We start from the raw sequence: 115,343 nt of genomic DNA, 5'->3' as shown, positions 1-115,343 counted from the left end.
TCCGCACGTCAAGAGGCTGACACGACACGAATCGGACCTACCGGCCGAAAGGGGGAGGGAGCGGCCCACCGGATCGTGTTACGGTCGCTGAGGCGCCGGTCCTCTGCGGCCCTTCCGGCCGGACCGGGCGCCTGCCATGACAGCGCGACGCGAGGAGGTGTTCGGGATGAGTCCCGATCGAAGTCCTCGTGGCGCCCTCTCCGGCTGACCCGCCGAACGGCTGATCGGCCGGCCTCTCCATGAGTGCGCACGGCAGCGGTGCACCGCTGTTCCCGTGCGCCGCCGCGTTCATCTCGCGCTCCTCCCCATCCGCGTGACCGGACGGCTGTGTCCGGCGTGCGTCATCCATGTCCGTCGGCATCGGCGACGGCCCCCGCGGCCGCCGCACGCCGACTCCTGATCACTCCACGTGACCGCTCGGCTCCGCGCTGCCCGGACACCGTGGAGGGAGGTATTTGCCATGACCATGCTCACCCCTCGTACCCCGGCCAAGCTCGCGCCGCCGGGCCGTTCCCGCCGCGAGCGCAAGGCCGCCGAGCTGGAGTCCCGCACCCGGCTCGCCGGCGAGCGCCTCGCCGGGATCAGCGCCGGCCCGGGCGTACGGGCCCTGCAGTCCGTGGACGCGTCCCTGGGCGGCCTCACCCGCGCCGAGGCGGCGCTGCGCCTGGAGCGCCACGGCGCCAACGTCGTCGCCCGGGAGCGCGCCCCGCGCTGGTACGTCCAGCTGGCGAAGGCCTTCCGGAACCCCTTCATCGCCGTCCTGGTCCTCCTGGCCGCCGTCATGTACTGGCAGGACCCCGCGGACCCGGGCGTGGTCATCCTCTCCGTGATGGTGGGGATCAGCGGGCTGCTGCGCTTCTGGCAGGAGTTCCGCTCGGGCCGCGCCGCCGACGCGCTCAAGCGGCTCGTCACCACCACCTGCGCGGTGCAGCGCCGGGCCGGCAGCGGCTCCGTCCCCACCACCGTCGAGGTGCCGATGGACCAGGTGGTCCCGGGCGACGTGGTCAAGCTGGCCGCCGGCGACCTGATCCCGGCCGATCTGCGGCTCCTCACCGCCAAGGACCTGATGATCAGCCAGGCCGCGCTCTCCGGCGAGTCCCTGCCGGTCGCCAAGGCCGACACCCGCGCGCAGGACCTCGGCCAGCAGGCCACCACCGACCCGGTCGAGGCCGACAACCTGGCCCTGATGGGGACCTCCGTCACCTCCGGCACCGCCACCGGGGTCGTCGTCGCCACCGGCGCCGACACCTGGTTCGGCTCGATGGCCGGCTCCCTGGTCGGCGAGCGCCCGCAGACCAACTTCGACACCGGTGTGCGCAGGGTCAGCTTCCTGCTGATCCGCTTCATGCTGGTCATGGTCCCGGTCGTCTTCATGATCAACGGCCTGACGAAGGGCGACTGGGACGAGGCCTTCCTCTTCGGCATCGCCGTCGCCGTCGGCCTGACCCCCGAGATGCTGCCCATGGTGGTCTCGGCCAACCTGGCGCGCGGCGCGGTCGCCATGTCCCGGCGCAAGGTGGTCGTCAAGCGGCTCAACGCGATCCAGAACCTGGGCGCGATGGACGTGCTCTGCACGGACAAGACGGGCACCCTCACCGAGGACCGGATCGTCCTGGACCGCTACCTGGACGTCCACGGCGAAGAGGACGGCGAGGTCCTGGAGTACGGCTACCTCAACGCGCACTTCCAGACGGGCTTGCGCAACCTGATGGACCAGGCGGTCATCGACCGCGTGGGCGAGGCCGAGGAGGTTGTCGTCGACACACGGTTCTCGATGGTCGACGAGATCCCCTTCGACTTCGCCCGGCGCCGGATGTCCGTGGTCCTGGCCCGCAACCCGGTCGTGGTCGGCTCCGGCTCCGGCTCCGGCTCCGGCTCCGGCTCCGGCTCCGGCTCCGGAGAACACGTCATGATCACCAAGGGTGCGGTCGAAGGGGTCCTGGACCTCTGCACGCACGTGACCGACCGCGGCGAGACCGTGGAGCTGACCGAGCGGCTGCGGCGGCACGTCACCCGCATCGCCGAGGACGACAACCGGCGGGGCCTGCGCGTCCTCGCCGTCGCCACCCGCACCGTCGACACCCCGCGCGACACCTACTCCGTCGCCGACGAGGACGGACTGACCCTGGTCGGCTTCCTGGCCTTCCTCGACCCCCCGAAGGCCGACGCCGCCCGGGCCCTGGAGGGGCTCGCCGGCAAGGGCATCGCGGTGAAGGTCGTCACCGGCGACAACGACCTCGTCGCCGCCCGGGTCTGCGCGGACGTCGGCCTCGACGTGGGCACCGTGGTCCTCGGCCCCGAGACCGACGCCCTCGACGACGCCGAGCTGCGCGCGCTGGCCGCCCGTACGACGGTCTTCGCCAAGGTCAATCCGGTGCAGAAGGCCAGGATCGTGCGGGCCCTCCAGGCCGGCGGACACACCGTCGGGTTCCTGGGCGACGGCATCAACGACGCCGCCGCGCTGCGCGACGCCGACGTCGGCATCTCGGTGGACACCGCCGTGGACATCGCCAAGGAGTCCGCGGACATCATCCTGCTGGAGAAGGACCTCACCGTCCTGGAGCAGGGCGTCCTGCAGGGCCGGACCACCTTCGGCAACACGATCAAGTACATCAAGATGACGGCGTCGTCGAACTTCGGCAACGTCTTCTCGGTCCTGGTCGCGAGCGCCTTCATCCCCTTCCAGCCGATGCTCGCGATCATGCTGCTGGTGCAGAACCTGGTCTACGACATCGCCCAGCTGGCGACCCCGTGGGACCGGATGGACGAGGAGTACCTGCGCAAGCCCCGCAACTGGGACGCCAAGGGCATCGGCCGCTTCATGGTCACCATCGGCCCGATCAGCTCGGTCTTCGACATCGCCATGTTCCTGATCATGTGGCACGTCTTCGCCGCGAACAGCGAGGCGAGCCAGTCCCTCTTCCAGTCCGGCTGGTTCGTCGAGGGCCTGCTCTCGCAGACCCTGATCGTCCACATGATCCGCACCAGGAAGATCCCCTTCGTCCAGTCCCGCGCCTCCTGGCCGGTGATGGTGACGACCGTCCTCGCGGTGCTGACCGGACTCTGGCTGCCGTTCTCCCCGCTGGCCTCCTCGCTGGGCTTCACGGCCCTGCCGGCGGGCTACTTCCCGTGGCTGATCGGCGTACTGCTCGCGTACTGCACGCTCACCCAGTTCGTGAAGACCTGGTACGTCCGCCGCTTCGGCACGTGGCTGTAGGAGAAGGGAGAATGAATTGAACACGTTCAGCCCGGCTGGCACTATGGATCCGTTACATCGGCGGCCGGGCGGACGTGCCGGTTCGCCCCGCCACGAGGGGGGGGGTTGAACATGCGTCAGAAACGGTCGTACGGCCGCGTCCTGGTGGTCTCGACGCTGGTGGGATGCCTGGAGGTCGCACTGACGGTGGTGGTGGCCCTGGTGTACGTGCGGACGCAGCCGCCGCCGGACACGCCCCCCGACTGGGCCGCCATCGGGGGGAGCCTGGTCGCCCTCACGCCGCTCGTCGGCTTCGTCTCGTTCCTGCTGTCGCTGGTCTTCGTCCTGCCGGCCGTCGCGCTGGCCGATCTGACCACCCGGGGGCCGGGCGGGCGCGCGGCGTGGTGGGCGGCGGTGGCGGCCCCGCCGGCGGTGGCGGCCCTGCTGGCGGCGCCCGTGCTGATCGTCGCGACGTACAACGACGCGCCGACGGGGTCCACGCTGGTCTTCTGGGCCTCGGCCACGGCCTCGCTCTCCCTGGGGGCGGTGATCGCGCTGCCCCGGGGCGAGGGTCTCCTGCGGCGGGTGGCGGTGTGGGGCGCGGCGGCGGTGGCGGGCGCGGGCGTGTTCGGCGCGCTCGGGCTCGCCGTCGGCCTGCTGCCCGCCTACGAGCCGCCGAGGATCGGGCCCGAGACCATGACCGGCACCTGGATCGACCACACGAGGGGAAGGCTGGTCTTCACCCCGGACGGCCGGGTCACCGCCACCGGCGTCGGCGTGCACCGGCCCGGCGACCACCCCGACGACCCCTCACGGCGGTGCTCGGGCTCCGGCACCTGGTCGTACGAGCCCGGGCCGGACGTGTGGTCGCAGAAGGTCCGCATAGAGATCCCCGAGTGCCACTGGCCGGCCTGGGGCGTCGACGGCACCGGGCAGGAGCCCCGGATCAGCCAGGACGTCGGCGACCCGGGGTCCGGTCAGCTGTACAGGCTGCGGAAGGCCTCGGACCGCACCTGACTCCGGGGCCGCTACTTCAGCGTCGCCGAGGTCAGGCCCGCCTGGATCTGCCGCTGGAAGGAGAGGTAGACCACCAGCATGGGGATCATCGCGATGGTCACGCCGGCGAAGAGCACGGGCAGGTCGGTCTCGTAGCCCTGCTGCTGCTGGAGCTGGATCAGACCCTGGGTGAGCAGGTAGCGCTCGGGGTCCGATCCGGTCTGGGGCTGCATCAGCACCGACGGCAGGATGTACTGGTTCCACTGGCCCAGGACGTTGAAGATCCCGACGCTGATCAGGCCGGGCTTGGCCATCGGCACCATCACCTGGAAGAAGATCCGGGTGTCGGAGGCGCCGTCGATCACCGCCGCCTCGTGCACCGCCGTCGGCAGCGTGCGGAAGAACGAGTGCATGAAGAAGACGGTGAACGGCATCGAGTACGCCACGTACACGAGGATCAGGCCCTGGTACGTGTTCAGCATGTCGAACCGCTTGACCATGAAGAACAGCGGCACGAGCGCGAGGAAGACGGGGAACATCGCCCCGCTGACGAAGAAGTAGTAGATGAACCGGTTGCCCGGGAAGGGGTAGCGGGCCAGGACGTAGGCCGCCATCGAGCCGAGCAGCATCGTCAGCGGCACGGAGAACACCATCACGATGAGGGTGTTGGCGAAGTAGTCGCCGATGCCCTTGTCCCAGGCCCTGCCGAAGGCGTCGAAGTTCCAGTTGGCCGGCCAGCTGAGGGCCGAGCCGCCGATCTGCGCGTCGGTCTTGAAGGAGCCGAGCGCCAGCCAGATGAGCGGCAGCACGATCAGTACGGCCCAGACGACGAGGAAGCCGTGGGAGAAGACGTTGAGGACCATGCCCTCGGAGCGTCCGCCGCCCCGTTCCCCGCCGGGGCCGGCTCCCCCGGACCGCTCCGCCGCGGATTCGCCCGGAGCCTTGATCACTGTGGTCATGACGGTCTCCCGCTCAGAACTCGATGCGCTCGCGGCGGGTGGCGCGCAGCGTGATGACGGAAAGGATCATGGTGAGGACGAGCATGACCACGCCCATGGCGCAGGCGTACCCGCTCTTGCCGAAGTAGAGGAAGTTCCTCATCAGGACCGTGGCCATGACCTCGCTGTGATGGTCGGGGCCGCCGCCGAACTGGCCCGAGGTCATGGTCGACACCAGGACGAACATGTCCATCGCGGCGATGCCCAGGTAGACCGCGGAGGTCTGCACGGAGTCCCACAGCAGGGGCAGGGTGACCTTGAAGAAGGTCTGGGCGCGCCCCGCCCCGTCGAGGAGGGCCGCCTCGTAGATGTCCTTGGGGACGGACTGCATGGCGGCGGAGAACAGGACGAGGTAGAAGCCGACGCCGTGCCAGACCACCACGAGGAGCAGGCACCACAGGACGAGCCTCGGCTCGTTCAGCCATTCGATGGGGTGGAGCCGGTCGACGATGCCGAGCCGGATGAGGACGCCGTTGAGCAGGCCGCCCTCGTCGGTGCGGTACACGGCGCCGAAGAGCACCGCGAGGATGGCGAGGGAGAGGACCTGCGGGAAGAAGTAGACGACCTTGTAGAGGCGTGAGCCGGCCACGCCCTGCACACCGCCGGCCCCGCCCCGCCCGCCCGCGTTCACCATGAAGGCGAAGAAGAGGGCGAGCAGGATGGTGACCACGGGGACGAACACCAGGAGCAGCAGGTTGTTCCAGAGGGCTCCGCGGAAGACCTCGTCCTTCATCAGGGCGGAGTAGTTGTCGACGCCGACGAAGTCGAAGGTCGGCGACTGGCCCGTCCAGTTGGTGAAGGAGTAGCCGAACGTCTGTACGTACGGCCAGATGACGAAGGTCAGGTACAGCGCGAGGGGTGCGAGGAGGAAGCCGGCGATGAAGCCGGCCCGTCCCCTGCCCCGGACTACTTGGCTCATGGTGTCCGTCCCTGGTGTGCCGGTGACCGGTGGGGCGTGCTGTCAGCTGCGACGGTTGTTCTTGGCGTTGGGATCCTGCGCCGCCTTGTTGACCGCCGCCTGGGCCCGCTTGATCCACTCCTTCGGCTGAATCCGCTTGGCCATGAGCTCGTTGGACGCGTCCTGGATCGCCGTGTCCATCTCGCTGTACCAGTCGGGATAAAGGTAGTTGAAGGTGTTCGTTCCCGCCGCCTTGAGGGCGGTGACCGCCGACTGGGTGCCGGGCCGCAGTTTCACGCCCGGATCCACGCCGTCCTTGACCACGGTGAGGGAGTTGGCCTGCTGCGCGAAGATGGTCGACCATTCGCGCGACAGCATCGAACGGATGAACTCCAGGCCTCCGGCCTTGTTGGCGGCCTTCTCCGGGACGATGAAGGGCTCGCCGGCGCCGGCCCGGATGGCCTCGAAGGGCAGCTTGCTGTCGGCGAGCAGCGGGACCGGCAGGAACTGCATGTCGAAGTCGTCGGGCGTCTGCTTGAGCTGCTCGTTCTCCAGCCAGGAGCCGGAGGGGATGAAGGCGGCCTTGTACTGGTTCCAGGCGGTCTGGGACTCGGTGTGGGTCAGGCCGTTCGTGCCCGGGAGGAGCAGGTCCTTCTCGACCACCTCGTAGACCGCCTCGACGGCGGCGAGGGCGGCCGCGTTGCCCTCGAAGGCGTTCGGCTCCAGGTTGTCGATGGCCTTCATGGCCTCCAGACCGCCCTTCTTGGCGATCAGGTCCATGATCACGACGTTGATGTAGTACGGGTACTTGCCCTGGTGGGCGAGGCCGCCGAGGCCGGCCTCCTTGGCCTTCGCGCAGACCGCGAGGAACTCGTCCCAGGTCTTGGGCGGCGTCCAGCCCTTCTCCTTGAAGAGCTTCCCCGAGTACCAGAAGCCGTAGACCGTGTAGACGTAGTTCAGCGAGACGAACTTGCCGCCCTGCGTGCCCTGTTCGACGGTGCCCGCGATGAGGGTGTCGCGGACGGTCTTGGCGGGGTCGTCGAGCGAGGGCGCGTCGAGCACGGGGGTGAGATCGGCGAGCTGGTTGCTCTTGAAGAGCACGTCCAGCTTGATCTTCTGGGCGCCGGAGTTGTCGACGACGTCCGGCGGGTTGCCGCCGTTGAAGCGGGTCTGGAGCTTTCCGGTGATCTCCTGGGTGCCGAGGTGGGAGCTGGTGGTGCCCCACTTCTTGTCGAAAGCGGCCTCCCAGGCCTTCGCGTAGTCGTCGCCGAAACCGCCCTTGAAGACGACGACGTCCATCTTTCCGCCCTTGGCGACGCCGAAGGGGTTCTCCTTGGACACGGCCCCCTTGTCGGGGCCCTTCGTGGTGTCCTCCCCGCCGGAGGCGCAGGCGGACAGGAAGCTCATCGTCGGCACGCTGATCAGTCCGAGCGCTGCGGAACGCTTGATCAGATCACGGCGGCCGAAGCCCTCACCAGTGGATCCCATGCTCATGTCCTCGCCTTCGTCAGGAGTGTGAAGGAGGCCGGAAATCGGGGCAGTTACCGTGCATGCGGGCATCACCGCAGGTCCCCCCGGCATCCCCCGGCCCGGGGCCGCTCGTCACGCGACGGCCCGGACGGGCACAGGTATAGTCCACTTCCGCTCGGCTGAGCAAGATCGTGCACAAGGATCGTTCCCGGCTTTTCCGAGTTGAGACCTGTCCGTCACCTGAGACCGCCGCCGCGAAAAGCGACAAGGGCCGCACCCCCTGGTCGGGGGTACGGCCCTATGGTGCCGACAGACGGCGGATCGCTCCGCCTGGCGCGCCCTTAGCCGCGGATGAGGTTCCGCAGGACGTACTGCATGATGCCGCCGTTGCGGTAGTAGTCGGCCTCACCCGGCGTGTCGATGCGGACGACCGCGTCGAACTCCACACCGGTGTCGGTGGTCACCTTGACGGTGCGCGGGGTGGTGCCGTTGTTCAGCTCCTCCACACCGGTGAAGGAGAAGGTCTCCTCGCCGGTGAGGCCCAGGGAGGCCGCGGAGGCACCCTCGGGGAACTGCAGGGGCAGGACGCCCATGCCGATCAGGTTGGAGCGGTGGATGCGCTCGTAGGACTCGGCGATGACGGCCTTGACACCGAGCAGCGCGGTGCCCTTCGCGGCCCAGTCGCGGGACGAGCCGGAGCCGTACTCCTTGCCGGCCAGGATGACCAGCGGGATGCCGGCGGCCTGGTAGTTCTGCGAGGCGTCGTAGATGAAGGAGACCGGCGCGCCCTCGACGGTGAAGTCGCGGGTGAAGCCGCCCTCGGTGCCCGGCGCGATCTGGTTGCGCAGGCGGATGTTGGCGAAGGTGCCGCGGATCATGACCTCGTGGTTGCCGCGGCGGGAACCGTACGAGTTGAAGTCGCGGCGCTCGACGCCGTGCTCGGTGAGGTACTTGCCGGCCGGGGTGTCGGCCTTGATCGCGCCGGCCGGGGAGATGTGGTCGGTGGTGACCGAGTCGCCCAGCTTCGCCAGCACGCGGGCGCCGGCGATGTCGGAGACCGGGGTGGTCTCCATCGTCATGCCCTCGAAGTAAGGGGGCTTGCGCACGTAGGTGGACTGCGGGTCCCACTCGAAGGTGTTGCCGGTCGGGATCGACAGCGCCTGCCACTGGGCGTCGCCCGCGAAGACGTCGCTGTAGGACTTGCTGAACATGTCCTCGCCGATGGCGTTCGCCACGACGTCGTTGACCTCGGCCTCGGAGGGCCAGATGTCCGCGAGGAAGACCGGCTTGCCGTCGGTGTCGGTGCCGATGGCGTCCTTGGTGATGTCCACCTTCATGGAGCCCGCGATGGCGTACGCGACGACCAGCGGCGGGGAGGCCAGGTAGTTCATCTTGACGTCGGGGTTGATGCGGCCCTCGAAGTTGCGGTTGCCCGAGAGCACCGAGGTGACCGCGAGGTCGGCCTCGTTGATCGCCTTCGAGATCTCCTCGTCCAGCGGACCGGAGTTGCCGATGCAGGTGGTGCAGCCGTAGCCGACCAGGTTGAAGCCCAGCTTGTCCAGGTACGGGGTCAGGCCGGCCTTGTCGAAGTAGTCGGTGACGACCTTCGAGCCCGGGGCGAGGGTGGTCTTGACCCACGGCTTGCGGGTCAGGCCCTTCTCGGCCGCCTTCTTGGCCACGAGCGCCGCGGCGACCATGACGTAGGGGTTCGAGGTGTTGGTGCAGGAGGTGATCGCGGCGACGGTGACGGCGCCGTGGTCGATCTCGAAGGAGGTGCCGTCGGCCAGGGTCACCAGGGTGGGCTTGGTGGGCACACCGTTGGAGGACGCCGGGGCGTCGGACGCCGGGAAGGACTCCTTGCCGGCCTCCTCGTCGTCGCTGACGTAGTTGCGCACGTCCGCGGCGAACTGCTCGGCGGCGTTGGCCAGGACGATGCGGTCCTGCGGGCGCTTCGGGCCGGCGATGGAGGGGACGACCGTGGAGAGGTCGAGCTCCAGCTTCTCGGAGAAGTCCGGCTCGGCGGCCGGGTCCAGCCACAGACCCTGCTCCTTGGCGTACGCCTCGACGAGCGCGACCTGCTGCTCGGAGCGGCCGGTGAGGCGCAGGTACTTCAGGGTCTCGCCGTCGATCGGGAAGATGGCGGCGGTGGAGCCGAACTCCGGCGACATGTTGCCGATGGTGGCGCGGTTCGCGAGGGAGGTGGCGGCGACGCCCTCACCGTAGAACTCGACGAACTTGCCGACGACACCGTGCTTGCGCAGCATCTCGGTGATGGTCAGCACCAGGTCGGTGGCGGTGGTGCCGGTGGGCAGCTCGCCGGTGAGCTTGAAGCCGACGACGCGCGGGATCAGCATGGAGACCGGCTGGCCGAGCATCGCGGCCTCGGCCTCGATGCCGCCGACGCCCCAGCCCAGCACGCCGAGGCCGTTGACCATGGTGGTGTGCGAGTCGGTGCCGACGAGGGTGTCGGGGTAGGCCTGGCCGCCCCGGACCATGACCGTGCGGGCCAGGTGCTCGATGTTGACCTGGTGGACGATGCCGGTGCCCGGGGGGACGACCTTGAAGTCGTCGAAGGCGGTCTGGCCCCAGCGCAGGAACTGGTAGCGCTCCTTGTTGCGGCCGTACTCCAGCTCGACGTTCTGCGCGAAGGCGTCCTTCGTGCCGAACTTGTCGGCGATGACCGAGTGGTCGATGACCATCTCGGCGGGCGAGAGCGGGTTGATCTTCGCCGGGTCGCCGCCGAGGGCCTTCACGGCCTCGCGCATCGTGGCGAGGTCCACGACGCAGGGGACGCCGGTGAAGTCCTGCATGATCACGCGGGCCGGCGTGAACTGGATCTCCTGGCTGGGCTGGGCCTGGGAGTCCCAGCCGCCGAGCGCCCGGATGTGGTCGGCGGTGATGTTCGCGCCGTCCTCCGTGCGGAGCAGGTTCTCCAGCAGCACCTTCAGGCTGTAGGGCAGGCGGGCGGAGCCCTCGACCTTGTCCAGCCGGAAGATCTCGTACGACTCGTCGCCCACCTGCAGCGTGCTGCGGGCGTCGAAGCTGTTCGCCGACACGACAGTCTCCTTCATGCATGAATTCGCGCGTTTACCGCATCCTGCCGCCACGCCCCTTGGCCAATCCGCTAAGGTAAGGCTAAGTTAGGTAACCCTTACCAGCGGGGGCGGCTGCGGTACGCCTTCGGCAGATATCTCGATGTCGAGATAACTCTAGTACATGTCCGGGTGCGACGACGAGGCACGCACCCGCGCCCGGAGGGGCGAGGGGCTGGGAGGGTGCTTCGACATGCCCTGACCGTGCTCCGGGAGGGGGCGGCGGGGCCGGGCGCGATCCGGCATTGAACGTGTTCAGATCTTCTGTCAGGATGCGTCCAGACCCTGGGCGGACACGACCCGCGGAGGGCCCCACGAAAGGACGCCGTCCATGACGAGCTCGCTACTGAGGCCCCGGGGCCGGATCCGTACGGGCGCGACGGGGGCGTCCGGCGGGGCGGCGGTGGAGGGGAGCACCGCCCCGACCCGGATCCTGGACTGGCGCCACCCCCGGATCGCCGCGCTGGTACGCGAGCTGGGCGCGGGCCCGGCGGACGCGGCGGGGCCGGCCGACCCGGCTCGGCAGATCGAGTCCCTGCACCGGGCCCACGCCTGGATCTCCGGGGCCGTCCGGCCGGTGTACTCCGTCCAGGACGAGCGGCCCGTGTCGGAGGTGCTGCGCCGGGGCCGGGGGTCGTGCAGCCAGCGGCTGGCCGTACTGGAGGCGGTGGCACGCGCGTACGGGGTGCCCACGCGGGTGCGCGGCCTGCTGGTGGACGGCTCGTTCTGGTACCCGCGGTTCCCGCGGCTGCACCGGATCGTCCCGGACCGGGTACTGCTGGCCTGGCCGGAGTTCCGGCTCGGAAGCCCGCCGGAGGCGTCCGGGGCACCCACGTCCTGGCTGACGGTGTCGGAACTCCTCGGCGGGCTGCGCCCGGAGGCCGCGGAGCAGGGCGGGGGCTTCACCAACGCCGGGTCGGAGACCCTCTTCGAGGCGCTGTCGCGGACGGCGATCGACTGGGACGCCGCGCCGGCCGCCTGCCCGAGCACGGGCCCCGGAGCCGGTCCCGGAGCCGGCCCGGCCTGCGACCTGTCGGCGTACGTCCTGACCGACCTCGGCCACTACGACTCGCGCGACGAGCTCTTCGCGCGGCACGGCCAGACCCTGTGCGGCCTGGCCAGGCTGGTGGCGGAACCGGTCCTGGGGCGCCGCGGGGCGGCATAGGCACGGCGGCTCAGGCACTGCGGCTCAGGCGCCACGGCTCAGGCGCCACGGCGCTCAATTGGCGAGGGCGTGGCGGACGGCCCGGGCGTTGACGACCGCGGCGGTCTCCTCGGGGCCGCCGCCGGGCCAGGCGTCGCACCGCTCGACGTCGGCGACGACGTCGCGGGCAGCCGGCTCCCGCGGGTCGGGCAGGGGGCGCCGTAGCCGGCACGGTCCGCCTCGACCGTCGGACGGAGCACGGTCCGCGGGATGACGTCCTCGATGACGACGTTCCGGTCGCCCCCACCCCCGGGGTGCGTATCACCCCGAACCGGACATGCACGGCGGGTCGGTACACATACCGGCGGGCCTGACACGGCAACACCCCCCGCCCCGCCTGCCGGAGCGCCCCACACCGATGAGGTCGGGGGCCAGGACGTGGACCGGCCCCGATGCGGGGCAGCGCGCCGCACAGAGGCGCCCAGGCCCCGAGTCGGGCAGATGCCCGCAAACAGAACCATGCGGCCACGGTCGCCGCCATCGGCGAACTCACCGAGCGCGAACCGGTCGAGCGGGCCCCACCCGGCCGGCGGCGGACCGCGAGCAGCCCACCCGCCCGCCGGGCCGGACCGTCGAGCACCACGCATACGGCGACCCCGCCATGGGACCTGACGGTCAGTAACACACCGGAGTGCGCGGCGACACGCCGTCCGGCACACCCATCTGCCACACCCGACGCAGGAGTCATCTCATATCTGAGATACGGTGCCCCCATGGCAGACGACTACCTCGTACGCATCGGCAAGCTCATCCGTGACGCCCGTCAGCACCGGGGCTGGACACAGAGTCAGCTCGCCGACGCCCTCGGCACCAGCCAGAGCGCAGTGAACCGGATCGAGCGCGGCAATCAGAACATCAGTCTTGAGATGATCGCCCGAATCGGTGAAGCCCTCGACAGCGAGATCGTCTCCCTGGGCTATGCCGGCCCGATGCACCTGCGCGTAGTCGGCGGCCGCCGGCTGTCCGGCGCCATCGACGTCAAGACGAGCAAGAACGCGTGCGTCGCCCTGCTCTGCGCCTCGCTGCTCAACAAGGGCCGTACGGTGCTTCGGCGGGTGGCCCGCATCGAGGAGGTCTACCGCCTCCTGGAGGTCCTGAACTCCATCGGCGTCCGCAGCCGCTGGATCAACGACGGCGTGGACCTGGAGCTGGTACCGCCGGCCCGCCTCGACATGGAGGCCATGGACGCGGACGCGGCCCGCCGGACCCGGAGCATCATCATGTTCCTGGGCCCGCTGCTGCACCGGATGGAGACCTTCCGTCTGCCGTACGCGGGCGGCTGCGACCTCGGCACCCGCACCATCGAGCCGCACATGATCGCCCTGCGCCGGTTCGGCCTGGACATCACCGCGACCGAGGGCATCTACCACGCGAAGGTCGCCGCCGGGGTCTCCCCCGACCGCCCGATCGTGCTGACCGAGCGCGGGGACACGGTCACGGAGAACGCGCTGCTGGCGGCCGCCCGGCACGACGGCGTCACCGTCATCCGCAACGCCTCCTCCAACTACATGGTCCAGGACCTGTGCTTCTTCCTGGAGGCGCTGGGCGTCAAGGTCGAGGGCGTCGGCACCACCACCCTCACCGTCCACGGCGTCCCGAACATCGACGTGGACGTGGACTACTCCCCCTCCGAGGACCCGGTCGAGGCGATGAGCCTGCTGGCCGCCGCGGTCGTCACGGAGTCGGAGCTGACGATCCGCCGGGTACCGATCGAGTTCATGGAGATCGAGCTCGCGGTGCTGGAGGAAATGGGCCTCGACCACGACCGCTCGGCGGAGTACACGGCGGACAACGGCCGCACCCGCCTGGTCGACCTCACGGTCCGCCCCTCGAAGCTCGAGGCGCCGATCGACAAGATCCACCCGATGCCCTTCCCCGGGCTGAACATCGACAACGTCCCCTTCTTCGCGGCCATCGCGGCCGTGGCCCAGGGCCAGACCCTGATCCACGACTGGGTGTACGACAACCGCGCCATCTACCTGACGGACCTGAACCGCCTGGGCGGCCGCCTGCAGTTGCTGGACCCCCACCGCGTCCTGGTCGAGGGCCCCACCCGCTGGCGCGCGGCGGAGATGATGTGCCCGCCGGCCCTCCGCCCGGCGGTGGTCGTCCTCCTCGCGATGATGGCGGCCGAGGGCACGTCGGTGCTGCGCAACGTCTACGTGATCAACCGCGGCTACGAGGAACTGGCCGAGCGCCTCAACTCGGTGGGCGCCCAGATCGAGATCTTCCGCGACATCTAGGTACTCCGCAGGTCAGGACGGTTTCCCGTCCTCCTGGGCCGGCTGTGGGCCGTCGCCGGCGTCTCCGCCCCCGCGGAAGACCCCGTCGGCGGCCCTTCGCGCCTGGTCACCGTGACCGAGGTGCTCCGTGGCTCACCTATCGTTTCGGAGTCGATCATCCAACGGTGTGAGCAGCGAGGGGGCGCGTACGTGCGCGGATGGAAGGGCGCAGTGGGGGCCGTGGGACTGGCCCTGCTGCTGGCGGGGTGCGGTGGTGACGCGTCGGAGCCGCAGGCGCAGTCGCTCGGCAAGGACACCGGTATCCGGTACGACAAGTCCCAGGTGCCAACAGTCAAGAACATGACCTGTGACCGCAAGCGCGGCTCGATCCGGTACGGGCTCAACGCCCACAAGGTCGAGTCCCTGCCGGAGCACAAGGGAGAGAAGGCCTCCGAGGACTACGTCTGCCACGGGCCGGACCGCATCAGTCTTGCCGTCGAAGGGCGGACGGTGGCAGCACCGCACATCGCGGCCGAGTACGACCTCTACGGAGCCGTTCCGGACCCGCTCAAGACCGTCAAGACCGTGTACGGCGAATCCTTGGCCGAGAACGACGAGCGCACCCTGGTCGGCGGGGCCGAGACGGTCACCACCAAGACGGCCGCGATCATCTGCCAGAAGAACGTCTGGGAGACCTTCCCCATGACCACCTGCCTGTGGGCGAACCACGGTGCGGTCGGCGCGGTCGACTTCTTCCCGCCTGCGGGCCGGCACCCCGAGATCGCGGAAGCAGTCACCCGGACCAAGGAACTCATCGCGACCGGGCTGGTCGAAGGATCTGTGAACTCCTGAGCCACTGAAACACCCGAGACGCATCGCGCCTCCGGAGCCGTGTGCTCCTCAGCCGGTGGGATCGGGCGAGAACGCCGGAGATGCCGGGCAGGGGCAGCCGGGCAGCGCCGCATCCGACCCCTCAGGTCACAGCGGTCCGCTGCACGCTCCGGGGGATCCGTACCCGCCCGCACCCCCGGCACACGGCGAGGGTCCTGCGGTCGTCGTACACCGTCTCGATTTTCTGCATTAACCCGTACAAGCTTCAACTTGCCGAGTATGTTGCTCGCCATCCCAAGTGCCCCGCCCATCCAGGAGCCACCGATGGCCATGCGTCCTCCCGGCAGCCAGAGCACCCTCAAGAAGCGCTACGGGGGCGCCCTCGCCGCCGTCACCGCCGTGCTGATGCTCGCCGCGTGCGACCCGAGCGCCACCGGCGCCGGCGCCGTCACCCCGAGTGCGAGCGCGAGCGTCGCCGTCACGGCCGGCGCCACCCCCTCGGCGGTGCCCACCTCCCCGAGCCCGAGCGCCAGCCCCACCCCGAGCGCCGACCCCACCACCGCCGCGCCGGCCGCCCGGGCCACGACGCAGGCCCCTGCCGCCACCAAGCCCGCCGCCGCGCCTCCCGCTCCGACGCGCACCCGTACGGCGGCCCCGGCTCCCGAGCCCACCAAGGCCGAGGAGAACACCGCCTGCTACCCGCTCTCCAACGCCGGGAACTGCTACAAAGCCGGTCAGATATGCAGAAAGGCCGACATCGGAAGCTCCGGGCGTGACGCCAACGGCCGCGCGATCCACTGCCGTCAGGACAGCAGCGTCGGTCAGCGCTGGGGCTACTGAACCGTCCTCCCTCACAGCGGAAGGCGCAGGTCACTGCCGCTAGAGTCTCACCATGGGGGATTTCGCGAGCAGGGGCCGCACGGTGCTGTGCAAGTGGTGTAACCGGCAGATACCGCAGGAACGGCGCTGGTTCCCGCGCCAGTACTGCAACCGTCGGCACAAGTGGAAGCACCGCATCACGGAAACGGTCGGCAGCATCCTCGACAGCGCCTAGAGGGCGTCCCGCTCCACCAGCGAGCCGTCCGGCCCCATCGTGTAGACGCGTGGCGGCCCCATCCGTTCCAGGGCCTGCCGCCGTGCCGCCTCTCGGCCGGCGGGGTCGGGGGCGTGCGGGTCCGACACGCGGAAGCCGTGCAGTTCGACCTCGTCGGCGTCCACGTCCTCGGGCTCGCGGCGGCCCTCCTGGACGAAGCCGCAGAGCGAACGCAGCGCGTCTTCTCCGAGTTCCAGCGGGTGGAAGGGCAGGGCGTAGGGCTCCTCTTCCGCACCGGGCCGGGGAACGACGTCCGCAGGACGGTCCCCGGCCCAGTAGGGAAGTTCGAAGGGCAGCGGCTGCCCGATGTTCTCGATGATCCCGCTGTCCGGGGACAGGCTCAGGGAGCGGACGAGACGTCCGTCCTCCCAGACGGCGAACGCCAGCCAGTCGACCACGCTGTGCATGGCATGCAGGACCAGCCGGCGGCCGGCACTCGCCGCCACGAGGTGCCCGGGAAGCCGTGACGGGAAATCGATCATCAGCCGGCGATCGCAGACGACCTCGACACCCGGCCAGCTCGCCGCACAAGCCGTGCCGGCGGGAGGGTAGACCGCCTCCCCCAGGACCGACCCCCGAGCCTCTTCGATCCCACAGCCCGGATACAGGCGCCGCATCATGCGGGACGTCCGCTCCGGGTCGGACGCGCCCACCTGCCGCAGCAGGTCCGGCACATCACCGTCGGCGTACACGAGCACACCGGTCTTGGCCCCCATGGCTGCCTCCCCGCACCACAGCACGCACTCGATCGTGGCTGCACCGTACCCATCGGCACTGACAGCGGCGGGCCGGCGGGCGGTGCGACGGGGCCGGCCCGTCCGGGCCGTCCGGCCGTCCCGCCGAAACCACTATGATCGGACGTTCGAGGCGGGTTTTCTCGACACGATCCGCCCGGAGGACACGGCGTGACGACCACGATCAGCCGGTCCGGCGCGTCCCGGGCCGCACGTCTGGTGACCGACGGGCTCGATCCCAAGACCTGGATCATCGCCGACACCCTCCTCATCGGGTGGCACACCGGCCGCCTCACGGGGATCGGTTGGGGACTTCTCGGCTGCCTGTTCGCCGCCGGCATTCCCCTGGCGTTCATCAAGTACGGCATCCACCGCGGCCGCTGGGCCGACCGGCACGTCGGGCAGAGGCCGCAGCGCATCCTCGTGATGGCCTTCGCCGGCGCCTCGGTCGCCACCGGCACCCTGCTGCTGTGGCTCCTTGGCGCCCCACGGACGATGATCGCGCTGATCGCGGCGATGCTGGTCACCCTGGCGGCCCTGCTCGCCGTGACCCCCGCGTGGAAGATCAGCGTGCACGCGGGGGTGTCCTCCGGGAGCGTGGCCATGCTCGCCATGACCTACGGGCCCGGGCTGCTCCTCGTCTACCCCGTGGTCGCCCTCGTCGGCTGGTCCCGGGTGCGGCTCCGCGACCACACCCTCGCCCAGGCCCTCGCGGGCACCACACTGGGCGCGGCCGCCGCAGCCGGCACGTTCGCGCTGCTCCGCTAGGGTCGCGCGCATGGACGCCGTCGACCTGGATCACCGCCACCGCACCTACGACGGCTGGATACCGCCCACCGTGGCCTCGCTGCTCCTGGAGCACGGCCACGTCGGCGTCGTGCGCGACCAGGCCGACGCCGGGGACTGGTACTGCGCGCATCGCCTGGCTCAGGCAGCGACGAGCCAGGAAGCGGCGCTGGCGCTGCTGGCACCGTTCGTCGCCACCGGATGGCCGCGGGCGGTCGGTACGGTCGCCGGGCTGCTCGCCACATGGGACCGCGTCGAGGAGGCCGTCGCCCTGCTCCGCCGCCCCGCACGCTCCGGAGACCGCCGGGCCGCCCGCCAACTGGCTCCCCTGCTCGCCCGCCTGGGCCGCATCGACGAGGTCGTCACCCTGCTGGGACCGCGCGCCGCCGACCCGGCACTGGCCGGGGTGCTGGTGGAGGTGACGGCCGGCCATGGACGCGACGCGGAGATCGCGGCGCTGCTCCCCGCCGTGGGCGTCGGCGCGACGGACCCCTTCGGACCGGGGTCGTCGGACGCCTGGAACACCGTCCCCCTGCACGCCACCCTGCTGGAACGTCAGGGCCTCGTCGACGAGGCCGCCGACCTGCTGCGCCGTCACGTACACGTCGACGGCGTGATGTACGCCGACCACGCGCAGCAGCTCGCCCATCTCCTCGCCCGCCACGACCGCGAGGCCGATCTGCGGGCGTTCGTCGCGGACGGAGGCGAGGAGTACGCCCTGGCCGCCCTGGCCGACCACCTGGAGCAGCAACAGCGGGTGGAGGAGGCCGTCGAGACCCTACGGCGCGCGGCCGGCGACCCGGCCGATCCCCATGTGGCGCTTCACCTGGCCGAACTCCTGGTCCGGCACGGCCGTCGCGTAGAGGCCGTCGAGGTCCTGCGGCCCGTCCCGCACACCATGGGCGGCGATCCGGAGTGGATCATGCGTCCCCTGTGCCGTTGGCTCGCCGACGAGGGGCGCTGCGACGAGGCCCTGGCCTACATCGACGACTTCCACGCCCGCCACGGAGGCACGATCGGCGAACGGCTCCGGGAGCGGGCGGAAGTCCACGCCCACCGCGGGCGCCCTGCGGAGGCCTTCGCCGAAGTCCGCGCCGCCGGGCCCGTCGGCCGGGAGCTCGTGGCGGGCCTGGAGGAGCTCTTCCCCGGCTATGACCACGGGTTCGAGTTCGCCGACTCCCCCGGCGACGAGGCCCACGACGGGACGCTGGCGGGTACGGTCGCCCGCGCCGAACGACTCGTGCGCCGGGGCGAGCCGGACCGGGCGGTCGCCCTCCTCCGTGACCGCTTCGACAGCCCGGAGGCCCTGCGGAGAGACCGCCTCAGACCGCGCGCCTGATCGGATCGGTTCGCAGCGGTCGGGTGCGGGCTCGGTGTTCGCTGCCAGGGTTGGAATCGAAAGGAGGCCTCGTGATCTCGGCACTCAACCAGCTCGTCGACCTCGTCGAGGAGCACCTCGCGGAGGATCCCGATGTCCACGCGCTTGCGGGGGCGTTCGGTACGACCGGGTACCACCTGCGCCGGATGTTCTCGTCGCTGGCCGGCATGCCGCTGTCGGAATACGTACGGCGGCGGCGCATGACCGTCGCCGCCGCCGACGTCGTCCGCGGCGAAGCGGACCTGCTGGGCATCGCGGTCCGGCACGGGTACGGGTCGAGCGAGGCGTTCGGACGGGCGTTCCGAGCGGTCCACGGCGCCGGCCCCGGTGAGGTCCGCCGCGATGGAGGCCCCTTGCGCACACAACCGCAGCTCAGGTTCCGCCTGACCGTCGAAGGGAGCGTCCCCATGGACACCCGCCTCGTCAACCGACCCGCGTTCCGGCTGGTCGGACACGCCACCCGGGTCCCGCTCATCCACCAGGGCGTCAACCCGCACATCCAGGAGCACATCGCCGCACTGCCGCCGGAGGAACACCAGCGGCTGAAGGCCCTCGGCGACACCGAACCGCGAGGCCTGCTGCAGGTCTCCGACGACCTCGATCCCGACAGCACGGAGGGCAGCGAACTGACCTACCTGCACGGCGTCGCCCTCGACCGGGACACGCCGGCCCCGGACGGCCTCGACGCCATCGAGGTGACGGAGGGGACGTGGGCGGTCTTCCGTACCAGCGGGCCGCATCCGCAGGCCCTGCAGACGACCTGGGCGGCGACCGCGACCGACTGGCTCCCCTCCAACCCGTGGCGCCTGCGGCCGGGCCCCTCGATCGTCGCCACCCTCGACCGCGCGGCCGACTTCAGCACCGCGACCTGCGAGCTGTGGTTGCCCGTCGAGCCGACGTGACACCATCGGTGCCGTCGCCGTCCGACCAGTTGGGGGAGCCGTGAGCGACGACGTCCTGTCGATCATTCCGACCGATGCGGGGTGGCAGCCCGACCGGGCCGCCGCCGACCGCGCGTTCGTAATGGTCGAACGGCTGACGCCGGGCGTCGTCGACGGGGTGGACGTCGAGATCGACATGACCTGGCACGACGCGGTGACCGCCGTGGACTGCGGGGACAACCTGGAGAGGATCGGCTGCCCGCTGTGCCGGGCCTCGGTCGACACCGAGTGGTGGGGAGACCTGCTCGGAGCCCACTGCGGCGACGGTTTCGCGACGCTTGCGACCAGGACTCCGTGCTGCGGAGGGGCGACCACCCTGGACGCGCTGGACTACGACTGGCCCTGCGGCTTCGCCCGGTTCGAGATCGCCGTCTGGAACCCCGAGCGTCTCTGGTTCGACGACGCCGAACTGGCCGCCGTCGCCGAGGCCCTCGGCCATGCGGTGCGGCAGGTCCGGGCTCGCGTCTGAGCCTCCACCGATCACCGGTGGTCGTCGATAAACGGTGGTTCGGCGCGAAGGTCGTGGCCTACCTTGGCGCCATGGTGCGCGTGCGTGAGATGGACGAGGCCGACATCGAGGCCGTTTCGGCGATCCGGGTCCGGGGTTGGCAGGCGGCGTACGCCGGCATCGTTCCCCAGTCGTACCTGGACGCGATGACGATCGAGGACGACGCCGCCCGGCGGCGGGAGCGGTTCTCCCGCGCCGGGGGCGTGTCGGGGGACCTCGTGGCGCTCGGCGAGCGCGGCCCGGTGGGGTGGATCTGCTTCGGGCCGTCCCGGATCCTGGTGTCCGGCGCGGGGCGGATCGGCGAGGTCTACGCCCTGTACGTGGCGCCGGACCTGATCGGTACGGGTGTGGGCCGCCGGCTCCTCGGCGAGGCGCACGCCGCGATGAAGGAGCAGGGCTTCGAGACGGCCGCCCTGTGGGTCCTCCAGGACAACCGGCGGGCCCGGCAGTTCTACGAACGGGCCGGCTACGCGCCCGACGGCGCGACGCAGGACGACGTCTACGACGGCGTCACCCTCTGCGAGCTCCGCTACCTGCGTGAGCTGTGACGGCATGTTCGAGTACCACGGCTGGATCAGCGTCCAGGAGAGCGCCGACGCCGACGACAGCGCCCGCGGGGACGTCCGGCTCCGGCGGATCGCCGGAGCCGTCGCGGCCCGGATCGAGGAGATCGGCAGTCCCGGTCTGCTCGACCTGCGGTGGATGAACGGGGAGCTGTTCGTCCACCTCGGCGGCTTTCGCAACCACCGCGACCCGGAGGTCGTGGAGTTCTTCGGCGAGGTCGGACGGCTGGCACCCGGTTCGTACGGGGTGATGCACGTACGTGACGACGAGGACCGCGGCCGCGAGAACGAGGTCCGCGTCCTGCGGATGGTGCGCGGGCGGGTGACCGAGGACGTGGAGGCGGCCCTGTCGCCTTGCATCCCCGTACTGGAGGACCGCTACGAGGGCCTCTAGACGATCGGGGGTCTGCCCAGTCGGGTCATTCGGGCCACCGTGCGCCAGCGCATGGGTCTGCGGGGGCCCGCGTCGGATCGCAGGCCCTCGGCGAACCCGCCGAACCAGGCTCGTAGCCCGGCCGCCGACCGCGTCCGGGCCACCGTCAGCGCGATCCACACGCCGAGGTACACGGGCACGAGCGGCGCCGGGAGGCGGCGGCGGGCGAGCCAGACCCGGTTGCGGGCGGTCATCCGGTAGTAGACCGCGTGCCGGGCGGGTGAGGTCTTCGGGTGCTGGAGCACGAGCTGCGGCTCGTAGAGGATGTCCCAGCCCGCGTCGAGCGCGCGCCAGGCGAGGTCGGTCTCCTCGTGGGTGAAGAAGAACGCGTCCGGCCAGCCGCCGGTCCGTTCCAGCATCTCCATCGACAGGGCGTGGCCGCCCCCGAGGAACGTCGTGACCAGGCCGCGCCGCATCGGGTCCGCGGCGCGCAGGCGCGGGACGTGGCGGCGCTGCGTCCGGCCCGTCTCGTCGGCGATCCGGAAGCCGACGATGCCCAGGCGCGCGCCGCCCCGCCGCCCGGCCCCGGTCTCGTACAGGTCGGCGGTGCGGCGGACGACGTCGGCGTCGACGAGCAGTCCGTCGTCGTCCAGGTCCACCAGTACGTCCACGTCACCGAACTCCCGCAGGCGCTGCCAGGCGACGTTGCGGCCGCCGGAGACGCCGAGGTTGTCCGTCAGCTCCACCCCGACGACCCCGTCCGGCAGACCCGGCAGCGCGCACCCGTTGCCGACCACGACGATCCGGGCGGCCGGCTCGTCCTGCCGGGCGACCGAGTCCAGCAGGGCCAGCAGCTCGGGCATCCGGTCTCCCATGGTCAGCACCGCCACGCCCACCCGCGGTCGGGCCACACCCATCACGTCCCTCCGGCACCCGGTGATCGATCGCGAGCCTACCGGCTCCCCGGCCGGCCCCCGATCCGGCCCGATCCGGCCCGACGGGGCACGCACTCTCGCCAGGGGCGGGCGCGGGCGGCAGAATCGGGCTCCGGCAGGGCGAGGGGACGAGGGGACGGGCATCCGGATGGCACTGGGCACGGACACGGGCGGCGCCGACGCGGGTACGGAGGTTCCGGCGCTCTCCGGGGCGCCGCTGCTCGGATCGCTCCACGACCTGAAGTCGGACTCCCTCGGCACCTACCTGCGGGCACAGCAGCGGCACGGTGACGTCGTGCGGGTCTCGGCCGGGCCGCCCGGGATGCGGGCCGACCTGTACTGCGTCTTCTCCCCCGAGGGCGTGCAGCAGGTGCTCGCCTCCCAGGCGGCCAACTTCCGCAAGGACAACGCCTTCTACCAGGAGGTCCGGGAGTCCTTCGGCAACGGCCTGCTGACCAGTCAGGACGAGGACTACCTGCGCCAGCGCCGGCTCGTGCAGCCGCTGTTCACGCGGCGCCGGGTGGACGGGTACGCCGGGGCCGTCGCCGCCGAGACCGCTTCGGTCGTCACGGCCTGGGAGGAGGCCCTGGACGGCATCGTCGACGTCTCCGACGAGATGACGCACCTCGCCCTGCGGGCTGTCACCCGGATCCTCTTCGGCACCGACGTGGAGGCCACCGCCGACGTCGTGGCCCGCTGCTTCCCGGTCATCACGGACTACGTGCTGCGCCGCGGGTACTCCCCCGCCAACATCCCGCGCAACTGGCCCACCCCGGGCAACCGGCGGGCGGCCGCCGCGATGGAGGAGCTGTACGGGGTCTGCGACCGGATCATAGGACAGCGGCGGCGGGCCGGCGCGGACGCCTCCGGAGAGGACCTGCTGACGCTGCTGGCCGCCGCCCGGAGCTCGGACGACGGCGAGTTCGACGACGGTGAGTTCGACGACGGTGAGTTCGACGACGGCGAACTCCGCGACCAGGTGCTGATCTTCCTGCTCGCCGGGCACGAGACGACCGCGACCTCCCTCTGCTTCGCCCTGCACCTGCTGGCCCGGCACCCGGAGCAGCAGGACCGCGCGCGCGAGGAGATCACCCGAGTCCTGGGGGGCCGTCCGCCGCAGGCTTCCGACCTGGAGCGGCTCCCGTACCTCTCGCAGGTGGTCAAGGAGGCCATGCGGCTGTACCCGGCCGCACCGGTCATCGGCCGCAAGGCCGTCGCCGCCACCCGGATCGGCGGGCACGCCGTCCCCGCAGGCGCGGACGTGATCCTCGCGCCCTGGGTGACGCACCGCCGCCCGGAGCACTGGCCGGACCCGGACCGTTTCGACCCGGACCGTTTCACCCCGGAGGCGGAGGCGGGGCGGCCGCGCTACGCGTGGTTCCCCTTCGGCGGCGGCCCGCGCGCCTGCATCGGGCAGCACTTCTCGATGCTGGAGTCGGTGATCGCGCTGGCCATGATCCTGCGGGCGTACTCGTTCGAGGCGGTGGACGCCGAGATCCCGGTCAGCGCGGGGATCACCCTGCGGGCGCAGGGGCCGGCCCGCTGCCGGGTCCGCCGCCTGGACACCCCCTGGGCAGTCTCCGGCTGAATCCCTTATTGCGGCGGTGGCGGCTTCGCGACGGCACACGCCACCCTCCGGATATTGGGGTGCGGGGCGGCGGGGGCACGCAATAGGGTCGATGCCCGTGGAACCACTCACCGAGAAACAGATCCGCGCATCCTTCGTGAACTGCACCAAGGGTGAGGCGGCGCGCATGCGCCTGCCCCTCGACTTCGCCGAACTGCCCTGGGAGGAACTGGACTTCCTGGGATGGGTGGATCCGGGCGCACCGCTGCGGGCCCATCTCGTGCTGCCGCGCGACGAGGGACCGCTGGGGATCTCCCTGCGCGTGCCGTCCGTGGGCCGTACCAGCGCGGTGAAGTCCAGCCTGTGCCAGATCTGCCTGACGGGCCACGCCTCCTCCGGGGTCACGCTGCTGGCCGCACCGCTGGCGGGCGCCCGCGGCCGTGAGGGCAACACCGTCGGCACGTACATCTGCGCGGACCTGGCCTGCTCCCTGTACGTGCGCGGCAAGCGGCAGCCGAAGCTGCGCGCCGGCCGGCAGGAGGAGTCGCTGACCCTGGACGAGCGTCTCGCGCGCATGGAGGGCAACCTGAACGGCTTCGTGTCCCGGGTCACCGGGGTCACGGTGGCCTGACGCACCGGTGGTCTGACGCACCGGAGGCCCGACGCACCGGAGGCCGGCGGCTCAGATCCGGTCGGCCGCCGGTTTGTGATTGCCCTGGAGGCGTTCGAGGTCGGAGGGGCGGACCTGGATGACGAACAGCGCGATCAACGCCCCGACCAGGGTGAAGAGGGCCGCGACGACGAAGGCCGTGCTGATGCCCGAGGTCAGCACCTGGTCGCCCCAGGGCTTCGGGAGCTGGCCGGTCCGTTCGAAGAAGGCCCTCTGCACGGGGCCGGCCGTGGCGAGGAAGTCCGGCACCTGCTCCTTGGCCTCGTTGCGGCTGGCCGTGCCGAAGACGGTCACCAGGATCGACAGGCCGAGCGAGCCGCCCACCTGCTGCATCGAGTTCAGCAGTCCGGACGCCGCGCCCGACTCCCGGTCGGTGACGTTCGACAGCGCCATCAGCGTCAGCGAGACGAACTGCAGACCCATGCCGAGCGCGAAGAACAGCATCGGGCCCAGGATGCTGCCGAGATAGGTGGAATGGACGTCGATCTGGGTCAGCCAGGCCAGTCCGACCGCCGAGGACAGCGCGCCGCAGACCATGAACGGTTTGGGCCCGAACTTCGGCAGCAGCTTCGCGGTGAGGCCCGCGCCCACCGCGATCACCGCGCTGACCGGCAGGAAGGCGAGGCCGGCCTGGATCGGGCTGAAGCCGAGCACGTTCTGCACGAAGAGGGTCAGGAAGAAGAACATGCCGAAGATCGCGCAGGCGAGCATGAGCATGATCCCGTAGGTCCCGGCCCGGTTGCGGTCGGCGAACATGTGCAGCGGTGTGATCGGCTGCGGCGAGCGCCGCTCGTTGAGGATGAACAGGGTCAGCAGGACCACGGCCAGGCCGAACGAGCCGAGCGTCACCGGGTCCCGCCAGCCCTCCTGGGAGGCCCGGATGAAGCCGTAGACGAGCGCGACCATGCCCACGGTGGACAGCAGCGCGCCCGCGAAGTCGAAGTGCCCGGGGTGGCGTTCGGACTCGTGCAGGACCTTCGCGGCCAGCACGGCGATCACGAGCGCGATGGGGACGTTGACGAAGAGGACCCAGCGCCAGTCGAGCCACTCGACGAGGATGCCGCCCGCGAGGAGTCCGATCGCACCGCCGGCCGCCGAGACTCCGGCGAACACGCCGAACGCCCGGTTGCGGGCCGGGCCCTCACGGAAGGTGGTGGTGATCAGGGCGAGGGAGGTCGGTGAGGCGATGGCGCCGCCGACGCCCTGGAGAGCCCGTGCGGCCATCAACTGGCCCTCGTTCTGTGAGAGTCCGCCGAGGAGCGAAGCCAGGCCGAAGAGCAGGACACCGAAGATGAAGACGCGCTTGCGGCCGAGGATGTCGCCGGTGCGGCCGCCGAGGAGCAGCAGGCCGCCGAAGGCGAGGGTGTAGGCGTTGACGACCCAGGAGAGGCTTTCGGTCGAGAAGTTCAGTGCGCTCTGGATGTGCGGGAGCGCGATGTTCACGATCGTGATGTCGAGAACCACCATGAGTTGGCAGGACGCGATGACGAACAGGGCGAGTCCGTTGCCGCTTCCTCGGACCGTGCCGTCGGTCCGTTTGCTGCTCGGCGTTGCGTTCGGGTCCACCCTCTCGACGCTAAGCCCGCTCCCCTGGGGTCACCACTCGAACGGCCTAGTGTAGGTGACATTTCACATGTCACACTACGATCATGGATGACTTCCTCAGGCTCTCCGCGAGCACGGCCCGATTCACCTACGGCGCCCCGCGGGCACTGTCCTTCGGGGACGACGGCAGGCTGCTCTGGTTCCTCCGGTCGACCGGAGGAACCGACGCCTTCGACAGCCTCTGGGTGCTCGACACCGCCACCGGCGAGGAGATCCGGCTTGCCGATCCCCGCGAGCTGTGTCCCGAGCCCGGCCCGCTCCCCACCGCCGAGCGCCGGCTGCGCGAACGCACCCGGCTCGTCGCCGCCGGGATCGGCTCCTACGCCCTCTCCGGCGACGGGCGCCGCGCCGCCTTCGCCCTGTACGGACGGCTCTACGAGGTCACCGCCGACGGCGCCGGGACCACGCCCAGGGAGATCCCCGCCGCCGGACCCGCGCTGGACCCGCGGCCCAACGCCGACGGCTCACGCACCGCCTACGTCGCCGACGACGCCCTGTACGTCGCCCCGGGCGGCCGGGTCAGCCCCGACGACGGGGCCCGCTGGGGCCTGGCCGAATTCGCCGCCGCCGAGGAACTGGGCCGCTCCCGGGGCCACTGGTGGTCCCCCGACGGGATCACGCTGCTCGCCGCCCGCGTCGACGAATCCGCCCTCCAGCGCCGGTGGTTCGCCGACCCGGCCCACCCCGAGCTGCCGGCCGAGGACTTCGCCTACCCGGAGGCGGGCGGGCCCAACGCCGACGTCCAGCTGTGGGTGCTCGGGGAGACCCGGACACGGATCGACTGGGACGCCGAGACCTACCCCTACGTCAGCGACGCGGGCTGGGAGTCTGCCGAGGAGATCCTCCTCACCGTCCAGGACCGGCTCCAGCGCAACGTCGTCCTGCTCTCCGCCGACCCGGCCACCGGCCGCACCCGTGAACTGTCCCGCACCACGCACCCCCTGTGGGTGGACCCGGACGTCGCCGGCACCCCCCGCCGCCTCCCCGACGGGCGGATGCTGACCGTCACCGACACCCCGAGCGGCGCCGCGCGCGGCCTCGCCGTGGACGGCGTACCGATCACCGGGGACGAGATCCAGGTCCGCGGCGTGGCCGGGGTCCACGAAGGCCGGCTGCTGATCGAGGCGGCCCTGCGCGACCCGGCCGAGCAGCAGGTGCTGCTGCTCGACACCACCACCGGGAAGGCGACCGCGCTCGTGGCCGGCCCCGGCGTCCACAGCGTGACCGCCTCGGCCGGGCACCTGCTGCTGACCAGCGCCGACGCCGACGGCGTGCGCCGCGTCGTACGCACCCCCGACGGGCGGGAGTTCACACCGGCGGACCTGTCGCAGCCGCTGCCGTACCGGGTCGCCCCGGTCCTGGAACGGGTCACCGAGCACGCGATCCCCACCGCGCTGGTGCTGCCCCGCGGGCACGTCGCCGGCCGGAAGCTGCCCGTCCTGATGGACAGCTACGGCGGCCCCTGCGCCCAGGACGTCACCGCCGACCCGCGCCGCTGGCAGCACCGCCAGTGGTGGGCCGACCAGGGCTTCGCGGTGGTGACCGTCGACAACCGCGGCACCGCGTACGTCTCCCCCGCCCACACCCGGGCCATGTACCGCGGCTTCTCCCAGGTCACCCTGGACGACCAGGTCGCGGCGCTGCACGCGCTGGCCGCGCGCCACGACGACCTCGACCTCGGCCGGGTCGGCATCCGCGGCTGGTCGTACGGCGGCTACCTGTCGGCGATGGCCGTACTGCGCCGCCCCGACGTTTTCCACGCGGCCGCCGCCGGAGCCGCGCCGACCGACTTCCGGCACTACGACACCGCGTACACCGAGCGCTACCTGGGCCTGCCGCAGGACCACCCGGACGTCTACGAACGGGACTCGCTCCTGCCCGACGCCCCGAAGCTGTCCCGTCCGCTGCTCCTGGTCACCGGCCTGGCCGACGACAACGTCCATCCCTCGCACACCCTGCGCCTGTCGCGGGCGCTGACCGACTCGGGCCGCCCGCACCAGCTGCTGGCCCTCCCCGGCGTCACCCACATGACACCGGGCGGCACCCGCGAGAAGGTCATGGCGCTGGAACTGGACTTCTTCCGCCGCGAACTGGGCTAGGCGTATTGCCTCGTCAGGCCGGGAGGAGGTCGGCGACGAGATCGGCGAACACCTCCGGGTCGATGATGCGGACGCCCAGCTCCTCGGCCTTGGTGCGCTTGGAGCCCGCCTTCTCGCCCGCCACCAGGAGCGTGGTGCGCTTGGACACCGACGACGACGCCTTTCCGCCGGCCCGCTCGATCAGCTCGTTCATCTCGTTCCGGGACAGCGCCGCGAGGGGGCCGGTCATGGAGCCGGTCACCACGACGGCCTGACCGGCCAGCGGGCCGCCCGCCGCGTCCTCGGCGCCGTCCCCGCCGGTCGCTTCGGTCGCGGGCTTCTGCGGCTCGGTGACCTGCGTGCCGACCTGCTGGGCCTGGAGCCTGTCGAGGAGCGGGGCCAGCTCGACGAGTTCGGCCGCGATGACGCGTGCCTTCTCGGTGCCGATGCCGTCGACACCGGCCAGCGTGTCGGCGTCGGCGGCCCGGATCGCGGCCATCGAGCCGAAGTGCGCCGCGATCCGGCGCGACATCGTGCGTCCGGTGCCGCGGACGCCGAGGGCGCAGAACACACGGCTCAGTGCGGCCCCGCGGGCGGTCTCGATCGCGGCCAGGAGGTTGGCGGCGCTGGTCTCACCCATCCGCTCCAGACCGAGGAGCTGCTCGCGGGTCAGCGTGAACAGGTCGGCGACGTCCTGGACCAGACCGGCCTCCACCAGCTGGATCGCGCGCGTTCCGCCGAGACCCTCGATGTCGAGCTGGTCCCGGCCCGCGGCGTAGATCACCGAGGCCACGGCCTGACAGCTCCGGCCGCGCACGCACCGCCACCGCTGCTCGGAGGTGTCGATCGCGTCCCCGCAGCGGGGGCACGCCTCGGGGAAGACGATCGGGCTCTCGGCGCCGGTGCGCTGGTCGACCAGCGGTGCCTCGACCCGGGGAATCACGTCGCCGGCCCGGTACACGAACACCTGGTCCCCGATCATGAGCCCGCGACGGGTGATGTCGGACGGATTGTGAAGCGTGGCGTAGGTGACCGTCACCCCGTCGATGACCACGGGCTCCAGGACCGCGCGCGGGGCGATGATCCCGGTCCGGCCGACGTTCCACTCCACCTCCAGCAGGCGCGTCACCTTGTGTTCGGCCGCCAGTTTCCGGGCCACCGCCCATCTCGGGGCGCGCGAGCCGTTGCCGGCCTGCCGCTGGTCCTCCGCCGTGTCGGCCTTGACGACGACACCGTCGATCCCGAACGGCAGGTCCGCGCGCAGGCCGGCGATCACGTCGATGCGTTCCTGCACCTGCTCCACGGTCTCGCACCGCATCGGGGCGGCGGCCGTGCTGGCGGCCGTGTTCGCGCCGAGCGCGGCCAGGTCCTCCAGCAGGGCGACGTGGCCGAGGTCGTCCAGGCCGATCGCGCTGTAGGCGAAGAAGGTCAGCTCGACCCGGTAGGGGCGGTCCTTGGCCCGCAGGGTGCCGGCCGCTCCGCTGCGCGGGTGCGCGAAGGGCGTGGCCTCGTGGGCGAGCCGGATCCGGTTGGCCTCCTCGAACTGCGCGGTCGTCAGCAGCACCTCGCCGCGCAGCTCGACGTCGATCGGCCGGGTGAGGACCGGCGGCAGACCGAGGACGGCGTCGGCGGCGTGGGTGATGTCCTCGCCGGCCAGGCCGTCGCCGCGGGTGAGGACCTGAACGAGCCGGCCGCCGCGGTAGCGGGCGGCGACCGCGAGTCCGTCGAGCTTCGGCTCCACGCACCACCCGGCCACGGGGTGCCCGAGGCGTCGTTCCAGCCCTGCGGCCCACTCGGCGAGCTCGTCGGCGTCGAAGACGTTGTCGAGGGAGAGCATCGGCACCGAGTGCGGCACGTCGCCCTGCACGGCCCCGCCCGCCACCTTCCCGGTCGGCGACTCTGCCAGCACCTCGTCCGGGTGGGTCTCCTCGTAGGCCGCGATGGCGCGCAGCAGCCCGTCGTACTCGTCGTCACCGAGCGGGGTGGTCCCGTCGCCGTAGTACGCGGCCGATGCCGCCAGGGCGGTGGTCACGGCCTCCGCGTAGGCGGCAGGAGAGAGCAGGGCACTGTTTTCGGTCATGAAGGTCATCATGCTGCCCGGCACTGACAACGCCCCTGCCCGACCCCGCCGTGCCACCTGCGCGGATGCCGCTCGGTCCGACATGTGGCCCGATTCCTGCCGGCCGGCCGCGAAGGGATATCGTCCCCCGGTCACGGACGGCAGACCGGATCGTCCGTCCAACCCAGGGGTACCGACATGACCGACCTGAACTCGCTGCGGGCAAGCCTTGCGTCGGGTGAGCACGAGTTCGCCGACACCTTGGCCTTCATCACCGAGCACTACCGGTACGAGCCGCAGGCGTTCCGCAACGGAGGAGCGGAGAACGCCGCTGGTGAGAACGAGGGCTCCTGCAAGACGCTGGGACTGGCGCTGCTGGAGGGGCTGAGCGACCAGGAGGCCCTGCAGGCGTTCGGTGAGCACTACCGCAGCGTGCTGGCGACGCCGGACGGCACTGATCACGGCAACATCCGCAACCTCATGGCCCACGGTCTGGCCGGGGTGGCCTTCGCGCGACAGCCGCTGACCCGCAAGAGCTGAACGGCGCCGGGGCAGGGGCCGGGGCGAACGCGTACCGGACGGCGGAAGGGCCCGGGGCCGTTGTGACGGCGCCGGGCCCTCCCTTCTTCCCGTGATCCCCGTCAGTCACCCGGGAAGTGACACGCCACCTCTCGCGAGGCGGCAAGCCGCAGCAGGGGTCGTTCCGTGCGGCAGATCTCCTGGGCCTTGGGGCAGCGCGGGTGGAAGGTGCAGCCCGGAGGTGGGGCGGCCGGGCTCGGCGGGTCGCCGAGCAGCACGATCCGCTCCCGCCGCCGTTCCGCCGCCGGGTCGGGCAGCGGTACGGCGGACAACAGCGCCCTGGTGTAGGGGTGCTGGGGGTTCTCGTAGAGGGACGCCTTGTCCCCGATCTCGACGATCCGGCCGAGGTACATGACGGCGACCCGGTCGCTGACCCGTTTGACCACCGAGAGGTCGTGCGCGATGAACACGTAGGCGAGGCCCAGTTCGGCGCGCAGCCGTTCCATCAGGTTGACGATCTGAGCCTGGACGGAGACGTCGAGCGCGGACACCGGTTCGTCGGCGACGATCAGCCGGGGGCTGGTGGCCAGCGAACGGGCTATGCCGATGCGCTGGGCCTGGCCGCCGGAGAACTCGTGCGGGTAGCGGTCGATGTGTTCGGGGATCAGTCCGACGAGTTCCATCAGCTCGGCCGCCCGGCGCCGGGCGTCCCCCGCGCTCCAGCCCTGCACCAGCAGCGGTTCGGAGATGATCCGGGCCACGGTCTGGCGGGGGTTGAGCGAGGAGTGCGGGTCCTGGAAGACCATCTGGAGGTGTCTGCGCAGGGGGCGCAGGGCGCCCTGGGAGAGCCGGCTGATGTCCCTGCCCTCGAAGGCGACCCGGCCCGAGGTGGGCTCCAGCAGCCGTACGAGCATCCGGCCGGTGGTGGACTTCCCGCAGCCCGACTCCCCGACCAGGCCCAGGGTCTGCCCGGCCGCCAGGTCGAAGGAGACCCCGTCGACGGCGCGCACGGGCGCCCCCCGGCGCCCGGTCGCGGATCGTCTGCCGGGGAAGGTCATGGTGAGGTCCCGTACGGACAACAAGGTGGTCTCGGTCATCGGGCCGCCTCCTCGACGGCGCGGACCCCGGCGAAGTGGCAGGCGACGGTCCGCCCGGTTCCGTCCCCGTACGCGGCCGGCTCCGGCCGTTCGCCGGTGCAGCGTTCGGCGGCCCGGGGGCAGCGCGGTGCGAAGGCGCAGCCGGGGGCCGGCAGAAGGAGGGACGGCGGGGAGCCGGGGATGAAGGGGAGCGGTTCGTCGTCGGCGGTGTCGAGGCGGGGCAGCGAGTCGAGCAGCCCGCGGGTGTAGGGGTGGGCGGGGTCGGCGAACAGCGCGTCGACGGGGGCTTGTTCGACGGCGCGGCCGCCGTACATGACCAGGACCTCGTGGGCGACGCGGGCGACGACGCCCAGGTCGTGGGTGATCATGACGACGCCGAGTCCGCGCTCCTGCTGCAGCCTCGCGATGAGTTCCAGGATCTGCGCCTGCACGGTGACGTCCAGGGCGGTGGTCGGTTCGTCGGCGATCAGCAGCTCGGGTTCGCACGCCAGGGCCATGGCGATCATGGCGCGCTGGCGCATGCCGCCGGAGAACTGGTGCGGGTACTCCCCCGCCCGGCGGGCCGGTTCCGGGATGCCGACCTCGCCGAGCATGTCGACGGCGCGTCTGCGCGCGGCGGCCCGTCCGGACCGGAAGTGGACCCGGAAGTGCTCGGCGATCTGTTCGCCGACGGTGTAGTAGGGGTGCAGGCTGGAGAGCGGGTCCTGGAAGATCATGGCCATTCGGCGGCCGCGGACCTTCCCCAGCTCGCGCTCGGTCAGGCCCGTCAGTTCCTGTCCGGCGAGCGCGACGGAGCCGCCGACCTCGACCGCGCCGCGGTGCAGGCCCATGACGGCGAGCGAGGTGACGGACTTGCCGGAGCCGGATTCGCCGACGATGCCGAGGGTGCGTCCGGACTCGACGGTGAAGCCGACGGAGTCGACGGCCCGGACGGTCCCGCGAGGGGTGGTGAAGGTGACGCGCAGGTCGCGTACTTCGAGGAGCGGAGCGGCCATCAGTACCTCACTCTCGGGTCGATGACGGCGTACAGGAGGTCGACGACGAGGTTGGCGACGACGATGAAGAAGGCCGCGAGGAGGGTGACGCCGAGGACCACGGGCTGGTCGGAGTTGACCAGGGCGCCGTAGAAGAGCCGCCCGATGCCGGGGAGTCCGAAGATGGACTCGGTGATGACGGCGCCGGCGAGGAGCCCGCCGAGGTCGATGCCGAAGATGGTCAGGATCGGCGTCATCCCGGAGCGCAGGCCGTGTTTGACGACGACGGTCCGCTCGGGCATGCCCTTGGCGCGGGCGGTGCGGATGTAGGGCTCGGCCATCGCCTCGATCATCGAACCCCGGCTCTGGCGCGCGTACATGGCGGCGTAGAGCAGCGCGAGCGCGGTCCAGGGCAGGAGCAGGTTCGAGGCCCAGCCGAGCGGGTTGTCGGTGAAGGCCTGGTAGGTGGGGTAGGGCAGCAGTCCGGCGATGCGGATGACCCCGTGGATGAGCATGACCGAGGTGAAGTACACGGGCAGGGAGGCGGCGGCGACGGCGCCGACCATCAGGGCCTTGTCGGTGGCGGTGTCCTTGCGCAGGGCGGCGGTGACGCCGGCGCCGAGGCCGAGGATCAGCCACAGCACGGCGGCGCCGAGGGCGAGGGAGGCGGAGACCGGGAGCCGGTCCATGAGCAGGTCCCACACGGGCAGGGAGCTCTCGTACGAGTAGCCCAGGCAGGGGAAGTCGCAGGTGACGGCGTACTGGCCGGTGCCGAGGGTACGGCCGGTGAAGATGCCGGTCAGGAAGTCGGCGAACTGCCTCCACAGGGGCTGGTCGAGGCCCAGGTGGACGCGTACGTCGGCCAGCCGTTCGGCGCTGCAGGTCTTGCCGCAGGCGGCCGCGGCCGGGTCGGCGGGCAGGACGTAGAAGATGAGGAAGGTGACGGCCGCGATGGCGAGGAGCACTCCGGCGAGGGCGAGCAGCCGGCGGGCGAGGTAGACGATCAACTGCGGCCGCCCCTCGGGTCGAGGATGTCGCGCAGGGCGTCGCCGAGCAGGGTGAAGGCGAGCACGGCGAGGAAGAGGAAGGCGCTGGGGATGACGAAGTACATGGGGTCGGTCTCGTAGTGGGCGACGGACTCGGCGATCATCTGGCCCCAGGACGGGGTGGGCGGGCGGACCCCGACGCCGAGGTAGCTGAGGGCGGCCTCGGTGCTGATCATTCCGGGGATGAGCAGGGTGGTGTAGGCGATGACCGGGCCCGCCACGCCCGGCAGGATCTCGCGCGTCAGGATCCGCCAGGGGCCGGCGCCGCCCACGCGGGCCGCGTCGACGTACTCGCGGTGTTTGAGGGAGAGGGTCTGGCCGCGGACGACGCGGGCGATGCCGGGCCAGCCGAACACTCCGATGACGACGGTCATCAGGACGAGCCGGTTGACGTCCTTGGCCACGGACAGCAGCGCGATCATGAAGATGAGGGAGGGGAAGGACATGGTGAGGTCCATGAGCCGGGACAGGACCGTGTCGGTGCGGCCGCCGAAGTAGCCGGCGGCGATCCCGGCGGCGGTGCCGGCGACGACCACGATGGCGGTGGCCGCGAAGGCGATCAGGAGGGAGACCTGCGCCCCGTGGACGACGCGGGCGAACAGGTCGCGGCCGGTGACGGGTTCGACGCCGAGCCAGTGCTCGGGGCTGATCCCGCCGAGGGCGCCGATCGGCTGGCCCCCGAGGTAGGGGTCGACGGCGCTCTTGTCGAATTCGTGCGGGGACCAGCCGCCGAGCGCGCCCAGCCAGGGCGCGGTGACGGCCATCAGGACGAAGAGGGCGACGATGCCGAGGCTGACGCGGACGGCGGGGCGGCGGCGCAGTTCCCGCCGGGCGAGCTGCCAGGGGCTGCTGCCGGGCGCCGGCGCGGGCCCGGCCGCGGCGGTGTCGGGGGCCGGTGCTGTGGTGGTCATGGGGTCGGGGGCTCCGGATTCCCTCAGCCCTGGCTCTTCGAGGGGTCCTTGAGGCCGACGGTGCCGTAGTCGATGGTGCCGGTCCACACGGGGTGGCCGAACGCGCCCGCGATGTTCGTGCCGACGAGGAGCGGCTTGCGCTCCAGCAGGATCGGCACGTTCGGGGACTTGGCCATCAGGGTCGCGTCGAGGTCGATCCAGGCCTGGTTGGCCTGCTTGGCGTCGGCCATGGCGTTGATCTCGTCGATCCGCTTGATGACCTCCTCGTCGCGGAACTGGCTGTAGTTGCCCTGGTTGCCCTTGTCCTTGATGGTCCGTCCGTCGAAGACGAAGGGGATCCAGGTGGAGCCGGAGGGGTAGTCGGGGCACCAGCCGGTGAGGGTCATGTCGGGGGTGGTGGACAGGTCGCCGATCACGTCGTAGTAGGCGCCCGGGTCGACGGTGTCGATGACGACCTCGACGCCCGCGCGGGAAAGGCCCTGCTGGATGGCTTCGGCCTTGGCCTTGTCGCCGGTGGAGACGGCGAGGGAGACCTTCAGGGTCTCCTTGCCGGCGGCCTTGAGGAGCTCCTTGGCCTTGGCGGGGTCGCCGGCCGGGGGGATCTTCAGGGTGTCGGCCTGCTTGCCGCCGGCGAGGGCCGGGGGCAGGTAGGCGGTGGCGATCTCGTTGAGGGCGGGCCCTCCGCCGGCGGTGACGACGGCTTCCTTGTCGACGGCGTACTGCATGGCCTCGCGGACCTTGGGGTCGTTGAAGGGGGCGCGCGAGTTGTTCAGGTGGAGCATCTCGGTGCAGCCCTGGGACTCGGCGAGCAGCCGGGTCTTGACCTCGGGCTTGGGCAGCACCTTGGGGGCGCTCTCGGGGCGCATGTCGGCGTACTGCACGGTGGAGGCGTCGGCGCCCTCGCCGGCGATGATCCGGTCGTCGATCTGGCCGCCCTTGAGGCCCATGACGACCACGAACTTGTCCGGGTAGGCCTTGCGGACGGTGTCGGTGGCCGGGTCCCAGTGCTCGTTGCGGACGAGGACCAGCTTCTTGTCGCGGTCGTAGGAGTCGATCTTGTACGGGCCGGAGGAGAAGGGGCGGGCGTCGTACTGGGTGCCCTTCTCCTGGGTCTGGGGCACCGGGGCGAAGGTCGGCAGGGTGGCGGTGGCGGAGAACTCGGCCACGGGGCGCTTGAGTTCGAAGACGATCGTGCGGTCGTCGGGGGTCTTCACGGAGTCCAGGTGCTGCCCCTGCAGGGGGCCCTTGTAGCCCTCGGTGCCGGCCAGGTACTGGGCGGCGTAGTCGGGGCCGCCGGTGAGGTCGGGGGCGAAGGACCGCTCGACGTTGTACTTGACGTCCTGGGCCTTGACCGGGGTGCCGTCCTCGTACTTCACGCCCTCTTTGAGGGTGAAGGTCCAGGTGCGGCCGCCGTTGGAGGGCGTGCCGAGGTCGGTGGCGAGGTCGGGGACCAGCTCGCTGCCGGCCTGGCCGGGCTCGGCCTTGAAGGTGACGAGCGTGCGGTAGAGCAGGCGGGTGCCGAAGTCCATGGTCGGCATGACCCAGTTGCGGGCGGGGTCGAGGTGGGCGAAGTCCTGGTTGGACAGGACGGTGAGGGTGCCGCCCTTGACCGGTTCGCCGCCGAGGATCTTGCCGTCGTTGGCGGCGGCCGGATTCGCGGCACCGGCTCCGGCCGATCCCTTCCCGGTGCCGGAACAGCCCGAGGCCCCGAGTGCGAGTGCGGCCACCAGGGCGGTGGCAAGGGCGAGTTGGGTGCGCTTGGTCATGGTCACTCCAGGGAAGGGCACGCTCTGCGGCTCTACGACTCTGCGATGTGACCGGTAACATAGTAATGTGAAATTGCACTGACAAGGGGTCGGAGCCGCCGTTACCCAGCCGTGTCCAAAACACCGGTCGGCGCGTCGGCACGCCAGCCGGCCCGGCGGGCGGGACCATGCCGGGTGTGATCACGCAGGCCAGGGCCACGCAGCGAAGCCGGAGTTCACCACGGGAGCCGGGGCGGCGGGACTTCCTCACCGCGATGGGGGCCGTGGCGGCGACCTTCGCGCTCGGGGTCCCCGCACGGGCCACCGCCGACGCCCGGGACGCCACCACCGCCGCCGAGTACGTCGACGTCCAGCTCCTCGACATCACCGACCTGCACGGCTATCTGCAGGGCGCACCCGGCAGCAACTCCGTCATCGTCGGCAACGGCGGCCGCAGCTACACCGTCGGCGGCGTCGCGTACATGGCGGCGCACCTCGAACGTCTCCGCGAGGGACACCCCCACTCGCTGTTCTTCACCCCCGGAGACGCCTTCTCCGGCTGGGAGTTCGACGCCGCGGCCTTCGCCGACGAGCCGACGATCGAAGCCCTGAACCGCATGGGGCTCGACTTCGCGACGGCCGGCAACCACGAGTTCGACAAATCACCCGCCATGCTCCGGCGCCACATGGAGCAGGGCATCCCCTTCCCGGTCGAGGGCCGCGACACCTCCTTCACGGACTCCTCCGGCCTGCGCTTCCACGGCGCCGACTTCCGCTACTACAGCGCCAACCTCGTCCGGAGCCAGGGCGGGACGACGGTCCTGCCCGCCTACAACATCGAGCGGGTCACCACCGCCGACGGCCGGGAGCTGCCCATCGGGTTCATCCACCTCACCGCCGTGGGCAGCGAACGCTTCCCCGGCTCCTACCAGCCGGGCCTCGCCACCCTCGACGCGGTCGCCACCGCCGACCGCTACGCGGCGCTGCTCAAGAGCCAGGGCGTGAACGCGATCGTGCTCAGCCTGCACGACGGGGCCGTGGCGGGAGCGGACTTCAACAGCGGCGTCGACCCCTCGGGGCCGGCCCTCGACCTCGCGCTGCGGGTCTCCCCGGACATCGACGCGATCGTCACCGGGCACTGGCACACCCGGTTCAACATGATGGTCCCCGACCCCGACGGCGTACCCCGCCCGTTCGTCGAGGCCGGCTGCTACGGCCAGGTCATCAACGAGATCAACCTACGGCTCGACCCGCTCACCGGCCGGGTGGTCCGGGAACTGACCGTGTCCACCAATCACCCCAACACCCGTGACGTCCCCCCTCATCCGGAGCTGCAGGAGGTCGTCACCTACTGGGCGGGACAGGCCGCCGCACGCGACCGGACCCGGATCGGTCAGCAGAGCGGCTCCTTCCTGCGCGCCCGGAACACGGCGGGCGAGAGCACCATGGGCAACCTGGCCGCCGACTGGGCGCTGTGGGCGGGCAGCAGACCCACCGACCCCGAGAACGACGCCAACATCCACCCCAACGTCCCGGCCCAACTCGCCGTGATCGCCGCAGCGCCCCGAGTCGGCCAGGCGGTCATCGCCGGGGACCTCGTCCTCGACCCGGCGTCGGGCGGCGCCGTCACCTTCGGCAGCGCGTGGCGGGCCATCGGGTTCGGCGATCCGATCGTCAGCGCGTGGGTGAGCGGGCAGCGGATCCACGACGCGCTGGAGGAGCAGTGGACGACGACGGAGAGCGGCGAACTGCGCTTCGCCCCCCTCGCCGTCTCCCGGAACGTGCGCTACAGCTTCGACGCGCGGGGTCCGGTCGGGGACCGGGTGCGTCCCGCGGACGTCTTCATCGACGGCGTCCCACTGGACCTCGGCCGCAGTTACCGGCTCGCGGCCCCCTCGTACACGTTCCTCGCGAGCGACGGCCATCCGGCCCTCTCCGACTTCCGGGAGCCCTACCGGCACCAGCGGGACTTCGAGAGCTTCGTGGCGTACGTACGCGAGACTGCGGTGCTGGCCCCGCAGCCCAGGGGGCGGGTCACGGCGGCGAACGCGGGCAGTGCGGCGGCCGACGTGGGAGCCGTGGTGGACCCGCCGGTACTCCTCCTGCCCGACGGCACCCCGGTACCGCGCCCGGAGGCGGCGATCATCTCCGCGGACCGGCCGCTGCCGGCCCGCGGCGGCGGCCGCCCGCCCTGCTGATCCGGCGCCGGCCGGGGGAACTGGAGCCCCTAGCGGACCGCGCCCAGGCCCCCGGCGGTGCGGCCGACCGGTTCGTCGCGGCCCTGGGCCCAGAGGGAGCGGACGTGGCCGAGGTGGCGCTGCATGCAGGCCTCCGCCGCCTTCGCGTCGCCGCTGATCATCAGGTCCAGCAGCTCCAGGTGCTCCTCGGCGGAGGAGACCAGCTTGCCCGCCTCGTCCAGACCCGTCAGGCCGTACAGGCGGGACCGCTTGCGGAGGTCGCCGACCGTCTCCACGAGCCGTTCGTTGCCCGAGAGGCCCAGCAGCGTGAGGTGGAACCGGCGGTCGGCCTCCAGGTAGCCGATGAGGTTGTGCTCGCGGGCGCTGGTGACGATCTCCTGCGCGATGGGGCGCAGTTCCTCCAGCTGCTCGGCCGTGGCGGTCTTCGTGATCCGGCCGATGGTGGGCACCTCGATCATGGTGCGCAGCTCGGTGTACTGGTCGAGGTCGCGCTCGCTGACCTCGGTGATCCGGAAGCCCTTGTTGCGGACCGGCTCGACCAGGCCCTCGCGCGCCAGGTCGAGCATGGCCTCGCGCACCGGGGTGGCCGACACGCCGAGTTCGGCCGCGAGGCCGGGGGCGGAGTAGACGCTGCCGGGGCGCAGCTCACCCGCTATCAGAGCGGCTCGGAGGGCGTGGCCAACCTGGTCGCGGAGTCGTTCCTGGGCCTTGATGAGACTGTGCTGCTTCAGGTCACCCATTGCGTTTCCTCCGAGACCCTTTTCACCTGCCGACGAGCAGAGCAACAGCGTACAATGTCACGTTGCGCTGCTCACACTTCAGCGGTCGGCCTCGTACAGCGCGACCGCCACGGCAAGATCTTCCCAGGCCATGCCCACGCTCTTGAAGAGCTGTGGACAACCCCGCTCCCCTCCCGCCGGCAGCCGCCCGGCCACCAGGTCCGCGAGCGTGGCCGTGATGTGGCCCGGCCCGATGGCCCCCTCCGCCTCCGGGACGAGCAGGTCACCGGCCTCCCGCAGGGCCGCCGCCCGCGATTCCACGTACACCGCCGCGCGTCGCACGAGGGCGGTGTCGGTCTCCCGGGCGGTCGGCTCGTGCGATCCGACGGCCACGACCACCGCGCCGGGCCGCACCAGCCGCCCGTCGAAGAGCGGTTCGCGGGCCGTGGTGCAGCAGACGACCAGGTCGGCGTCGGCCACGTCCTGCGGGGCGCCGGTCCGGGCGGCCGTCCCCAGGGTGCGGGCGTGCGCGGCGAGGCGTTCGGCACCCTCCCGGTTGCGGGCGACCACCACGGCCTCGGCCAACTCCCGCTCCGCCAGAGCCGCTTCCAGGTGGCCGTACGCCTGCGGTCCGGAGCCGAAGAGAACCAGCCGCAGCGGCCGCCCGGCCGGCGCCAGGTACCGCAGTGCGAGGGCGGAGACCGCCGGTGTGCGCAGGGCGGTCAGGGCCGCGCCGTCGAGCAGGGCCAGCGGGCGCAGGGTGGGCCCGTCCAGCAGGAGGTACGAGCCGGTGATGCGGGGCAGCCCGCGGGCCGGGTTCCCGGGCGCGACCCCGGCGATCTTCACCCCGGCGTACGGGCCCGACGCGGCCGGCATCAGCAGCAGTTCGCCGTCGCCGGGCACGGCGATCGCGGAGCGCGGGGGGCAGCCCTCCGGGTCGAGGCCGCCGCGCAGGGCGGCGGCCAGGGCGTCGGCGGCCGCGGCCGGACCGAGCGCCGCGGCCATGGCCGCGGCGCCGAGCTGGGGTATCCCCGTCACAGCAGGAACCCGGCGCCGAGGGCGTCGTACGGGTCCACGGCGAAGGCGTGTTCGCCGGTGCGGTAGGCGGTGCCGGTGACTTCGGTGACGCCGCCGTCCAGCATCCGGCCGGTGAAGACGGTGCCGGTGACGGACTCGTTCAGCAGGTCCTCGCCCGGGCCCAGCCGGCCGTCCTCGGCGAGCAGCGCGAGCCGCGTCGAGGTCCCGGAGCCGCAGGGAGAGCGGTCGACCTGCCCGTCGGCGAAGACGGTGACGTTGCGCTGGTGCGGCCCGAACGGGGTGTCGGGCAGCTCCTCGTGGAGGATCACCCCGTAGACCCCGGACAGCAGCGGGCCGCCCGGGTCCCAGGTGGCCGGATGACCGGCGAGCGCGGCCCGGATCTCCTGCCCGGCACGCACCAGCGCGGGCAGCGCCGCCCGCGAGACGTCCAGGCCGAGGTCGCGCGCGCGGACGGAGGCGTAGCAGGCGCCCGCGTGGGCGATGTCCGCCTCGGCCAGCCCGAGCGAGGTCGCGACGGGCACCTTGCGGGCGCTCACCCGGGCCGGCACGTTGCGGAAGGTGACCCCGGTGGTGCGGCCCCCGCCGCGGTGGACGGTGGCGGTGACCCGCCCCGACGGTACGTCGATCCGCACCGGGACGTCCCCGTCGTCGGGGGCGGCGACCCGGCCGCTGTCCACGGCCCAGACCCCGAGGGCCATGGTGCCGTGGCCGCAGGCCGTGGAGTAGCCGTCCTTGTGCCAGAACAGCACACCGAAGTGGGCGCCGTCGTCGTCGGCCGGGACCACGAACCCGCCGTACATCCCGGCGTGTCCGCGCGGCTCCTGCACGAGCAGCCGCCGTACGTCGTCCAGCGCGCCACGGCGCGGCGCGGTCCCCGATCCGCCCGGACCGATGGCGGTGGCGCAGCGCTCGGCGACGGTGTCCCCGGGCACGGGCGGCATGCCCTCGCCGGCGGTGTCGACGATCCGGAAGGGCTCGCCGGCGGTGTGGTAGTCCACCGTTCGGACGGTCGTCACAGGAGGAAGCCTCCGGGGAAGGGGTCGGACGGGTCGAGGAAGTACTGGGCGGTGCCGGTGATCCAGGCCCGCCCGGTGACGGTGGGGACCACGGCGGGCAGGCCGCCGACGGTGGTCCGCGCGACCAGCCGGCCGGTGAACTCGGTGCCGATGAAGGACTCGTTGACGAAGTCGACGCCGAGCCCAAGGAGGCCGCGGGCGTGCAGCTGGGCCATCCGGGCACTGGTGCCCGTGCCGCAGGGCGAGCGGTCGAACCAGCCGGGATGGATGGCCATCGCGTGCCGGGAGCGGCGGGCGTCGGAGCCGGGCGCGGCGAGGTAGACGTGCTTGACCCCGGCGATGGAGGGGTTCTCGGGGTGGACGGGGCGGTCCGGCCCGGCGTTGATCGCGTCCATCACCGCGAGCCCGGCGGCGAGCAGGTCGTCCCCCCGGGCGCGGTCGAAGGGCAGGCCGAGGGAGTCGAGTTCGACGAAGGCGTAGAAGTTGCCGCCGTAGGCGAGGTCGTAGGTGACCGTGCCGTGGCCGGGGACGTCGGCCTTGAGGTCGAGGCCGACGCTGAAGGAGGGGACGTTGGTGAGGGTGACGGCGGTGGCCGCCCCGTCCTCCACCCGCACGTCGACGCTCACCAGCCCGGCCGGGGTGTCGAGCCGGACGGTGGTGACCGGCTCGACGACGGGCACCATGCCGGTCTCGACCAGGACCGTGGCCACCCCGATGGTGCCGTGCCCGCACATGGGCAGCAGGCCCGACACCTCGATGTAGAGCACGCCGTAGTCGGCGTCGGGGCGGGTCGGGGGCTGCAGGATGGCGCCGCTCATCGCGGAGTGCCCGCGCGGCTCGTACATGAGCAGGGTCCGTACGTGGTCCATGTGCTCGATGAAGTGGAGCCGCTTCTCGGCCATGGTGGCGCCGGGGATCACCCCGACTCCCCCGGTCACGACCCGGGTCGGCATGCCCTCGGTGTGCGAGTCCACCGCGTGGTAGACGTGGCGCGTGCGCATCAGGCGTCCCCTCCAGCTGGTTAGTTGAGGCCCTCGGCCAGGGCCTTCTCGGTGGCGGCGCGGACGGCGGCCTCGATGTCGCCGGTGAGCGGGAAGCGCGGCGGGCGGGTGGCGCCGCCGGGGCGGCCCGCCAGGTCCATGGAGAGCTTGATGGCCTGGACGAACTCGGTCTTGGAGTCCCAGCGCAGCAGGGAGTGCAGGGACTTGTAGAGCGGCAGGGCGGTGTCGAGGTCACCGGCGACGGCGGCCCGGTAGAGGGTGGCGCAGGAGCGCGGCAGGGCGTTGGGGTAGCCGGCGATCCAGCCGACGGCGCCCGCGAGGGCCAGTTCGAGGAGGACGTCGTCGGCACCGATGAGCAGGTCGAGGCCCGGCGCGAGTTCGGCGATCTCGTAGGCGCGGCGCACGTCCCCGCTGAACTCCTTCACGGCGACGATGGAGCCGTCGGCGTGCAGCCGGGCGAGCAGGGACGGGACCAGGTCCACCTTGGTGTCGATGGGGTTGTTGTACGCGACCACGGGCAGCCCGGCGCGGGCCACCTCGGCGTAGTGGGCCCGTACGGTCTCCTCGTCCGCGCGGAAGGCGTTGGGCGGCAGCAGGAGTACGGAGCCGGCGCCGGCCTCGGCGGCCTGGTCGGCCCAGCGGCGGGCCTCGGCGCTGCCGTAGGCGGCGACGCCGGGCATGACGCGGGCGCCGTCGCCGGCGGCCTCGACGGCGGTACGGACGACGCGCGCCCGCTCCTCGTCGGTGAGGGTCTGGTACTCCCCGAGGGAGCCGTTGGGGACCACGCCGTCGCAGCCGCTCTCGATCAGCCAAGCCACGTGCTCGGCGTAGGCGTCGTGGTCGACGGTGAGGTCCTCGCGCAGGGGGAGCGCGGTGGCGACCATGATTCCGTGCCAGGGACGGGTGCGGGGCGCGGGGGTGTGCGCGTTGGTCATGAGAGGCTCCCTAGTGTGGTGTGTGACATTTTACTAGTGGGTGCGGTGCGGCCACAAGGGCCGGGCACCCCCTGATCAGCGGTCGGTGGCGGGAAGTTCGGCGAGGTGGCTCAGCGGCACCGGGCAGGAGAAGGGCCGCCGGTCCGCCACGGGCTCCTGCCCGGCGAGGGCCGCCACCGCCGGTCCGCACATCCGGCCCTGGCACCAGCCCATTCCGGCCCGGGTGAGGAGCTTGACCGTACGGGCGTCCCGCGCCCCGAGGTCCTGCGCCGCCTCGCGGATCCGGCCGGCCGGGACCTCCTCGCAGCGGCACACGACGGCGTCGTCCCGCAGCCAGCCGGTCCAGCCGTCGCCGGGGCGGTGGGCGGCGGCCATCGCGTCGGCGAAGGCGCGCAGCCGGGCCCGGCGGCGGGCGAGCCGCTCGACGCGGCGGCCGGAGTCCGTTGCCGCCCGCTCCGGGGACAGCGCCGCAGCGACGGAGTGCGCAGCCAGTTCGCCCTCGGTCAGGGCCAGTTGGGCCCCGCCGATGCCGCCGGTCTCCCCCGCGGACCAGATGCCGGGGACGGAGGTGCGCTGCAGGGCGTCCACCTCCAGGGCGACGGCGGCGTCGGGGCCGGGCCGGGTGGCGCAGCCGAGTCCGGTGGCGAGTTCGAGCTGGGGCACGAGCCCGTGGCCGACGGCGAGCGCGTCGCAGGGGATCCGGCGGGCGGTACCGGGCAGCGGTCGCCAGTCGCGGTCGAGCCGGGCCACGGTGACGGCCTCGATCCGGTCCGTGCCGTGGGCCTCGGTGACGGCGTGCCGGGTGAGCAGCCGGACGTGGTGCCTGGCCAGCGCCCCGCCGTAACCGGCGGCCTCGACGAGCTTGCCGGGGTTGCGCAGCAGGGCCGGCACCCGGCCGGCGTACGCGGTGTAGGCGGCGGCCTCCACCACGGCGGGCACGGCGGCTCCGGCGGCGGCGAGGGAACCGGCCACCGCGAGCAGCAGCGGACCGCTCCCGGCGACCACCACGCGCTTGCCGGGCAGTACCAGTCCGCCCTTGAGCATGGCCTGCGCGCCGCCGGCCCCGACCACTCCGGGCAGGGTCCAGCCGGGGAAGGGCAGTTGGCGCTCGTAGGCGCCGGTGGCGACGAGCACGGCGCGGGCGGTGACGGCCGCGGCCCGCTCATCGGGGGCGTGGCCGGCGACGGCGTGCAGGGTCCACCCGGTGGGGGGCGCGGCTTGTCCGCGGCGCGCCTCGGCCGCCTCGGCCGCCTCGGCCGGGACGACCGTCCACACGTGGTGGAGCGGCAGGTACGTGATCCGGCCGGCCGCCGCATGCTCGCACAGGGCGGCTTCGCGGGCCGCGAACTCGGCCCAGCCGTGGTGCAGGGCCTCGGGGCGGGCCGCGCCCAGGCCGGGCGCGGGGTGGCGGTAGAACTGCCCGCCGGGGCGGTCGCCCGCGTCGAGGAGCGTGACCCGCAGCCCGAGGCGCGCGGCCGTGACGGCGGCGGCCAGCCCGGCCGGACCGGCCCCGACGACGGCCAGGTCGACCGGATCCGCGCCGCCGGACCGGACCGGCCCGGCCGGGCCGGACGACGCCGGGCCGGTGGGCGCCGACGGCTGCGGGGATCGGGGCCGGCCCGCGGAGCGGGGCGGGCCGGCGGGGTCAGACGGTGAGGTCGGCACGGCCGGTTCCCTCCTGGGTGGTGACGGCGTCGCCCGGGCGGGCGGGGACCAGGCAGGCGCGCTGGTTCGGCAGGCCGTTGACGGTGACGAGGCAGTCGTAGCAGCTGCCGATCCCGCAGAACGCCCCGCGCGGGGCGCCGCCCTCGCGGGTGGTCCGCCAGGCCAGGATCCCGGCGCCCCACAGCACGGCCGCGACGCTCTGGCCCTCCTGCGCGGGCAGTTCACGGCCGTCGAAGGTGATCGCGTACGCGGCCGCCGGGCTGCCGCCGACCAGCGAGCGGGGGCTGCGCATCAGGGGTGCTCCTCGGGGGTGTCGGCGGCGCCCGGTCCGCTGCCGAAGCGGTCCGGGCGGAACGGGTGGACCGGGAGCGCGGGTTCGGCTCCGGTCAGGGCGGCGGCGATCAGCAGGCCCGTGGCGGGGGCCAGGCCGATGCCCGCCCCCTCGTGGCCGCAGGCGTGCAGCAGCCCGGGGCGGCGGGGGTCCGGGCCGATCGCGGGGAGGTGGTCGGGCAGGTAGGGGCGGAAGCCGTGGTAGGTGCGCAGGACCCGTACGCCGGCCAGTACGGGGAAGAGTGCCGCCGCCTGGGAGGCCAGCCGGCGCAGCGCCTGCGTGGACAGGCTCCGGTCGAAGCCGACCCGCTCGCGGGTGGCGCCGATGAGGACCGGCCCGGCAGGGGTGCCCTCGACCACGGCCGAGGACTGCAGGGCGGCGGAGCCGCTGGCGACGTCGGCGATGTAGTCGGCGGCGTAGACCTTGTGCCGGACCACCCGCGGCAGCGGCTCGGTCACCAGGACGAAGCCCCGGCGCGGGAGCACGGGCAGGGAGGTCCCGGCCAGCTCGGCGATGTGCCCGCCCCAGGTGCCGGCCGCGTTCACCACGGCCGGGGCCAGGAGTTCGCGGCGCGGGGTGCGGACCCCGCGTACGGCGCCCCGGTCCAGCAGGACCTGCGTCACCTCCTCCCCCAGGTGCACCTCGGCGCCGGACGCGGCCAGCAGCCGGGCGGCCGCCTGCGCCGGCTGGACCTGCGCGTCCTGCGGGTAGTGGAAGCCTCCTGCGAGGCCCGGGGCCAGGTGCGGCTCCAGGTCGTGCAGGGCGTTTGCCGGGACCTCGACCGCGTCGACGCCGGCCGCGCGCTGTCCCTCGGCGAAGTTCCGGAGGGCCTTCACCGTGGCCTCGTCCGGGGCGACGACGAGCCCGCCCTTGGGCTCGTACTCGACCTCCCGCGGGAGGACCGCGGCGAGTTCGGTCCAGAGCCGGGAGGAGAGCAGGGCGAGGTCGAGCTCCGGGCCCGCCTCCTTGTCGGAGACGAGCAGATTGCCTTCGCCGGCACCGGTGGTGCCGCCCGCGACGGGTCCGCTGTCGACCACGGCCACGGAGAGTCCGGCGCGGGCCGCGTAGTAGGCGCAGGCCGCTCCGACGACGCCGGCGCCGATGATCACGGCGTCCAGGGAGTGTCTCTTGAGCACGACAGTAATATGTCACATTCTTTAGTGCCTGCCCAGACCGGCCCCGCGCCCTCCTCAAGCGCGGGGCCGGTCCGGAGCCCGTCAGCTGCGCAGCGGTCCCTCACAGCTGTAACTGGAGGTCGCGGCGACCTTGTTGCTCCAGATCTCCGGCGCGCCGAAGGAGCAGTTCATGTCGGCGAGGTTGTTGGAGGCGGCGCCCGCGCGGTCGAGGAGGAAGTAGTCGACCGTCTCCGACATGTCCTTGAAGTTCTGGTCGTCGCTGCGCCAGTTCTTCAGGTTCGCGGTGATGCGGCCCGTACAGGTGAAGCGGCGCTTGCCGGGGTCGCCGTTCTCCACGCAGTCCGGGGTGTTGTAGGTGGCCGTGGCGAACGCCGACTTCACGGAGGCCAGCGCCGAGTCGCGCAGCCGCTCGTTGGGGGTGAAGGTGGTGTTCGGCACGAAGAGCTGGTCGACCTTGGCGATCTGCGCGGTCAGGAATCGGTCGTAGTCGCGCTGGAGGTAGGTGTCCGCCCCCATCCGGTGGCGCCAGGCGTCGTACGCCGCCACGTCGTTGTTCCGCAGGTGCGTGTACATCTCGCGCAGCAGCGAGGGCTTCTCGGTCCACAGGAACTCGAAGAACGTGCCGGCGTAGCTGTAGAAGCGGAAGCCGTCGCCGTCGTAGGTGGCGTTCAACAGCTGCTCGACGGTCATGCGCGGGCCGCCGCCGGCCGTGTCGCTGATGATGCTCTTCACGAGGGACTTGCGGACGGCTATGCCGTTGTCGCGGGTCGCGCCGTCGAAGAACTCGGCCGTGCCCTCGTCCATGGCCGTCGTGCGGTCGCTCTCGTACCAGGGGCCCTGGCCGAAGAAGCCGGGGACGGCGAAGCGGCCGTTGAGGTAGTGCGTGTATTCGTGGCGGAAGAGCTCCTCCAGCGTGAGGGAGGAGTCCTGCGGTACGCGGCGCTGGTAGGTGTAGAAGGTGGCGCCGTTCTCGATGTAGATGCCGCCGTTGTTGGTGTCGTAGCCGGTCAGGATCGGGTGGTAGTTGACGTAGTCGGCGCGGGAGGCGTACAGCACGATGTTCAGCGTCGCGTTGGGGTCGCCGGCGAGCGGCTGGTCGGTGCCGAGGACGCGGTGGTACTGCGCCTTGACCTGCTTGCTCGCGTAGTAGAGCTGGTCGACGGTGGCCCGGTCCAGGGCGGTGCGGACCTTGATGGCGCCGTTGTCGTAGGTGTAGGTGTAGGGGAAGAGCTGCTTCTCGATGTCCTCCTTGCACACCCCGTACGGCTTGCACGCCTCGTAGAAGTTGAGCCAGGAGACGGCCTTGGCCCACGGCTCACTGCCGTCGCCGAAGCCGGCCTTCAGGGGCCCGAGCATCGCGCCGAGGTCGGCGACGACCTGGTCGCGCAGGCCGTCGACCTGGCCGAAGCGGGCGTACTCGCTGAGCGCGTCGCGCACCACCCAGGCGTTGGCCGTGCCCTTGAGGTGCGTGTATCCGGCGAAGGCCTTGAAAGCGGCGCGGTAGGCGGGGTCGGCGGCCACGGCGGCGTGGAAGGCGGCGTCCTGGTTGCCCGGGTAGACGCCCAGGTAGTTGGTGGAGAGCGCGGCGAGCACGGCGCCCGCCCAGCCGGGGTCGAGGTGGGTGGCCGGGTGGGCCGGGTCCATGGTGGCCAGGACCTTCTTCACCAGACCCAGCTGGTGCTGGCGCAGGCCGGGGCCGGCGGAGTAGAGGGCCTCGCGCAGGGTGCGGGCGTTGGTGGGGGTGACGTCGAAGGTCCGCGCGGCGCCCGCGAAGTCGTCGATGGCCTTGCGCATCGCGGCGACGGTCGGAGCGTCGGTGACGTCGATCTCGTCGCGCGAGAAGTCGTGGTAGGCGACGGCGTGCAGGTACGTGAACATCTCCTCCAGGTGTGAGGAGTTGCGGCCGTCGTGGGCGGCGGCCAGCGCGGATATCCGGCGGGACACGGCCTGGACGTGCGCGTCCGACATCACCGGGGCCAGGCGGGCGTCCCAGGTCCAGATGAGGCCGCGCAGACAGCCGTCCGCGAGCACGGCCTGGTCGGCGAGGAAGTCGGCGAACTGCTCGGGCGTGAGGTTGGTGATCCCGTCGAGGGTGCAGGGGACGCCTGCGGCGACGCTCTTCGCGGTGGGGGCCGACTTGGCGGCCGCGCCCCGCTTCTCCAGCTCCTGGGCGGGCGCGCTGGCGGGGGCCGCGCCGGGAACCTGGCCGGAGATGTCCAGCCCGCCCGGGGCCGGGGCGGGGGCGGGGGCGTTGTTCTTGGCCTCCGCGAAGCGGTCGACCTCGTCGAAGGGGTTCCCCGTGGGGCCGTGGGCCGCGGTGGCGGGGGCGGCGGCCGGGGCGCCGGGGAAGGCGGCCGGGGCCGCGGACTCGGCGGCCTGCGTGGTGCCCTGCCCCGCGGTGGCGACGAGCGTCACGGCTACGGCGGAGGCGAGGAGGGAAGAGCGCACAGCTCTGTGCTTGAGCACCGAGAACTCCTGTTCGGAGAGGGTGAGGTGGGGGGTGGTGCGTGAACTGCCCTGCGTCACGCGGCGTTTGACGGGGATTAACGTGCCGCGGTGTGAGCTGTAACATAGTAATGTGAAATTGCACTGACAAGACCTGTGCGCCCACCAGTTCGCGTCTTTCGTGAAGGAGCCCCCGTGACCGACTCCCCCGCCCGCCTCAACACGGGCAGTCACGACCGTCCGGTGTCACCGGAGTTGTCCCGGTTCATGGCGGGCGACTGGGCCGCCTCCCCTCTTCCCGACTCCGCCCGGGTCCCGGCGTACGACGTCACACCCGCCCGCCGGGCGCGGCTCTCGGCCCGCTTCCCGGGCGAACGGCTGATCGTCCCGGCCGGCGAGCTGAAGGTCCGCTCCAACGACTGCGACCACCGCTTCCGCCCGCACAGCGCCTACGCCTGGCTGACCGGCCTCACCGGCGAGGACCAGGCGGGCCACGTCCTGGTCATGGAGCCGTCGGGCCCGCACGCGCACGAGGCGGTGCTCCACCTGCGGCCCCGCTCGCCGCGGGCGGACGGGGACGGGGAGTTCTACCGGGACCGCCGGTACGGGGAGTTCTGGGTGGGCCGCCGCCCGGACCTGGCGGAGGCGGAGCGCCTGACCGGCATCCGCTGCGCGCACCTGGACGCCCTCGGCTCGCCTGAGGGCCGCCACGCCGCCTCCGACGCGGAACTCGCCGCCGCGCTGTCGGAGTTGCGCCTGGTGAAGGACGCCTGGGAGGTCGAGCAGCTCCAGCTGGCCGTCGACCACACGACGGCGGGCTTCGAGGACGTCGTACGGGCGCTGCCGCGCGCGCTGGCGCACCCGCGCGGGGAGCGCTGGATCGAGGGGGTGTTCGGCCTGCGCGCCCGGGTCGAGGGCAACGGCACCGGCTACGAGACGATCGCCGCGTCGGGCGCCCACGCGTGCACCCTGCACTGGATCCGCAACGACGGCCGGCTGAACGGACAGGAGCTGCTCCTCCTGGACGCGGGGGTGGAGACGGACACCCTCTACACCGCGGACATCACCCGCACCCTCCCGCTGTCGGGCCGCTTCTCACCCGTCCAGCGGCAGGTCTACGAACTGGTCCTCGCGGCACAGGAAGCGGGCATCGCTGCGCTGCGGCCGGGGGCGAGCTTCGGCGACTTCCACCGGGCCGGGATGCGGGTGATCGCGGAGGGGCTGGCCGACTGGGGCGTCCTGAAGGACGCGGAGGGCGACCTGCACCGGCGGTACACGCTGTGCAGCAGCGGGCACATGCTGGGGCTCGACGTGCACGACTGCGCCAAGGCACGGGCCGAGACCTACCTGGACGGGGTCCTGGAGGAGGGACAGGTCCTGACGGTGGAGCCGGGCCTGTACCTCCAGCCCGACGACGAGACCCTGCCGGCCGAACTGCGCGGCATCGGCGTCCGCATCGAGGACGACCTGGTGATCACGGCGAACGGCGCCCGCCTGATGTCGGGCGCGCTGCCGCGCACGGTCGCCGGCATCGAGGAATGGATGGGAGTGCTCCTGGAAGGCGGCCTCGCCTAAACCGGCGGGGCGGGACAGTCCCCGATCCTGCGGACCGCTCCGCGGGCGGGGTCCGGGCGCGGCGCGGGTCGTTCCCTCGGCGGGGCGGGACGGGTCCCGATCATCATGCGGACCGCTCCGCGGGGCGGGATCCGGGCGCGGCGCGGGCCGGTCGCGGGGCCGCCGAGGGGTATCTCCTCGGCTCGGCGCGCGCGAGCTGTCGCGGCAGTGCTCGGTGGTTGCGCGCTCGTCCTGCGGGGACACCCCTCCCCGTCCCCACTCCCCACGCGTCGGGCCCGGTTCCGGGGGCGATACGGGCGGTCCGTGGCCCACGGCGCGGGGCGGGATCCGGGCGCGGTGCGGGCCGGTCGCGGGGCCGCCGAGGGGTATCTCCTCGGCTCGCGCGTGACTAGCCGTCTCGGTTGTGCTCGGTGGTCGCGCGCTCGTCCTGCGGGGACACCCCTCCCCGCTCCTACGCGTCGGGCGGGCTTCGGGGCACTGTCGGAGCCCTGCCGTGGGGTGGGGGCACGGCGGAGTGTCCCCGCAGGACGAGCGCGCACCGCCGGGTACGGCCGTGAAATGCGGTACCGCGCGAGCCGAGGAGACACTCCGGCGGGGCCCCGCCCCACACCACCGAGCCCCGCCGGCGATTGAGGCGCGGGGCCTGGGGCAGAGCCCCAGCAGCGCCGGCCGGAGCCGAGACGCTAGGGGAGGACCGCCACCCCGTCCAGTTCGACCAGCGCCGCCTCGTCCCAGAGGCGGACCGCGCCCACGACCGCCATCGCCGGATAGTCCCGCCCCGCCAGCCTCCGCCAGATCCGGCCCAGTTCGCCCGCGTGCACCCGGTACGCGGCCACGTCGACCGCGTACACCGTCACCCGGGCCAGGTCCGCCGGGGCACCGCCCGCCGCGGCCAGGGCCGACAGGAGGTTGGCCAGGGCCGTCTCGAACTGCTCCGGCAGGGTCTCCCCCACGACCTTGCCGGCGCCGTCCAGCGCGGTCTGGCCCGCCAGGAACACCAGCCGCGAGCCGGTCGCCACCACCGCGTGCGAGAAACCCGTCGCCGGCGACAACTCCGCCGGGTTGATCCGCTCAAGGCTCACCGCCCGGCCCCCAACGCCCCGTACAGCTCCTTCGCGATGATCGTGCGCTGCACTTCGCTCGCCCCCTCGTAGATCCGCGGTGCCCGCACCTCCCGGTAGAGGTGTTCCAGCAGGTGCCCCCGCCGCAGGGCGACCGCCCCGTGCAGCTGGACCGCGTGGTCCACCACGTACTGGGCCGTCTCCGTGGCCAGCAGCTTCGCCATCGCCGCCCGCCCCGGCACGTCCGCCGCGCCCCGGTCGTACGCCCCCGCCGCCGCGTACACCAGCAGCCGGGCCGCCTCCGTACGCGTGGCCATCTCGGCCACTCGGTGCGCCACAGCCTGGAGGTCGCTCAGCGTTCCGCCGAACGCGGTCCGCCCGGCCGTGTGGGCGAGCGTCGCGTCCAGCGCGGCCCGGGCCATGCCCACCGCGAACGCGCCGACGCTGGGCCGGAAGAGGTTCAGGGTGTCCATGGCGACGCGGAAGCCCCGTCCGGGCTCGCCGAGCAGGTCCTCCGGGCCGACCGGGACCCCGTCGAACCGGAGCGATCCGATGGGGTGCGGGGACAGCATGTCCAGCGGCTCGCCGCTGAGGCCCTCGCGGTCCGCGGGGACGAGGAAGGCCGACACCCCCTTCGCCCCCGGCCCTTCACCCGTACGGGCGAACACGGTGTAGAAATCCGCTTCGGGCGCGTTGGAGATCCAGCACTTCTCGCCGCTGAGCCGCCAACCGCCACTCCTGCCGCCGTCCCCGGCGGCCGTGTCCGGGACCGCGGCCAGCGCCAGCGCCGCCGCGTCCGAGCCCGCCCCCGGCTCGCTCAGCGCGAACGCGGCCACGGCCCGCCCCGACCGGACCTGCGGCAGCCACCGCTCCCGCTGCGCCTCGCTCCCGGCCCGCAGGACCGGGTACGCCCCCAGGCCCTGCAGGGCCAGCGCGGTCTCGGCCTCCGTGCAGCCGTAGGCCAGGGACTCCCGCAGCAGGCAGAGTTCCAGCGCACCCGAGGCGAACACCCGCTCCAGCAGGCCCAGCTCACCCAACGCCGCCAGCAGCGGCCGGTTGACCCTGCCCGGTTCTCCCTTCTCCGCGAGCGGCCTCAGCCGTTCGGCCGACAGTGCGCGCAACCGCCCGCACCACTCCTCCTGGTCCACCCCGAGCGCGAATCCGGTCATCCGAACATCCCCGCATCTATCGCGTCCTGTTGACTGCCGTCACCATCACGATACGCTCCAAGGTGTACCTCCCGGCGGTCGCCGGGAGAAACGACCGCACGGCCGGCCCCACCCCACTCCGGACCGCTGCAAGGGGGGCGAACCCGCCTTGGACCTCAAGCCTTCCGCTCACGCCGACACCTTCGCCCGCGACCATCTGCCACCCGCGGACGCCTGGCCGGAGCTCCTCTTCGATCTGCCCGAACTGGCCTATCCGGACCGGCTGAACTGCGGTGCCGAGCTGCTCGACGCCACCATCGCCAGGTTCGGGCACGGTGGCGCCGACCGCCCGGCCCTCCGCGACGGCGCCGGCGAGGTGTGGACGTACGGCGGGCTGCGCGACCGCGTGGACCGCCTCGCCCACGTCCTCACGGCCGACCTCGGCGTCGTACCCGGCAACCGGGTGCTCCTGCGCGGGCCCACCGGCCCCTGGCTCGCCGCGTGCTGGCTCGCGGTCATGAAGGCGGGCGCGGTCGCCGTCACCGTACTGCCCCATCAGCGCGCGCAGGAGCTGGCGACGGTGTGCGCGATGGCCCAGGTCCGGCACGCCCTGTGCCATGCGGACGTGCTGGACGACCTGGTGAAGGCCGAGGTGCCGGGGCTGCGGATCACCGCCTACGGGGGCGGCGCCCCGGACGACCTGCTGAGACTGGCCGAGCGCCACGACGCGCCCTTCCCCGCCGTCCCGACCTCCGCGGACGACGTCGCCCTGATCGCCTTCACCTCAGGGACCACCGGGCGGCCCAAGGGCTGCATGCACTTCCACCGCGACCTGCTCGCCGTCGCCGACACCTTCTCCCGCCACGTGCTGCGGCCCCGCCCCGACGACGTGTTCGCGGGCAGCCCGCCGCTCGGCTTCACCTTCGGCCTCGGCGGGCTCGTCGTCTTCCCGCTGCGCGCCGGCGCGTGCGCGCTGCTGCTGGAGGACGCGGTGCCGCGCCGGCTGCTGCCCGCGCTCGCCGAGCACCGGGTGACGGTGCTGTTCACCGCGCCGACCGCCTACCGGACGATGCTGGACGCCCTCGGGCCGTACGACGTGGGCATGTACGACCTGTCGGCGCTGCGCCGCTGCGTCTCGGCCGGGGAGAACCTGCCCGCCGCCACCTGGCGGGCCTGGTACGAACGGACCGGTCTGCGCATCGTCAACGGCATCGGGGCGACCGAACTGCTGCACATCTTCATCTCCGCCGCCGACGAGGACATCCGGCCCGGCACGACCGGCCGGGTGGTGCCCGGCTGGGAGGCCCGCGTCGTGGACCGGGCCGGACGGCCGGTGGCGGACGGCGAGCCGGGGCTGCTGGCCGTGCGCGGCCCGGTGGGCTGCCGCTATCTGGCCGATCCCCGGCAGGCGGAGTACGTACAGGGCGGCTGGAACCTGACCGGCGACACCTACGTGCGCGACGCCGAGGGCTACTTCCGCTACGTCGCGCGCGCCGACGACATGATCGTCTCGGCTGGCTACAACATCGCGGGCCCTGAGGTGGAGGAGGCCCTGCTGCGCCACCCCGACGTGGTGGAGGCCGCGGTCGTGGGCCGCCCGGACGAGCGACGCGGGCAGGTCGTCGTGGCGTACACCGTCGTCCGTGAGGGCGTGGTGCTGACGGAGGACGCCCTGCGCACCTTCATGCGGGCGGAACTGGCCCCGCACAAGTGCCCGCGCTCCTTCGTCTTCCTCCCCACGCTCCCCCGGACCGCCACGGGCAAGCTCCAGCGCTTCCGGTTGCGCGATCAAGGAACCGTGCCCGGCCGGCGAGACGCCCTAGAGTGAAGCCGTGGTCGAGCAGCACACTCCGCGATCTCTGATCGTCACGTTCTACGGAGCCTACGGGCGGGCCTTCGAGGGCCCGGTCCCGGTGTCCGCGCTGGTCCGCCTGCTGGGCACGGCCGGCGTGGACGCCCCGTCGGTCCGCTCGTCGGTGTCCCGGCTGAAGCGGCGCGGCTTCCTGCTGCCCGCGCGCACGGCGGACGGCGCGGCGGCGTACGAGCTGTCCGGCGAGGCGCGCCGGCTGCTGGACGACGGCGACCGCCGGATCTACGGCGGCCCGCAGCCGTCGGACGAATGGCTGGTGGCGGTGTTCTCCGTGCCGGAGCAGGAGCGGAGCAAACGGCACCTGCTGCGTTCCCGGCTGGCCGGGCTCGGCTTCGGCGCGGTGGCGCCGGGCGTGTGGATCGCGCCGGCCCGGCTGGCGGAGGAGACCGCGCACACGCTGGAGCGGCTGCACCTGACGCCGTATGTGGAGCTGTTCCGCGGCGATCACCTGGGCTTCGCCCCGGCCGCCGAGGCGGTGGCCCGCTGGTGGGACCTGGCGGCGCTGGCCAAACAGCACGAGGAGTTCCTCGACCTGCACGAACCGGCCCTGCGCGCCCTCCAGTCCGGCCCCCCGCCGACCCCGGAGGAGGCCTACCGCGGCTACCTCCTCGCGCTGGACAGCTGGCGCCGCCTGCCGTACGCCGATCCGGGCCTGCCGCGCGAGCTGCTCCCGGCGGGCTGGCCGGGCGACCGGTCGGCGGCCGTCTTCGCCGAATTCCACGCCCGCCTGCGGGACATCGGGGCGGAGTACGTGGAACTGCAGGCCGCCTGAAAAGACGGTGCGGGTGGTGACGCCGCCGCGGCAGGATGAGCCATGACCTGGACCTTCACTTCCGACCTGGCCGCCTACCGGGCCGCGGCGGGCCCGGCCGTGGCCGCGCGGCCCGTGCCCAACACCCTGCTGCTGAGCGTGGCCGACGCGCTGGAGCGGCGCGGACTCCACACCTTCGGTCCCGAGGCCCCCGTCTTCGGCTGGTGGACCGGTCCCGACGGCGCCGTCGACGGCGCGCTGGTGTGCACTCCGCCGCACCCGCTGCAGCTCGGCGCGTTGCCGCAGGAGGCGGTCCGTGCGCTGGCCGACGTGCTCACCACCGAGCCGCTGCTGGCCGGTCTCGGGGCGGTCAACGCCCGCCGCCGGGACGCGGAGGCGCTGGCCCTGGCCTGGGGCCGGCCCACGGTCGTGGCCGAGGAGCACCGGCTGTACCGGCTGGCCGCACTGGTCGCCCCGCAGCCCTCCCCCGCCGGCCGGGTGCGGGTCGCCACCGAGGCCGACCTGCCGCTGCTGACCCGGTGGCTGGAGGCGTTCCACGCGGAGGTGGAGATCCCGGCCGGTCCCACCGGGGCTCAGGTGCGCGACCGGCTTTCGTACGGGGGCTTCCTGCTGTGGGAGGACGGCGGCGTCCCCGTCTCGCTGGCCGCCTTCTCCCGTCCGATCGGGTCCGCCTCGCGCGTCGGGCCCGTCTACACCCCGCCCGGGTTCCGGGGCCGCGGGTACGCCGCCGGGGTCACGCACGCGGTGAGCGAGGCGGCGTACGCGGCGGGCGCCTCGGAGGTCGTCCTCTTCACCGATCTGGCCAACCCGACGAGCAATGGCGTCTACCTGCGGCTGGGCTACCGGCCGGTGGAGGACCGGGCTCGGATCGTCCCGGCCTGACCAGGCGCACGGCCGGACCGTCAGCCCCGGCCGGTGGGGGGTTTGCGGCTGCCCGCGCGGTACGGCTTCGGCCAGGGGGCGGCCGGGCCTTCGTAGGACTGGTCGGCGGCCGCGTGCAGGGTCCAGTGGGGGTCGTAGAGGTGGGGGCGGCCGAGGGCGCACAGGTCGGCGCGGCCCGCCAGCAGCAGGGAGTTGACGTCGTCCCAGGAGGAGATGGCCCCGACGGCGATGACGGGGACGCCGAGCGCGTTGCGGATCCGGTCGGCGTACGGGGTCTGGTACGAGCGCCCGTACTCGGGTGCCTCGTCCGCGACGACCTGGCCGGTGGAGACGTCGATGGCGTCGGCGCCGTGGGCGGCGAACGCGGCGGCGATCCGCACGGCCTCCTCCGGTGAGGTGCCGCCCGGTGCCCAGTCGGTGGCCGACAGGCGCACGGTCATGGGCCGGTCCGCGGGCCAGACCGCGCGGACGGCGTCGAAGACCTCCAGCGGGAAGCGCAGGCGGTTCTCCAGGGAGCCTCCGTAGGCGTCGTCGCGCCGGTTGGTCAGCGGCGAGAGGAAGCCGGAGAGCAGGTAGCCGTGGGCGCAGTGCAGTTCGAGCAGGTCGAAGCCGCAGTCCGCGGCGCGGACGGCGGCCGCCGCGAAGTCGGAGCGCAGTGCGGCCAGGTCCGCCGGTTGAAGGGCGCGGGGGGACGCGGAGACGCCCGGCCGGTAGGGCAGGGCCGAGGCGGCCACCAGCGGCCAGTTGCCGTGCGGGAGGGGGTCGTCCATGCCCTCCCACATCACCCGGGTGGAGCCCTTGCGGCCCGCGTGGCCGAGCTGGACGCCGAGTGCGGCGCCGGGCGCCGAGGTGTGGACGAAGTCGGTGATCCGCTGCCAGGCGGCGGCCTGCTCCTGGGTGTAGAGGCCGGCGCAGCCGGGCGTGACGCGGCCCTCTTCGCTGACGCAGACCATCTCGGTCATCACCAGGCCGGCCCCGCCGAGGGCCCGCGCGCCGAGGTGGACGAGGTGGAAGTCGCCGGGCACGCCCTCCTCGGCCGAGTACATGTCCATCGGGGAGACGACGACCCGGTTGCGCAGGGTCAGGCCGCGCAGGGTGAGCGGGGTGAACATGGGCGGGGTGGTCTCGTCGGGGCAGCCGAAGTCCCGTTCGACGGCGCGGGTGAAGCGCTCGTCGCGCAGCCGCAGGTTGTCGTGCGTGACGCGGCGGCTGCGGGTGAGGAGGTTGAAGGCGAACTGGCGGGCGGGCTGGTCGACGTAGCCGGCGAGTTCCTCGAACCAGCGGCTGCTGGCGGCCGCGGCCCGCTGGGTGCTGGCGACCGCCGGGCGGCGGGCCGTCTCGTACGCGGCGAGGGCGGCCGGTACGTCCCCTTCGGCCGCGTCGACGGCTTCGGCGAGGGCGAGCGCGTCCTCCACGGCGAGTTTGGTGCCGGAGCCGATGGAGAAGTGGGCGGTGTGCGCGGCGTCGCCGACGAGCGTCACGTTGCCGTGGGACCAGCGCTCGTTGACGACGGTGCGGAACTGCGTCCAGGCGGAGCGGTTGCCGTGCAGGGGGCGTCCGCGCAACGCCTCGCTGAAGATCTTGGCGCAGCGGGCCGCCGACTCGTCCTCGTCGCAGAGGTCGAGGCCCGCCGCCCGCCAGACCTCCTCCCGCATCTCGACGATGACGGTGGAGGCGTCCGCGGCGTACGGGTAGGCGTGCAGCTGCATGACCCCGTGCTCGGTCTCCGCGATCTCGAAGCGGAAGGCTTCGAAGGCGAAGTCGGCGGCGAGCCAGATGTAGCGGCAGCGGCCGGCGGTCAGCGTCGGCTTGTAGTGGGCGGCGTCCGCCTCGCGGATCGCGCTGTGCACGCCGTCCGCCGCGACGACCAGGTCGTGGGTGGCGCGCAGCCGGGCCACGTCCGGGGCTTCGGCGCGGAAGCGGAGCCGGACGCCGAGTCCGGCGCAGCGCTCGTGCAGGATCTCCAGCAGCCGGCGCCGTCCGATGGCGGCGAAACCGTGGCCGCCGGAGGTCAGCAACCGTCCGCGGTGCACCACGTCGACGTCGTCCCAGCGTACGAATTCCCTGCTCAGGGCGGCGTGGACGACGGTGTCGGCGCGTTCGACGCCGCCGAGCGTCTCGTCGGAGAGCACGACGCCGAAGCCGAAGGTGTCGTCCGGGGCGTTGCGTTCCCACACCTCCACGGTGTGGCCCCGGCGGGCCAGCAGCGCGGCGGCGTACAGTCCTCCCGGTCCGCCGCCGACGACGGCGACCCGCAATGCGCTGCCGTGCGGCATGGCGTTACCTGCCCTTCCACTCCGGCGGCCGTTTCCCGGTGAAGGCCGCGTGGAACTCCGCGTAGTCCTGGCCGTTCATGAGCAGGGCCTGGGTGGCGGCGTCGAGTTCGACCGACGCGGCCAGCGGCATGTCGAGTTCGGCGGTGAGCAGCGCCTTGGTCTGCGCGTGGGCGAGGGAGGGGCCGGCGGCGAGGCGGGCGGCGAGTTCGGCGGCCCGTACGTGGGCCTTGCCCTCGTCGGTGAGCTCGCTGAGCAGGCCGATCCGCTCGGCCTCGGCGGCGTGGACGGGCTCGCCGAGCATCAGCAGGCGGGTGGCGTGGCCGAGGCCGACGACGCGGGGCAGCAGGTAGGCGGCGCCCATGTCGCCGCCGGAGAGGCCGACGCGGGTGAAGAGGAAGGCGAAGCGGGCGGTGGGGTCGGCGATCCGGAAGTCGGCGGCGAGCGCGAGGACGGCGCCGGCGCCGGCGGCGACGCCGTGCACGGCGGCGATCACCGGGAAGGGGCATTCGCGGATCGCGCGGACCACCTGGCCGGTCATCCGGTTGAAGTCGAGGAGCTGGGCGGTGTCCATGGCGAGGGTGGCGCCGATGATCTCGTCGACGTCTCCGCCGGAGCAGAAGCCGCGGCCCTCGCCGCCCAGTACGAGGGCGCGCACGGAGCGCTCGCGGGACAGTTCGGCGAGCAGATCGCGCAGGTCGGCGTAGGCGCCGAAGGTGAGCGCGTTGATCTTCTCGGGGCGGTCGAAGGTGACGGTGGCGACGCCGTCCTGCCGGGTGAGGCGGAGGTGGTGCCACCGTTCGGTCGCTGGTGTGGAACCGGTGAAGGGGCTCACACGATCGACGTTATCACCAGATCGTGACTACCGTCAGAGAAACGCTACAAATGGGGGACGCCCCGCCGCGGGCCGCCGCCCGCACCTGCCGAACGCCCCGGTCTCCGCGGGGCCTCGGTCCCCTGCGCCGACTGCGGGGTGCCCTACGGGATCCATTTCGCTCTCCGTATCGTTGAAAGTGGTAGTTCCCCACGCACCCCGGCGCGAGCCGGCCGGCAGGGACCCCTCGTGCGAGTCCCGGGCCCGGCTCCCCGAAGCGATGCGGCCCATCACGGAGAGGAAGATTCCGCAGTGCCCGACAACCCCGCCTGGCGGATCACCCTGCCCCACTCGGCGGCCGCAGTACCCCTCGCCCGCGCCCTCGTCCGTACGGCGCTGGCGGACTCCGACGCGCCCGCCGACGGCGACACGGCCGAGCTGCTGACCGCGGAACTGGTCGCCAACGCCGTGGAGCACACCCCGGCCCGCGGCCCGATCGAGCTGGTCGTGGAGCTCCTGGCGAACGGCTGCCAGGTCGAGGTGCACGACGGCGACCCGGGGCCGCCCGGAGAGCTGTCCTCCTGGCCCGACCACGCCCGTCCCGACCCCTGGCAGGAGCACGGCCGCGGGCTGCTGCTGATCCGGACCCTGAGTGCCGCCTGCGGACACCGCCGCACCCCGCACGGCAAGGCGGTCTGGTTCACCCTGCCCTCGCGGCGTTTCCACCCGGCCCAGGCGTGAGCGCGCCGGGGGCCGAGGCGTGAGCGCGCCGGGCGCGCCGACCGCCCTCGTATGACTATGCGTCACCCGGGCCGGGGCGGCCGAGGGTGGCGACGAGTACGGCCTTGATGGTGTGCAGCCGGTTCTCGGCCTCGTCGAAGACGACGGAGTGCTCCGACTCGAACACCTCGTCCGTCACCTCCAGCGAATCGAGCCCGTGCCGCTCGTGGATCTCCCGGGCCACCTTGGTGCCCAGGTCGTGGAAGGCCGGCAGGCAGTGCATGAACTTCACGTCCGGGTTCCCGGTGGCCCGCAGCACGTCCATGGTGACGGCGTACGGCGCCAGGGCCGCGATCCGCTCGTCCCAGACCTCCTTGGGCTCGCCCATGGACACCCAGACGTCGGTCACCACGAAGTCGGCCTGGGCGACCCCCTCGCCGACCTCCTCGGTCAGGGTGATCCGCGCCCCGCTGTCCGCAGCGAGCCTGCGCGCCTCGGCCACCACGTGCTCCGCGGGCCAGTAGCTCCTGGGCGCGACGATCCGTACGTCCATGCCCAGCAGCGCGCCGGTCACGAGGTAGGAGTTGCCCATGTTGAAGCGGGCGTCGCCGAGGTAGGCGAAGGAGATCCGGTGCAGCGGCTTGGGGCTGTGCTCGGTCATCGTCAGGACGTCGGCCAGCATCTGGGTGGGGTGCCAGTCGTCGGTCAGGCCGTTGAAGACGGGGACGCCGGAGTGCGCGGCGAGTTCCTCGACGGCCTCCTGGCTGTCACCCCGGTACTCGATCCCGTCGAACATCCGGCCCAGCACCCGGGCGGTGTCCCGGACCGACTCCTTGTGCCCCATCTGGGAGCCGGCCGGGTCGAGGTAGACGGTGTGGGCGCCCTGGTCCGCGGCGGCGACCTCGAAGGCGCAGCGGGTGCGCGTCGAGGTCTTCTCGAAGATCAGCGCGATGTTCCGGCCCCGCAGCAGGCGCTGCTCGACCCCGGCCTTCTTGGCCGCCTTCAGGTCGGCGGCGAGTTCGACCAGGCCGCGGAACTCGGCGGCCGAGAAGTCGAGCTCCTTGAGAAAACTGCGGCCTTTGAGGTCGGGGGCCATGGGGTCGCTCCAGCGTCACGGTGACAGGGGATGCTGGAAGTCTATACGACGCACTGTATTGATATACAGACCTGTGGGTGTCCCGCGGGTGTGACCTTCCCCAATCCGGCCCCCGTACGTGCCTGCTCAGACGGGGTCCCGCTCCACCGGGCAGCTCATGCAGCGCGGCCCGCCCCGGCCCCGCCCCAGCTCGCTGCCCGGGATCTCGATCACCTCGATGCCCTGCTTGCGCAGGTGCGTGTTGGTGGTCACGTTCCGTTCGTAGGCGACCACCACGCCCGGCTCGACGGCGAGCACGTTGCACCCGTCGTCCCACTGTTCGCGCTGTGCCGAGTGCACGTCCTGGGTTGCGGTCAGCACCCGGATCGAGTCGAGCGAGAGCGCCGCCGCGATGGCCCGGTGCATGTGCTCCGCCGGGTGGTCGGTCACCTTCAGCTCGCTGCCCCCGTCGCCCGGCTCGATCGTGTAGGAGGGGAGCATGCCGAGCCCCGCGTACTGAGTGAACGTATCTCCGTCGACCATCGTCATCACCGTGTCCAGGTGCATGAAGGCCCGCCGCTTCGGCATGTCGAGGGCCACGATGGAGGTCGCCGAACCGGCGGCGAACAGGCCCCGCGCCAGCATCTCCACCGCCTGCGGCGTGGTCCGCTCGCTCATCCCGATCAGCACCGCGCCGTTGCCGATGACCAGGACGTCCCCGCCCTCGATCGTCGAGGGGTAGTCCGCCTGCCCCTGCGACCAGTAGTGGAAGGCGCCGGAGGTGGTGAAGAGCGGGTGGTGGCGGTAGATCGCCTCGAAGTGGACGGTCTCGCGCTGCCGGGCGGGCCAGCGCATCGCGTTGATGGACACCCCGTCGTAGATCCAGGCGGAGGTGTCGCGGGTGAAGAGGTGGTTGGGCAGCGGCCCCAGCAGGAAGTCGTCCAGGTCCAGGGCGTGGAAGCGCACGGACACCGGCTCGGCGTGCCGTTCCAGGAACTCCCGCTTGGTCATCCCGCCGACCAGCGCCTCCGCCAGGTCCGCCGATGCCAGCCCGTCGAAGACCGACCGCAGGTGGTCGGTGGCGAGCGGCCCGTACTCCTTCTCGTCGAACACCCGGTCCAGCACCAGGCGCCTGGCCTCCGGGACGTCCAGGACCTCGCACAGCAGGTCCCCGAAGAGGTGGACCTCCACTCCCCGGTCCCGCAGCACGTCCGCGAAGCCGTCGTGCTCCTGGCGGGCCCTGCGCACCCACAGCACGTCGTCGAAGAGGAGCGCGTCCTTGTTGCCGGGTGTGAGCCGCTTCAGCTCCAGGTCGGGCCGGTGGAGGATGACGCGGCGAAGCCGCCCGGTCTCGGAGTCGACATGGAATCCCATGCCGTACACGTTCCCAGACCGGGCGGCCTTTTGAGGTGGCGTCGGCTCAGCGGGGCAGGGCGACACCGAGAAGTGCCTCCGGCGCTCCCGTGACCTCGGGGGCGAGGAGACCCAGCTTGGGCGTGGTCAGGTTCGGCAGCCCGAAGTTGGACCCGTCCGGCATCGTGAGCGGGGCACCGACGACCGCGCCCGGGGTACGGGTGCGGACGGTGGTGGCGGGCGACTCCAGGGAACCCTCGCCGTCCGTCTCCGGACGGCCCGCCAGGTTCGGCAGCGGGGAGGTGACCAGGGTCTCGCCGAGCTCGGTGGCGATCGGGACCGCCGGCAGCAGGGGCGAGGGGAGCATCTCCCCCTTGTGCATGCGGGGAGCCTCGGGCGCTCCGACGACCGGCAGCGGCACCGCGGTGGCGATCCGCGGCACGTCCAGGCCCGTCGTGGTCTCCACACCCTCGAGCGGGACACCGACCGGTACCCCGTCGGCGACGGCCGGGGTGGCCACACCGGCCGCGGCCATACAGGTCAGGAGCGCCGCAATGCTTCCGCGCGCGGTCATCTTCATAGGTGATGTTCCGTCCTTCCAGGGTGGCGGTCATTCCGCTGCCCTGGATGAACGATCCCGCCGGTGGTTTCCCCGGCGTTCTCCGTGAAAGTTCCCCCATACGACCTAATTCAGGGCCGTACGGGGGCTCCGCCTTTACGCGGTCCTTCACGCGGTCCTCACGCGGTCCCCCACGCGGTGGCCGCCGTCGTGGCCGTCACAGCCTCGGGTCGACCGGCTCCGACTCCAGCGCGAGGACCGCGAAGACCGGCTCGTGGACCCGCCACAGGGGCTCCTCGGCCGCCAGCCGGTCCAGCGCCTCCAGCCCGAGCGCGTACTCCCGCAGGGCGAGCGAGCGCTTGTGCCCGAGGAACCGGTCCCGCAGCCGCTCCAGCTGGTCCGGACGCGTGTACTCCGGACCGTAGATGATCCGCAGGTACTCCCGTCCGCGCACCTTGATCCCCGGCTGGACCAGCCGGCCCTTGCCGTCCCGGGCGTAGGCCTGGAGCGGCTTGACGACCATGCCCTCGCCGCCGGCGGCCGTCAGCTCCAGCCACCACTCGGTGCCGGCCCGTACGGAGTCCTCGTCCCCGGTGTCGACCACGATCCGGCCGGTGCCGCGCAGCAGGCCGGTGCCGCCCGGGGTGCCCGGGTCGTCGGCCGCCACCAGCCGGTCCAGCCAGGCCAGCTGCTCGTCGTGGGGTACGGCGGCCAGCGACCGCCCGGCCACGGCCAGCAGCTGGAACGGCGCGAACCGTACGCCGTCCAGCCCGTCGGTGGTCCAGCAGTAGCGACGGTAGGCCTCGGTGAAGGCCGCCGCGTCGGCGGCCCGGCCGCGCTGGCGCTCCAGCAGGGCGCCGGTGTCGGCGCCACGGGCGGCCGCCGCCTCCAGGGCCGCGAGGGCGCCGGGGAACACGGCGCGCGAGGCGGCGCCCACGGCGGCGTACTGGTTGCGCAGCAGTCCGCCCGACTTCAGCGACCAGGGCAGGAGTTCGCCGTCGAACAGCAGCCAGTCGGTGCCCAGTTCCTCCCACAGCCCGGCACCGGTGACGGCGGCGCGCAGCCGCGCCAGTACCTCCTCGGTGACCTCGGGGTCGTGGAAGAAGGGCCGCCCGGTGCGCGTGTAGACGGAACCGGTCGGGCCGTCGACGCCGAACCGCTCGCGGGCGGCGTCGGCGTCCCTGCAGAGCAGGACGGTGGCGCGGGAGCCCATGTGCTTCTCCTCGCACACCACCTGCGTGATGCCGTCCTTGCGGTACTGGTCGAAGGCCTCGGCCGGGTGCTCCAGGTAGCCGTCCTCCCGGGAGGTCGCGGTCGGCGCCATGGTCGGCGGCAGGTACGGGACCAGCCGCGGGTCGACGGCGAAGCGGCTCATGACCTCCAGGGCCGCGGCCGCGTTCTCCTCGCGGACGCCCACGTTGCCCAGGTGCCGGGTCTCGACGACCCGGCGCCCGTGCACGTCCGCCAGGTCCAGCGGACGCCCGTCGTGGCCGCCCGGCACCTCGGTGACGAGCGGCTTGACCGGCTCGTACCAGACCTTCTCGGCCGGTACGTCGACCAGTTCGCGCTCGGGCCAGCGCAGGGCGGTCATCCGGCCGCCGAAGACGGCGCCGGTGTCGAGGCAGATGGTGTTGTTGATCCAGGCGGTGTTCGGGACGGGCGTGTGGCCGTAGACCACGACGGCCTTGCCGCGGTAGTCCTCGGCCCACGGGTAGCGCACGGGCAGGCCGAACTCGTCGGTCTCGCCGGTGGTCTCCCCGTACAGGGCGTGCGAGCGGACCCGGCCGGAGGTGCGGCCGTGGTACTTCTCGGGCAGCCCGGCGTGGCAGACCACCAGCTTCCCGCCGTCGAGGACGTAGTGGCTGACGAGGCCGCGAATGAACTCCCGCACCTCCTCGACGAACTCCTGCGGCTCGTGGGAGAGCTGCTCGATCGTCTCGGCGAGGCCGTGGGTCTGCTGGACCTTGGCTCCCTTGAGGTGGCGGCCGAGCTTGTTCTCGTGGTTGCCGGGCACGCACAGGGCATTGCCGGACGTGACCATGCCCATCACGCGGCGCAGGACGCCCGGGCTGTCGGGGCCGCGGTCGACGAGGTCGCCGACGAACACGGCCGTGCGGCCCTCGGGGTGGACGCCGTCCTCGTAGCCGAGCTTGGCGAGCAGGGTCTCCAGCTCGGAGGAACAGCCGTGGATGTCACCGACGATGTCGAAGGGGCCGGTGAGGTGGGTGAGGTCGTTGAACCGCTTCTCCAGGACGACCTCGGCGCTCTCGGCCTCCTCGACGGAACGCAGCACGTGCACCTTGCGGAAGCCCTCGCGCTCCAGGCCCCGCAGGGAGCGCCGCAGGTCGCGGCGGTGCCGCTGGATGACCGCGCGGGGCAGGCCGGCCCGGTCGGGGCGGGCCGCGTTGCGCTCGGCGCAGACCTGCTCGGGCATGTCCAGGACGATGGCGATGGGCAGGACGTCGTGCTCGCGGGCGAGCTGGACCAGCTGCCGGCGGGCGTCGGCCTGGACGCTGGTGGCGTCGACGACGGTCAGGCGGCCGGCGGCGAGGCGCTTGCCGGCGATGTAGTGCAGGACGTCGAAGGCGTCCCGGCTCGCGCCCTGGTCGTTCTCGTCGTCGCAGACCAGGCCGCGGCAGTAGTCGGAGGAGATGACCTCGGTCGGCTTGAAGTGCTTGCGGGCGAAGGTGGACTTGCCCGATCCGGTGGCACCGATCAGGACGACGAGGGACAGGTCGGTGACGGGAAGTGTGCGCTTGGTCTCGGTGGTCATGCTGCCTCGCCCTCCTTCGGGGAGTCGGTGGTGGTGGCCGCGGCGTCGGTGGTGGCGCCGGTGGTGGTGTCGCTGACGGCCTCCTGGGTGAAGACGGCCATCTGCGTCGGCGGCCCGACCTCGGGGTCGTCGTCGCCCACGGGGACGTACGCGACCGCGTAGCCGAAGCGCTCCGCGACCTGGCCGGCCCAGGCGCGGAACTCCTCACGGGTCCACTCGAAGCGGTGGTCGCCGTGCCGGACGTGCCCGGCCGGGAGGGTCTCCCAGCGGACGTTGTACTCGACGTTCGGGGTGGTGACGAGGACCGTACGGGGACGGGCCGAGCCGAACACGGCGTACTCCAGCGCGGGCAGCCGCTCCAGGTCCAAGTGCTCGATGACCTCGCTGAGCACGGCCGCGTCGTAGCCGGTCAGCCGCTTGTCGGTGTAGGCGAGCGATCCCTGGAGCAGGGTGACGCGCGACCTCTGCCGTTCGCCCATCCGCTCCAGCCGCAGCCGGCGGGCGGCGATGGTCAGGGCCCGCACGGAGACGTCCATGCCGACGATCTCGGTGTACGCGGGGTCCCCCAGCAGCGCCTGCACCAACTGGCCCTGTCCGCAGCCGAGGTCCAGCACCCGCTGGGCGCCGGCGGCGCGCAGGGCGGCGAGGATCGCGTCGCGCCGCTGCACGGCGAGCGGTACGGGCCGCTCCTGCGTGTCGCGGGTCTCGTCGACGGCGTTGTCGAGTTCCTCGACCTCGCTGCCGTCGGACTCGGCGAGGCGCACGAGCTCCAGCCTCTCGACGGCCTCCTGGGTCAGCCGCTTGTGGCGGGCCAGGTAGCGGGAGCTGATCAGCGCGTGCTCGGGGTGCGCGGCGAGCCAGCCCTCTCCGGCGCGCAGCAGCTTGTCGACCTCGTCGGGGGCGATCCAGTAGTGCTTGGCGTCGTCGAGGACCGGCAGGAGCACGTAGAGCTGCCGCAGGGCGTCGGCGAGGCGCAGCTCACCCTCCAGCACGAGGCGTACGTAGCGGGAGTCCCCCCACTCGGGGAACTGCTCGTCGAGCGGTACGGCCTCGGCCTGTACGAGGTCCCAGCCGAGCGGGTCGAACAGCCGGTGCACCATGGCGGCGCCGCCGCGCGCGGGGAGTACGGGGATCTCGACGCGCAGCGGCCGCGCCTGGTCCGGGAGTTCGGGACGCAGGACGCACTGCCCCTTCAGGGCGGTGCGGAACACCCCGCTGAGCGCGACGGCGAGCAGCGAGGACGCGGCGTACGGCCGGTCGTTGACGTACTGCGCGAGCGCGGCGTCGGGTGCTCCGCCACGGCCCTTGCCCTTCCCGCGGCGCACGAGCGCGACGGGGTCCACCTCCAGCAACAGGGCCGCCGTGCACCGCTCGGCCGTGGCCTCGGGGTAGAACACGTGGGCGGTGCCGTGGGACTGGTTCTCCACGCGGACCCGGTCGGGGTGCTTGTGCAGGAGAAAGCCCAGGTCAGTCGCCGGATTCTCGGCGGTCCCGGTGGTGGTGATCGTAAGGAACATGCGGTTCAGCATGACTGCCGGATCATCCTCGGGCCAACGGATTTCGAGCGAAAACAAGTACGATCTTCAACCTTCTGGATAGGCTCGCGCGCTCCGCACCGCGTACAGCCTCCAGGAGCGCCATGTACCCGCCACCGCACGCCTACGCCCCCGCACCGATGCCCGTGCCCAAGCCCCCGCGGCGCTGGTGGCAGCACCCCGCCCTGATCATCACGGCGCTCGTCGTCCTTCCGCCCGCGGGAATCGCGCTCGCCTGGACGAGCCAGTGGGAGCGGACGCAGAAGATCCTCGCCACCGTACTGTCCGGGATCTGGTTCCTGATACCGCTGTTGTCGGACCCGCCGGAGGAGACCGGGGCCGAGGGCAAGGCACAGACCACGGCGGCGGCCTCCGCCTCCCCCGCCCCGAACAGCAGCCCGCCGCCGGCACCGACGCCCACACCGAGCGCCGAACCGCAGATGCCGTCGGCCGTCGGCCGGCCCTACGCACAGGCGCAAAAGACGGTGGAGGAACTGATCGACGGCGAGCTCAAGGCGCTGAGCGCCTACGCCGACGTCAGCCTCCCCGCCGACTACGGGACCTGGCTCGTCTGCTTCCAGGACGTCACGGCCGGCAGCAGACTCGTGGCGCGGAGCGCCGCTCCGGTCGTGCACCTGGTGGCGCCGGGCACCGCCTGCCCCGCGACGCCCGGCACGGACCTGCGCCCGAAGCCGGCCGCGCCGGCGCCCGCCCCCACGACGGCGGCCCCCACGACCGCCCCGGCGCCCGACGACGACGAGACGGGCGGGAGCGGTGGCGGCAACGTCTCGTACCGGAACTGCGCCGCGGTGAGGGCGGCGGGCGCGGCCCCCATCCGCGTCGGCGACCCCGGCTACGGCCGCCACCTCGACCGGGACGGCGACGGCGTCGGCTGCGAGCGTTAGTCGGCTTGGCCGGGGGCGTCGGGTGCTCGAGCCAGTTGCGCGATGTGGGTGGGGCCGATGCGGCAGCAGCCGCCGACGAGGCGGGCTCCGGTGCGGTACCAGGCGGACGTGGGCCACGGGGGCATGGCCTCGGGGGTCCGCCAGGTGGCGGTGGCCGCCTCCCAGACGGAGCCGTCGTTGGGGTACGCCAGCAGGGGTTTGGCGGTGACGGCGGCGGCCGCCTTCAGGGCCGGGAGGACCTCGGCGGGGTCGCAGCAGTTGACGCCGAGCGCGATGACCTGCGGGGCCCGCGCGGCGAGGGCGAAGGCTTCGGGCAGCGGGTGTCCGGACCGGGTGCGGCCCCCGGCCACGGTGTAGCTCAGCCAGGCCGGGGCTCCCGTCTCCGCGAGGACGGTGAGCACGGCCTCGGCCTCGTCCGGGTCGGGGAGGGTCTCCACGGCCAGTACGTCGGGGCCCGCGGCGAGCAGGGCCTCGATGCGGGGGCGGTGGAACGCGGCGAGTTCGCGGACGCTCAGTCCGTACCGGCCGCGGTACTCGGAGCCGTCCGCGAGCACCGCTCCGTACGGGCCGACCGAGGCGGCCACCCACACGTCGTGGTCGGCGGCCTCGGCGGCCCGGGCGGCGAGCGCGACGCTGCGGTGCAGCAGGGCGGTGGTCGCGTCGCGGTCGCGGCCGCGGGCGGCGAAGGCCTCGTAGCCGACCTGGTAGCTCGCGGTGATCAGCACCTCGGCGCCGGCCCGCGCGTACGCCGCGTGGGCGGCCTCGATCTGGACCGGCCGCTCGTCGAGGACGCGGGCGGTCCAGAGGCCTCCGGTGAGGTCGCAGCCCTGGGCGGCGAGCTGGTTGCTGAGACCGCCGTCCAGGACGACGGTCCGGCGGGCGAGGGCTTCGGCGAGCGGGCCGGTCGCGCGTGGCATCGATTTTCCCGGCCGCTAGCGGAGCTGCGAGAGCACCTGGGCGGAGATCAGCTCCAGGTGGTCGAGGTCGTCGAGGTCGAGGAGCTGGAGGTAGACGCGGGAGGAGCCGGTGGCGCCGTAGGCGCCGATCTTCTCCACGACCTGGGCCGGGGAGCCGGCCAGGCCGTTGGCCTTGAGCTCGTCGACGTCCCGGCCGATGGCGGCGGCCCGGCGGGCCACCTCGGCGTCGTCCTTGCCCACGCACACCACGAGGGCGTTGGAGTAGACGAGGTCGCCGGGCCCCCGGCCGGCCCGTTCGGCCGCCTCCCGGACCCGGCCGAACTGCCGCGCGCTGTCCGCGATCGACGCGAACGGCATGTTGAACTCGTCCGCGTACCGGGCGGCGAGCCGCGGGGTGCGCTTGGCGCCGTGGCCGCCGACGAGGACGGGGATCCGGGCCTGGACGGGCTTGGGGAGCGCGGGCGAGTTCTCCACGCGGTAGTGGTCGCCCGCGTAGTCGAAGGTGGCGCCGGGCGGGGTGGCCCACAGGCCGGTGACGATGGCCAGCTGCTCCTCCAGCCGGGACATCCGGTCCGCCGGGAAGGGGATCCCGTAGGCCCTGTGCTCCTCCTCGAACCAGCCGGCGCCCAGGCCCAGCTCGACGCGGCCGCCGGACATCTGGTCGACCTGCGCCACCTGGATGGCGAGGACGCCGGGCAGCCGGAAGGTGCCGGCCGTCATCAGGGTGCCGAGGCGGATCCTCCGGGTCTCGCGGGCCAGGCCCGCGAGGGTGATCCACGCGTCGGTGGGGCCGGGCAGACCGTCGGCGTTCCCCATGCGGACGTAGTGGTCGGATCGGAAGAAGGCGTCGAAGCCCAGGTCCTCGGTGGCCTTGGCGACGGTCAGGAGGGTGTCGTAGCTCGCACCCTGCTGGGGCTCGGTGAAAATGCGAAGATCCATAACCCCATCCTGCCCGTGCCGCCCCGCCAGGGTGAATCTTCGTCAACCTGACGTGTCGGGGCCCGGGGCCGCCAGTGACCCGCCCGGACGGGGATCGTTTGCCCGGACGGAGCCGGACCGCCCGGCCCGCGTGCCGGCGGCTTCTCGCCGGTGCGTCCACCGCCCCCTTCCCCCTCGGAAGGGCCAGGGCCGAGGAGGCCGCCATGTCCCACGAGGCCGTGCCGCAGACCCCCCGACAGACCGGCTGGACCGGACAGGCAGCACACGACGCACCGGAGTCCACCGTGCCCGCCCGCAACGACGGCGCGCCGAAGGGCCTGCTGCAGCAGATGGAGGAGCTGATGGCGGCGCTGAACGCCGACCTCTCGCAGCTCGACGCCGATCTCCAGTCCTCCGCGGACCGCACCCTCGAGAGCGAGCGCCCGTCCCACCGGTCCCGGTGACCGTGCGGGTCCCGTCGCGCACGGCGGGACCCGGCCCCGTGCCGCTCTCCGAGCCGCCCGCGCCACCCGCACCCGGGCCGTGCCGTGCCGGCTCAGGCCACGCCCGAGGCGGACCCCCGCTCGCGCACCGCCATGCGGCGCAGGATCGCCCTCACCCGGTCGCTCGACTCGTCAGCCGCGTCGATCGACTCTATGCACTGCCAGTACAGGGCCTCGTCGTCCGTGCCGCAGGCCACCCCGACCAGGGCTATCCCCACTTCGCCCAGCAGTGCCTGGAGTCCGAGCAGTGCCTGCCGGACATCCGACACACCGTCCAGCTGTGCGGCCCGCGGCGGATACTCGGGCGCGCTGCCCTCGCCGCGCAGGGCCGCCCGGTCCAGGACCCCGCACCCTCTGCCTCCCGCTTCCCCCAGTCCCCGTGCCTCCGATCTCAGCTCCGGCGGCCCGGTGACCGCCAGCCAGCTCCCGATTCCCTGCGCGAGTGCCTGGGCCTGCCAGGCCTCGCCCACTATGTCCCACGCAGCCCCGCTCTGTGCCAGCGCGTGCCGGCCGGCCGCGATGAGCCGTACCGCATCCATATGCCGTCCCCCGTCCGCACGACATCCCGCCGTCCTCACCACTACCCAGAGTGAGGGCAACGGGCCAGTAAAGCCAGGGGTATTCGGAAAATGTGGACAGAAACGTGATTGTGGAGGAGTCCATCACTCCGAAGAGTGACGATTCGGTGTCGGACCACCCGTTACGGGGAAGCGGAGTTCATTCCTCTCGATCTTCGCGGCGAGCGCATCCAGCACATCCACCCCGAGAACCTCACAGAACTGCAGCAGATACGCGAGTACGTCGGCGACCTCATCGGCCACGCGGTGGGCGGATTCCGGCTTCTCCATGACCTTCGCCGACTGTTCCGGTGTCAGCCACTGGAAGATCTCGACCAGTTCGGACGCCTCCACGCTCAGCGCCACCGCCAGGTTCTTGGGCGTGTGGTACGGCTCCCAGCCGCGCGCCGCCGCGAACCGCGCGAGCCTGCGCTGCAGCACGTCCAGCCGTTCCTCGGGCCGCCGCTCGGACGGCCGGGGCTCCTGCGTCTCCGTCTCGTTCATACCGACAGGTCTACCACCGACACGCCCGCCAGGCGGCGGGCGGCGGCCGCGGTCCCCTCCCCCACGGCCGCCACCAGCCGGACGTGGCCGCGGCCGCAGGACAGCAGCGCCAGCCGCAGCAGTTCGGCGCTCTGGCCGCCGTCCAGGCCGTGGTCGAAGCCGTCGGCCAGGACGGTCAGCGCCTGCCGTGCGGAGAGCAGTTCGGCGGCGGGGTCCATGTCCAGCACCCCCGGTCCGGTGAGCAGGACCAGCGCGAGCGCGAGGAAGCGGAGTTCGCCGGAGCCGAGCCGGGCCAGTTCCGTGGCGGGGCGGCCGGGTCCGCGGTCCAGGACCGCGGTGACGGTGCCGCTCTCCGGGGCGCGTACGTCGAGCCCGGTCACGGACCCCGGGCAGCCGGTACGGGCGGCCTCGGCCAGCAGCGCGTGGCGGGTCCCGCACTCGTGGCGGGTCCGGCGCAGTACGTCAGCCAGGTTGGCGCAGTCGCGCAGCAGCCGGCCCTCACCCCGCGGGACCGGTGCGCGCATCCGGTCGGGGCGCGGGTCGCAGACGAACACCGAGCGCAGGGCCACGACCACCTGCTCGGCAGCGGCCAGCACCTGCCGCTGGCCGGCCGTCGAGCCGGCGACCCGCAGCGGGAGCAGCGCGGTGCCGAGCCGGTCGTCGGGCAGCGGGGCCCGGGTGACGCCGACGGCGCCACCGGTCAGCCAGGCGGCCTGCACCGAGCGCCGGCCGGGGTCCCGCAGGGCGGTGGCGAACAGGATCTGCCCGTCCTGCGAGAGCCGTTCGCCGACGATCCGCAGGGCGGGCTCGGCCTGGACCGCGAGGTCGAGCCGGACCGGTCCGGCGGGGCCGTCGACGGTGCAGCCGAGGCGGAAGCCGCGTCGCCGCTGCGCGTCGGGGAGCGCCCGGTCGGGGATGCGGGCGCCCGCGTCGGGGAAGGCCTCGTCGAGGGTGGCGCCGGCGCCCAGCCCGGCCAGGGCCTCGTAGGCGGCCAGAGCCTGGGACTTGCCGCTGCCGCTCGGCCCGGCGAAGAGGGAGACGGGCCCGAGCGGGAAGGCAGCGGACCGGTGCCGCCCGAAGGCGGACAGCCGCAACTCGGTGATCACGGGCCGCGCGTGGCGCTGCGCGGGTCCGGCAGGACGGCCGCAGTCACGGGGGGCCGCCTGCGCCGGCACGACGGGGTCGGCGGCCGCACCGTCCGGGGCCGCCGCCGGAGGAGCGGGCGGGGTAGGGGCCGGGGCCGGGGCCGGGGGTTCCACGCCCGGGGACCCGTCGGCCGGTCCGGGCCCGGGGGAATCGGCACGGGTGCGGGGGGTGTCGCTGCGGGGGGTGTCGCTGCTCGATGTGTCGCTGCGGGTGGTGTCACCTAACGCGACGGCGGTGGCGTCCATGCGCCGGACGGTACGGGCCGCCGGGCCCCCCGCGGCCCCGGCGAACCGTTCCTTCGTACGGACCTTCCTACGATCGGGGGACGGCCGCGGCCGCGATCCCCTCGACCTCGGTCCCCACGGGCGCCAGCAGGAAGACGTTCCGGTCCACCCGGTGCATCCCGCTGCCCAGCCCGAAGACCACCCCACTGCTGAAGTCGAGGATCCGCTTGGCCACTTCGCTGTCCGCGCCGGTGAGGTCCAGCAGTACCGGGATCTGTGCGATCAGGTACTCGGCCACCTCCCGCGCGTCCGCGAAGATCTGGACTCTGATCACCACGAAGCGCCGCTGCTCCGCCGCCGTCGCCCCGGGCGACTTGGGAATCGTGCGGTGGTCCACCCGGGAGGGCCATTCGTTGCGACTGCGCAGGGGTACCACCTGCGCGAGCCCCTCCCACTGTTCGTCGGTGACGTCGTACCTGCTCACCGGGCCGCCTCGGCCGCGCGCTTCATGTGCATCCCCCCATCCTCTCGTGTTTCACCCGTTCAGCCCAACACCGACACGAACCGTGCCGGGTACTCTCGGAGACCAAGATGAGTTAGGTTAGGCATACCTAACCCACACGGACGATGGAGAGATCCGCATGCGCCTGTTCGGTGACCCCGCAACGTCGGCCGCCCTGCCCACCGCCGCCGAGCGGATCCGGTCGGTCCTGGCCGCCGCCCACTCCATGACGGTGATCACCGACGGCCTGCGCACCGAAGTGCGCCACCTCGACGGCGGCGACCCCATGGGCCGGCTGCACCTGCACCCCGCCGAGCCCGGCGGCCACGCCGAGCACCGGCCCGCGATCCGGCTGGAGTTCACCGACGTCGCGCCCACCCCCGTACGGGACCGGGTGCGCTCGCGCGTCACCGTGCTGGGGCGGCTGCTCACCCCCTACTCCGACCCGTCCGCCGAGTCCGGTGCCGACTCCACCTGCATGGAGTTCGAGCGGGCCGAGCTCGAGACCGCCGAGGGCATCGCGTACGTCGGCCTGGAGGAGCTGGACGAGGCCGGCCCCGACCCGCTCGCCGCCTACGAGGCGGGCATGCTCACGCACCTCCTCGACGACCACCACGACCTCGTCACGCTGCTGTTGCGCCTGGTCCACCCGCAGCCCACGGCCGCGGTGGTGCGCGCCCTGCCGCTCGCCCTGGACCGGTACGGGATCACCCTGCGGCTGGAGGAGCGGCGCGGCCACCGCGACGTACGCCTGCCCTTCCCCTCGCCCCTCGACGACGTCGAGCAGTCGGGCGCGCAGATCCAGGCGCTGTTCAGCGCGGCGCGCCGGCGCTCGCACCGCAACACGCTGCCGGCCTGAGCGGTCCGGAATACCCCGGGCGGGAGCCGCGTTGGGCACGATCATGAAGGCCATCACATACAGCGCATACGGAACTCCCGCCTCCCTCAAGCTCGTTGACGCTCCGCAGCCCAAGGTGGGGCCGGGCGAGGTGCTCGTCCGCGTGAAGGCCGCCGGGGTCAACCCGGTGGACTGGAAGCTCGCCGCCGGCCACCTCGATCCGATCCTCGAAGTGCGCCACCCGGTCATACCCGGCTGGGACGTGTCCGGTGTCGTCGAGGCGGTCGGCCAGGACACCTTCGACTACGCCGTGGGCGACGAGGTGTACGGCTACGTCCGCAAGGAGTGGGTGGAGCTCGGCACCTACGCCGAACTGGTCGCGGCCCCCGTGCGCACCCTGGCCCGCAAACCGCGCGAGCTGACCTTCGAGCAGGCGGCGGGCCTGCCGCTGGCCGGCCTCACCGCGTACCAGTCGCTGACCCGCGTCGGCGTCGAGGCCGGCGAGACCGTCCTCATCCACTCCGCGGCCGGCGGTACGGGCTCCTTCGGCGTGCAGATCGCGGTCGCCCTCGGCCTGCGCGTCATCGGCACGGCCGGCGCGCACAACCACGACTACCTGCGCTCGCTCGGCGCGGAGCCTGTGCTCTACGGGGAAGGGCTGGCGGACCGGGTCCGCGCGCTCGCGCCCGAGGGCGTGGACGCGGGCCTGGACTTCTACGGGGACGGCGTCATCGAGACGCTGCAGTCGCTGGTGAAGCGGCGCGACCGGGTGGTGTCCATCGCCGACTACGAGGCCGCGGCCAAGGGCGCCCACCAGCTGTGGGTGCGTCCGGACACCGCCGATCTGACGTTCCTCGCGCAGCTGGCGGACGCCGGCAAGCTCACGGTGAACGTGGAACACGCCCTGCCGCTCGCCGACGCCGCCAAGGCCTGGGAGCTGAGCGCGGCGGGCCGCACCCGCGGCAAGATCGTCCTGACGGTCTGACGCCGCCGCGCGCCGGGCCCGGCATGTGCGTGCCGGCCCCGGCGTGTGCGCGTGCCGCCGGAGCAGCGGACTCCGGCGGCACGCGCGTTCAGGAGGTGATCGGCGGCGCCGTCGGGCCCAGCGGCGGGCCGATCGCACGCAGTGCCCCGGGCGTGCGCCCCTCTCCCCAGCCGATGTCGCGCCGGTAGCTGCCGAGCAGCCCCCTGCGGACCAGCCCCGCCACGTCGTGCACGGCCTCCTCGTCGGGCAGGGGCCTGGTCAGCGGCGCCACGAACAGCGCGTCCACCGGGCAGTTGGCCTCGCACAGGAAGCACGTCTGGCAGTCCTCCTGCCGCGCGAGCACCGGGATCCCCTCGGGTCCCCGTTCGAACACATCGGTCGGGCACACCTCCACGCACTTGTCGCAGGCGATGCACCGCTGCGCCGAGACCAGTTCGATCACGCCGTCACCCCGGCCTTCGGGGCCGGCCGGGTCCACACCCGGTCCAGCCCGCCCACCAGGATCCGGTGGTGCAGCCGGGGGTCCTGGTCCGGGTGGTCGAGGCGCTTGGCCATCCCGCGGGTCTCCGGGCGGGCCAGCGCGGCCGCGTACATCCACCGCGCGTGCGCCGTCATCGCCGCCGCCTGACGGGCCCTGACCAGGTCGGTTCCCTCGCCGTGGAGGCCGGATCGCAGTTCGGTCCAGCCGGCGTCGAGGGCCCGCAGCGACGCGGCCAGCCGGTCACCGCGGCGCAGGTAGTTCTTGTCGTACGGGAGGACCTCGCGCTGTACGAGTTCCACGGCCGCGCGGTGGTCGCCGGCCGCGGCCGGCCGCCCCGTCGGGCGCAGGCCCGCTCCACCGGCCCCGGTGACGGGCCGGGAGGCGGCCCGGCCCGGGCCGAGGGAGCGGGAGTGGGCGGCCGCGCCCGCTCCGGCCCAGCTGCCCGAGGAGATGGCCCAGGCGGCGTTGTGGCTGCCGCCTCCGGTGAAGCCCCCGCAGATCTCCTCGCGGGTGGCCGCGTCCCCGGCGGCGTACAGACCGGGGACGCCGGTGGCGCAGTCGTCTCCGGCGATCCGGATGCCGCCGGTGCCGCGCACGGTGCCCTCGGCCAGCAGGGTCACGGAGAAGCGGTCGGTGAACGGGTCGATGCCGAGCCGGTCGAAGGTGAGGAAGAAGTTGGGCTGCGCGAGGCGCATCGCGGCCCGGGCGGCCTCGCCGGCGCGGTCCAGGCGGGCGTAGACCTTGCCGCCGTCGAGGAGCGTGCGGGCGATGACCGCGCGGCCGCCCTGGCTGGCCGCGCCCTCCAGCACGCTGCCGTCCTCCTGGTAGAAGGTGGCGAAGGAGTAGAACGCGGTCTTGGTGACCGAGGTGCCCTCGGGGGCGATCCCGTAGGCGTTGGAGAACTCCATGCCGGAGAGCTCCGCTCCGGCCTCGGCGGCGAACAGCGCGCCGTCACCGGTGTTGGTGTTGGTGCCGAGCGCCCCGCTGAGGAAGGCGCAGCCGCCGGTGGCGAGGACGACGGCACCGGCCCGGACGCGATAGTCCTCGTGGGCCTGGCGGCGGTGGCCGGCGGCGCCCGCGACGGCTCCGTCCGCGTCGGTGAGCAGTTCGGTGACCGGGCTGTGGTCGAGGATGCGGACCCCGGCGCGGCGGATCCGGATGCGCATCCGCCGCATGTACTCCGGGCCCTGGAGGCCACCCCGCAGCGGTGTCCCGTCGGGTCCGGCCGGGAACGGGTACCGGCCGGACCCGACGGCCAGCTCGTTCATGCGCGCGTACGTCTCGTCGAGGACGCGGGCCATCCAGCGCCGGTCGGCGAGGTAGCCGCCGAGACCCTCGCGGCTGGCCATGGCGGCCTCGCGGGCGGCCGGGTCGGGCGGGACGTACCAGACGCCGGTGCCGCCGGCGGCCGTCGCACCGCTCGTGCCGCAGTAGCCCTTGTCGGCCAGGACGACGCGGGCCCCCGCCCGGGCCGCCGCGAGGGCGGCCCAGGTGGCGGCCGGTCCGCCGCCGACGACCAGGACATCGGTGGCGAGGTCCGTCATGAGACGGCTCCCGCGTACCGGTTGGCCGGGCGGGGCAGGCCGTAGTTCTCCCGCAGGGTGCGGCCGGTGTACTCGGTGCGGAAGAGCCCGCGGCGCTGGAGGATCGGCACGACCTGGTCGACGAAGTCGGTCAGGCCCGTGGGCAGCACCGGCGCCATGATGTTGAAGCCGTCGGCGGCGCCCTGCGTGAACCACTCCTCCAGCTGGTCGGCGATCTGCTCGGGCGTGCCGGCGAAGACCCGGTGGCCGCGGCCGGCGCCGAGGCGGGCGATCAGCTCGCGCAGGTTGAGGCCGTCTCGGCGGGCGAGTTCGGCGACGAGCGTGAAGCGGCTCTTGTTGCCGTTGATGTCCCGCTCCTCGGGCAGATCGGGGAGCGGGCCGTCGAGCGGCAGGCCGGTGAGGTCCACGCCCAGCATCCCGGAGAGCTGGGCGAGGCCGTACTCCGGCACCTGGAGGTCGGTGAGCTCCCGCTCCAGAGCCTTCGCCTCGGCCTCGGTGGATCCGATGACGGGTGCGATGCCGGGCAGGACGAGGAGGTCGGACTCGGCCCGGCCGTACCGGGCCAGGCGGGACTTGAGGTCCTTGTAGAAGGTCTGGCCGTCGGCGAGGGTCTGCTGGGCGGTGAAGACGGCCTCGGCGTACTGGGCGGCGAACTCCTTTCCTGACTCGGAGGACCCCGCCTGCACGAGCAGCGGATAACCCTGCGGGGAGCGGGGGACGTTGAGCGGGCCGGCGACGCCGAAGTACTCGCCGCGGTGCGCGGCGGGGTGCAGCTTGTCGGTGTCGGCGTAGATGCCGGCTTCCTTGTCGAGGACGATCGCGTCGTCCTCCCAGCTGTCCCAGAGCTTGGTGGCGACGTCGAGGAACTCGCGGGCCCGGTCGTAGCGCAGCCCGTGTTCGAGGTGCTCGTCCCGGTTGAAGTTGCGCGCCTCGTCGAGGGTGCCGGAGGTGACGATGTTCCAGCCGGCCCGGCCGCCGCTGATGTGGTCCAGGGAGGCGAACTTCCGGGCGAGGTTGAAGGGTTCGTTGAAGGTGGTGGAGACGGTGGCGATGAGGCCGATGTGTTCGGTGACGGCGGCGATGGCGGAGAGCAGGGTGAGCGGCTCGAAGCCGCCGAGGGCGTTGTAGCGGGCCTTGCCCCAGAGGGCGAGCCCGTCGGCGAAGAAGATGGAGTCGAGCCTGCCGCGCTCGGCGGTGCGGGCCAGTTCCTGGAAGTACTTCAGGTCGGTGACGCGTTCCGGGCTGCTGGCGGGGTGGCGCCAGGCGGCGTCGTGGTGCCCGGCGTTCATCAGGAAGGCGTTGAGGTGGAGGGTCCGGGGGGCTGGGGCGGGAGCGGTCATGGCGGGTCCTCGTGGTTCCGGGTCGGGGCGTGGGGCGGCGGGAAGGGGCGTCGGGACGTCAGGGCGTCAGGGCTTCGCGGCGGGGAGTCAGGACGGGACCCGCCAGGTGCTCAGGCGGCGCTCGATCGTGACCAGCAGCTGGTTGAAGGCCACGCCGATGGCGGAGATGGTGACGATGCCCGCGTACATCTGCGGGATGGCGAAGTTGAACTGCGAGGCGTTGATCAGGTAGCCCAGGCCCGCCTTCGCACCGATCATCTCGGCGGCCACGAGGACCAGGATGGAGACGGCGCCGGCGAGCCGGATGCCGGTGAAGACCGCCGGTACGGAGGCCGGCAGGATCACCTTCTGGAAGAGCCTCGGGGTGGACAGGTCCATGGAGCGGGCCAGCCGTACGAGCGTGGGGTCGGCGTTGCCGACGGCGCTGATGGTGTTCAGCAGGATCGGCCACACGCAGGCGTAGACGACGATGGACACCTTCGAGGTCTCGCCGATGCCGAGCAGGAGCACGAAGACCGGCAGCAGGGCCAGCGCGGCGGTGTTGCGGAACACCTCCAGCAGCGGGCCGAGCAGGGCGGCGACCGGCCGGTACCAGCCGATGAGCAGCCCCAGCGGGACGGCCACGAGCACGGCGATGCCGAAGCCGCCGAAGGAGCGGACCAGGCTGGCCCAGGTGTGCTGGCCGAGCTGGCCGTCCCTCAGCAGCTCCCACCAGGCGACGGCCACCTCGCTGACCGGCGGCAGGAAGGTGGGGTCGGCCAGGCCCAGCCGGGGCGCGGTCTCCCAGAGGGCGAGGAGCGCGAGGATCGCCGCCGACCGCAGGGCGAGGGCCCGCAGCCGGCGCCCCAGCGCCCTGAGGGGATGCCGGGCCGGGCGGCCGTCGGCGTGCCCCGGGGCCGCGTCCGGCAGCGGCCGCGGCGCGGGCGCGGAGCCGCGTACCTCCTCGGCGGGGGCGGGCGGGGCGGGCAGCACGGCGGGGACAGCGGTGTCGGTTCCGGTACTCATACGGAGGCCTCCTCCTTCTCCAGTTGCTGGGCGCGGGCCACCTCGTCGTGGAGGAGGGTCCAGATGTCGTGGCGGTAGCGGGCGAACTCCGGGCTGGAACGCAGTTCCTCGCCCTGCGGTCCGGAGGCGGTGCCCGTGCCCGGGCGCTCGCCGAAGGCGACGGGGACGATCTCCTTGATCCGCCCCGGCCGGGAGGTCATGACGGCCACCTTCTGGCCGAGGTACACGGCCTCCTCGATGCCGTGCGTGATGAAGACGACGGTCTTGCCGGTGCGCTGCCAGATCCGGCGCAGCTCGTCCTGGAGGGACTCGCGGGTCTGCGCGTCGAGGGCCGCGAACGGCTCGTCCATCAGCAGCACGTCCGGGTCGTACGCGAGCGAGCGGGCGATGGCGACGCGCTGGCGCATGCCGCCGGAGAGCTGGTGCGGGTGGCGGTCCTCGAAGCCGGACAGGCCTACGAGGTCCAGGAACTCCCGGGCCCTGGCCTTGCGCTGGCGGCGCGGGACGCCCGTCGCCTCCAGGCCGAACTCGACGTTGCCGAGGGCCGTCCGCCACGGCAGCAGCGCGTACTGCTGGAAGACGATGCCCCGGTCGAGGCCCGGGCCGGTGACCGGTTTGCCGTCGAGCAGGATCCGGCCGGCCGTCGGGGTGGACAGTCCTCCGAGGAGGTCCAGGAGGGTGGACTTGCCGCAGCCACTGGGACCGACGACCACGAGGAACTCGCCGCTCTCGATCTCCAGGTCGATGCCGTCGAGGGCCGTGAAGTCCCCGAAGGTCTTGCGGACCCCTTCGAACACGATCTTCGCCATGGCCGTCGTCACCCCTTTCCGTATCCGTTGAACTCGTTGGTGTAGAGGTCGGTCGCCTTCAGCTGGCCCTCCTTGATGTCGCCGCGCTCGGCGAGCCAGTCCAGCCAGACCTGGAACTCCTTGTCGGATATCCGGCCCCCGGCCTCCGCGACGCCGTACGAGCGCCAGTACTTGAGGGTGGCGGTGTCCTCGTTGCGGCCGCGCTTGCTGACGATCTCCGTCATCCGGGCGATGACCTGCTCGTGGGGGGTGGTGCGGGACCACTCGATGGCCTTGCCCACTCCGGTGACGAAGGTGCGCACCGTGTCGGGGTTCTCCTTGACGAAGCGCTTCGTCATCACGTAGCTGCCCGCGCTGAACGGGCCGAGCAGCTCGAAGTCGGTGAAGAGCGGGCGGATCCCGCCGGTGGCGAGGGCCTTGTCGCGCAGCACGCCGCCGAGCACGGCGACGTCGATCTGCTTCTGTCTGAGGACCTGTTCGGTGTTGACCGGCGGGACGACCACCGATTCGACCTTGGCCGAGTCCGTCTTCGACACCCCGTTGCGCTTCAGGTAGATCTCCAGCATGGCCTGGGCGTGGGCGCCCAGGGTGTTCATGCCGACCTTCTTGCCGATCAGGTCGCGGGCGGAGCGGATGGGGCTGTCCTCCAGCACGTAGTAGCCGCTGTAGGAGTGCTGGTCGGAGCCGTAGTAGGAGATGACCGAGGTGATCGGGGCCTTGCTGCTCGCCAGTTTCACGACGGCGCCGTTGAAGGCGCCGCCGAAGTGGATCTGGCCGGTGGCGGCCGACTGGATGTCCTGCGGGCCGCTGATGGTGTTGCCGATCCACTCCAGCTTGACGTCGCCGAGGTAGCCGAGGTCGGCGGCGAGTTCGGGGAGCGTGACGGCTCCCACGCTGCCCTGGTACTTGAGGGTGGTGACCTGGCCGCCGGAACCGGAGCCGGATCCGCCGCCGGCGGTGGCCGTGCCGCAGCTCACCGCGGCCGCCGAGATGCCGAGCAGGGTCAGGAACTGGCGCCGGGAGGTGGTGGTCGAGGTGAAGGCTGCGGGCATGGCGGATCCTTGTCGGTACGGGTCGTGAGGGGCGGGGGCGGACTTACGGGGCGGCGGTCAGCGCGGTGGCGGGCGCCGGCGCGGTGGCGGGGGTCGGCGCAACGGGGGCGAGCAGCGGGTTCGCGCCGCGCAGGGCGTCGGCGAACTCGTCGACGGCCTGGAGGAGGTCGATCTCGGCCTCGGGCCGCAGCCGGTCGGGGCCGGAGCCACGTTCGACGGAGGAGTCCAGGACGAACCGGCCGGCGGTGACGTGCCGGGCGCCGAGGGCGGCGAGCACGGGGCGCAGGGCGTAGTCGATGGTCAGGACGTGGGCGAGGCTGCCGCCGGTGGCGAGGGGCAGCACCGTTTTGCCGACGAGACCGTCCTGCGGGAGCAGGTCGAGGAAGGCCTTGAGCAGGCCGGTGTACGAGGCCTTGTAGACCGGGGTCGCGATGATCAGGCCGTCGGCCTCGGCGACGGCTTCGAGGGCGCGGCGGATCTCGGGCTCACCGCGGCGGGCTGCCAGCAGGTCGGCGGCGGGGAGCTCGCGCACGGCCAGGCGGGCGGTCTCGAAGCCGGAGTGGGACCGGGTCAGGTGGCGCAGGGCGTGGTCGGCGACGACTGCGGTACGGGAGTGGGCGGAGGGGCTGCCGGTGAGGGCGAGCAGCTTGGGCACGGGGGCTCCTTGGGCGGCGTACGGTCAGTGCCGGATCAGACGGCGGGGGCGTCGGAGGTGGAAGCGCCGGAGGCGATGCCGAAGGAGGGGTCCGGGACGCTCTCCGGGCTGATCAGGCGGGACGGGGCTCCGTCGGGACCGACCGGGACGTCGCCGTCGACGGTGACGCGGCGCAGGGTGCGCTCGTGGTCGTCGGAGTCGTCGACGCCGTAGTGCTGGGTGGCGCGGTTGTCCCAGATCGCGACGTCGCCGGGCTGCCACTGCCAGCGGACGGTGTTCTCGGGGCTCTCGATGTGCGCCTGGAAGAGGTCGAGGAGCGCGCGGCTGTCGCGGCCGGTGAAGCCCTGGATCCGCTGGACGAAGTTGCCGAGCAGCAGGGTGCGTTCGCCGCTCTCGGGGTGGACGCGGACCACCGGGTGCTCGGTGAGGAACTTGGTGGAGGTGAACACCTCGCGGTACTGGGCCAGGGCCTCGGGGAGGGCGTCGGGCCGGAGGGCGGCGTAGTCGTACTCGTTGGAGTGGACGGCGCGCAGGCCGTCGGCGAGGGCGCGGAGCGGCTCGGGGAGGCCGGCGTAGGCGGTGGCCGTGTTGGCCCAGAGGGTGTCGCCGCCGTACGGGGGGATGGTGACGGCGCGGAGGATGGAGAAGGCGGGGTAGGCGGGGACGAAGGTGACGTCGGTGTGCCACTGGTTGGCGCGGGCGCCGTGGTGGGAGTCGATGCCGAGGGCGTACCGGCCGTCCGCGGAGGGGACGGTGGGGTGCGCGACCGGAACGCCGAGCCGCTCGGCGAAGGCTTCGTGGGAGGCCTCGTCGAGGTGCCCCTGGTTCCGGAAGAAGACGACCTTGTGGGCCAGGAGGGCGGCCCGGATCCCGGCGACGTCGGCGTCGGGCAGATCCCCGCCGAGCCGCACGCCGCCGATCTCGGCGCCGATGCGTCCGCCGATCTTCGAGACGGTGAGGGTGGGGGTGTGGGTGGGGGTGTCGGTGTGGGTGGCAGTGGCCATGGTGACTCCTAGCTGGGGCCGCAGGAATTATTTCCGCAGCGGAAGAAATGGAGCGAGCGGTGCGGGTACGGGTGGTGCCGGCCGGGTGCGGGGGCGGTGCCGTGCGGTGCGGTGCGGCGAGGTGCGGTGTGGGAGTGCTGTCCTGGGCCCACGGACCGAGGGCGCGGAGGTCCCCCGGTCCGGCGGACCGGCGGTCTGCGGGCCGCCGCCCCGGGCCGATCCCTCAGTCGGCCGTCGGGGCCCGCAGACCACCGGGATCGTGACCCGGCCGGCCCGTCGGGCGGATCGCCGCACCGACGGACACGGTCCGGCGGAACGAGGAGCCGGTGCGTCGGCGGACCGGCCTGCCGGGGCCGTCGGCCTGGTGGGCCCGCTCGGCCGGACGGCTCGTACGGCTCGCACGGCCGGCGGGGTGCCTGCCGTGGAACCGGCGGCCCGCCGTACCGCAGGGCGGTGGGGTCAGGGGCGACAGGGGGCCGGACAGCGGCCCGGACACTGGCCCGGCGCGGTGCAGGGGCCGGGGGTGCGGAGCCGCGGGGCGAGGAGTTCGTTCGCGGACATGTCCCGGAGCGTGTCAGCGGCTCCGAGCCGGGTCAACCCCCGTCCGCAGCCACCGGACGCACCTGTCGCGAGCCCCCGCGTCCACCCCGTACACCCCCTACGACCTGCCCTTTCCCCCGCACTCCACCCCGCGCACCACCCCACCCCCGCGGCCGAAAACCGTGGCCGGATTTCATGCCCCCGCAATGCGGACGCCACGCGTTCGCCGGATCCGGCCCGGCACCCGCCGCCGCGGGCGGGCCTCTCCCGCACGACGCGCCTCCGGAGGCGGTGCCGTGCCGGGTGGGCGCCCGCGGCTCCGGGTTCGGACGCGGTGGTGTGGGCCGGGCTCCCCCGCGGCTCGTCGGCCGGGCGGGCTCGCCCGCCGCGCAGGGCCGCACCCCACCCGCCGGGCGCCCCGCAGGGGAACCGGCATCATCGGGGGACTACCCCGCCCCCGAGGAGACCGAGTGACGCGTATGGCCGGTGACAGCCGGACGGCCGCCAATGCCGCCGCCGTGCTGCGGACGGTGCTCGACCACGGACCGGTCGCGCGCAGTGACATCGCCGGGCGCAGCGGGCTGAGCGCGGCGGCCGTGTCACGGCAGGCCACCGGGCTGCTCCAGGCCGGCCTGCTGCGCGAACTGCCCGGCCCCGGCGGTGGGGTGGGGCGGCCGCGGGTCCCCCTGGACCTGCACACCGGGGCCGTCGGCGGGCCCGTCGCCGCCGGGCTGCACATCGGCGTGCCCGCCTCGACCTTCAGCCTCGTCGACCTGCGGGGCCGGCTGCTGGCCCGGCGGGCCTTCCCCCACGAGGGCCGGGATCCGGCCGGGCTGTCCGGTGAGATCACCGCCGAACTGGGCCGATTCCTGGCCGCGTTCGACTCGGGGCGGCCGCTGCTCGGGGTCGGTGCTGCGCTGGGCGGCTGGGTCCGGCCCGACGAGGGCGTCGTCGTACGCCACCCCGTGCTGCGGTGGCGGCGCAAGCCGCTCGCCGCCGAGCTGTCCGGCGCCCTGGGGCTGCCGGTGCGGATCGACAACCACGCCCGGGCCGTCGCACGGGCGGAGATCCTGTTCGGCCGGCCCGAGGCCCGCCGGAGCCTGGTGCACCTGTTCATCGGCAATGTCGTCGACGCCGCGTTCGGGATCGAGGGCGCCGTGCACCAGGGTCCGGGCTCCGCGGCCGGCGACGTGGCCCACCTGCCGGTGCCCGGGGCGACCGTGCCGTGCGCGTGCGGACGTACCGGCTGCCTGCAGGCGACCGCCTCCGACACGGCGCTCGGCGCCGAGGCGGTGCGCCGGGGCATCGTCCCGGACCCGTCCGTCCCGCTGCTGGTGGACGCCGCCGCCACCGGGGACCCGCGCGCGGACCTGCTGCTGCGCGAGCGGGCCCGCGCGGTGGGCCGCGCGGCGTCCCTTCTGTTGGATGTCTTCAATCCGGCGGTCATGGTCGTGACCGAGCTGGCGAGCGTCCTGCACGAGGGATACCTGGACGAGCTGCGGGGCGCCGCGATGGAGCTCTCGCACGTCTGTGACGACCCCGAACGGATCGTGGCCCCGCACGCGGGTCCGGCCGTGCTCCCGGAGGCCGCCGCAACCGTGCTGCTCAGCCGGGTCTTCCAGGATCCCCTCGGTGCGGCCCGAGAGGGGGAGATCACACCCGTCGGTATGGTGCCAGCTGAGCGCGCTCCCCTACATTCGAGCCATGACGGTCCTGCCTGACGACGGGCTCTCCCTGGCCGCCGAGTTCCCTGACGCGACGCATGAGCAGTGGCAGCGCCTTGTAGAAGGCGTACTGCGCAAGTCGGGCAAGGAAGCATCCGGCGAGGCCGCAGAAGATGCGCTGTCCACCCGACTCGAGGACGGGCTCACCACCCGCCCGCTGTACACCGCGCCGCCCGACGGGACGGTTCCCGACACCGGTTTTCCCGGCTTCGCCCCCTTCGTCCGCGGAGGCAGGCCGGAAGGCACCACCGCGAACGGCTGGGACGTGCGCCAGCGCCTCGCCGGTACCGATCCGCAGCGCCTGAACGAGGCGGCCCTCGCCGACCTGGAGAACGGGGTCACCTCCCTCTGGCTGACGGTGGGCAGCGGCGGCATCCCGGCGGACGGTCTCGCCCGCGCCCTGGACGGCGTCTACCTGGACCTCGCCCCGATCGCCCTGGACGCCGGCGCCGACTACGCCGGGGCCGCCCGCGCCCTGCTGGACCTGTTCGCCGCCCGCTCGGTGGCTCCGGAGGCCGTGCGGGCCTCCCTGGGCGCCGACCCGCTGGGCCACGAGGCCCGCACCGGCGAGGCGCTGGACACGGCCGCCGCCGTGGAGCTGGCCCGGGAGGCCGCCGCCGGCCTGCCGGGGGTGCGCGCCCTGACCGTGGACGCCCTGCCGTACCACGAGGCCGGCGGCAGCGCCGCCGAGGAGCTGGGGCTGTCGCTGGCCACCGGCGTCGCCTACCTGCGCGCCCTCTCCGCAGGTGGGCTGAGCGTCGAAGACGCCCTCGGCCAGCTGGAGTTCCGCTACGCCGCCACCGCGGACCAGTTCCTCACCATCGCCAAGTTCCGCGCCGCACGTCGGCTGTGGGCGCGGATCGCCGAGGCCTCGGGGGCCCCGGAGGCCGGTGCCCAGCTCCAGCACGCCGTGACCTCGCCGGTGATGATGACCCGCCGCGACCCGTGGGTGAACATGCTGCGCACCACCGTGGCCTGCATGGCCGCGGGCGTCGGCGGCGCCGACTCGGTCACCGTGCTCCCCTTCGACAACGAGCTGGGCCTGCCGGACGCCTTCGCGCGCCGCATCGCCCGCAACACCTCCACCATCCTGCTGGAGGAGTCGCACCTGGCCCGGGTGATCGACCCGGCCGGAGGTTCGTACTACGTCGAGCGCCTGACGGACGAACTCGCCCACGCCGCCTGGGAGTTCTTCCAGACCCTGGAGAAGGCCGGAGGCCTGGCGGCCGCCCTGCGCTCCGGGCTGGTCGCCGAACGCCTCGCCGCCACCTGGGCGGAGCGCTCCAAGAAGCTGGCCAAGCGCCGCGAACCGATCACCGGTGTCAGCGAGTTCCCGCTGCTGTCGGAGAAGCCGGTCGTCCGCGAGCCCGCGCCCGCAGCGCCCGCGGGCGGACTGCCGCGCGTACGGCGCGACGAGGCGTACGAGGCCCTGCGCGCCCGCAGCGACGCGCACCTGGCCGCGACCGGTGCCCGGCCGAGGATCTTCCTCGCCGCGCTGGGCCCGGCGGCCGCGCACACCGCGCGCGCCACCTTCGCCTCGAACCTGTTCCAGGCGGGCGGCATCGAACCGGTGCACGACCCGGTGTCGGTGGACCCGGCGACGGCCGCCGAGGCGTACGCCGCGAGCGGCGCCGACGGCATGGCCGTGCTCTGCTCCAGCGACGCGCTGTACGAGGAGCAGGCCGCGGCGGTGGCCGAGGCCCTGCGTGCGGCGGGCGCCACGACCGTCTTCCTCGCCGGCCGGCCGGGCACCGCAGAGGCATCCGTGGACGAGTACGTCTTCGCCGGCTGTGACGCCGTCGCCGTGCTGTCCTCCGTACTCGACCGGATGGGAGTGCCCGCATGAGCATCCCCGATTTCTCCGAGCTGGCGCTCGACCCGACCGCGGTCTCCGGGGTGACCGAGGAGCAGTGGCGCTCGTCGGTGAAGGAGTCCACCGGCACCGCGGCCGCCGACCTGCTGTGGGAGACGCCCGAGGGCATCGGCGTCAAGCCGCTCTACACCGGGCGGGACGTGGAGGGCCTGGACTTCCTGCGGACGTACCCGGGCGTGGCCCCGTACCTGCGCGGCCCTTACCCGACGATGTACGTCAACCAGCCCTGGACGATCCGGCAGTACGCCGGCTTCTCCACGGCCGAGGAGTCGAACGCCTTCTACCGGCGCAACCTGGCGTCCGGCCAGAAGGGCCTGTCGGTGGCCTTCGACCTGCCGACGCACCGCGGCTACGACAGCGACCACCCGCGGGTGACGGGCGACGTCGGCATGGCCGGCGTGGCGATCGACTCGATCTACGACATGCGGCAGCTGTTCGACGGGATCCCGCTGGACAAGATGTCGGTGTCGATGACGATGAACGGCGCGGTGCTGCCGGTCCTCGCGCTGTACATCGTGGCGGCGGAGGAGCAGGGCGTCTCCCCCGACAAGCTCGCCGGGACCATCCAGAACGACATCCTCAAGGAGTTCATGGTCCGCAACACCTACATCTATCCGCCGGGGCCCTCGATGCGGATCATCTCCGACATCTTCGCGTTCACCTCGCAGAAGATGCCGCGGTACAACTCGATCTCCATCTCCGGCTACCACATCCAGGAGGCCGGGGCCACGGCCGACCTGGAGCTGGCGTACACCCTCGCGGACGGCGTGGAGTACCTGCGCGCCGGGCAGGCGGTCGGGCTGGACGTGGACGCGTTCGCGCCGCGCCTGTCGTTCTTCTGGGCGATCGGCATGAACTTCTTCATGGAGGTCGCGAAGCTGCGCGCGGCCCGCCTGCTGTGGGCGCGCCTGGTCAAGCAGTTCGACCCGAAGAACGCCAAGTCGCTTTCGCTGCGCACGCATTCGCAGACTTCCGGATGGTCGCTGACCGCGCAGGACGTCTTCAACAACGTGACGCGCACCTGTATCGAGGCGATGGCTGCGACGCAGGGCCACACCCAGTCGCTGCACACCAACGCCCTCGACGAGGCGCTCGCGCTGCCGACGGACTTCTCGGCGCGCATCGCACGCAACACCCAGCTGCTGCTGCAGCAGGAGTCGGGGACCTGCCGGTCGATCGACCCGTGGGGCGGCAGCGCGTACGTGGAGAAGCTGACGTACGACCTGGCGCGGCGGGCCTGGCAGCACATCGAGGAGGTCGAGGCGGCCGGCGGCATGGCGCAGGCCATCGACGCGGGCATCCCGAAGCTGCGCGTGGAGGAGGCCGCGGCGCGGACGCAGGCGCGGATCGACTCGGGCCGTCAGCCGGTGATCGGCGTCAACAAGTACCGCGTGGAGAACGACGAGGCGATCGACGTCCTGAAGGTCGACAACTCCTCGGTGCGCTCCCAGCAGATCGCCAAGCTGCGCAGGCTGCGCGAGGAGCGCGACGAGGCGGTCACCCAGGACACCCTGCGGGCGCTGACGAACGCCGCCGAGCGCGGCGACGGCAACCTCCTCGCCCTGGCGGTGGACGCTGCGCGCGCCAAGGCGACCGTGGGTGAGATCTCGGACGCACTGGAGAAGGTGTACGGACGGCACGCGAGCCAGATCCGTACGATCGCGGGCGTGTACCGAAACGAAGCGGGCGAGTCCCCGTCGGTGGAGCGCACGCGTGCGCTGGTGGACCGGTTCGAGGAGGCGGAGGGACGCCGTCCGCGCATCCTGGTGGCCAAGATGGGCCAGGACGGGCACGACCGCGGCCAGAAGGTGATCGCGACCGCCTTCGCCGACCTGGGCTTCGACGTGGACGTCGGCCCGCTGTTCCAGACCCCGGCGGAGGTGGCCCGCCAGGCCGTCGAGGCGGACGTCCACGTGGTGGGCGTGTCGTCGCTGGCGGCCGGTCACCTGACCCTCGTACCGGCGCTGCGCGAGCAGCTGGCGGAGGAGGGCCGCGAGGACATCATGATCGTCGTGGGTGGGGTAATCCCGCCGGCGGATGTCCCGACGCTGCTGGAGATGGGCGCCACGGCGGTGTTCCCGCCCGGAACGGTCATCCCGGACGCGGCCCACGACCTGGTGACGCGGCTGGCCGCGGACCTGGGCCACGAGCTGTAGGCGGCCGCCGGTGCCGAAGATCGACATCGAGGCCTACGCGAAGGGGGTGCTCGACGGCAAGCGCGCGTTCGTCGCGCGCGCGATCACCCTCGTCGAGTCCACCCTGCCCGCTCACCGGGCGCTCGCGCAGGGCCTGTTGACGGAGCTGCTGCCGCACTCGGGGCGGGCTCGCCGGATCGGCATCAGCGGGGTGCCGGGGGTGGGGAAGTCCACCTTCATCGACGCGTTCGGCACGATGCTGACGGGGCTCGGGCACCGGGTGGCGGTGCTCGCGGTGGACCCGTCGTCGACGCGCACGGGCGGCTCCATCCTGGGCGACAAGACCCGGATGGAGCGGCTGTCGGTGGATCCGGCGGCGTTCGTGCGGCCGTCGCCGTCGGCGGGCACGCTGGGCGGGGTCGCCAAGGCCACCCGCGAGTCGATGATCGTGATGGAGGCGGCGGGCTACGACGTGGTCCTCGTCGAGACCGTCGGGGTGGGCCAGTCGGAGACCACGGTGGCGGGGATGGTCGACTCCTTCCTGCTGCTCTCCCTGGCCCGTACGGGCGACCAGCTGCAGGGCATCAAGAAGGGTGTCCTGGAACTGGCCGACGTCCTGGCGGTGAACAAGGCGGACGGCCCGCACGAGCGCGACGCGAAGGCCGCGGCCCGTGAACTGTCGGGCGCGCTGCGGCTGATGCACCCGGTGGACGCGGCGTGGACGCCGCCGGTGCTGACGTGCAGCGCCCGGGAGTCGACGGGGCTGGACGAAGTGTGGAACCGTCTGGAGCAGCACCGGACCCTGCTGGAGGCGGGGGGCCGGCTGGCGGCGAAGCGGGCGGCCCAGCAGGTGGAGTGGACCTGGTCGATGGTCCGCGACGAGCTGCTGGAACGCCTGCGGGCGGACCCGGCGGTACGCGGCCTCGCGCCGGACCTGGAGGCCGCGGTCCGGGCGGGCTCGGTCACCCCGACGTCGGCGGCGGACCGCATCCTGGCGGCGTTCGGGAACCCGGGCAGCTGACGGCGGCGACCGGGCGGCGCCCTCAGGGGAGCCGCCCGGACGCCCCTGCCACGTCGGCCACCCTGGTCACGCCGGTCACCCTGGTCACATCGGTCACCCTGGCCACCCCGGTCATCCGAAGAAGACCCTCGCCGACGGCGGCAGCAGCTCGGCGCCGCGGACCCGGTCACGGCTCGCCAGGATCTGGACCTCCTGCAGGCGCGGGAGTCCGCCCAGCGGCCCGATGTCGATGCCGGTGTCGCCTTCCGGCGTGAACTTCCCCGGGAAGCGGCACTCACGGAGCCCGGGGAACGCCAGCGGCAACCGCCTGATCACCATCCGCAGTACCCTCTCGCCGCACGTACCGTCCAGGGTGAGGCTGTTGACGCCCGGGAGCGTCATGCCCGCCGGCATGGCCCCGATCGAGGTGGCGGACACCCTGAGGCTGCCGAGGCGGGGCAGGGCCCGGATCTCCTGCCAGTCGGCGGCCGAGGCCGGACTGGACTCGGCATTGAGCACGAGGCGGACGAGCGCGGGGAGCGAGCCGAGCCCGTCGAGTCCGTGCGCGGGGCTCGTCTCACCGCGTACCAGCAGCCCCTGGAGGGGGGCGCTCATCGGCAGCGACCGCGGGGACCAGCTCAGGCCTGCGGGGCCGTCGACGGTCAGGACTTCCAGGTGGCCCAGCTGGGCGACGGCACGCAGGTCGAGGTCCGGCCGGCCCGTCGCGATGTTCAGTCGCCGGATCGGAAGGCCGCCGATCGCGGAGAGGTCCGTCAGGTCCGGGCAGCCGTCGATGTCGAGGGTGTGCAGGGCGGACTGTCCCCGCAGGCATTCCAGACCGGACAGGGTCGCCTCGCTCGCGAACGTGATCGCCTGGAGGCCGTGCCGGCCGAGGTAGCCCGCCAGGGCCCCGCAGGACACGCCGCCCCTGACGATCAGGCCCTCCGGCCGGACGGCGAGACGTTCCAGCTGGTCCAGCTGGTCGTCGGACCGGACGGTGTACTGCAGACCCGCCGGATCCAGGTGTGCGACGACCTCGTCGGCGTACTCGGCGCTGTCGAAGCGCGGCCAGGCCAGCAGGAGTTCGGAACGGACCGGTGGCCAGCGGTGTTCCACGAACTGCGCGAGGTAGGACACGGCGGAGTCCGATCCGACCCGGGAGGCCGCGATCACCACGTGGTACGCGTCCATGTCGTCAAGCTTCTCCGGGCCGGGGAGCAGGCTCAGGAGCAGCGGGCCGACCTTCGCCAGGGCGCGGGCCTCCTCCGCGTTCGCCGGGGGGATGAGTGTGGCGGTGCGTGCTTCGACGGCCGCGCGTACTTCGGGGTCGAGGGTGGTGGCGTGTTCGAGGCAGACGGCGGCGCGCAGGTAGATGCGGGCGCGGGTGCGCTGGTCGGAGGAGTTCTCGCCACGGGCGAGGAGGTCGCGGATGATGGTGACGCGTTCGGCGGGGCGGGCGAGGGCGACCGCCATCCGGATGACGTCCTCCCACTGGTCGTCGTCGGCGTGGCCGGTGAGGAGCCCGAAGTCGCCTTCCTCGACGGCGGCCCGCGCGCCCAGGAAGTCCTGGAAGGTGCGGTGGACGAACTCCACCGTGCCGGGCCCCGGTTCCCTCAGGAGCCCGCTGCGCTGGAGGAAGTGCTCGAAGACGACGGGCGCGTCACCCAGGGCGGCCGCTTCCTGGACCGCGGGCAGTGCGCGGGCGATGATCTCCTCGGCGCGGGAACGGTCCATCTCCGTGCGGCCGTTCTTGATCAGCCAGTACGCGAGGCGTTGCAGCAGGTCGAGTTGTGGCTCCTCCCGCAGGTCCGGGACCGCCATGTCGCGTTCGCGGTCGCGGCGGCTCAGCAGCATGGACAGGGCGGCCTCGTAGAGGTCCTTGCGGCCGTGCGGGAGGTAGCCGTTCCGGTCGCGGTGGAGGGCGCAGATCAGTCCGCACATCAGGGGGTTGGTGGCCAGGCGTCCGAGGTCGGGCTTGGTCCGTACGGCGGTGAGGAGCTGGGTCTCGTACGTCCGGAGTTTCGCGTCGGCTTCGCCGCCGTCGCGGGCGGCGGTGTGCCACCGCCTGATGAAGGTGGTGACCTCCGCTCGGCCCATGGCGGACAGGGTCAGCTCGGTGAAGTCCTCCTCTGCGAGCCAGTCCGCGCCGACGGCGGAGGGGCGCGAGGTGACGAGCCAGCGGTTGTCCCCGTCGTAGGTGTCCATCAGGTCCCGCAGCCAGCCGCGGGTGCGTTCGCGTTCGGTGTCGGGGATCTCGTCGATGCCGTCGACGAGGACGAGGCCGCGGCCGGCCAGCAGGACGCGGTGGGCCCAGCCGTCGGGCTGGGCGGCGCCGAGAGGACAGCCGGCCGCGGTCAGGAAGTCCCGTGGCGCGGGCAGCCGTTCGCCGTGGCGGGTGAGCGTGCGCAGTGGCAGGACGAAGGGGATGCGGTCGTCGAGGTACTCCATCTGCGGGGTGAGGTCCTGGCGGGCGGCGGTGACGGCCAGCCACTGGACGAGGGTGGTCTTGCCGGACCCGGCTTCGCCGCGGAGCAGTACCCGGGGGTTGTCGGCCAGGGCGTGGTCGGCGGGCCGCGGCACGAGGGTCTGGAACAGCTTCCGAAACGCCCGGTCGAACTGTTGCCGGTCCAGTCCGTGGTCCGCAGCGAGCCGGGCGCCCGCCTCCTCGGCGGACCGGCTGTCCTCCGGCGGCTGCGGGAGTCCCGCCCGTGTCGTGCGAGCCGCCTCGGCCGGTGACCGGGCCGGCGAGAGGCGTGCGACGGATGCCGGCGTGATCACGTCGATGACGGCACCGTAGTCGCTCTGCTCCGCACCGGCCGGACCCGAGTGGCCGCTCCTCGTCCACCGAGCGCGCGCGAGCGGCGCCGCCTCCAGGCTCAGGTACGCCGCGTCCAGGGGCCACCGGGTCGGGGAGTTGGTGAGGTCGATGCCGTAGATGGTCAGCTTGCCGTGCTTCTTCTCCACGTACGGGAGGTACAGCTGCTCGAACGCGGCGTCCTCGGCTCCGGGCAGCGGGTCGCGACGGATCAGTTCGTCGACCTTGGCGGTCAGTTCGGCGATCCCACGGGTCTGTTCCACCATGGCGTGGGCCACGAAGGTGGAGCGCTGGGTGAAGAACTGCAGGATGTGCAGGCAGGCGGTGTCGACGAGGCGCTCGTGGAAGTGCGTGGCGTCGGCGGTGAGCTCCCGCTCGGGGTGGCCGCTCACGGCGCGCAGTTCGCGCGCGAAGGCCGCGGAACCGAGCCGGACGGCGTCCAGGTCGGTCATGGTCAGGTCGCCGAGGCCCCGCAGGGTCTGCGCGAGGGCGTCGGTGACGGCCTGCTGTTCGTCTTCGGTGATCGGGCGCTCGCCCGTGCGCAGGGCCTGTTTCACCAGCTTGGCGGCCAGCGTGCGCAGGTCTGATTCCGTGAGGGAACGCTTCTCGCCCGTGAAGGACACGTAGCCCGAAAGGCGGATCGGCCGGTCGACGACGCCGGCGCCGGCGCCCTCGCTGACGAACAGCTTCTTCACGAGGGGTCCGACGGCCGCCGAGGCCAGCCTGATGCCGATGGTGCCGGGCTCCATGCAACCCCCCGCAGCGTAGCGACCGTTGACCGGAGCCTAACGGTCGCCCACGCCGCCCGGGGCGTTATGCCTCGACGAGCACCGGGCCGGCCGGGGTGAGGGACTCGCGCAGGATGCGGGCCTGCTCGGCGGAGTCGTCGGTGGCCAGGAGCGCGGAGAGGACCGCGATGCGGGCCTGTCCGGCGCGCAGGGTGCCCGTCGGGACGGCGCCGGCCGCGACGAGGTCCACCGCTCCGCCGTGCGTGTAGATCTCGGTGACCGGCCCGGCCATGACGCGCGTGGTCAGGGCGACCAGCACCCCGCGCGCGACGGCGGCGCGGACCGCCTCGACGATTTCCGGGGTGGCGTTGCCCGCGCCGGTCCCGATGAGGACGAGGCCGCGGGCGCCGGACTCGACGGCGGCGTTCAGCAGCGCCGGGTCGGCGTCGGCGTGGTGCATCACCATGTCGACGCGCGGCGGGAGTTCGGGCATGGCGGGCAGCGGGAGTGCGGCCGGGCGCTGGGGGGTGCGCAGGATGGCGACCTTGCCGAAGCCGATCTTCCCGAGCAGTTCCTTGGAGGGGTCGGCGAACGCGTCCAGGTCCACGGCCTGCGTCTTCACGGTGCCGCGCGCGGCGTGCACGCGTCCGGCGAAGGCGATCAGGACGCCGAGCCCGCGGGTGGTGGCGGCGGTCAGGAGCGCGTCGTACAGGTTGCCCGGTCCGTCGCCGTCGGCGGTGCCCATGGGCCGCTGCGAGCCGGTGAAGACGACGGGGCGCGGGTCGTGGTGGTGGAGGTCGACGAGGAACGCCGACTCCTCCAGGGTGTCGGTTCCGTGGGTGACGACGATGCCGTCGACGCCGGGGTCGGCGAGCACCTCGTGCACGGTGCGCAGGAGGGTGAGCTGGTGGGCGGTGGTGAGGCGGGGGCTGTTCACGCTGAACAGGTCGACGACCTCGACGGTCATGCCCTCGGGCAGCGGCGCCGTGGCGATGACCTCGCTCCCGTCGGCGTCCGCGGCGAAGCCGGAGCCCTGCCAGCGGCTGGCTATCGTGCCGCCGGTGCTGATGACGACGATCCGTCCCATGCTGCGTGGCCGCCCTTCTCCGTCGCAACTCACTCGTACATTTGTACTCAAAGCAGCAATGATAGAGCGATCTGTGCGCAATGTGCTTGCGTCTTCCGCCGGGGTGGCCGAGAAGCCGTGGGTGATAATTGCGCCATGGACGCCATTGACCGCGATATCTTGCGCGAGCTCCAGGCCGACGGGCGGCTGAGCAACCAGGAGCTCGCCCAGCGCGTGGGGCTGACCCCGTCCCCGTGCATGCGCCGGGTGCGTCAGCTGGAGCAGGACGGGGTGATCCAGGGCTACCGCGCGGTGATCGACCCCGAGGCGGTCGAGCGCGGCTTCGAGGTGCTCGTCTCGGTCGAGGTGCGCCGGGACCGCGCGGCGGTCGAGGCCTTCGAGGCCGCCCTCCAGGACATCCCCGACGTGATCGAGGCGTACCGCCTCTTCGGCAGCCCCGGCTGCCTGCTGCGGATCGCGGTCGCGGACCTGCGTGCGTACGAGCGGCTGTGGATCGAGAAGCTGACCGCCCTCACCGGCATCACCGAGGTCAACTCGCAGATCATCATGAAGCGCATCAAGGAACCGACGGGCCTGCCGGTCGACCGCGGACCTTCCTGATCGACGGCGCGGCCGGGGAGCGGGCCCCGGCGGACGGCGGCGGGAACGCCCGTGCGCCGACGGCTCTCGGGGCCGTCGGCGCACGGGCGTTCCGTTCCTCGCAGGGGGTCAGCGCAGGGCGCCGGCCTCCTGTTCGCGGCGCTGCTGGGAGGGCAGGACGGGGGCGGTGCGGCTGAGCTTCTCGCCCTCGACGTCCATGTTCGGCAGCACCCGGTCGAGCCAGCGGGGCAGCCACCAGGCCGACCGGCCGAACAGGGCGAACAGCGCGGGCACCAGGGCCATGCGGACGACGAAGGCGTCGAAGAGGACGGCGACGGCGAGGCTGAAGCCGACCATCTTGACGAAGACGTTGTCCTCCATGATGAAGCCGGAGAAGACGCTGACCATGATGATCGCGGCGGCGCCGACCACCCGGCCGCCGTAGCGGAATCCGGTGACGACCGCGTCCTTGGGCTGCGCCCCGTGCACGTGGGCCTCCCGCATCCGGGTCACGAGGAAGACCTCGTAGTCCATCGCGAGGCCGAACACGACACCGATCATGAAGATCGGCAGGGTGCTCATGATCGGGCCGGGCTGTTCGACGCCGAAGAACTCCCCGAGCCAGCCCCACTGGAAGACGGCGACGACCGCGCCGATGGCCGCGCTCACGGAGAGCAGGAAACCGAGGGCCGCCTTGAGCGGGACGAGCAGCGAGCGGAAGACCAGGACCAGCAGGAGGAAGGCGAGTCCGACGACCAGGCCCAGGTAGGGCAGCATCGCGTCGTCGAGGGTCTGGGAGAAGTCGATGAACAGGGCGGTCTGACCGGTCACCAGGATCTCGGCGCCGCCGTTGCCCGAGCCGAGGGTGCCGGCGACTCCCCGGATGTGTCCGACGAGTTCCTCGGTCTCGGTCTCGGTGGGTCCGGTCTTCGGGATGACGGTGAGCACCGCGGTGTCGCCCTTGTCGTTGGGCGTGGCGGGGGTCACCGTGGCGACGCCCTCGACCTTGGCGAGCTCCTTGCCCACGCCGGCGGCGGCGGTCGCCGCGTCCTTGGCCTGGACGGTGACCATCAGCGGGCCGTTGAACCCGGCCCCGAAGGACTCGGACAGCATGTCGTAGGCCTTGCGCTGGGTGGTCTCCGGCGCCATGGTGCCCTCGCCGGGCAGGCCGAGCTGCAGGCTCGCGGCCGGTACGGCGACGACGCCGAGGCCGACGACACCGAAGAGGAGGACGACGAGCGGGCGGCGGACCACGAACCGCGCCCAGCGGGTGCCCAGGTTCGGCTTGCCGCCCTTGGCGGCCCGCTTGTCGGCCTTGCGCTGCTGGCGCTCGGTGAGGGGCTTGCCGCTGTACTGCTTGCGGTCGCGGCGGGGCATGACCTTGATCGGTGCGAAGCCGAGGAGGGCCGGGACGAAGGTGACCGCGATGAGGACCGCGACGGCGACCGTGCCTGCGGCGGCGAGGCCCATCTTGGTGAGCATCGGGATGTTCACGACGGCGAGGCCGGCGAGGGCGACGATGACGGTGAGTCCGGCGAAGACGACGGCGGAGCCGGCCGTGCCGACGGCCCGTCCCGCGGCGTCCTGGCGCTCGCGGCCCTCGGCCATCTCGGAGCGGTAGCGGGAGACGATGAACAGGGCGTAGTCGATGCCGACCGCGAGGCCGATCATCAGCGCGAGGGTGGACGTCGTGCTGGACAGACCGAGGGTGCTGCCCAGCGCGGTGATGGCCGCACCACCGATGGCGACGCCCAGGATGGCCGTGAGCAGGGGCATGCCGGCGGCGATCATCGAGCCGAAGGTGAGGACCAGGACGATCGCGGAGATCAGGATGCCGATGCCTTCGGCGCCGCCGCCCGGTGCTCCGTCGACCTTGACGGCGTCACCGCCGGCCTCGACGACGAGTCCGGCGGCCCGGGCGTCGCCGAGCACCTTGTCGAGGCCGTCGTGGGCCTCGTCGGTCAGCTTGAGCGCGGTCAGCTTGTAGGTGGCGACGGCGTAGGCCGTGGTGCCGTCCTGGCTGATGGCATTGGTGGCGAAGGGGTCGGACGCGGAGACCACGTCCGGCGCCTTGGCGAGCGCTCCGACGAGCGCCTCGACCTTGGCCTTCTGGGCGGGGTCGGAGAGCTTCTCGCCGCCGGGCGTACGGACGACCACGCGGGCGGTGGCGCCGTCCACGCTCATGGCCGGGAACTTCTCCTTCAGCAGGTCGAAGGCCTTCTGGGACTCCGTACCCGGCATGGAGAACGTATCGGCGGGCGGAGCCGGCGCGGTGGAGGCCGCGAAACCGACTCCGACCAGGACGGCGACCCACAGCAGGGCGACCAGGCCTCGTCGCCGGAAGGCGAACCGACCCACTTTGTAAAGGAAAGTGGCCATAACGAAAAGAACTCCTGTTTGAATCGGTGGTGCGAGCGGGGGTGGTTCGGTCGGGCAGGGCGATCGGCGCGGCCGGCCGTAGGCCCGGCCCTACGGGGCGCCTTCCGTGACGCCATGATGGCACACATATGGCGCCACTGTCGCGCCATTTCTGCGCCATGGGGCCGGAGTGGCCGGATCAGGAGGCTCGGCGCACGGCCGTACGGGGGCTGCGGCGCGAGTGGGCAGAACCCGCCGACCTGGGCGATCGGGGCCCGGGGCGAGCGCGGATTGGGTCAAGCGCGGGACAAAAGAAGGCAGTTGATACCGGCCACCACTCGCCGCGGCCGCCCGTACCGGGCCGTGGCATCGCCCGCGGCCACATGGCGCCATCATGGCGCCACGATGGTCGGTGGATAATCGGCCCGGCACGACCGACGCGCTCATCGCCGCACCCCGTCCGACCCCGGCTCCGGGCCCGCCCCCTGGTCCGCCTCCTCGTCCGCTTCGGGGTCCGGCACGATCACCGTGCCGACCCCCTCGTCCGTGAACATCTCCAGCAGGACCGCGTGCGGGACCCGTCCGTCGATCACACGCGCGGTGCCGACGCCGCCCCGCACGGCGTGCAGGCAGCCGGTCATCTTGGGGACCATCCCGTCGGCGAGCTCCGGCAGCAGCTTCTCCAGCTCGCGGGCGGTGAGCCGGGCGATGACCTCGCCGCCGGCCGGCCAGCCCGCGTACAGGCCCTCCACGTCGGTGAGCATCACGAGCGCCTGGGCGCGCAGCGCGGTGGCCAGCGCGGCCGCCGCCGTGTCGGCGTTGACGTTGTAGACGTGGCCGTCCTCGGCGCTGCGGGCGACGGACGAGACGACCGGGATGCGGCCGTCGGCGAGGAGCGCCTCGATGGCGCCGGTGTCCACGCGGGTGATGTCGCCGACCCGGCCGATGTCCACCGGTTCGCCGTCGACCCACGGCACGTGCCGGACGGCGGTGAGGGTGTCGGCGTCCTCGCCGGTCATGCCGACGGCCAGCGGGCCGTTCGCGTTGATCAGCCCGACGAGTTCGCGCTGGACGCGCCCGGCGAGCACCATCCGGACCACGTCCATCGCGGGCGGCGAGGTGACCCGCAGGCCCGCCTTGAACTCGCTGACCAGGCCGCGCCGTTCGAGTTCGGCTCCGATCTGCGGGCCGCCGCCGTGGACGACCACGGGCTTCAGTCCGGCGTAGCGCAGGAAGACGACGTCGCTGGCGAAAGCCGCGGTCAGCTGCTCGTCGACCATGGCGTGCCCGCCCAGTTTGATGACGACGGTGCGGTTCTGGTGGCGGGTCAGCCATGGCAGCGCCTCACAGACGGACCGCGCCTTGTCCAGGGCGGTCCGCCGGGGGGTCGTCATGAGAACCTCGTGCGCAGGGTGAAGAGAACGGCCGGCCGCGCTGGCGACGCTCATCGGCACAACTCCTTCTGTGGAGGACTCCGGCTCCCGGGGACGTGAAGGACCACGGCACGGGGCCGTGGTCGCCCGTCCAGCATTGCGCGCGATAAGGCGCGACCGGAAGTCCGTTCCCGGGAACTCGACCAGAACCGCGGGAATTTGGTGCAAGGTGTTCGGAGCGGGAGCCGTCCCGTCAACAGGACGGCGGGACAAACGCGTCGACGGTGCCGGCGGGACGCCCCGTCCCCACACCGGGCTCCACCGGGCGGCCGAAAGGTGCCATGATCGGGCACGGCGGTCCCGCCAACTCCCTCCCCCTTAATGGATGACGGTCCGTTTCCCGTCCGGGAAGCGCACCGTGAACGGCTTGAATTGGAGTGGATTCATGAGCAGCAACCCGTTCGACGACGCTGACGGCCGGTTCTACGTACTGGTGAACGACGAGGACCAGCACTCGCTTTGGCCGTCGTTCGCCGAGGTTCCCGCCGGCTGGCGCATCGTTTTCGGTGAGGAAAGCCGCCAGCTGTGCCTGGAGTACGTCGAGGCGAATTGGACCGACCTGCGGCCGCAGAGCCTGCGCGACGCGATGGCCGCGGACCGGGTTTCCGCCGACGCCGCGTGAAGTGATGGGGGTGCCGCGTATTGCGCGCATTCCGCGGAACGGCCGATGACGTACGAAGGGTGGGCCCCGGTGCTGGACGAACAGCACCGGGGCCCACCCTTCGGCCGTGCGGGGGATCCCGGGTCAGGCCCGGACGGCCGCACCCGCGCCGGCGGCCTCGACGGCACGCGCCCCGGCCAGTTCCTGCTCGGCCCTGCGCAGGACGATGGAGTCGGCGATCTCCCCGCTGCGCACGGCGATGTTCGACAGCAGGGACGACGACAGGCCGTGGGTGTGCTCGGTGCCGCCCTGGAGGTAGATCCCGCAGGACAGGCCCGACGCGGTGACGAGGCGGTAGTCGCGCTCCACCCGGTGGCGGCCCGTCTCGTCGCGCAGGAAGTGCCGGTCGAAGTCGCCGAGCAGGCCGGCGGGGTCCATGCCCTCGTAGCCCGTCGCGAAGACGAGCGCGTCGACGTCCAGCTCCTGCGGCTCGCTGTCGAGCAGCGAGTTGAGGGTGAGCCGCGTCTCGTTGCCGACCCGGCCGACCTCGGCGACCCGGGTGAGGTTGAGGAAGTGCAGCCGCTTGTCGCCGCGCACCTCCTCCTCGTACGAGCGCTGGTGCAGGGCGCGGATCACCTCGTCGTCGACGACGGAGTAGTTCGTGTTGCGGTGGTAGCGCCAGAAGGCCTCCCGCGCCCGGTCGGTGCCGAAGTAGTACTCGTCGACCGCGGCCGGGTCGAACACCTGGTTGGCGAAGGGCGTGTCGTCCGCGACGGAGTACCCGTAGGACGGGATGACCGCGCTGACGCGCGCGTGCGGGAGCGTGTCGTACAGGAACCGGGTGATCTCGGCCGCGCTCTGGCCGGCGCCGACCACCGCCACGCTCTTGAGCTCGTTGGGGTCGAGGCCGCGGAACCTCTCCAGGAACTGGGAGCTGTGCCAGACCCGTTCGTCCGCGGTCACCCCGGCCGGCAGGCGCGGCACCAGGCCGGTCGATATGGCCACGTTGCGCGTCTTGACCAGCCGGACGTCGCCGCCGGCGCCCCGCACCTCCAGCTCGAGGTGGTCGGGGGATCCGCGCCCGGCGTCCCCGGCGGGCCGGATCGCGGTGACCTCTGATCCGTAGGACACCCGGTCGGCGAGGCCCGCCGCCGCCCATTCCAGGTAGTGGTGGAATTCCTGCCGGGTCGGGAAGAAATCCTGGTTGTTGACGAACTGCACCAGGCGCCCGGCCTCGTGGAGATACGAGACGAAGCTGAACCGGGACACCGGATTGCGGAAGGTCGCCAGGTCCTTCAGGAACGAGATCTGCATGGTCGTCGACGGCAGCAGCATGTTGCGGTGCCATCCGAACGACGCCTGGCGCTCGAAGAACACGGCCTTCACCGGACGGTCCGGAACGTTGGCCCGGTGCTCTTCCAGAGCGATTGCGAGCGACAGGTTGGACGGGCCGAAGCCGATGCCGACCACGTCGTGAATTTCATGGTTATGCGTACCCGTTGTACCCATAGACAATTCTCCCGCTAGCGTCTTGGAATCTCGACCGGTGATCCGGGAGACCTTTCTTCAGTATTGCGCCGGAGAACGTCCCGGCGCCAACCTGAAGGCACCAACAAGGCAATCCGAGCGGCCTTTGCGCGATCCGAATACCGAAGGCCGGTGTCCCGGTGACGGGACAGCGGTACGGTCGGTCCGGATTTTCATGTATTCACGCACCGCGCCGACCGAAAGGGTGAATTCAGGATGTTCGTCCCCAGTAACTACCGTGAACCCGACAGTTCATGGATGACCGATCTGATGCGCGAGAATCCATTGGCCCTGGCGGTGACCAACGGGACCGTCGAGGACGGCCCGTTCGCCACGCATCTGCCGGTCATCGCCGATCCGCAGGAGAATTTGGACGCATGGGCCCCGGACCTTTCAGGGGCCAGGCTCCTCGGCCACATGAACAAGGCGAATCCGCACTGGGCGGCAATGAAGACGGGCGGCGTCGTCCTGCTGACCTTCACCGGCCCGCATTCCTATGTCTCCCCGACGGTGTACGAGAAATCACCGGCGGCCCCGACATGGGATTTCACCTCGGTGCACGTACGCGGCGTCGTGGAGAAGATCGAATCGAGCGAGGAGACGATGGAGGTGGTGCGGTCCACCGTGCGCGCCTTCGAGGAGGCGAAGTTCGGGACGGGCTGGGACATGACCGACTCGGTCGGCTACTTCCACCAGCTCCTGCCGGGCGTGGGCGCCTTCCGGATCACCGTGACCGGCGCCGAGGGCATGTTCAAGCTCAGCCAGGAACAGCCCGCCGAGGTGCGCGGACGGGTGCTGGAGTCCTTCACCCACAGCGGGTGCCCGCGGCAGCGCGACACGGCCGACCTCATGCGGCAGCTGCCCTGATCCGGCGGACACCCCCGCGGGGCCCGCACTCCCCCGCGGAGTGCGGGCCCGTGCGCCGCGGGCGGCCGCGCGGTGCGTCAGGCACCGGAGGCCGGCCCTTCGGACCCACCCCGCTCCGCGGGCGGCTTCGGCCCCTCGATCTCCAGCGGCCCACCGGGTGCGGTCGGCGCCGTGAGCTCCGCCGGCCCGTCCGCGGCGTCCAGCCTGCCGAGTTCGGCCAGGGCCTGCTTGGCCGCGCTGTCCAAGGTGACGAGCACCCAGCGCTCGAAGTCCACGCCCGCCTGCTCGGCCGCCCGGTGCCACCACTGCAGACGGCTGCCCGGCACTTCGAGCCTCCGCGTCGGTTCCGCGGGGACCCGGACCCGGTCCTGGCTCTCGCGTGCGGCGCGGATGGCGCCGCGCAGCTGCTTGGTGGTCCATCTGCGCTGCTCGGCGCGGTCGAGCCAGGTCTCCTGCTCGTCGTGCGGCAGGGACGCCAGCTCGGCGTGGTGCTGGAAGCTCAGGGAGCCCCGCCGCCGGCTGAAGTCGAAGCGGCGGGAGACCCAGGCGTAGTTGCGCAGGGTCTGGTACTGGAGCCCCGCGGCCCGGATCCCGCGCTGGTAGCGGTCGGTGTAGTGGTCCTTGCCGTACACGAGCCAGTCGCCGAGCCACCAGGATGAGGAATCCACGATTCCGGACAGCTGGCGCCCGGCCTTCTCCCAGTCGTCGAAGGACATCCCGGCCGGCATCTGCAGGCCCACCTTCGTGGTCAGCACCTGGCCGCGCCGCGGGTCCTCGCCCATGCCCCTGCGCGCCCTCGGCGCCGGCTCGGGGGCCGGACGGATCTGCCCCGTTCTCGATCCGTCGATGTCGCCGGCCTGAATCGCCATCGTGCCTCCATGTGAAGGGGTCCCCCAGAACAGGTGTGGAGGCTCGCAGCACGTGCTAAAGGCGTGCCAAAGTCGCCCGGGCGCACGCGCCTTCGGGGCGTCTTCGGGGCGTCTTCGGGGCGGCGCCGTCCCGTCGACGGGACGGGCCGGCCGGCTCGTCGAACAACCGAACGGCCGTCGTACGCCGTCGCCCTCTGTCGTCGCCGTTCTGTTCTCCGCCTCCCGGGCGAGAGGTATGTTCATTCTCGGCCAGAGTTTCTCCGCAGCGGCTCAGCAGAATTCACATCGCCGCCGGCTCGGCTTTCTTCACGAGGCACCAGAGGTAAAGCGGAACGGCTATGGCCGTTTTCCCGCGCCCGCACTGCGCCTCCCTATTCAGCTAATTCAGTCGATTCAGCAGGAGCAGGAGGATCGGAAATGACGCACTCCCGGGCCCACAGGTCGCCCGTCTCGTCGCGTGCGGCCCGGCTCAAGGGCAGCGGCCTGACCGAGGTGTTCATGCTGGCGCGGACCCGTGACGCCGTCGATCTGGCGGTCGGCACCCCCGGCCACCCCGAGACCTCCGCCGACATGATCGAGGAGGCGGCCCGTGCCGTGCGGGCCGGCCACAACCAGTACGAGCACCCCAACGGGGACGCGACCCTGCGGCAGCGGATCGCGGAGTCCCTCGGCACCCCCACCGACCCGGACACCGAGGTCACCGTCACCGCGGGCGCGACGGAGGCCCTCTTCGTCGCGCTGCTGGCGACCGTCGATCCCGGCGACGAGGTCATCCTCTTCGACCCCGGCTTCGACCACTTCACCGCCGCCGTCGAACTGACCGGGGCCGTACCCCGGTACGTACGGCTGCACGCGCCGGAGTGGCGCTTCGACCCCGCCGAGCTGGCCGCCGCCTTCTCCCCCCGCACCCGGGCCGTCGTCCTGAACACCCCCGGCAACCCGACCGGACGCGTCCTCACCCGCCAGGAGCTGGGCGAGATCGCCGAGTTGTGCGAGCGCCGGGACGTCACCGTGATCTCCGACGAGGTCTACCGCGCCTTCACCTTCGACGGCCGTCCCCACGTCTCCGTGGCCGACGTGCCCGGGCTGGCCGAGCGCAGCATCGTCGTCGGGTCCCTGTCCAAGAGCCACGCCGTCAGCGGATGGCGGCTGGGCTTCCTGCGGTCCGACCCGGTGCGCACGGGCGCGCTGCGCCAGGTGCACGAACTCACCACGCTGGGCGCCGCTGTCCCGCTCCAGGTGGCCGCCGGACGGACCGCCCACGGCGTCGACCCGACCGTCGCGGCGGCCCAGATGGCGCAGCGGCGCGACCTCGCCCAGGACGTCTTCTCGCGCATGGGCATGAAGTTCACCCCGGCGGAGGGCGGTTGCTTCCTCTTCGCCGACATCGGCCCGCTCACCGGCGGCCGGCCGGACAGCCTCGGCTTCGTCCGCGAACTCCTGGACCGGACCGGGGTGCTGGTCGTCCCCGGAACGCCCTTCTTCGCCGACCCGGCCGACGGGGAGAGCTACGTGCGCATCGCGTTCAACCGGCAGGTCTCGGTCCTGCGCGAGGCCGAGCGCCGCCTCTTGAACACCTGATCGCCGACCACAACGGGGAGGAAAGGCATGAAGCACCGCAGCGCCGGCCCGCTGGGCCCGCTTCCGGAGTTCCTCGGCCAGTACGTGGCCGGGGAGGGCCAGGTCCCGGACGGCATCGACGTCGTCCCGTTCTTCACGCCCGCCGGCGACAAGATGTGGCTGGTGTGCGACTACGCACTGGCCCGCCGGGTCCTGACGGACCGGCGGTTCAGCCGCGCCGAGGCCGTCACGCCGCAGGCCCCCAAGCTCAACGACGCCCAGCCCGTGCCGAATTCCATGATGAGCATGGACGGTGCGGACCACTCCAGGCTGCGGCGCGTGGTGACCAGGGCGTTCACCACCGGCCGCACCGCCGCCATGGCCCCGGCCGTCGAGGAGCTGGCCGACCGCCACCTCGACGCCCTGGCCGCGTCGGGGCCCGGCACCGACCTGATCGAGGCCCTCGTCGCACCGCTGCCGCTGGCCGTCCTGTGCTCGCTGCTCGGCGTTCCCCCCGAGGACTCCACCCGCTTCCGCGACTGGGTCGAGGTGCTGTTCGACATCTCGGCCAGTACCCCGCAGGAGAAGGCCCGGCGCCGCCTCGAACTCATCGACTACATGGCCGACCTGATCGACCGCAAGCGCCGCCGGCCGGAGGACGACCTCCTCACCTCCATGATCGCGGCGCACGAGCAGGGCGACCTGTCCATGGGCGAGCTGCTCACCATGGGGCTCACCCTGCTGATGGCCGGCTACGAGACCGTCGTCGGGCAGCTCGGCCTGTCGGCGCACGCCCTGCTCCGCGATCCGGCCGCGTACCGGGAGCTGTGCGGGCGGCCCGACCGGCTGGCCCCCACGGTCGAGGAGCTGCTGCGGCTGACCCCCTCCACCCCGATCAGCTTCCCCCGGGTCGCGGTGGAGCCCGTACCGCTCGGCAGCGTCACCGTCCAGGCCGGGGAGGGCGTCATCGTCTCCCTGCTGCACGGGAACCGGGACGGCAAGACCTTCGCCGAACCCGGACTGCTGGATCCGCAGGGGCACGACGCCGCACACCTGACGTTCGGCCACGGGGTGCACCGCTGTCTGGGCGCACCGCTGGCCAGGCTCCAGCTGCAGACCGTGCTGGAGCGTCTGATGCGGCGGTTCCCCACCCTGCGGCTGGCCGCGGGCCCCGACGCCGTGGTCTGGAAGGACGGCCTCGGTACCCGGGGGCTGGCCCGGCTGCTCGTGGACTGGTAGCCGAGCCGTCGCGCGCCGCGCGCGCCGCGGGCCGGTCGTACAGGCGGGTCGCCTCCGGGGTGTTCCGGGCGTCCCCCTCGAAGTGCTGCTCCCCGGAACACCTTTGGACTTGGAGTGAGGATCCGCATGTCTGTCGAGACCACCCGCCGCGATGCCGAGTTCGCCGGGACCGCCGGGGAGCCCGTCGCCGTCATCGGGCTGTCCTGCCGCGTCCCGGGAGGGGACGGAGCCGAGGGCTTCGACCCGGCGTTCTTCGGCATCGGGCCGGAGGCGGCCGCGTCGGTGGACGAGCGGCAGCGGCTCCTGCTGGAACTGTGCTGGGAGGCCCTGGAGCAGGCCGGTACCCTGCCGGCCTCGCTGCGCGGCTCCGCCGGTACGGGGCTCTTCCTCGGGGCGGACGCCGAGGGCGTCACCGGGGAGGTCGCGGCCGTGTTCGGCCTGACCGGTGCGCACCGGACCGTACGCGCGGACGCGGCGTCCGCCCTGGCGGCGGTGCACCTCGCGGCGGAGAGCCTGCGCGCCGGGGAGAGCCTGATCGCCCTCGCCGGCGCCACGGACGGGGCCGTCGTCGTCCTCAAGCCCCTGGCCCGGGCCGAGGCGGACGGCGACAGGATCCTCGCCGTGCTCGGAGCCACGGGCCCGGCCCCCGAACCGGACGCGGCCCGGCCCGCGTCCGAAGCCGGGGCCGGAGCCGGGGTTCGGCTGGCCGGGGCGGTGCGCTCCGCCGCGGCCGGGCGGCCCGGCGTGGTGCGGGCGGTCGACTTCGACGGGGTGGTGTGGGGCGTGGAGGTCGACGGGACGCCCCGTGACGGTGCACAGGTACGGTCCACCGGGCGGCCCGCCGCCTTCCGGGCCGGGGTGCTGCCGTGGGTTGTCTCCGGGCACACCGCGGCGGCCGAACGCGCCCGGGCGGGGCAGCTCCTCGCGCAGCTCGCCGACGGCGCCGGCGGACACCCCGGCGCCGCCGATGTCGGGCACTCCCTGGCCGTCTCGCGCACCGCGTTCGCGCACCGTTCGGTCCTGCTGGCCGCCACCGGGGCCGAGTTCGCCGAGGAGCTGGCCGCGCTCGCCGAGGGCCGCCGCGGCCCCGGACGCGTCAGTGCCACGGCCGCGCCGCGCGACCGGACCGTCTTCGTCTTCCCGGGCCACGGCGCGCAGTGGCCCGGCATGGCCGCCGACCTGCTCGACGGCTCCGACGTCTTCCTCGCCAGTGTCCGGGCCACCGCCGAGGCGCTCGCCCCGTACGTCGACTGGTCCCTGGAGGACGTGCTGCGCGGGGCGCCGGGCGCGCCCGCTCTGGACCGCGTCGACGTCGTCCAGCCCGCACTCTTCGCGACCTCCCTCGGCCTCGCAGCCCTGTGGCGCTCCTTCGGCGTCGAGCCGGCCGCGGTCGTCGGCCACAGCATCGGCGAGATGGCCGCCGCCGTCGTCGCGGGCGGTCTGAGCCTGGAGGACGGTGCCCGGGTCAGCGCGCTCTGCGGCAGGGCCCAGGCCCGGCTCGCGGGCAGGGGCTCCATGCTCTCGATCCTGCTGCCCCTCGACGAGGTGCGCTCGCGCACCGCCCCGTACGGCGAGCGGCTGTCCGTCGCGGGCGTCAACGGTCCGCGGTCGATCGCGGTCGCCGGTGACCTGGACGCCGTCGAGCGGCTCCAGGAGGAGCTCACCGCCGACGGCGTACGGGTCAGACGGGTCGCCATCGACTACGCGGCGCACTCCGCGCACATCGACGAGATCCACGAAGAGCTGCTCACCGTGCTGGCGCCCATCCGGCCGCGCAAGGGCACCGTCCCCTTCCACTCGGCCCTGACGGGCGCACTGCTGGACACCCGCTCGCTGGACGCCTCGTACTGGTTCCGCAGCCTGCGCGAGCCCGTGCTGTTCGAGAGCTCGGTCCGGTGCGTCGCCGACCACGACCTCTTCGTCGAGATCAGCCCCCACCCGGTGCTGACCCTGCCCCTCGAACAGACCCTGGAGGACACCGGCTCCACCGCCGTCGCGGTCGGTTCGCTGCGGCGCGGGGCGGACGGACCGCACCGCTTCCTGTCCTCCGTGGCCGAGGCGTACGCGCACGGCGCCCCCGTGGACTGGAGCCCCGCCTTCCCCGCGGACGCCACGGTCGTCGACCTGCCCACGTACCCCTTCGGCCTCCGCGCTCCCGATGCCCGCGCCCCCTTCCGGAGCGGCGGGGACCCGGAGCGCACGGCCCGGTTCCTGACGGACCTGGTGCGCAACGAGGTGGCCCTGGTCCTCGGCCGCGGCAACGGCGCGGACGTCGACCCGGCCCGCACCTTCCAGGAACTCGGCTTCGACTCCGCGACCGCGGTGGAACTGCGCAACCGGCTCGTCGCCGCCACCGGACTGAAACTGCCCACCACCCTCCTGTTCGACCGGCCCACCCCCGAGAAGCTGGTCGCGCGGCTCGCCGAGCTCTCCGGGGCGGTGCCCGCGCACCGGCCGGTCTCCCGGGCCGCCGCGCGCCGGGACCACGGCTCCGACGAGCCGATCGCGATCGTGTCCATGGCGTGCCGCTTCCCCGGCGGGGTGGAGTCCCCGGAGGACCTCTGGCGGCTGCTCGTGGAGGAGCGCGACGCCGTCTCCGAATTCCCCGGCAACCGCGGCTGGGCGCTGGAGACCCTCTTCGACGGGGACCCCGACCGTGCGGGCACCTCGTACACCCGCCAGGGCGGGTTCCTGCACGACGTCGACCGGTTCGACGCCGAGTTCTTCGGGATCAGCCCGCGCGAGGCCGCCGCCATGGACCCGCAGCAGCGCGTGGTCCTCGAAACCGTGTGGGAGGCGGTGGAGCGCGCCGGGATCGATCCGGCCTCGCTGCGCGGCAGCGGGACCGGGGTGTACGTCGGCGCGATGGCCCAGGACTACGGGCCGCGCCTGCACGAGGCGGGCGAGGGCGTCGGCGGCTACCTGCTGACCGGCACGTACACGAGCGTGGTCTCCGGCCGCGCCTCCTACACCCTCGGTCTGGAGGGTCCGGCCGTCACCGTCGACACGGCGTGCTCGGCGTCGCTGGTGGCGCTGCACACGGCGGCGCAGGCGCTGCGGGCCGGGGAGTGCGAACTGGCCCTGGCCGGCGGCGTGACGGTGATGGCGAGCCCCGGCATGTTCGTGGAGTTCAGCCGTCAGCGCGGTCTGTCGGTGGACGGCCGCTGCAAGTCGTTCGCGGAGGCGGCGGACGGCACGGGCTGGGGCGAGGGCGTCGGCATGCTGCTCCTGGAGCGGCTCTCCGACGCACGGCGCAACGGCCACGAGGTCCTCGCGGTCATCCGTGGGTCGGCCGTCAACCAGGACGGCGCCAGCAACGGGCTGAGCGCCCCCAGCGGCCCCTCCCAGGAGCGCGTCATCCTGGAGGCCCTCGCCGCCTCCGGCCTGTCGGCCGCGGACGTCGACGCCGTCGAGGCGCACGGTACGGGCACCCGGCTCGGCGACCCCATCGAGGCCCAGGCGATCCTGGCGACGTACGGCCGGGACCGCGACGCCGGCCGGCCGCTGTTCCTGGGCTCGCTGAAGTCGAACATCGGGCACACGCAGGCCGCCGCCGGCGCGGGCGGCGTCATCAAGATGGTCATGGCGATCCGCAACGGCCTGCTGCCGCGCACCCTGCACGTGGACACCCCGACCTCGCACGTGGACTGGTCGAGCGGCGCGGTCTCGCTGCTGACCGAGGCCACGCCGTGGCCGGAGGCCGGGCGGCCGCGCCGGGCCGGGGTCTCCTCCTTCGGCGTCAGCGGCACCAACGCCCACCTCGTACTGGAGCAGGCGGCGGAGCCGGTCGCCGCCGAGGCGCCCGCGCCCGCGCCCGCCGAAACCGGACCCGTCCCCTTCCTCGTGTCCGCGAAGAGCGACCGGGCGCTGCGCGCGCAGGCCGGCCGGCTCCTGGACCACCTGCGCGACCACCCCGGCGTCCGGCTCACGGACATCGGCCGCTCCCTCGCCGTCGGCCGCGCCCACTTCGACCGGCGTGCCGCTGTCGTCGCCGCCGACCGTGCGGAGCTGGAGCAGGGCCTGCTGGCCCTGGTGGACGGGGCCACCGCCCGCGGCGTCGTCACCGGGCAGAGCCGGCCCGCCGCCCGCCCCGTGTTCGTCTTCCCCGGCCAGGGCGCGCAGTGGGTGGGCATGGCGGCCGGCCTGCTGGAGTCCTCCCCCGTGTTCGCCGGCCGGATGGCCGAGTGCGCCGCGGCCCTGGAGCCGCACGTGGACTGGTCGCTCCTGGACGTGGTCCGGGGCGCGCAGGGGGCTCCGGGCTTCGAGCGCGTCGACGTCGTGCAGCCCGTCCTGTGGTCGGTGATGGTGTCCCTGGCCGCGGTGTGGCGCTCGCTGGGCGTCGAACCGGCCGCCGTGATCGGCCACTCGCAGGGCGAGATCGCGGCGGCCTGCGTGGCCGGCGTGCTGAGCGTCGAGGACGCCGCCCGGGTCGTGGCGCTGCGCAGCCGCGCGCTGACCGTGCTGTCGGGCCGGGGCGGCATGATGTCCGTGGCCCGGCCGGCCACGTGGGTGCGCGAGCGCATCGGCGCCTGGCAGGGCAGGATCTCCGTCGCCGCGGTCAACGGCCCCGCCCAGACCGTGGTCTCCGGCGATCCGGAGGCCTTGCGCGCGCTCCTCGCCCAGGTCAAGGAGGAGGGGGCGAGGGCCCGTCTCGTCGACGTGGACTACGCCTCCCACTCGGCCCACGTGGAAGCACTCGAAGACGAGCTGGCCCGGGTCCTCGACGGGATCGAGGCGGGACCGGGCGACGTCCCGGTGTACTCGTCGCTGACCGGGGCGCTGCTCCCGGACGCGCGCGTGATGGGCGCCGGGTACTGGTACCGGAACCTGCGCGAGACCGTGCAGTTCGAGCAGGCGGTCGGGGAGCTCCTCGCCGCCGGGCACCATACTTTCATCGAGGTCAGCCCGCACCCGGTGCTCACCATCGGGGTGCAGGCCGCTCTCGACGAGGCGGGCGTGCGGGGCACCGCCCTGGGCACCCTGCGCCGCGACGAGGACGAGGCCGGGCGGCTGCTGCTCGCACTGGGCGAGGCCCACTGCCACGGCATCGGCGTCGACTGGTCCGCCGTGTTCGCCGGTACGGGCGCCCGGCGCGTCCAGCTCCCGACGTACGCCTTCCAGCGGACCCGGTTCTGGCTCGACACCCCGGTCACGGCGGAGGACCCGGCCGGCCTGGGCCTCACCCCGGCGGAGCACCCGCTGCTGGGCGCGGTGACCAGCCTCGCCGACCGCGAGGGAGTCCTGTTCACGGGCCGCGTCTCCCGCCGTACGCACCCGTGGGTCGTGGACCACGCGGTGGTCGGCACGGTCCTGCTGCCCGGCACCGCCCTCGTCGACATGGCGGTCTCGGCGGGTGACCGCTTCGGCTACGACCGGCTCCGCGAGCTGGTCCTGGAGGCGCCGCTGATCGTCCCGGAGGAGGGCGGCGTCCACCTCCAGGTCGCGCTCGGCCCGGCCGAGGAGTCGGGCACCCGGTCCGTCACCGTCCACTCCCGCCCCGAGGGCGCGGCCGACGCGGAATGGACCCGGCACGCCTCGGGCGTACTGGCCACCGGCGAGCACCCGGTCCCCGCCGCCGCGCCGGCCTGGCCGCCGCAGGGCGCGCGGCCGGTCCCGCTCGACGACGTCTACGACCGGCTCGCCGACCGCGGTTACGAGTACGGGCCGGTCTTCCAGGGCCTGGGCCGGGCCTGGCTGTCGGGGCCGGGGACCTCGTCGGGGGCGGGGGCCTCGCCGGCGTCGGGGGCGGCGGTCGGGGAGCGGTTCGCGGAGGTCTCCCTCACACCGGAACAGCACGCCGACGCCTCGGCCTTCGCGATCCACCCGGCGCTCCTCGACGCTGCCCTGCACGCGATGCTGCTCGGTGACGGCACCGAGCTGACCATCCCGTTCTCCTTCAGCGGGGTCACCCTGCACGCCTCGGGCGCGACCGCGCTGCGCGTGCACGTGGTCCCGGTCGACGCCAACACGGCCTCGCTGACGGCGACCGACCCCGAGGGCCGGCCCGTCGTCACGGTCGACTCCATCACGCTGCGTCCGGCCGGTGACCTGCGTGCCGCGCGGAGCGCGGGGCGGCCCTCCGGGCTGCACCGGCTGGTGTGGCAGCCCGCGCCGCAGGCGGACGCGGAAGCCCCGGGCGGTGCGCAGACCGCTGCGGGGCTGTGGGCCGTGCTCGGATCCGACCCGCACGGGCTGGCCCCGGCCGTCTCGGGCGACACGTACGCCGACGTGGCGGAACTACGGACGGCTCTCGGCGACGGCGCCCAACTGCCTTCCTTCATAGCCCTGTCGGACGAGTACGCGGACGTGCACGAGGCGGTTCAGAACACCCTCGCCACCCTCCGGGAACTCCTCACCGACACCGCTCTCGACTCCACCCGCATCGTCCTGCTCACCCGCCGTGCCACGGCCATCAGCACCAACCAGGACATCCGCGACCTGCCCGCCGCGGCCCTGACCGGCCTCGTCCGCACCGCGCAGAACGAATACCCCGGCCGGCTCACCCACCTCGACATCGACGCCGCCGACACCGGGCAGCTGGCCGCCGCGGCCCACACCGCGGCCACCCACCCCGACACCCAGTACAGCCTCCGCGACGGCCGGCTCCACACCCCACGCCTCCGCCACCTCGTCACCCGCCACGGCGTCCGACACCTGCTCCTGACCAGCCGCAGCGGACCCGACGCCCCCGGGGCCCGGGAACTCGCCGACGAACTCACGGCGGCCGGCGCCCACGTCACCGTCACCGCCTGCGACACCGCCGTCCGCCAGTCCCTGCAGAACCTCCTCGACGCCGTGCCCGCCCGGCACCCCCTCACCGCCGTCGTCCACGCGGCCGGCGCCCTCGACGACGCCACCCTCGACAACCTCACCCCCCAGCACGTCACCCAGGTCCTCCGCCCCAAGGCCGACGCCGCCTGGAACCTCCACCGGCTGACTTCCCACCTCCCCCTCACCCACTTCGTCCTCTTCTCCTCCATCGCCGGCCTCATTGGCAACCCCGGCCAGGCCAACTACGCCGCCGCCAACACCTACCTCGACGCCCTCGCCCACCACCGCCACCACCATGGACTGGCCGCCACGAGCGTGGCGTGGGGGCTCTGGGACACGGCCAGTGCCATGACCAGCGGGCTGAGCGAGCTGGACGTCAAGCGGTGGGCCCGCAAGGGCGTGCTGCCGATCTCCGCCGAGCGCGGCATGGAGATCTTCGACGCGGCCCTCACCTCGCCGGAGCCGCTGCTCGCCGCGGCCGACCTGGACCTGCCGACCCTGCGCTCCCCCGACCGGTCGGCGCCGGCCCTGCTGCGCACCCTGGTCCGCGCCCCGCGCCGCCGCGCCGCCGCGGCCGCGGGCTCTTCCGGTGCCGGCGGTGGCTCCTGGGCCGAGCGCACCGCCGCGCTCCCGGCCGCCGACCGGCTGCGTACCGTCGGCGAGCTCGTGCGGACCACGGTCGCCGCGGTGCTCGGCCTCGCGGGCCCGGAATCCGTCGACGAGGACACGGCGTTCAAGACCCTCGGCATGGACTCGCTGACCGGGCTGGAGCTGCGGCGCCGGGTCGTCGCGGTCACGGGGATCACGCTGCCGGCGACCGCCGTCTTCGACCACCCCACCCCCACGGCGCTGGCCGAGTTCCTGGCGGGCGAGCTGGCCATCGTCGGCATGGCCTGCCGCTACCCGGGCGACACCCGCTCACCCGAGGACCTGTGGCGGCTCGTCGCCGACGGCACCGACGCCATCGGCCCCTTCCCCACGAACCGCGGCTGGTCCCTGGACCGGCTCTTCGACGGGGACCCCGACCGCGCGGGGCATTCGTACGCCCGCAACGGCGGTTTCCTCCACGACGCGGACCGGTTCGACGCCGAGTTCTTCGGGATCAGCCCGCGCGAGGCCGCCGCGATGGACCCTCAGCAGCGCCTGCTGCTGGAGACCAGCTGGGAGGCGGTGGAGAGCGCGGGCATCGCGCCCGCCACCCTGCGCGGCACCCGGACCGGTGTCTTCAGCGGTGCGATGTACAGCGAGTACGCCTCCCACCTGCGCAACGCTCCGGAGGCCGTGGAGGCCTACCGTACGACCGGCAACACGCTCAGCGTGGCGTCCGGCCGGGTCTCGTACGCGCTGGGCCTCCAGGGTCCGGCCATCACCGTCGACACGGCCTGTTCCTCCTCCCTCGTCGCCCTGCACCTGGCCGATCCGCGGGTCGGCCGTCAACCAGGACGGCGCCAGCAACGGCCTCACCGCCCCCAACGGACCCTCCCAGGAACGCGTCATCCGCGAAGCCCTCGCCGCCTCCGGCCTCACCACCACCGACGTCGACGCCGTCGAAGCCCACGGCACCGGCACCACCCTCGGCGACCCCATCGAAGCCCAGGCCATCCTCGCCACCTACGGCCAAGACCGCGACACCGACCGACCGTTGCTGCTGGGCTCCCTCAAGTCCAACATCGGCCACTCCCAAGCCGCCGCAGGCGTCGGCGGCGTCATCAAAATGGTCATGGCCATGCGCCACGGCATCCTCCCGCAAACCCTCCACGTCGACCGGCCGACCTCGCACGTGGACTGGAGCAGGGGGGCGGTGTCCCTCCTCACGGAGACGACCCCGTGGCCCGAGACCGGCCGGCCGCGCCGGGCGGGTGTGTCCTCCTTCGGCATCAGCGGTACCAACGCCCACGTCGTCCTCGAACAGGCCCCCGCCACCGAGCCGGAGCCCGCCGCCCCGGCCCCCGAGGTGGTGCCGATGGCGCCCTGGCTGCTGTCGGGTCACACGGAGTCGGCCCTGCGGGCCCAGGCGGACCGGCTGCTGGCCTTCGTCTCCGAGCGCACGGCGCAGTCGGAGCCGGCCGGAACTGCGCCGTCGCGGATCGCACCGGCGGACATCGGCCGGTCACTGGCCGGCGCACCGGCGCTCCTCGCCCACTGCGCGGCCGTCGTCGCGGACGACGGTGAGGGCCGGCTGCGGGCGCTCGCCGCGCTGGCCTCCGGGGAGGAGTCCGCCGACGTCATCGCGGGACCGCCGGCGGGACAGCGCGGCGGCAAGACCGCCTTCCTGTTCACGGGGCAGGGCAGTCAGCGGCCCGGCATGGGCCGTGAGCTGTACGAGACCCACCCCGTCTACGCCCGGACCCTCGACGAGGTCTGC

At 72.8% G+C, this 115,343-nt stretch carries 88 protein-coding genes and 2 pseudogenes; 38 read left to right on the top strand and 52 right to left on the bottom strand.

The annotated features are described in order from the left end of the window. The first annotated feature begins 460 nt into the window (after positions 1-460). Both mgtA and IG86_RS0115435 read left to right on the top strand, forming a co-directional pair. Positions 461-3,217 carry a magnesium-translocating P-type ATPase gene (mgtA, locus tag IG86_RS0115440; RefSeq protein ID WP_030897253.1) on the top strand — a complete coding sequence of 919 codons (2,757 nt, stop codon included), beginning with the start codon at positions 461-463 and terminating at the stop codon, positions 3,215-3,217. Positions 3,218-3,328: 111 nt separating this feature from the next. After that, complete coding sequence (locus IG86_RS0115435; protein WP_030897251.1) at positions 3,329-4,213, top strand: hypothetical protein; 885 nt, start codon at positions 3,329-3,331, stop codon at positions 4,211-4,213. 11 nt (positions 4,214-4,224) lie between these two features. On the opposite strand, the gene IG86_RS0115430 is transcribed toward IG86_RS0115435, so the two are convergent. The 4 genes from IG86_RS0115430 to acnA form a co-directional block, all read right to left on the bottom strand. Continuing rightward, complete coding sequence (locus tag IG86_RS0115430) at positions 4,225-5,151, bottom strand: carbohydrate ABC transporter permease (RefSeq protein ID WP_030824230.1); 927 nt, start codon at positions 5,149-5,151, stop codon at positions 4,225-4,227. Positions 5,152-5,164: 13 nt separating this feature from the next. Beyond that, on the bottom strand, positions 5,165-6,109 hold the full coding sequence (locus IG86_RS0115425; RefSeq protein ID WP_030824227.1) for a carbohydrate ABC transporter permease: 945 nt from the start codon (positions 6,107-6,109) through the stop codon (positions 5,165-5,167). A 42-nt stretch (positions 6,110-6,151) separates the two neighbouring features. Further along, a complete protein-coding gene (ngcE, locus tag IG86_RS0115420; protein WP_030651544.1) occupies positions 6,152-7,576 on the bottom strand; it encodes an N-acetylglucosamine/diacetylchitobiose ABC transporter substrate-binding protein in 1,425 nt (474 codons plus the stop codon). A 323-nt stretch (positions 7,577-7,899) separates the two neighbouring features. Further along, the gene (acnA, locus tag IG86_RS0115415) at positions 7,900-10,614 is read right to left on the bottom strand and encodes an aconitate hydratase AcnA (protein ID WP_030824224.1); all 2,715 of its coding nucleotides are present in this window, start codon (positions 10,612-10,614) and stop codon (positions 7,900-7,902) included. A 367-nt stretch (positions 10,615-10,981) separates the two neighbouring features. Between acnA and IG86_RS0115410 the strand changes: the two genes are divergently transcribed. From IG86_RS0115410 to IG86_RS42970, 5 genes are all read left to right on the top strand, one after another. Beyond that, positions 10,982-11,815 carry a transglutaminase domain-containing protein gene (locus IG86_RS0115410; RefSeq protein WP_030824221.1) on the top strand — a complete coding sequence of 278 codons (834 nt, stop codon included), beginning with the start codon at positions 10,982-10,984 and terminating at the stop codon, positions 11,813-11,815. Between the two features lie 752 nt (positions 11,816-12,567). Further along, on the top strand, positions 12,568-14,097 hold the full coding sequence (locus IG86_RS0115400; protein ID WP_030651535.1) for a helix-turn-helix domain-containing protein: 1,530 nt from the start codon (positions 12,568-12,570) through the stop codon (positions 14,095-14,097). Positions 14,098-14,286: 189 nt separating this feature from the next. After that, complete coding sequence (locus IG86_RS0115395; protein ID WP_167751149.1) at positions 14,287-14,928, top strand: hypothetical protein; 642 nt, start codon at positions 14,287-14,289, stop codon at positions 14,926-14,928. Between the two features lie 303 nt (positions 14,929-15,231). After that, positions 15,232-15,747: a hypothetical protein gene (locus tag IG86_RS0115390; protein ID WP_030897247.1), complete on the top strand. Its 516-nt coding sequence runs from the start codon at positions 15,232-15,234 to the stop codon at positions 15,745-15,747. 52 nt (positions 15,748-15,799) lie between these two features. Next, positions 15,800-15,961 (top strand): hypothetical protein, encoded by a 162-nt coding sequence (locus tag IG86_RS42970; protein WP_157854831.1) that lies wholly within the window; start codon positions 15,800-15,802, stop codon positions 15,959-15,961. Here the strand turns inward: IG86_RS42970 and IG86_RS0115380 are convergent. Beyond that, on the bottom strand, positions 15,958-16,716 hold the full coding sequence (locus IG86_RS0115380) for a DUF6928 family protein (protein ID WP_037942515.1): 759 nt from the start codon (positions 16,714-16,716) through the stop codon (positions 15,958-15,960). The genes IG86_RS42970 and IG86_RS0115380 overlap by 4 nt on opposite strands. Positions 16,717-16,905: 189 nt before the next feature. On the opposite strand from IG86_RS0115380, the gene IG86_RS0115375 reads away from it, so the two are divergent. From IG86_RS0115375 to IG86_RS0115350, 6 genes are all read left to right on the top strand, one after another. Continuing rightward, entirely contained in the window at positions 16,906-17,502 is a 597-nt protein-coding gene (locus IG86_RS0115375; protein ID WP_037942512.1) for a hypothetical protein, read from the top strand. A 10-nt stretch (positions 17,503-17,512) separates the two neighbouring features. Next, positions 17,513-18,859, top strand: coding sequence for a tetratricopeptide repeat protein (locus IG86_RS0115370; protein WP_051785199.1), 1,347 nt, complete (start codon positions 17,513-17,515; stop codon positions 18,857-18,859). A 71-nt stretch (positions 18,860-18,930) separates the two neighbouring features. Beyond that, positions 18,931-19,800, top strand: coding sequence for an AraC family transcriptional regulator (locus tag IG86_RS0115365; protein ID WP_030897242.1), 870 nt, complete (start codon positions 18,931-18,933; stop codon positions 19,798-19,800). A gap of 40 nt (positions 19,801-19,840) precedes the next feature. Then, positions 19,841-20,308, top strand: coding sequence for a hypothetical protein (locus tag IG86_RS0115360; protein WP_030824197.1), 468 nt, complete (start codon positions 19,841-19,843; stop codon positions 20,306-20,308). Positions 20,309-20,379: 71 nt separating this feature from the next. Continuing rightward, positions 20,380-20,895: a GNAT family N-acetyltransferase gene (locus IG86_RS0115355; protein ID WP_030824194.1), complete on the top strand. Its 516-nt coding sequence runs from the start codon at positions 20,380-20,382 to the stop codon at positions 20,893-20,895. Next, positions 20,885-21,304, top strand: coding sequence for an Imm7 family immunity protein (locus IG86_RS0115350; RefSeq protein WP_338116747.1), 420 nt, complete (start codon positions 20,885-20,887; stop codon positions 21,302-21,304). Before IG86_RS0115355 ends, IG86_RS0115350 begins: the two co-directional genes overlap by 11 nt. Here the strand turns inward: IG86_RS0115350 and IG86_RS0115345 are convergent. Next, positions 21,301-22,200: a glycosyltransferase family 2 protein gene (locus tag IG86_RS0115345; RefSeq protein WP_030897240.1), complete on the bottom strand. Its 900-nt coding sequence runs from the start codon at positions 22,198-22,200 to the stop codon at positions 21,301-21,303. The genes IG86_RS0115350 and IG86_RS0115345 overlap by 4 nt on opposite strands. A 166-nt stretch (positions 22,201-22,366) precedes the next feature. Here IG86_RS0115345 and IG86_RS0115340 point away from each other — a divergent pair, with 166 nt between their 5' ends. Both IG86_RS0115340 and IG86_RS0115335 read left to right on the top strand, forming a co-directional pair. Then, positions 22,367-23,806, top strand: coding sequence for a cytochrome P450 (locus IG86_RS0115340; protein WP_030897239.1), 1,440 nt, complete (start codon positions 22,367-22,369; stop codon positions 23,804-23,806). Between the two features lie 97 nt (positions 23,807-23,903). Continuing rightward, on the top strand, positions 23,904-24,416 hold the full coding sequence (locus tag IG86_RS0115335; RefSeq protein ID WP_030897234.1) for an FBP domain-containing protein: 513 nt from the start codon (positions 23,904-23,906) through the stop codon (positions 24,414-24,416). Between the two features lie 51 nt (positions 24,417-24,467). Here the strand turns inward: IG86_RS0115335 and IG86_RS0115330 are convergent, their stop codons facing one another. Continuing rightward, positions 24,468-25,922, bottom strand: a complete 1,455-nt coding sequence (locus tag IG86_RS0115330; RefSeq protein WP_078658572.1) for an MFS transporter — start codon at positions 25,920-25,922, stop codon at positions 24,468-24,470. Between the two features lie 182 nt (positions 25,923-26,104). Here IG86_RS0115330 and IG86_RS0115325 point away from each other — a divergent pair, with 182 nt between their 5' ends. Further along, on the top strand, positions 26,105-28,159 hold the full coding sequence (locus IG86_RS0115325) for a S9 family peptidase (RefSeq protein ID WP_030824173.1): 2,055 nt from the start codon (positions 26,105-26,107) through the stop codon (positions 28,157-28,159). Positions 28,160-28,172: 13 nt separating this feature from the next. On the opposite strand, the gene ligA is transcribed toward IG86_RS0115325, so the two are convergent. Continuing rightward, positions 28,173-30,227, bottom strand: a complete 2,055-nt coding sequence (gene ligA / locus IG86_RS0115320; protein WP_030897232.1) for an NAD-dependent DNA ligase LigA — start codon at positions 30,225-30,227, stop codon at positions 28,173-28,175. 168 nt (positions 30,228-30,395) lie between these two features. Here ligA and IG86_RS0115315 point away from each other — a divergent pair, with 168 nt between their 5' ends. Next, positions 30,396-30,737 (top strand): HopJ type III effector protein, encoded by a 342-nt coding sequence (locus IG86_RS0115315; RefSeq protein WP_030824170.1) that lies wholly within the window; start codon positions 30,396-30,398, stop codon positions 30,735-30,737. Positions 30,738-30,838: 101 nt separating this feature from the next. On the opposite strand, the gene IG86_RS0115310 is transcribed toward IG86_RS0115315, so the two are convergent. The 5 genes from IG86_RS0115310 to IG86_RS0115290 are packed head-to-tail and all read right to left on the bottom strand — an operon-like array spanning position 30,839 to position 36,510. Beyond that, positions 30,839-31,813, bottom strand: coding sequence for an ABC transporter ATP-binding protein (locus IG86_RS0115310; RefSeq protein WP_030824167.1), 975 nt, complete (start codon positions 31,811-31,813; stop codon positions 30,839-30,841). Beyond that, complete coding sequence (locus IG86_RS0115305) at positions 31,810-32,808, bottom strand: ABC transporter ATP-binding protein (RefSeq protein ID WP_030824164.1); 999 nt, start codon at positions 32,806-32,808, stop codon at positions 31,810-31,812. Before IG86_RS0115305 ends, IG86_RS0115310 begins: the two co-directional genes overlap by 4 nt. Beyond that, entirely contained in the window at positions 32,808-33,794 is a 987-nt protein-coding gene (locus IG86_RS0115300) for an ABC transporter permease (RefSeq protein WP_030824161.1), read from the bottom strand. The genes IG86_RS0115305 and IG86_RS0115300 overlap by 1 nt, the downstream gene beginning before the upstream one ends. After that, positions 33,791-34,744 (bottom strand): ABC transporter permease, encoded by a 954-nt coding sequence (locus IG86_RS0115295; protein WP_030824159.1) that lies wholly within the window; start codon positions 34,742-34,744, stop codon positions 33,791-33,793. Before IG86_RS0115295 ends, IG86_RS0115300 begins: the two co-directional genes overlap by 4 nt. Before the next feature lie 23 nt (positions 34,745-34,767). Next, on the bottom strand, positions 34,768-36,510 hold the full coding sequence (locus IG86_RS0115290) for an ABC transporter substrate-binding protein (protein WP_030897230.1): 1,743 nt from the start codon (positions 36,508-36,510) through the stop codon (positions 34,768-34,770). Between the two features lie 254 nt (positions 36,511-36,764). Here IG86_RS0115290 and IG86_RS0115285 point away from each other — a divergent pair, with 254 nt between their 5' ends. Beyond that, positions 36,765-38,687 carry a bifunctional metallophosphatase/5'-nucleotidase gene (locus IG86_RS0115285; RefSeq protein ID WP_030897228.1) on the top strand — a complete coding sequence of 641 codons (1,923 nt, stop codon included), beginning with the start codon at positions 36,765-36,767 and terminating at the stop codon, positions 38,685-38,687. A gap of 29 nt (positions 38,688-38,716) precedes the next feature. Here the strand turns inward: IG86_RS0115285 and IG86_RS0115280 are convergent, their stop codons facing one another. The 9 genes from IG86_RS0115280 to IG86_RS0115240 all read right to left on the bottom strand — a co-directional run bounded on the left by IG86_RS0115280 (position 38,717) and on the right by IG86_RS0115240 (position 48,994). Continuing rightward, positions 38,717-39,427 (bottom strand): GntR family transcriptional regulator, encoded by a 711-nt coding sequence (locus IG86_RS0115280; protein ID WP_030897226.1) that lies wholly within the window; start codon positions 39,425-39,427, stop codon positions 38,717-38,719. 78 nt (positions 39,428-39,505) lie between these two features. Next, the gene (locus IG86_RS0115275; RefSeq protein ID WP_030897224.1) at positions 39,506-40,411 is read right to left on the bottom strand and encodes an ornithine cyclodeaminase family protein; all 906 of its coding nucleotides are present in this window, start codon (positions 40,409-40,411) and stop codon (positions 39,506-39,508) included. 29 nt (positions 40,412-40,440) lie between these two features. Then, positions 40,441-41,460 (bottom strand): proline racemase family protein, encoded by a 1,020-nt coding sequence (locus IG86_RS0115270; protein ID WP_030824143.1) that lies wholly within the window; start codon positions 41,458-41,460, stop codon positions 40,441-40,443. Then, a complete protein-coding gene (locus IG86_RS0115265) occupies positions 41,457-42,461 on the bottom strand; it encodes a proline racemase family protein (RefSeq protein ID WP_030897222.1) in 1,005 nt (334 codons plus the stop codon). The genes IG86_RS0115270 and IG86_RS0115265 overlap by 4 nt, the downstream gene beginning before the upstream one ends. Positions 42,462-42,481: 20 nt before the next feature. Next, on the bottom strand, positions 42,482-43,396 hold the full coding sequence (locus tag IG86_RS0115260; protein WP_030824137.1) for a dihydrodipicolinate synthase family protein: 915 nt from the start codon (positions 43,394-43,396) through the stop codon (positions 42,482-42,484). A 75-nt stretch (positions 43,397-43,471) separates the two neighbouring features. Next, the gene (locus IG86_RS0115255) at positions 43,472-44,920 is read right to left on the bottom strand and encodes an FAD-dependent oxidoreductase (RefSeq protein WP_037942524.1); all 1,449 of its coding nucleotides are present in this window, start codon (positions 44,918-44,920) and stop codon (positions 43,472-43,474) included. Between the two features lie 121 nt (positions 44,921-45,041). Next, positions 45,042-45,353, bottom strand: a complete 312-nt coding sequence (locus IG86_RS0115250; RefSeq protein WP_078848132.1) for a (2Fe-2S)-binding protein — start codon at positions 45,351-45,353, stop codon at positions 45,042-45,044. Next, the gene (locus IG86_RS0115245; protein WP_037848521.1) at positions 45,353-46,528 is read right to left on the bottom strand and encodes an NAD(P)/FAD-dependent oxidoreductase; all 1,176 of its coding nucleotides are present in this window, start codon (positions 46,526-46,528) and stop codon (positions 45,353-45,355) included. The genes IG86_RS0115250 and IG86_RS0115245 overlap by 1 nt, the downstream gene beginning before the upstream one ends. Positions 46,529-46,609: 81 nt before the next feature. After that, positions 46,610-48,994, bottom strand: coding sequence for a collagenase (locus IG86_RS0115240; protein WP_030897218.1), 2,385 nt, complete (start codon positions 48,992-48,994; stop codon positions 46,610-46,612). A gap of 174 nt (positions 48,995-49,168) precedes the next feature. On the opposite strand from IG86_RS0115240, the gene IG86_RS0115235 reads away from it, so the two are divergent. Continuing rightward, positions 49,169-50,548, top strand: coding sequence for an aminopeptidase P family protein (locus tag IG86_RS0115235; protein ID WP_030897216.1), 1,380 nt, complete (start codon positions 49,169-49,171; stop codon positions 50,546-50,548). A gap of 683 nt (positions 50,549-51,231) precedes the next feature. Here IG86_RS0115235 and IG86_RS0115230 read toward each other — a convergent pair. Together IG86_RS0115230 and IG86_RS0115225 are read right to left on the bottom strand one after the other, a co-directional pair. Beyond that, on the bottom strand, positions 51,232-51,630 hold the full coding sequence (locus IG86_RS0115230; protein WP_030897213.1) for a RidA family protein: 399 nt from the start codon (positions 51,628-51,630) through the stop codon (positions 51,232-51,234). Beyond that, the gene (locus tag IG86_RS0115225; protein ID WP_030897211.1) at positions 51,627-52,778 is read right to left on the bottom strand and encodes an acyl-CoA dehydrogenase family protein; all 1,152 of its coding nucleotides are present in this window, start codon (positions 52,776-52,778) and stop codon (positions 51,627-51,629) included. The genes IG86_RS0115230 and IG86_RS0115225 overlap by 4 nt, the downstream gene beginning before the upstream one ends. Before the next feature lie 148 nt (positions 52,779-52,926). Between IG86_RS0115225 and IG86_RS0115220 the strand changes: the two genes are divergently transcribed. Genes IG86_RS0115220 through IG86_RS0115210 form a run of 3 tightly spaced genes read left to right on the top strand, consistent with a single transcriptional unit; the run spans position 52,927 to position 56,281 of the window. After that, positions 52,927-54,585: an AMP-binding protein gene (locus IG86_RS0115220; protein WP_030897209.1), complete on the top strand. Its 1,659-nt coding sequence runs from the start codon at positions 52,927-52,929 to the stop codon at positions 54,583-54,585. Between the two features lie 4 nt (positions 54,586-54,589). Next, positions 54,590-55,399, top strand: a complete 810-nt coding sequence (locus IG86_RS0115215) for a PaaX family transcriptional regulator (RefSeq protein WP_030824106.1) — start codon at positions 54,590-54,592, stop codon at positions 55,397-55,399. A 42-nt stretch (positions 55,400-55,441) separates the two neighbouring features. Then, positions 55,442-56,281 (top strand): GNAT family N-acetyltransferase, encoded by an 840-nt coding sequence (locus IG86_RS0115210; RefSeq protein WP_030824103.1) that lies wholly within the window; start codon positions 55,442-55,444, stop codon positions 56,279-56,281. Positions 56,282-56,301: 20 nt separating this feature from the next. Here IG86_RS0115210 and IG86_RS0115205 read toward each other — a convergent pair whose 3' ends face one another. After that, a complete protein-coding gene (locus IG86_RS0115205; protein ID WP_030897207.1) occupies positions 56,302-58,557 on the bottom strand; it encodes a bifunctional salicylyl-CoA 5-hydroxylase/oxidoreductase in 2,256 nt (751 codons plus the stop codon). Positions 58,558-58,561: 4 nt separating this feature from the next. Beyond that, positions 58,562-59,389, bottom strand: a complete 828-nt coding sequence (locus IG86_RS0115200; protein WP_030026980.1) for an enoyl-CoA hydratase family protein — start codon at positions 59,387-59,389, stop codon at positions 58,562-58,564. 291 nt (positions 59,390-59,680) lie between these two features. On the opposite strand from IG86_RS0115200, the gene IG86_RS0115195 reads away from it, so the two are divergent. Continuing rightward, complete coding sequence (locus IG86_RS0115195) at positions 59,681-60,109, top strand: ATP-binding protein (RefSeq protein WP_030824097.1); 429 nt, start codon at positions 59,681-59,683, stop codon at positions 60,107-60,109. A gap of 55 nt (positions 60,110-60,164) precedes the next feature. Here IG86_RS0115195 and argF read toward each other — a convergent pair whose 3' ends face one another. From argF to IG86_RS0115170, 5 genes are all read right to left on the bottom strand, one after another. Next, positions 60,165-61,184, bottom strand: coding sequence for an ornithine carbamoyltransferase (gene argF / locus IG86_RS0115190; protein WP_030824095.1), 1,020 nt, complete (start codon positions 61,182-61,184; stop codon positions 60,165-60,167). 126 nt (positions 61,185-61,310) lie between these two features. After that, a complete protein-coding gene (locus IG86_RS0115185; protein WP_030824092.1) occupies positions 61,311-62,537 on the bottom strand; it encodes an arginine deiminase in 1,227 nt (408 codons plus the stop codon). 46 nt (positions 62,538-62,583) lie between these two features. Beyond that, a complete protein-coding gene (locus tag IG86_RS0115180) occupies positions 62,584-63,096 on the bottom strand; it encodes a hypothetical protein (RefSeq protein ID WP_030897205.1) in 513 nt (170 codons plus the stop codon). Positions 63,097-63,292: 196 nt separating this feature from the next. Further along, positions 63,293-65,848, bottom strand: a complete 2,556-nt coding sequence (locus IG86_RS0115175) for a polynucleotide kinase-phosphatase (protein WP_030897203.1) — start codon at positions 65,846-65,848, stop codon at positions 63,293-63,295. Beyond that, complete coding sequence (locus IG86_RS0115170; RefSeq protein WP_030897202.1) at positions 65,845-67,365, bottom strand: 3' terminal RNA ribose 2'-O-methyltransferase Hen1; 1,521 nt, start codon at positions 67,363-67,365, stop codon at positions 65,845-65,847. Before IG86_RS0115170 ends, IG86_RS0115175 begins: the two co-directional genes overlap by 4 nt. A gap of 122 nt (positions 67,366-67,487) precedes the next feature. On the opposite strand from IG86_RS0115170, the gene IG86_RS45505 reads away from it, so the two are divergent. Beyond that, positions 67,488-68,288, top strand: a complete 801-nt coding sequence (locus tag IG86_RS45505; protein WP_385872730.1) for an excalibur calcium-binding domain-containing protein — start codon at positions 67,488-67,490, stop codon at positions 68,286-68,288. Here the strand turns inward: IG86_RS45505 and mmuM are convergent. Both mmuM and IG86_RS0115155 read right to left on the bottom strand, forming a co-directional pair. Further along, positions 68,285-69,205 (bottom strand): homocysteine S-methyltransferase, encoded by a 921-nt coding sequence (gene mmuM, locus IG86_RS0115160; RefSeq protein ID WP_030897200.1) that lies wholly within the window; start codon positions 69,203-69,205, stop codon positions 68,285-68,287. The genes IG86_RS45505 and mmuM overlap by 4 nt on opposite strands. Positions 69,206-69,220: 15 nt before the next feature. Beyond that, positions 69,221-70,144 (bottom strand): LLM class F420-dependent oxidoreductase, encoded by a 924-nt coding sequence (locus tag IG86_RS0115155; RefSeq protein ID WP_030824075.1) that lies wholly within the window; start codon positions 70,142-70,144, stop codon positions 69,221-69,223. 203 nt (positions 70,145-70,347) lie between these two features. Here IG86_RS0115155 and IG86_RS38750 point away from each other — a divergent pair, with 203 nt between their 5' ends. Next, a complete protein-coding gene (locus IG86_RS38750) occupies positions 70,348-70,587 on the top strand; it encodes a hypothetical protein (RefSeq protein WP_037848520.1) in 240 nt (79 codons plus the stop codon). Positions 70,588-70,679: 92 nt separating this feature from the next. On the opposite strand, the gene IG86_RS0115145 is transcribed toward IG86_RS38750, so the two are convergent. From IG86_RS0115145 to IG86_RS0115130, 4 genes are all read right to left on the bottom strand, one after another. After that, on the bottom strand, positions 70,680-71,165 hold the full coding sequence (locus tag IG86_RS0115145) for a DUF6099 family protein (protein ID WP_030824073.1): 486 nt from the start codon (positions 71,163-71,165) through the stop codon (positions 70,680-70,682). 123 nt (positions 71,166-71,288) lie between these two features. After that, a complete protein-coding gene (locus IG86_RS0115140) occupies positions 71,289-71,687 on the bottom strand; it encodes a nucleotide pyrophosphohydrolase (RefSeq protein WP_045937017.1) in 399 nt (132 codons plus the stop codon). After that, positions 71,684-73,078, bottom strand: a complete 1,395-nt coding sequence (locus tag IG86_RS0115135; protein ID WP_385872734.1) for an AAA family ATPase — start codon at positions 73,076-73,078, stop codon at positions 71,684-71,686. The genes IG86_RS0115140 and IG86_RS0115135 overlap by 4 nt, the downstream gene beginning before the upstream one ends. A gap of 67 nt (positions 73,079-73,145) precedes the next feature. Further along, on the bottom strand, positions 73,146-73,541 hold the full coding sequence (locus IG86_RS0115130) for a cell division protein SepF (protein WP_030651331.1): 396 nt from the start codon (positions 73,539-73,541) through the stop codon (positions 73,146-73,148). A 157-nt stretch (positions 73,542-73,698) separates the two neighbouring features. On the opposite strand from IG86_RS0115130, the gene IG86_RS0115125 reads away from it, so the two are divergent. Both IG86_RS0115125 and IG86_RS0115120 read left to right on the top strand, forming a co-directional pair. Next, positions 73,699-74,418: a DUF2470 domain-containing protein gene (locus tag IG86_RS0115125; RefSeq protein ID WP_030897196.1), complete on the top strand. Its 720-nt coding sequence runs from the start codon at positions 73,699-73,701 to the stop codon at positions 74,416-74,418. Between the two features lie 43 nt (positions 74,419-74,461). Beyond that, on the top strand, positions 74,462-75,382 hold the full coding sequence (locus IG86_RS0115120; RefSeq protein ID WP_030897194.1) for an NADP-dependent oxidoreductase: 921 nt from the start codon (positions 74,462-74,464) through the stop codon (positions 75,380-75,382). 88 nt (positions 75,383-75,470) lie between these two features. Here the strand turns inward: IG86_RS0115120 and IG86_RS0115115 are convergent, their stop codons facing one another. From IG86_RS0115115 to IG86_RS0115080, 8 genes are all read right to left on the bottom strand, one after another. Continuing rightward, a complete protein-coding gene (locus IG86_RS0115115; RefSeq protein ID WP_030824063.1) occupies positions 75,471-75,824 on the bottom strand; it encodes a 4Fe-4S dicluster domain-containing protein in 354 nt (117 codons plus the stop codon). Continuing rightward, a complete protein-coding gene (locus IG86_RS0115110; RefSeq protein WP_030897192.1) occupies positions 75,821-77,407 on the bottom strand; it encodes an FAD-dependent oxidoreductase in 1,587 nt (528 codons plus the stop codon). The genes IG86_RS0115115 and IG86_RS0115110 overlap by 4 nt, the downstream gene beginning before the upstream one ends. Next, positions 77,404-78,747, bottom strand: a complete 1,344-nt coding sequence (locus IG86_RS0115105) for an LLM class flavin-dependent oxidoreductase (RefSeq protein ID WP_030824057.1) — start codon at positions 78,745-78,747, stop codon at positions 77,404-77,406. Before IG86_RS0115105 ends, IG86_RS0115110 begins: the two co-directional genes overlap by 4 nt. Before the next feature lie 87 nt (positions 78,748-78,834). Beyond that, on the bottom strand, positions 78,835-79,752 hold the full coding sequence (locus IG86_RS0115100; RefSeq protein WP_030824053.1) for an ABC transporter permease: 918 nt from the start codon (positions 79,750-79,752) through the stop codon (positions 78,835-78,837). Continuing rightward, positions 79,749-80,561 (bottom strand): ABC transporter ATP-binding protein, encoded by an 813-nt coding sequence (locus tag IG86_RS0115095; protein WP_030897190.1) that lies wholly within the window; start codon positions 80,559-80,561, stop codon positions 79,749-79,751. The genes IG86_RS0115100 and IG86_RS0115095 overlap by 4 nt, the downstream gene beginning before the upstream one ends. 8 nt (positions 80,562-80,569) lie before the next feature. Continuing rightward, positions 80,570-81,613 carry an ABC transporter substrate-binding protein gene (locus IG86_RS0115090; protein WP_030897188.1) on the bottom strand — a complete coding sequence of 348 codons (1,044 nt, stop codon included), beginning with the start codon at positions 81,611-81,613 and terminating at the stop codon, positions 80,570-80,572. Positions 81,614-81,656: 43 nt separating this feature from the next. Beyond that, positions 81,657-82,268 carry an NADPH-dependent FMN reductase gene (ssuE, locus tag IG86_RS38745; RefSeq protein ID WP_045937018.1) on the bottom strand — a complete coding sequence of 204 codons (612 nt, stop codon included), beginning with the start codon at positions 82,266-82,268 and terminating at the stop codon, positions 81,657-81,659. A gap of 35 nt (positions 82,269-82,303) precedes the next feature. Beyond that, positions 82,304-83,272 carry a TauD/TfdA dioxygenase family protein gene (locus IG86_RS0115080; RefSeq protein WP_030897187.1) on the bottom strand — a complete coding sequence of 323 codons (969 nt, stop codon included), beginning with the start codon at positions 83,270-83,272 and terminating at the stop codon, positions 82,304-82,306. Between the two features lie 1,019 nt (positions 83,273-84,291). Between IG86_RS0115080 and IG86_RS0115075 the strand changes: the two genes are divergently transcribed. From IG86_RS0115075 to meaB, 4 genes are read left to right on the top strand one after another with little or no spacing between them, the layout of a single operon-like run. After that, entirely contained in the window at positions 84,292-85,533 is a 1,242-nt protein-coding gene (locus IG86_RS0115075; RefSeq protein ID WP_078848453.1) for an ROK family transcriptional regulator, read from the top strand. Further along, positions 85,517-87,382, top strand: coding sequence for a methylmalonyl-CoA mutase small subunit (gene mutA, locus IG86_RS0115070; protein WP_030897186.1), 1,866 nt, complete (start codon positions 85,517-85,519; stop codon positions 87,380-87,382). The genes IG86_RS0115075 and mutA overlap by 17 nt, the downstream gene beginning before the upstream one ends. Then, the gene (gene scpA / locus IG86_RS0115065; RefSeq protein WP_030824036.1) at positions 87,379-89,565 is read left to right on the top strand and encodes a methylmalonyl-CoA mutase; all 2,187 of its coding nucleotides are present in this window, start codon (positions 87,379-87,381) and stop codon (positions 89,563-89,565) included. Before mutA ends, scpA begins: the two co-directional genes overlap by 4 nt. Positions 89,566-89,575: 10 nt before the next feature. Beyond that, positions 89,576-90,565, top strand: coding sequence for a methylmalonyl Co-A mutase-associated GTPase MeaB (gene meaB / locus IG86_RS0115060; protein WP_030824034.1), 990 nt, complete (start codon positions 89,576-89,578; stop codon positions 90,563-90,565). Positions 90,566-90,676: 111 nt separating this feature from the next. Here the strand turns inward: meaB and IG86_RS0115055 are convergent, their stop codons facing one another. Together IG86_RS0115055 and IG86_RS0115050 are read right to left on the bottom strand one after the other, a co-directional pair. After that, a complete protein-coding gene (locus IG86_RS0115055) occupies positions 90,677-94,108 on the bottom strand; it encodes an NACHT domain-containing protein (RefSeq protein ID WP_030897185.1) in 3,432 nt (1,143 codons plus the stop codon). A 64-nt stretch (positions 94,109-94,172) separates the two neighbouring features. Further along, the gene (locus tag IG86_RS0115050; RefSeq protein ID WP_030824031.1) at positions 94,173-95,174 is read right to left on the bottom strand and encodes an asparaginase; all 1,002 of its coding nucleotides are present in this window, start codon (positions 95,172-95,174) and stop codon (positions 94,173-94,175) included. Positions 95,175-95,309: 135 nt separating this feature from the next. Between IG86_RS0115050 and IG86_RS0115045 the strand changes: the two genes are divergently transcribed. Continuing rightward, on the top strand, positions 95,310-95,774 hold the full coding sequence (locus IG86_RS0115045; RefSeq protein WP_030824030.1) for an Lrp/AsnC family transcriptional regulator: 465 nt from the start codon (positions 95,310-95,312) through the stop codon (positions 95,772-95,774). 108 nt (positions 95,775-95,882) lie between these two features. Here IG86_RS0115045 and IG86_RS0115040 read toward each other — a convergent pair whose 3' ends face one another. Both IG86_RS0115040 and argB read right to left on the bottom strand, forming a co-directional pair. Beyond that, complete coding sequence (locus tag IG86_RS0115040; RefSeq protein WP_030897184.1) at positions 95,883-98,132, bottom strand: MMPL family transporter; 2,250 nt, start codon at positions 98,130-98,132, stop codon at positions 95,883-95,885. A gap of 422 nt (positions 98,133-98,554) precedes the next feature. Beyond that, on the bottom strand, positions 98,555-99,505 hold the full coding sequence (argB, locus tag IG86_RS0115035; protein ID WP_030897183.1) for an acetylglutamate kinase: 951 nt from the start codon (positions 99,503-99,505) through the stop codon (positions 98,555-98,557). Between the two features lie 424 nt (positions 99,506-99,929). Between argB and IG86_RS0115030 the strand changes: the two genes are divergently transcribed. Beyond that, complete coding sequence (locus IG86_RS0115030) at positions 99,930-100,166, top strand: MbtH family protein (RefSeq protein ID WP_030897182.1); 237 nt, start codon at positions 99,930-99,932, stop codon at positions 100,164-100,166. Positions 100,167-100,289: 123 nt separating this feature from the next. Here the strand turns inward: IG86_RS0115030 and IG86_RS0115025 are convergent, their stop codons facing one another. Then, positions 100,290-101,654 (bottom strand): lysine N(6)-hydroxylase/L-ornithine N(5)-oxygenase family protein, encoded by a 1,365-nt coding sequence (locus IG86_RS0115025; protein ID WP_030824015.1) that lies wholly within the window; start codon positions 101,652-101,654, stop codon positions 100,290-100,292. Positions 101,655-101,888: 234 nt separating this feature from the next. Here IG86_RS0115025 and IG86_RS0115020 point away from each other — a divergent pair, with 234 nt between their 5' ends. Then, the gene (locus IG86_RS0115020) at positions 101,889-102,539 is read left to right on the top strand and encodes an FMN-binding negative transcriptional regulator (RefSeq protein WP_030897181.1); all 651 of its coding nucleotides are present in this window, start codon (positions 101,889-101,891) and stop codon (positions 102,537-102,539) included. A 77-nt stretch (positions 102,540-102,616) separates the two neighbouring features. Here IG86_RS0115020 and IG86_RS0115015 read toward each other — a convergent pair whose 3' ends face one another. Next, the gene (locus IG86_RS0115015) at positions 102,617-103,408 is read right to left on the bottom strand and encodes an LmbU family transcriptional regulator (protein WP_173429210.1); all 792 of its coding nucleotides are present in this window, start codon (positions 103,406-103,408) and stop codon (positions 102,617-102,619) included. Between the two features lie 417 nt (positions 103,409-103,825). Between IG86_RS0115015 and IG86_RS0115010 the strand changes: the two genes are divergently transcribed. The 4 genes and pseudogenes from IG86_RS0115010 to IG86_RS45695 all read left to right on the top strand — a co-directional run. Then, positions 103,826-104,989, top strand: coding sequence for a pyridoxal phosphate-dependent aminotransferase (locus IG86_RS0115010; RefSeq protein ID WP_030824007.1), 1,164 nt, complete (start codon positions 103,826-103,828; stop codon positions 104,987-104,989). A gap of 27 nt (positions 104,990-105,016) precedes the next feature. Continuing rightward, positions 105,017-106,207 (top strand): cytochrome P450, encoded by a 1,191-nt coding sequence (locus tag IG86_RS0115005; RefSeq protein WP_030824004.1) that lies wholly within the window; start codon positions 105,017-105,019, stop codon positions 106,205-106,207. Positions 106,208-106,333: 126 nt separating this feature from the next. Then, positions 106,334-114,334: pseudogene (locus tag IG86_RS44345) on the top strand (SDR family NAD(P)-dependent oxidoreductase); the annotation flags it as partial. A 61-nt stretch (positions 114,335-114,395) separates the two neighbouring features. Next, positions 114,396-114,953 (top strand): annotated as a pseudogene (locus IG86_RS45695) (ketoacyl-synthetase C-terminal extension domain-containing protein); the annotation flags it as partial. A gap of 135 nt (positions 114,954-115,088) precedes the next feature. Here IG86_RS45695 and IG86_RS45690 read toward each other — a convergent pair. Beyond that, on the bottom strand, positions 115,089-115,343 hold a 255-nt coding region (locus IG86_RS45690; protein ID WP_338116746.1), incomplete at its 5' end, for a hypothetical protein.

The organism is Streptomyces virginiae, from assembly GCF_000720455.1.
GTDB classification, from domain to species: Bacteria; Actinomycetota; Actinomycetes; order Streptomycetales; family Streptomycetaceae; genus Streptomyces; species Streptomyces virginiae.
Note: the sequence above shows the minus strand (reverse complement) of the source record. Positions and strands in the feature narration are given on the sequence as shown.

Bases quoted from the DNA above. Each gene is read 5' to 3' on its own strand.
- ligA (WP_030897232.1), bottom strand. From the start codon at position 30,227: ATGACCTTCATGACCGAAAACAGTGCCCTGCTCTCTCCTGCCGCCTAC.
- IG86_RS0115355 (WP_030824194.1), top strand. From the start codon at position 20,380: ATGGTGCGCGTGCGTGAGATGGACGAGGCCGACATCGAGGCCGTTTCG.
- IG86_RS0115105 (WP_030824057.1), bottom strand. From the start codon at position 78,747: ATGACCGCTCCCGCCCCAGCCCCCCGGACCCTCCACCTCAACGCCTTC.
- IG86_RS0115175 (WP_030897203.1), bottom strand. From the start codon at position 65,848: ATGACCACCGAGACCAAGCGCACACTTCCCGTCACCGACCTGTCCCTC.
- IG86_RS0115025 (WP_030824015.1), bottom strand. From the start codon at position 101,654: ATGGGTACAACGGGTACGCATAACCATGAAATTCACGACGTGGTCGGC.
- IG86_RS0115330 (WP_078658572.1), bottom strand. From the start codon at position 25,922: ATGGTGGTTCTCGACATCACGATCGTGAACATCGCGCTCCCGCACATC.
- IG86_RS38750 (WP_037848520.1), top strand. From the start codon at position 70,348: ATGTCCCACGAGGCCGTGCCGCAGACCCCCCGACAGACCGGCTGGACC.
- IG86_RS0115210 (WP_030824103.1), top strand. From the start codon at position 55,442: ATGACCTGGACCTTCACTTCCGACCTGGCCGCCTACCGGGCCGCGGCG.
- argF (WP_030824095.1), bottom strand. From the start codon at position 61,184: ATGGCCCCCGACCTCAAAGGCCGCAGTTTTCTCAAGGAGCTCGACTTC.
- IG86_RS0115120 (WP_030897194.1), top strand. From the start codon at position 74,462: ATGAAGGCCATCACATACAGCGCATACGGAACTCCCGCCTCCCTCAAG.
- IG86_RS0115135 (WP_385872734.1), bottom strand. From the start codon at position 73,078: ATGGACGCCACCGCCGTCGCGTTAGGTGACACCACCCGCAGCGACACA.
- argB (WP_030897183.1), bottom strand. From the start codon at position 99,505: ATGACGACCCCCCGGCGGACCGCCCTGGACAAGGCGCGGTCCGTCTGT.
- IG86_RS0115285 (WP_030897228.1), top strand. From the start codon at position 36,765: ATGGGGGCCGTGGCGGCGACCTTCGCGCTCGGGGTCCCCGCACGGGCC.
- IG86_RS0115390 (WP_030897247.1), top strand. From the start codon at position 15,232: ATGGCCATGCGTCCTCCCGGCAGCCAGAGCACCCTCAAGAAGCGCTAC.
- IG86_RS0115260 (WP_030824137.1), bottom strand. From the start codon at position 43,396: ATGACCAACGCGCACACCCCCGCGCCCCGCACCCGTCCCTGGCACGGA.
- scpA (WP_030824036.1), top strand. From the start codon at position 87,379: ATGAGCATCCCCGATTTCTCCGAGCTGGCGCTCGACCCGACCGCGGTC.
- IG86_RS0115205 (WP_030897207.1), bottom strand. From the start codon at position 58,557: ATGCCGCACGGCAGCGCATTGCGGGTCGCCGTCGTCGGCGGCGGACCG.
- IG86_RS0115045 (WP_030824030.1), top strand. From the start codon at position 95,310: ATGGACGCCATTGACCGCGATATCTTGCGCGAGCTCCAGGCCGACGGG.
- IG86_RS0115380 (WP_037942515.1), bottom strand. From the start codon at position 16,716: ATGGGGGCCAAGACCGGTGTGCTCGTGTACGCCGACGGTGATGTGCCG.
- IG86_RS0115080 (WP_030897187.1), bottom strand. From the start codon at position 83,272: ATGGCCACTGCCACCCACACCGACACCCCCACCCACACCCCCACCCTC.
- IG86_RS0115250 (WP_078848132.1), bottom strand. From the start codon at position 45,353: ATGCGCAGCCCCCGCTCGCTGGTCGGCGGCAGCCCGGCGGCCGCGTAC.
- IG86_RS0115100 (WP_030824053.1), bottom strand. From the start codon at position 79,752: ATGAGTACCGGAACCGACACCGCTGTCCCCGCCGTGCTGCCCGCCCCG.
- IG86_RS0115340 (WP_030897239.1), top strand. From the start codon at position 22,367: ATGGCACTGGGCACGGACACGGGCGGCGCCGACGCGGGTACGGAGGTT.
- IG86_RS0115055 (WP_030897185.1), bottom strand. From the start codon at position 94,108: ATGGAGCCCGGCACCATCGGCATCAGGCTGGCCTCGGCGGCCGTCGGA.
- IG86_RS0115145 (WP_030824073.1), bottom strand. From the start codon at position 71,165: ATGGATGCGGTACGGCTCATCGCGGCCGGCCGGCACGCGCTGGCACAG.
- IG86_RS0115430 (WP_030824230.1), bottom strand. From the start codon at position 5,151: ATGACCACAGTGATCAAGGCTCCGGGCGAATCCGCGGCGGAGCGGTCC.
- IG86_RS0115020 (WP_030897181.1), top strand. From the start codon at position 101,889: ATGTTCGTCCCCAGTAACTACCGTGAACCCGACAGTTCATGGATGACC.
- IG86_RS0115305 (WP_030824164.1), bottom strand. From the start codon at position 32,808: ATGGCCGCTCCGCTCCTCGAAGTACGCGACCTGCGCGTCACCTTCACC.
- IG86_RS0115125 (WP_030897196.1), top strand. From the start codon at position 73,699: ATGCGCCTGTTCGGTGACCCCGCAACGTCGGCCGCCCTGCCCACCGCC.
- mutA (WP_030897186.1), top strand. From the start codon at position 85,517: ATGACGGTCCTGCCTGACGACGGGCTCTCCCTGGCCGCCGAGTTCCCT.
- IG86_RS45505 (WP_385872730.1), top strand. From the start codon at position 67,488: ATGTACCCGCCACCGCACGCCTACGCCCCCGCACCGATGCCCGTGCCC.
- IG86_RS0115265 (WP_030897222.1), bottom strand. From the start codon at position 42,461: ATGCGCACGCGCCACGTCTACCACGCGGTGGACTCGCACACCGAGGGC.
- IG86_RS0115325 (WP_030824173.1), top strand. From the start codon at position 26,105: ATGGATGACTTCCTCAGGCTCTCCGCGAGCACGGCCCGATTCACCTAC.
- IG86_RS0115370 (WP_051785199.1), top strand. From the start codon at position 17,513: ATGGACGCCGTCGACCTGGATCACCGCCACCGCACCTACGACGGCTGG.
- IG86_RS0115155 (WP_030824075.1), bottom strand. From the start codon at position 70,144: ATGGATCTTCGCATTTTCACCGAGCCCCAGCAGGGTGCGAGCTACGAC.
- IG86_RS0115315 (WP_030824170.1), top strand. From the start codon at position 30,396: ATGACCGACCTGAACTCGCTGCGGGCAAGCCTTGCGTCGGGTGAGCAC.
- IG86_RS0115295 (WP_030824159.1), bottom strand. From the start codon at position 34,744: ATGACCACCACAGCACCGGCCCCCGACACCGCCGCGGCCGGGCCCGCG.
- IG86_RS0115040 (WP_030897184.1), bottom strand. From the start codon at position 98,132: ATGGCCACTTTCCTTTACAAAGTGGGTCGGTTCGCCTTCCGGCGACGA.
- IG86_RS0115275 (WP_030897224.1), bottom strand. From the start codon at position 40,411: ATGGCCGCGGCGCTCGGTCCGGCCGCGGCCGCCGACGCCCTGGCCGCC.
- ngcE (WP_030651544.1), bottom strand. From the start codon at position 7,576: ATGGGATCCACTGGTGAGGGCTTCGGCCGCCGTGATCTGATCAAGCGT.
- IG86_RS0115185 (WP_030824092.1), bottom strand. From the start codon at position 62,537: ATGGGATTCCATGTCGACTCCGAGACCGGGCGGCTTCGCCGCGTCATC.
- IG86_RS0115110 (WP_030897192.1), bottom strand. From the start codon at position 77,407: ATGACGGACCTCGCCACCGATGTCCTGGTCGTCGGCGGCGGACCGGCC.
- IG86_RS0115170 (WP_030897202.1), bottom strand. From the start codon at position 67,365: ATGTTCCTTACGATCACCACCACCGGGACCGCCGAGAATCCGGCGACT.
- IG86_RS0115290 (WP_030897230.1), bottom strand. From the start codon at position 36,510: ATGACCAAGCGCACCCAACTCGCCCTTGCCACCGCCCTGGTGGCCGCA.
- mmuM (WP_030897200.1), bottom strand. From the start codon at position 69,205: ATGCCACGCGCGACCGGCCCGCTCGCCGAAGCCCTCGCCCGCCGGACC.
- IG86_RS0115410 (WP_030824221.1), top strand. From the start codon at position 10,982: ATGACGAGCTCGCTACTGAGGCCCCGGGGCCGGATCCGTACGGGCGCG.
- IG86_RS0115140 (WP_045937017.1), bottom strand. From the start codon at position 71,687: ATGAACGAGACGGAGACGCAGGAGCCCCGGCCGTCCGAGCGGCGGCCC.
- IG86_RS0115030 (WP_030897182.1), top strand. From the start codon at position 99,930: ATGAGCAGCAACCCGTTCGACGACGCTGACGGCCGGTTCTACGTACTG.
- IG86_RS0115010 (WP_030824007.1), top strand. From the start codon at position 103,826: ATGACGCACTCCCGGGCCCACAGGTCGCCCGTCTCGTCGCGTGCGGCC.
- IG86_RS0115310 (WP_030824167.1), bottom strand. From the start codon at position 31,813: ATGACCGAGACCACCTTGTTGTCCGTACGGGACCTCACCATGACCTTC.
- IG86_RS0115400 (WP_030651535.1), top strand. From the start codon at position 12,568: ATGGCAGACGACTACCTCGTACGCATCGGCAAGCTCATCCGTGACGCC.
- IG86_RS0115050 (WP_030824031.1), bottom strand. From the start codon at position 95,174: ATGGGACGGATCGTCGTCATCAGCACCGGCGGCACGATAGCCAGCCGC.
- IG86_RS0115180 (WP_030897205.1), bottom strand. From the start codon at position 63,096: ATGAAGATGACCGCGCGCGGAAGCATTGCGGCGCTCCTGACCTGTATG.
- mgtA (WP_030897253.1), top strand. From the start codon at position 461: ATGACCATGCTCACCCCTCGTACCCCGGCCAAGCTCGCGCCGCCGGGC.
- IG86_RS0115280 (WP_030897226.1), bottom strand. From the start codon at position 39,427: ATGGGTGACCTGAAGCAGCACAGTCTCATCAAGGCCCAGGAACGACTC.
- IG86_RS0115075 (WP_078848453.1), top strand. From the start codon at position 84,292: ATGGCCGGTGACAGCCGGACGGCCGCCAATGCCGCCGCCGTGCTGCGG.
- IG86_RS0115015 (WP_173429210.1), bottom strand. From the start codon at position 103,408: ATGGCGATTCAGGCCGGCGACATCGACGGATCGAGAACGGGGCAGATC.
- IG86_RS0115435 (WP_030897251.1), top strand. From the start codon at position 3,329: ATGCGTCAGAAACGGTCGTACGGCCGCGTCCTGGTGGTCTCGACGCTG.
- IG86_RS0115005 (WP_030824004.1), top strand. From the start codon at position 105,017: ATGAAGCACCGCAGCGCCGGCCCGCTGGGCCCGCTTCCGGAGTTCCTC.
- IG86_RS0115090 (WP_030897188.1), bottom strand. From the start codon at position 81,613: ATGCCCGCAGCCTTCACCTCGACCACCACCTCCCGGCGCCAGTTCCTG.
- IG86_RS42970 (WP_157854831.1), top strand. From the start codon at position 15,800: ATGGGGGATTTCGCGAGCAGGGGCCGCACGGTGCTGTGCAAGTGGTGT.
- IG86_RS0115425 (WP_030824227.1), bottom strand. From the start codon at position 6,109: ATGAGCCAAGTAGTCCGGGGCAGGGGACGGGCCGGCTTCATCGCCGGC.
- IG86_RS0115225 (WP_030897211.1), bottom strand. From the start codon at position 52,778: ATGACCGGATTCGCGCTCGGGGTGGACCAGGAGGAGTGGTGCGGGCGG.
- IG86_RS0115095 (WP_030897190.1), bottom strand. From the start codon at position 80,561: ATGGCGAAGATCGTGTTCGAAGGGGTCCGCAAGACCTTCGGGGACTTC.
- IG86_RS0115345 (WP_030897240.1), bottom strand. From the start codon at position 22,200: ATGGGTGTGGCCCGACCGCGGGTGGGCGTGGCGGTGCTGACCATGGGA.